Below are 114,360 nucleotides of genomic sequence, written 5' to 3'. Positions count from 1 at the left end.
TGGTGGAATTCCCCTCCTCTCCCGAGCGCAAACAGGGCGTCTATGCGCTGGAGGTGCAGGGCGAGAGCATGATGCCGCTCTACCGCGACGGCGATATCCTCATCGTGGAGCCCGGCGCACAGGTGCGGCGCGGCGACCGCGTGGTGCTGAAAAGCCGCGACGGCGAAGTGATGGCCAAGGTGCTGGCGCGGCAAAGCCCAAAAAACATCGAGCTTCTTTCGCTCAACCCGGAACATCCGAACCGCAGCTTCGACATGGCCGATGTGGAATGGATCGCCCGCATCATCTGGGCCAGCCAATAACCCGCAATTGCGTTTTCCGCGGTATCGACCGGGCACGCGCGCTGCGAATATTCCTTTAAAGACCGAGTGTCCTTGCGGCGGCATCGACCGTCATGATCTTCGCACCGCCCGACACCGCCCTGCGGACGAGACCCTGAAATCTGCCTTCCGAACAACCGTAAAAGCTCGGCGTCTGCGAAACATCATGGGTGAAGATGATGAGCCAGCCGCCTTTTTGCAGAACATCCTCCAGCCAGCCATCGGCGGCGTCGAGGTAGTTTTGGTCCGAACGCAACTCGACCGCGGCAAGATTATGCGGGTCGACACTGCCCCGGTTGATCCCCGGCATGATGCCGCGCGCCGTCCTGAACCGACGTCGCAGCAGCGGCTGCATGACCGGTGAAGCCATGCCGAAGGGAACGGAGAAATTGCGCCCGTGGCGGCTTGTATCGAATGAGCCGAGCACGCGGTCATTGCGATCGAGATCCTCCTCGAGCCCCCGTCGGGAAAAGCTCGAGAGTTTGCGATGAGAAAAGGTGTGGCAGGCGAGCTCATGGCCAGCCGCCGCCAGTTCCGAGCAGCCTTTCGCGGAAATCATCTGCTGCTGTTCATCGTATTGGTCGATAAACACGCCGGCGATGTAAAACGTGCCACAAACGCCCTCGTTTTCCAGAATGCGCGCACCCGCCGTCCAGGCGCTTGCCGGCACATCGTCGAATGTGAAGGACACGATCGGTTCGAATGTTTCGATCCGCACCGCCGGTCCCGGGAAATAGCGCACCAGCCGGTTATTGATCCGGTCGGTAAAAGTCCCGATTTTTTGCGTCATACAAAGCCCCCCGGCCTGTCTGCAAATTACTGTCCCTCTTCGAGTATGTCGTAAGCCTGATGCCTCAAACAATAGATTGCGATTAGAAGAGAAGACCAGATAGGCCCGGTTCCGGTAAAGAAATTACTCTCTAAACACGAAGAAAGTAACGCATACACCCAAATTCTCGCAAAAAGTCGGGTCAGGCCCGGATCCGTGCCCTTATCCACCGCCGTGCGGAAATCGTTCGCGGGTATGATGACCAGCCAGATGACGGTGAGAATGAAGGCCGGCAGGCCGCCGTTCAGCAGGCTTTCAATATAGCCATTATGGGCATGGAAGGCCGTGACCGCCCAGGTGCCGGCAATATCGGCCTGCGACAGGAGCCGGTCGCTCGTCCAGAATGCCTGGAACCCCTGACCGAAGATCGGCGATTGCGCGAAAGTGTCGAAGGATAGTCGCCATATGTCCGTCCGCCCGGTGAAGGTGGAATCGATGCCCAGGCCTTCGACAAAATTCTGTATACTCGGAAAATAGGTGGAGCCGACCGCGGATATGTTGATGAAGGCCAGAAGACCGCCGATCATCAACAAAGTACGGTTGGCATGCCTTTCCATGATCCAGATCAGCGCCACCGTGACGGGCAACAGCATGGCCGCGGTTTTTCCGTTGGTCTTCCAGAGGAAGAACCCTGCCAGCAGTGTGATGGCGATGCCGCCCAGCGTCGACCAGGCGTTGCGCAGGTAAAGCCCGATCATGAAGAGAATGATCATCGCGGGCGCGGCGGCGTTCTTGTGATTGAAGATACCGCGCCAGTCACCCGCCAGCGCTTTTTCATCGAGATCATAGGGCTGATGGATCGAGCGCGAGCTGAGGAAGATCACCCCCAGATAACACAGCGCCAAGAGAATGATGGCGAAGATGGCCATCATCCGGTCGAACTGTCGCCGGTCGCGCGGCATGACGACAAGGACGCTGGTGATGAAGCACAGAAGCGCCGTGAAGATCAGACGTTGCAGCGAGGTGCCGGGCTGGGTTCCAACCACCGAGCATATCGCCAGCCAGAAGAACAGCAGCAGAATGGGCAGCCGCGGCCGCAGCAGAAGCCCCGTCAGCCGGTGGCGCAGCGCAAAAACGCCGAGGATCAATGCGATCACGAGGCCGGTCAGCTGGTTTGCGGCGGCGTGCGGCACCGGCGGTGCTGCGAGATTTTCGAAAGGCGCGACGGAAATCCAGATATAGAGCATGGTGGCGACGAAAAAAAACGCGTCGCGCCTGCTGCCGGCAAGGGATATGGCGCTGCCTTGCGCAGAGACGGGCTGCGTATCAGCCAAACGCGGCATGTTCGCCTGCATCGAAAATGGATAGTCGGATCATTGGCCTGCCTTGTGACGAACAACGAAACCCTTCTGAAACAGGGCCATGTCCAAATAACCATAAACAGTCATTATCATCATTATTATGCAATTGCTTTAACCCTCTCTTACCTCAAGAGGGATAAGACAGGATAAACTGCCATTCATTCGGGTCGCGGACTTTCACTTTATTGGCCGGTTGCGGCTTTTTCAGTTCGCCAGATTTTAAAAGCAGCGCAGTCAATTTTTGAATTCGCCCGGCAATGCCGGAAAACATGGAGAATGAGGTGTCGTTCAATACGCCGCGGCTCGGCCATCTAGTCAGACTGGGATTGACCTACATGGCATCCGGCGGAGCGCTCCTCATGTCCAGCGCCGCTCAGCTTCTGACCTTCGCGCTGCTTGCCCGCCATCTCGGTGTCGAACAATTCGCGCTTTACGCCTCCATCACGGCCGTCACCAATCTCGGCGTCCAGATCTGCGGCATCGGTTCGCAGGAATCGCTGATCCGCCGTGTCGCGCAGGATCGCAGCATGTTTCCCGTCATGCTCGGCCACAGCTATCTCTTGAGCGCCGCGACAGGCGTGGTGCTGACGATCATCGGCATGGTGACGATCCCGGTATTTTTCCCGACCTCGGAAACATTGCTGCACACGCTGATCACCACCTTCCTGATCCTGTTCACGAACCTCGTCCTCCTGAAAGTCATCTCGCTTTCCACGCAGAGCTTCATCGCCCATTCCGACTTCGCCTCCGCCAACAAGCTGGAAGTGATGTTTGCCGTCGCCCGCACCATTGCCGCGGTGGTCGCCTGCCTCATCTTCAAGGTGGAAACCGTAGAGGCATGGGCGTTGTGGAACCTTGCGGCCCACACCATTGCGGCCATGATCTCGGTCAAGGCGATAGCGAGACTCGGCAGCCCGGTGTTCCGCATCGTGCGTGAGGAAATCCGCATCGGCGTCCTGTTTTCCACCCAGTTCCTGTTCAAGGCCGTGCGCGGCAATGCCGATATTCTCGTTCTCGGCGCCATTGCCAGCGCCGAGGTGCTGGGCAGCTATTCCATCGCCCGGCGCATTCTCGACAGTTCCTATCTCTCCGTCGAGGCCCTCAACCGGCTGATCTATCCGGGTTCGGCTTCCGCCGCCCTGCAGGGCATCAGCAAGACCATAGAACGCGCCTATAACGTGCTGAAGGCCGCACTTTTCATCGCGACCGGCAGTGCGCTCGTCATTTTCATCATCGCGCCCTTCCTGCCGCTTTTGTTCGGCGATGAATATGTTTCGCTGCCCATCATCACCCGCGTGCTTTGCTGGGCGGTTCTGCCCATGGCCGTTGCCGCCACCGCGCTCGAGGCGCTCGGCGCATCCGGACGGCAGGATATTCGCGCGAAGATATGGAACAGCGGCAACCTCATCGGCTCCGTCGTCGTCGCTTTCTTCACTTGGTCATTCAGCATTTCGGGAACGATCGGCAGCTATTTCATGGTGGAAACCGCCATCGCCGCCGCCGTATGGATCGCGCTGCTGCGCCTGCGCCGCAATGAAGAGGTTTTCGCGCCAGCAAAATAGGAGCTGGCGCAGGAACCGATCCGGTGGCCGGCTCTCCCTAATAGAGCCCATAAGGGAAATAACGCCGGTAGATTTCTTCCAGCCGGCCGTTGCGGGAAAGGGCCGCCAGCGCCTGATCGAAAGCCGGAACAAGCACGTTATCGGGATCGACGGTCATGATGGACAGGCCTTCACCGAGAAACCTGTCGGACATATAGGGACCGCCGAAGAGCGCGCAGCAGCCTTCGGAAGCGCTTCCTGAAACCCAGAAAGGCAGGCGCAGACCGTCGGCGAAGATGGCATCCACCTTGCCTTTCTTCAGCGCGTCATACATCGGCTCGTAGCCATCGAAGCCCTCGGCCGCGGCCTTTGGAAAAAACGCCTTCAGCATCTGTTCGTGCCGCGAGCCGGCAACCACACCCACCTTCTTTCCCGAAAGCGCATCGGCACCGGAGCCGGTGAATTTCGCCGCCTTGTTCACCGCAAGACGAGCGGGCATCAAGAGATAGGGCCGCGAGAAGGTAAAACTCTTGCGCAGGTCGGCGGTGGTGGCGAGGCCGGAAATCACCGCTTCGCCCTCGCCCATTTCCAAAGCCGCCTCCAGCTCGTCAAAAGGCAGCGCCTGCACCTGGCATTTGCTTTCGACCTTCAACTGAGCGCAGATTTCACGCACCAGATCGACATGGAAACCCGCAAGCCGGCCTTCCTGATCGGTAAAATTGAAGGGCGGGAAATCGACCGACATCAGAAATCTGATGCGGGGAACGGAGGAAAGATCGCCGCCCGGAAACCGCTCCTGCGCATCGAACAGCACCGGCATCCGGTTCCCGTCCGACAGGCCTTCCGCGCGTACATCGCTAAAAAAACCAGTAAATTGTAAAGCGAAAGCTAAAGTAAAACCGATACTTATATTCCGCGTTACATTCGTCATTCTCATCTATACTATCCGTGACAGGAAGTGGGGCGTTACCATGACGGCGGCGGCGATGCATGGATTATTTTAGACAATATACACGAGATTCGTTTCGCACGACGCCGGCGACACGAAAAATTGCATTTTCCCACGCCAGTGAAAATCCACTCTCAACCGTTTCCGAACAGGACCAGGCCGGACAGGCCCGCTTTCTCTCTTCGCTGGGATTGGGCAGGCCCTATATCGAGGCATTCGAACAACGGGCTCTGGAAAATGGCTCGACTTTGGAGGACGAATTGCTGGCAAGCGGTCTCGTCACGACGGATGCCTATTTCGGTGCCTTCGCCAGATTCCTGCGGTTGCCGTTTCTCCCGGAAATCGATCCGGATCGTGTGACGGACTTGAACAGACTGGACACTCAGCTCTCCGAGCCAAGGTTCCTGCGGCTGACACCGCTGAACGGCACACCGACGCTGCTGATCGTACCGGAACTGGCGCGGATGGCGTCGCTGAAAAACATGCTGGATCAGCGTCCGCGTCTTCTCGACGACTTTGCCGTGACAACCCCGCAGGCCATGCGCAGCGCAATCTGGAAAGCGGGCGAGGCCCGCCGCTCGGCTGAGACCCAACAGCGACTTTTCAACACGGCACCGCACCATTCCGCCAGGATCACGCTGCATGGCCAGCAGGGTTTTTGTAGCGGCGTTCTCCTTACCCTGCTCATTCTGTCGCTGCTGTTTTACACGGAAGCGGCATTTACGTATCTGCATGTCACCCTGACGATGCTTTACCTTTTGACCCTGCTTTTCAGGCTGTTCGCGCTCGTCCATCTACCCATGGAAAAGGACGCCATCTTGCCTCTTCGGCAGGAAACGAATTGCCTGTCTATACCGTTCTGGTGGCGCTTTACCGGGAAGAGGCCGTCGTCGGGCAGCTCATCGGCGCATTGGAACGTCTGGACTGGCCCAGATCCCGGCTGGACATCAAGCTCGTCTGCGAGGCGGACGACGGCGCGACGATCGAGGCGATCCAGCGGATGAATCCCGGCCCGCATATGGAGGTCGTCAGGGTGCCGCCTTCCCTGCCGCGCACCAAACCCAAAGCCCTCACTTACGCGCTTTCCGGCGCGCGCGGCGCATTCGTTGCGGTCTATGATGCCGAAGACCGGCCCCATCCGCAGCAATTGCGCGAAGCCTATGCCACCTTCCGCAACGAGCCGGACGAGGTGGCCTGCCTGCAGGCGCCGCTTATCATCAGCAATGCCTCTTCCTCCTGGCTCAGCGCCTGTTTCGCATTGGAATATTCCGGCCTCTTCCGCTGCATGTTACCTGCCCTCGCCGCACACAGCTTGCCGTTGCCGCTTGGCGGCACCTCCAATCATTTCCGGACCGCCGTGCTGCGGGAGGCCGGCGCCTGGGACCCCTATAATGTAACGGAAGATGCCGATCTCGGCCTCCGGCTGCATCGGCTGGGCTATCGTTGCGGCGTTATCCGGCGACAGACGCTGGAGGATGCCCCGACCTCGCTATCCGTGTGGCTGAACCAGCGAACACGCTGGTACAAGGGCTGGCTGCAAAGCTGGCTGGTGATGACCCGTGCGCCCTTTGCGACCGCGCGCGACATGGGATGGTTTGCCTATGTGGTTTTTCAACTGCTGATCGGCGGCATGCTTCTGTCGTCGCTGGCCCACCCCCTGCTCTTCGTTTCGCTGGCATTCATGACCATCGCCATCCGGGAAAATGGCGCTGACCTGTTGCTCACCTGGCAGGGTCTTCTGTTTTTTATCGATGTGCTGAATATCGTTGGAAGCTACACGATCTTCGTGCTGATGGGCCGCAGCAGAATGATTGCCTATGAAAGAAGGCATGTCGGAAGGCGGTGGCTGGCGATGCCCGCATATTGGCTGATGCTGTCCATCGCGGCCTGGCGGGCCGTGGTGGAACTCAAAACTAAACCCTTCGCATGGAACAAGACGCCACACGCGCCAGTCGCCAAAAATACCTCATGATCCGGCATCTTCGGCAGAGCCAAAACAGTCCTGATACTTCTTTCGACCAGCCGCGGCAGCGGCTCATGGCTTCAGTCACATTGCTGCTGCCAGCAAAGCCACTTCACACTTTCCACTACCGCCGTCATCGATAACAGGAGCCAATGCCTTGCCGAACGAAGCTCCTCCTCCGGCAAGGTCCGTCATTTCATCCTGAAGGCGAGCGAACCGCTCTACTTGGTAACGAGCTTGTTCTTGATCAGGCCGACGATGATCTGCACGATCAGACCGCCGACGCCGCCGCCAACGAGCTGGCCGGCGAGAGCGCCGATATCCACGCCGCCGGCTGCCGCATCGCCCGCCGCGCCGAGCAGCGAACCGAGCACGGTTCCGCCGCCGAGACCGCCGATGGCGCCGGCAATCAGATTGCCGAGCGAACCAAGATCGGAGTCCTTCACTATCTTTCCGCCTGCCGTGCCGCCTACCGCACCGCCGACGATCTGGGCCAATATCGAAGCAAGATCCATGTCATCCTCCTCAGTCGTTTCCCCGACCATTCGAGGAAACAAAGCCTCTTATTCATGTCTGCGCAGGTTGAACCGAACCGGCATGGCCGGCCTTCTCTTCCTCGCCGAAGATTTTCCAGATCACGGCCCCGATGGCGCCGCCGAGGATCGGAGCGAGCCAGAACAGCCAGAGCTGCTGCAGCGCCCATCCGCCAACGAACAATGCCTGTCCCGTGGAGCGGGCCGGATTGACGGATGTATTGGTGACCGGAATGGAAATCAGATGAATAAGGGTAAGAGCAAGACCGATGGCGATCGGCGCGAAGCCGGCAGGAACCCTGCCATGCGTTGAGCCCAGAATGACGATCAGGAAAAACGCCGTCAGGATGACTTCGATCAGCAGCGCCGATACGAGAGAATATCCGCCCGGCGAATGTTCACCATAACCATTGGCGGCAAAACCGCCGATTTCAGCCCCCGCCTTGCCGGTGAGGATGACATAAAGCGCCGCAGCCGCGACGATCGCCCCCAGAACCTGCGCCACAATGTAGGGCACGAGGTTCGCCGCCGGAAACTTACCGGCAACGGTGAGGCCGACTGAAACGGCCGGATTGAAATGACCGCCCGAAATACCGCCAACCGCATAGGCCATGGTCAGAACCGTCAGACCAAAAGCGAAAGCGACACCAAGGAAGCCGATGCCGAGTTCAGGAAAGCCGGCGGCAAAAACCGCACTGCCGCACCCTCCGAACACGAGCCAAAAGGTTCCCAGAAATTCCGAAAGAAGTTTGCGACTCATAACACTTCCCCTATGTTACGACTGCATCAACTATTACGTGCAATTTAATCGTAGTCAAGCTAAATTGCATATTAGCGCAACGACCGACACGATGGCGGCTAAACGCGGCACTGGAAGAGTGTCAGATGTCTGGAAATGGAGCGGGTGAAGGGAATCAAAACGCTAGTATAAGCAACTGAAAACTTGTGTATAATTTCTCTATCTAAGTTATTTTACCGCGCAATACACCGTAAATTTATTGGATGTTGCTGGACGAACTGGAGCTCGTTCGATCTTAACAGCTGCCCTTAAAGCGGTGTCGAAAAGCAGGCCACCGCACCCGTACTGCATAAAACTCCATGAATCAGATACGCTTTCCTCGTTCATCAAAGTAGGCGAGATAGCATGGTCGACATCAAAGATGTGATTGAATCAAAGGAAATGCAGGATGTCGTCGCGGCTCTCAACGCGCTGAAACAGCGTTGGGCTCCCGAACACCAAGCAACCGACCACGTCCGCCCAACTGTCCTTGCGCTTGTCGGCAAATACAAAGCCACTGAAATCTTGCAGGTGCTGCTCGACAGCCGTGAGTATTATCCCGGCTACAAAGAGGTTCTGGCCGCGAGTTTCGGCGGCTGGCTGATTACACCTCGAGAGCGTCGGGTGCGAGAAGTTCTCATGGTGCACGCAGCTCTTGATCACATGCGTGATGCCGAATGGAAATTGGGCGACGCTGAGTTGAGCTTAGAGAGAGACATAACGGCCCGTTACATTCTCACAAGCATGGACTTTTTGGTCGAAATCTATGACTGCTTGGGTGGCTATCAAGCTTTCGTACAAAATCCGTCTTTCGAGCTACTCTGGATAACATTTGAGCGGGATGAAAAATCGATAAATACGTGCGTGCTCGCCATGCGTTTTCTTCATCATGCTATAGATCGATCCAGTGCAAGAGGCCGCCCGTTTCTTCCGAGCCTCAGCAAAGCTGTCCTCATGTTGGATGTGCTGAAAGATAAAAACCCCTCCTTCCCTTACAAAGAAAAATACGTCTCGCGGTCGTTGCTTCATCAACGATGGAGCCAGAACAAGCAAACATTGGCGCTGCTGTATGCGGCCTCAACAATCCGCATAAACCGAAAAACGTTGCTGCAACTCATTCTAGATGGCTTCTTCTCTTATCAAAACCACCAGCCTTACCTCGACATTTGGATGCGCCGCACTCGCTATGTTGCCGCTCACATCTTTGGACGGATGACCGACACTGACCTTGAACGGAAGACGATGCGCCTCGTTGGCGACGGGCCAGCCACCGCTTTTGCACCTGCCAAGCTTAACGATATAGAGGCTGCATCCTTCAATGAAATTTTTCAAAAGATAATCAAAGACTAAACACAAAAATATTGTCCATTTTTGGCTGCTATGTCCATGGACATGCACAGAATTTTAAATCGATGAATTTCGCGTCAATCTTTCTCCGTCTTCAAGATCGAAAGGACGAAAGACATGAAGCACATACCTTTTCAAAACGACAAACTGCACGAACGCAGTGTACCGCCGACCTTCCCGCAAACGGGATTTGTACGCCTCAACCAGATTGTTGGCCCCAGCGGCCCGCTGCCAATCAGCAAGTCAGGTTTCTGGGCGGGCGTCAAAAACGGCAAATTTCCAAAACCGCTCAAAATCTCTCCAAGGGTCACCGTATGGAAAGCCGAGGATATCCATGACCTCCTGCGTGAAATCGAGCGGGGAGGCAAATAACATGTCCACTTCTTCCTCAAAAAATCGCGGCGCAGCGCCTGCAGCTAAGTTGAAGGGAAAATCGGATAATCCGAAATCGAAAGAACTGTCGGTATTTGATATGAACAGTGCTGTTTCGAAATTGCAATTCCGGCACTTCAATCGGGAAAAAGGCTATAGGCTAGGGGTATGCGAAAATATTGCCACGGCTTGCGATCTTGGCTTGAAGTTGGAAAAGAACGCCGAGCTCTGGAAAGCCTTCTGCAATCGTTTCCCGAACAGCATCGGGAAGCCAAAAGAAACCGAGCAGGACGACGCTGTCCGGTGGGTTCTGAAGTACATGGTGGGCCCGGGGGAGGATGCGCAAAAAAGGGCAAGCTTCTACTTTCGCGCCGCTGGACCTTTGGTCGAAAAAGGTTTTTCGGGGAACGACCTAGCAGTCAAACTCAATAATAAGGGCCTGAAGGCACTGGCAGACAAACACGCAAACAAAAACAAGACTGCGCGTGAAGAGAAGTCCAATAAGCGCTCCAAAACGCAGGCGTTGCCTGCTAGTTCTTCGAACGCGACCGATCAGGGCGTTGTCTCCGAAAAGGCAAAAAACCTAGAGCGGTCTCCTGTTTCCGATAAAGACAAAGCATTGGCAGCAGAGAACGATTTGACCATCGTACATGCGGACTTACTGATCAAAAAATCAGCGAAGGCCTTCAGGCGTCTGCCGCAGGGCGAGCTGTTCAAGATGAAATGTGAGATCATCACGATTGGCCCCGCCACGAGCATTCTTGTACGCTCGATCAAGCACAAGAAAGCGTAACCGCCTCCAGACGGTCCACCAATCACGTACGCCAACTAGTCAATTCGCGCTTCGACTTCGGAAGAACAATAACCTCTTCCGGGGTCGCTCTCTTTCTATCTACTGACTTCAGAGTATATGCCGCGGCCCGTGCCAGCGTCTTTTCGATGGGCGTGACATGAATGCGGGAAAGTGGCGCAGTCTTGCCGATCAGGAAACTAGTTGGTGCGTTCGCGATAAGGTCCGTTACTCGGCGTCCGGTACGCGCATTCGGCGGCACCATTGCCAGTACGTGAATATGCATCCCGTCGTTGATTGCGCTGTCCGATGTGGACCAGCCAGACAGCTTCCGCACTGGCCAGTCGTAACTGGCGAGCCAGAATGGCATCTGAATACTCGGGGTCTTATAGGGCCGTTTGATGAGGCGGGTCAGTACGCGAACATAAAGCTGCTCCACCGTGTAACGCATCTGGGCCTTCTTGGCTTTTTCATTGCCGCTTAGCGCATTGAACATCAGCGTGAGCATATAACTTTCCCAACCGCCTGCTGTTCTCTCTTCAACCATTTGCGTATAGCCATCGAGTATCTGTCGGGTACTCATAGTGTTTGTTCCTTCGTTTGGTTATTCCGAGGTTGATTGTGTGTGAGTGTGTATCTGTAGGTAATTTGGGTACAGCTTCCCCATATGCCTGTACCCTCGCGAGCGCGGCATTGATGTCTCCAGATGGAGCAAGACCTGCCATGCGTGGAGATTCCCCGCACTAGCGTTTTGGCTTGCAAATTTAATTGGCTTTACGCCGACAGTTATTTACGGCGACATCTCAGAGAGATTTATGGGGCGCAGGGGACAGGGACACGCGTATCGGCGGTGACCTGCGGTTCGTCTCTAAAAGCCCAGACGGCGATTTAGATAAAATTTACGCTAATTCTTATCGGTTTGAACCGATCCCGGCATGCCACGTTTCATGCTAGTCGAGACAGGAGCCCGGCTGCAATGATCTGGAATTTGGGAAGTTCGAACAAGAACGTCTCGACCTCATTGAGGTCATCGACAATCTCAAGAGGTGGGAACGTTTCTCCATTGACGACCGGCACATCATTTCATTGCAGATCACTGCACATATGATGCGGCTCAGCGAAATGGATGAGGACTTGGCAAAGCTGCGGGGTCAGGAACATTCCAATGTGGAAAGTCTGGCGGCTATCTGACCCGTCGTTGGCGTGTTACGCAATTCTGTCGATAGCGGTCTTTCTATCGACGAGTGGCGATTGCACGTTCAATCCCGCGCACTAAATCTTCCTCAAACCAGTTGATCATTTTCTGAATATCATGTTTGGCAGGGCTCACTTCACCCGCGTTTACCAATTCAATCGCAGCTTGGGACATTGCCAACAGAATGCGTGCTGTCTCCGGCACGTATGGCATATCGAGGCCATTGTCGTGGCGTTCGCGTATGATCTGATAGCGAAGCTTCTCCGGGTATGTCCACGCGCTCACCAGAAAATCATGAACGCTGACCTTCTGGTCACCGATATCGGTCGTGGCTTCGCGGTCAGCCTCGGCATACTGCAACGCTTCTATGCGTTCGCAGGCATCGACAGCTGCATTCAGCATGCCTCTGATCGAATTCCAGTCGGTTCTCATCATACCCTCTTCACGCGTTATGAATTTCTCCGCCCACAGCATCGACCCGCTGCAACTTACGGCTCCACCCACTCGTCTTCAGGAATGAAGCCCCCGATCTGACGTTTCCAGAGACGCGCGAACAATCCATCGCGCTCGATCAACTCTCCCGGCCGCCCTTCTTCGACGATGCGACCGTGGTCAAGAACTATAATCCGATCCATGCTGGCGATGGTAGACAGGCGGTGCGCGATGGCGATCACCGTCTTGCCCTCCATCACCAGATTGAGCTTTTCCTGAATGGCGGCTTCGGACTCGCTATCAAGCGCGGAGGTGGCTTCATCGAGGATCAGGATAGGCGCGTCTTTCAACAGCACGCGCGCAAGGGCGACCCGCTGTCGCTGCCCGCCGGAAAGCTTGATGCCACGGTCTCCGACAAAAGCGAGATACCCATTTCGTCCTTCACTATCGGCGAGATCATTAATAAACACATCAGCCTTCGCCACTTTCGCCGCCTGCTCCACCTCCTCCTGCGTCGCTTCTGGTCGCCCGTAACGAATATTGTCGCCAACCGACCGGTGCAGCAACGCCACATCCTGCGCAATCACCCCTATATTGCGGCGCAGGCTCATCTGCGTGATCTCGCGAATATCCTGACCGTCGATGCGAATGGCGCCCTCCTGAATGTCGTAGAAGCGCAGAAGCAGATTGACCAACGTCGTTTTTCCCGCACCCGACAGGCCCACCAGCCCAACCCTCTCTCCCGCGCGGACCTTGAGCGACAGACCATCGATCACCGGTCTGCCAGACTTGTAGGCAAAACGGATATGGTCGAAATCAATGTTCCCATGAGGAACGCTGAGTTCCGCCGCACCGGCCGTGTCGGTAATGGTCGGCGGCGTCGTCATGACAGGCATGGCATCCTTGATGGTGCCAATCGCCTGAAATATTTGCTGGCCCATCTGCAGGAAGGTAAATGTGTGCCCTGATAGCCGCTGCAATATATAGACGGCGCCGACGAATTCTCCGACCGTGATAAAGCCCTTCACCAGACCGGAAAATCCCACCGACAGAATTGCCAGCCACAGCGCCATGTTGAGCGCCACGACGACCAGTTCGGACGCGCGATAGACACGCTGTTCCCGATGCTGCGTCTGCACGGCCTTCATCAGGATACGGCGGATCGCGCCCGCCTCGCTATCTTCCGCAGCGAATTGCTTGATCATCTGCATATTGCTGTAGAGATCGGTGATCGCCCCTGAGACAAGGCTCTTTTGTTTCGCCGACCGGCGTGACCGCTCCGTGAAAACGGGGGCAAGTTTGACGGCGAGAACCACATTCAGCACGATCCAGATGAACACCGGCAGCGCCAGCTGCCACGACAAGGCGGCAAGAAGCGCAAGAGAGCCTGTCATTTGCAACAGGAAACGCGGTCCGGTCTGAAACGCGTTGATGATCTGCTGCTGAACGGCTGACGAGACCTGCGAAAGACGCGAGGCGACCTGCCCCGCATAAAGCTCATGGAAAAACGCCAGATCCTGCCGCTCCACCGCCTTGTGACCCTGCCACTGGATGGCCGCCGGCATCGCGATGCCAAGCGTGTGCGAGGTGAGTGTGTTGAGAAGAAACGACGCTATCGGCATCGCGGGGAAAATCAACAGCCCAAGCACGGTCAGCAGTGGCCACTCATTGCGCAGAAAAGCGTCTGCTCCCTGCGCCGTCACGCCATCAACGATAACGGACAGTCCCCAGATGATCGACAGGTTGATAGCCTCAACCGCCATGGACGACAGGGCAAGAGCAATAAGGACGCCGCGAAACATCCCGATGAAATGCAGCAGCACCGCGACAGGGCCTTTCGACGGCAACGGCCGAAAGGGAATATCGAGCGGCCGTATCAGCGTCTCGAAGGGGCGGAAAATCGTATCTGAAATCGACATGGGCCTCTCGGATCGCAGTTTGGCATCGACGGGGAGGAATCAGCTACGCGTCCGGCATGGAACCATGCATGGCGTTCAATCTCAATTACCGGCTGTGATTTTTGCAGCTAGAGAACGTTAATCAGGTTCGGCGTGGGTCGCGCTTGAAATGTTCTCAGCACGCCGAAACCGCCTCCGTGGTGACGGTTGCAACCATACAGTTTGACAATCTATGATTGTAATGCTATACCATAACACGCCGGTGCTGCTGCCGGCGCGAGGGGCCGTTTGGCCCCTCTTCTTGTTTTGGAGAGCTACGATCATGAACGTTTCAACCGCTACACCCACGGCGACCGCCCTCACCACCGCACCCGCCGTCACCCTGCCCTGCCCCGTCATCATCCTCGGCCGTGACGACAACGGCAGGCCCCACGCGTCATTCTTCCCTGCCACCGATACCCGCGCAGCTGAGAAGGCTGCCGAACTGATGGGCATGGTGGCGCTCAAAGTGGAAGGCGACGAACTCAGGGCGTTTCTCGGCAGGTTGCCGCAGGGCAAGCTGTTCGATAGCGGCAAGGCGCTCGTGCCGTTCGTGAAGCAAGAGCTTTATCAGGCGATTGCCGCCCACCTAGCCGATGAGGAGCGCGAACGGCTGGAGCAACCGCGTGCGGTACCGGATAAGCCCGCGCCCGAAATCGAGTACCCTGTTCCGCCCAAAAATATGCCCGAAAGCTGGGATCAGTTGACCGTGGGTAGCCTCGTGCTGGCGACTGAGGGCCCCTTGGAGGGCTGGTATGAAGCCACCGTCATCAAGATCGATGGCGACACAGGACTTCGGCTCAAGTGGCGCGATTATCTCGATATGCTGCCTTTCACCCGCCGCGTCGATCAGGTGGCCCTTATTCACCCTGCCTATGTCGAGAAGTGATCGCCATGGGCTGCGCTTTGAAACAGAACATCAGCGAGGATGCGGCCGTTCGGGCCGCAGCCATCCGCGATAAGAACGACGCTTTTCGAAAAAGCTTCTCCGACGGACGAGTGCTGCTGACACCGGGCGTCACAAACCTTAGCGACGAACAACGGCGAGCGGTCATAGTGGCGGTGCAGACGTTCGATGATTTCTCGCCAGACAACGACCCTTACGGCGAGCACGATTTTGGCGCGGTCACACTCGAAGACGCCGTGTTCTTTTGGAAGATCGACTACTACGATCTCGACCTGCAATTCGGATCATCCGATCCGGCAGATGACGATGTAACCTGCCGAGTGCTCACAGTCATGCGGGCAGATGAGTACTGACCAGTGCGCTCCATCTTTTCATCGTCAAGCACCTTTTCAGCTTGACCGGCGATCAGCGCCCCCGCTTGCGACCCGCCTTCAGCGGTTCAGGCGGGGTAGCCTCAGCAGGTACTTCAAAGAACAAGGAGATATCGATGGCGAGCGCGTCGGCAAGCCGCGCGAGCAAATCGACCGAGGCATTAAAATCGCCTCTCTCGATGCCGCTGATGGTGGTTCGGTCTACCCCTGCGTCAACAGCAAGATTCTCTTGCGTAACGCGCTTAGCGGTCCTGACCTTCCTGAGATTCCATCCAATGCGTTCGCGATGTTCCATCCCGGCATGGCGAGCATCTTGCCGGGCATTAATCCATCGAATATATACGACATATTTCTTGTTAACGACTTACGGTTGCCTACTCGGCGTCAAATTGGGGGTACTATGAAAATCGCAGTTGGAATTATTGGACTCTTCCTCGGCATATTGGTGCTGCTGCAATCCTGCGCGGTGACGGCGGGAAGCGGGTTGCTGAACGATCAAGCCACAGGCAGCGCTGGCGCGGTGGGAATGCTGACGGGCGTGCTACTCGTGATCGGTGGCGCGTTCTCTTTCGGCCTGCCGCTGGTGGGTGCCATCATCTTTTTCGTGTCGGCCTTGATGGCCTTCATCGCGTCATCGCAAGGTACCTTCGGCGATATGTCGGTATGGGGCGTGATTGCTCTCGTGCTTGCTGTCATGGGATTTTTCACGTGGCGCTCAGCAAAGCGAAAGAAGGTTGCGCCATGAGCCACATTAAAACACTTACGACGCTGACCGCTGTCGGACTGCTCGGCGCTGGGTTGCTAAACCCGGCCGCGGCTGCGGAGGAAACCTATTACTTTCAGGGCACTCCTTGGGAGTTGCTGCTCACTCAGCCTGAGGGGGCTGATACAAAACCGGCGTGCGTACTGCGCACGACAGCGTGGCCTAGCCGGTCTTTGTCGATTGAAACGCGCCTGATTGGCGTTGATAAGATCGCTCGCGGCCTTCGCATTCGAAAAACCGGCTGGAACCTGCCGGTCGGTAAAACCACACAGGTAAAGGTTGGCGTAAACTTTCTTAGCCCGGCGCCACATGAACTGGATGTGATTTCCCCAGAGGAGTTATATGTTAGCTATCCTGAGAATGAAGACGGCGCCATTGGCATTGCTCTGGCAACAAGCTTCGCGTTCTCTCCTAAACTGCCCTCAGCAATGGCACTTAAGTTCGAAGGCAACGAGCAGCCTTGGATTATTCCAGCCATCAATAAGCGGGACTATTACGCGCTGAACGAGGGACTGAATGACTGCGACGTCGCATTGAAGCAGCTGGGGCCTAAACTGTTCTCATCGGAAGACGAAGCGACGTCACCGTTCGCGGCCCCACCCAAAACCGACGCTTCAGCGTCTTCGACACCCACAGCGTGGGAGTTCAGCAGGCGCGAGGAGGATTGGGGCGAAACCTGCTACGCGGAGAAAAAGAACGGCGGCGATGTCACGATTGGGTTTATGAAGGCACGTGGACATGATCTCGAAGGCTTTATCGAGAACGGTAGCTTTAGCGGTATTGTTAAAAGCTCGTGGAAGGTTGACAATGAACCGCCCGTCAGTTCCGAAGGTGAGCCTAACGACTATTTCGGTTGGCACAGTTTTTCCGGTTTCAAAACGGCTTTTGTGGACCAGATGATATCGGGTCAAAAAACGCTTACTATCACCGATGACAAGGGCACAGTCATTACCACCGATCTAGACGGAGCGTTAGGCGCGTTTTGGCAGCTGAATGCCTGCTTGGAAGATACGGATAGATAAGGTCATCAGGTATTTCCACGCCACCGTGCATGTCTACCTGAGAAAGATGCGACGAATGCAGACGCTCCGAAGCCGTGCTGTCGTCCGCCACTTGAGCAGGTGCGCTAAAATCTCAACATGTATTGAATAAGGCCGAGAGCGGACTGTCCGGTGGTGGACGCATTTATCGGATAGCTGTCTTTCAGTTACCAGACCTCCAAACAGACGTTTGATGCCGCTCGTTTGCGCATGCAGAGGTGCCGCCATTGTAACATGGCGGCAATTTAGCCATGCTCAGAGGTTTTCCGTGTAGAAAGGGATCAGTTTCGCCAACGCTTTTTCGACCGGCTCCGGTTTGTCATAGAGGTCATAGTGCGATCCACAGCATCGTTCTTCTCGCGCTTTACGAATGGACACACATACTGTGGTGTTATCAGCCGTACTTCATGGCCGAGTTTCGTCAGTTCGTGTGACCAGTAACGAGCCATCCCGCAAGCCTCCATTACGACTATCGAAACGCCCTGCCCGGCTACAAACTAGGAAATGCTGCCGGGATAGCTTCCGCCGAAACTTGACCTCTTCGGAAAGCGAAGCTCCATGAATCTTGGAAAACGTTCTTCGCGAAATCGATCCCACTCATAGTATTTGATGTCATGCCGCCGTCCTTTCACCCGTTGTGTTTAATCCGGCCATCCTCTGACAAGAACGTGCGGGGTGGGTGGACCATCAACCACACCATCTATGCAACGGGACCACGTTAATGGAGGGTTGACGCCGGTCCAGGCGAGCCAAAAAGAACGTCGGCTATCTTGCGGAGATGCTTCCTATCACCACCAAAAGAGTAGCCTTCCGAGTTCACATCGATGAAAGATGCGAAAACGAACGGCGTCGCCATTGATTCCAGTAGCATGGCTAAGCGTAACATCATTTCTACGTCAACTTTGACGTCAATAATTGCCCCGTCGACATCGCCGGCTTCCAACAGGTTCAAGACTTGCTCGACAGAAGAAACAGGGCCTGCAACGGTGGCTCCGGCGGCAATAAGTTGCGCATGGCACGCCGCCGTCAACGACGGACGCCGCTCTACCACTATCAGCTTCTTGCCTCTGAAGGCGCATAACACAGGAATATCCTTACTCGTTCTGCGCTCGCCCGTGCTACGCCAGAGATAGATTTCTGCTGGAGAAAACTAAGCAGCGCAAGTGGCGTTGTATTACCGCTTGCCCATAACTGACCAGCGCAATCGCCGGCCAACTTGTGAAACGTTGATCACTGGTCTGACTCACCGCATTGCGATTCGGTATCCTTTTGCAACGCCACTTCTATTTCCTCCGCGGACACCTGCAAAAACTGGCGCTTCACTAATTGTGCGGAGATAGCAGGTATCTCAAGGTGTGTTGCGACGGGTTGATACGAAGGAAAACTGAGACCTTCAATGAGCTGTTCATCAACGACCAGACGATATGTTCCAGCTTCCAAAGGTACTACTAATCCATCCAATACGAACGGATTCGCGAAGGTGATTTCTTTGTATGTCGTTCTTTCTTTCATACCCTTAAACTCTTTCCTGACACGTCATTCACACCGCGCCGCAACGTTTATCCTTGACCGTCATCGCTCTCCACTAAGTGGATTTCGACCCCCTGAGAAGGATTAACAAAGAGATTGCCTATAGCGCGCCGGCTTCGCTCTTCCAGGGCTATTCATTAGCCCCAATTGATCGACCACTGGCCTTCCTGAAAAAGCTGAGGACGTATATCGTGTTGCGCGGGACACTTCTGATGGTCTCAAGGACAGGCCGTGATTGGTAGGATTGATTGAGTGAGTCCGCATTCCCAAGACGGCGTTTCAATTGTGCTGCGAGAGCATCGGCAGATGTTTCTCCCGCAAGAAACAGTCTCATTACAAGAAACGCGGCCGTGTTGAATTGTCGCTGGTCATTGCCCAGCAATGTGGCGTTATAGCCCGCACTCTTCAAAACTGACTGGATCATCTCCATCTCTTTGGGGGAGATGGCTGCAAAACTGGGGTGGGAAGACATAATGTCCTCCTCTCGTTGGGGCTAGGGTAACCGACCCTCAACCAGTAGTGCCCGTGACATCGCTACCGACGCCTTACAGTGCGCCTGAATAGCTTAAGACGCAAGCGAATACGGTTTTGGAAAGCTCCAGCGAAGTTCACCAGCCATTCGCTGGTCATTATTGAGCGGCGGCTGCGTTCTAGCACATTGGAATTCCCTTGCTAATGAACCTCAAAACGCGCAGGCTCGTTCCTTCGGTAGCTTTTTTAAAGGGCGTTACCGCTTCAAGGTGAAATCCCTTGGCCCCAACGAAAGGAGGACACGATGTCTTCCACACAAGAATACGGCCCGATTTCGTCTCACGATCTGAATATGTTGCTGTCCCTGTTGTCAGATGCCGGCTTTGAAATCGACACGCGCTCGGATGACGACCGGTCATTTAACAAGGCCACCCGCAAGATAATCGATCTTTTTCAGGATGGAATGACCGACCCTTCAAAACTCAAAGGAGAAATGCTGTTCCTGTTCGGGGTACAGAAACGGGAACGTGTGCCCTCCCGCAGACCACTCCCGAGGTATGCAATCCAAGGTCTTCCGGGGTTCGGCAGATAGCGGGGAAACACCTGTGCGCGCATATGTTCTTGGAAGCATGATGCTTTGGTCCGCTTTCTTTCTGATCTGGTATTTGTTGACGCTTTATACCGCCAGCAAAGACCTTGAAGAAATACGATCCGGTCCGGCCGGAGGAGTAGTTATGTCTGCGTCCCGATGCGGTGTAGAACTGGCGACTCTTCTCGCGATGGGCGACAAGCTCTTGAAAGCCGGCGGACCAGAAGTGCCGGCGGATTTACGCGCACATATTGAATATTGCATCTCCTCTGATACAGCGAGTCGAGATAGGCTTAGGAAGACACAGCTCATAAGATTTTTCCCCGACGAAAGATAGCCTGCGGACTCCGCCCCTGATTTCATCAACCCCATCACAAAACTTGATGCTCTCTGTTTTCACTCTGTGCTATGGATCATGGGTGCGGACAGGTGTCCTTTGAGGCGACGGTGGCCAGAGATTTTTTGATATGGCGCGGCATCCGGCTACGCAGCCTTGGGAATTATCGGAGATTGATGATGATCGATATCGCAGGAGCCCCCCCGAAGTAGGCCCCCTGATGGCTCACTGCCGGAAGTCCCGATGAAGCGGGATAATCGATATAACCCGCAGCGCCGCCGCCATACAGCGTGACCCGATCTCAGCCGGGGTCGCTTTGCAGTCGTTCGACGAGATTCGGATTGGCGACGAACGGGCGTCCGAAGGCGATCAGATCTGCCTTGCCATCGGCCAGATGTGGCGTTGCAAGGTCGAGGTCACAGCCATTATTGGCGATATATGTCCTGCTGAAGCGACGGCGAGCGATCCGTATTCGAAGGGTGCGACCTCGCGCGGGCGACCCGTCGCGCCTTCAACAACGTGAATGCAGGTGATGCCGAGAACATCAAGTCGATTGATGATATACTCGTATTGCGTCTGGGGACCGCTACAGGAAATACTATTTGTAGGCGAAACTGGCGAAATCCGGCACACCCGTGCGCTCGCCGCCGATTTCCTGCACCACCGTGGCCGTGACTTCGAGTATCAGACGCGCGCGGTTTTCCATCTTGCCGCCATAGCGTCCGTCCGGACATTAGGGCTGTGAGCCTCCCATATAGTTCCTGAAAGCAGACGCTCGCCAGCGACTTGCCGCGCGCAAAGCCGAACTTATCAACATGCTCATACGAAACAGCAGCGATGCGGCTCACGGCCCGATCTTCCACTAGATTCGATCATATGTGAACGATGTCAGCAGCGTGGTTACAAAGTTACTCGCATTATCCTTGACAAGCGCTTCCGTCCATTCATTCGTCCCGCGTAGCCGCAGGTCTGCATAAATGCTGTCGACGGCGGCCTCTTCGATCCGCTTGATGTTCGCCAGAAAGGCTTCCTCTCCGGCCGCATGATACATGTCTCGGATCACCATCCGCAGGATTTCCTGGATTGCGATCTGCCATGCAGTGTTGAGTGCCTGAAGTTCGCCGATACTGTCTGCCATAGGTATCCCTTTCGGTTGCGGAGTGCAACGGTTTGAAAGAAACTGCGGACAGAGCCTGATTGATGATCTCACGTGACCAAGCCATTTGCTATAGCCGCCTTGATTGGCGTACCGCCAATCGCGCTCGGCCTTGCGGGCGGCCTCGTCGTGTATCCGTCCGCGCCCCGCTCTTCCTGGGCAGATCAGACCGTCTTGGCCCGTCGTTTCGTGAGAAGAGAGGCAGTCGTCGCCTCACGATCCTTCGATTCTTTCGCAAGTCGTGCTTCACGAAGCCGCCTCGTCTTTTCCTCGCGGGCCAGAACGAGGGAATCGAGTTCCTCGACGGCGCTATTCCGCGCGAAGAATTGCGATTGGGTATTGGCGAAGGCATTCTCCGCCTTCTGCCGGGATTTGCTGTGTGTCTGTGACATGGCTTTTCCAGATTGAACGCCGCCGTAGCAACAAAAAAGGTCAGGCAATCTGCCTGACCTTGCTGGTATCATGCTCTCGCCAGTGCCAGTACATCCGTGGTCAACGGAGAGAGGATACGGGGATGATTAGGCGGCCTGGAGGTTGCAAGCCGACATCTTGCCCGACTTGTTATCGCGCTCAAGGTCGTAGCCGATCTTCTGGCCTTCAACGAGTTCGCGCATTCCGGCGCGCTCGACAGCCGAGATATGCACGAACGCGTCGGTGCCGCCATTGTCAGGCTGGATGAAGCCGAAGCCCTTGGTGGAATTGAACCATTTAACTGTGCCAGTGGTCATGATGAACCCTTTCATAGCAATAAGAGGACCACAACGCCTGCGGCGCTGCAGATGCGATAGCGATTTTTGAGAGAAAAGGCTCGTTCAGGGCACGGTGCCAGACGCGCGATAACCAAAGCTAAGCAAGCAAATATCGACAATCAACATATAGGTCGCTCATATGCGGTTGTCAACTTTTAGTTTTTTCTCACCACTATTCTCGGCATTTAGTTGTAATTTCGGGAGGCCGTTTCACAGCCTAGACTGCGGAAAAGGGCTGGGAGCGTAACCCGGGGAATCACGGTCGTCCGAAAGCGGAAATGGACTCCGGTCCCGACGGAAAACCATTGTCTCGCTGGCGAATGACTCCGGACATGAACCGGAGCAACACAGTGCGCGATTGACTTGAAAGCGCTCCTGACAGTGGTTTCATCCTCGCCGTTACATATCCGGCCTTATGAAGCATCTGGTTGAGAATACGATTGCTGCGGGGATCGAAATCGACGGCGTGGACGCTGGAAGACATGGTATCCTCCTTTCAAATTGCGGGCGCGGGCATTAAAGCCCCCGGCGGCAGCGCCCAGTGTAATTGCTGCCGAGGTCACGATGATGAGGCCCGCTCGTCTGTTTAGCAATCCTTCAATTAAGGTCATTTGGGGGCGGGGTAGCCTCGAAGCCTACCCGTACAGATATTTGCGTTCTGTAAAACCGTTAACATCAAAGAACGAGGGCTAATTTGACCCTCCATCGATACACGCGATGTTCACTCCTGAGGAGCGGCAGGAATGAAGGAGTGGCGATGTAAAGTGCACTGCCGCCCAACGCTAGCTTGCCCGGTGGGATGCAGCTTTCCCGCCGCCGTCGCCCGAAACCTGCCAGTCAATTTCCCATCCCTTAACGATCGTTGAAGGCCCGATAAGCGAAAAGACTGCTTTAGGGAGCGTGTAATTGCTATGCTAACGTCCGGAATGGGGCGCAATCCGTCGCTTGATAAGAGAACCTGACTGTCCACAAAATACGACGATGACGGGTCGCATCAGGGTATACCCTTATGTGACAAACCAGCGGTTACAGCCATTAACGTAACATCTAAGTTGACAGCAGCTATTTGTGACAGGGTAGCGTCAAGCCTAAAGCTTGAGGTGACACACATGGCTCGCATAGGGTACGCCCGCGTTAGTACGCTCGATCAAGATCTAGAAATTCAGCAAAAGCGACTTACCGCAGAAGGTTGCCAAATCGTCAGGTGCGAAAAAGTTTCCGGCGCAAGCCGCCACGGTCGGACCGAGTTGGCAACGATCATCGAATTTCTGCGCGAAGGTGACGAGCTGATTGTCACACGCCTTGATCGCCTCGGTCGTGACACCCGTGATGTTTTAAATATTGTCCACGAATGCGAACAACGCGGCGCGCACGTGACTGTGCTTGAGCCACATGTCACGACAAAAGGCGAAATGGGCAACGTCATTCTGACCGTTTTAGGCATGGTAGCCCAGATGGAGCGGCGGTTCATAAAGGAACGACAGCGCGAGGGTATCGAGCGCGCTAAACATCTTGGCGCATATAAAGGAGGACGCCCTCGCTTTGACCATCAGGAAATCCGCAATTTGTTCAAATCTGGTCTCGGACCGGGAGCTATTGCAAAGGCAATTGGATGCTCGCGCATGCAGGTTTATCGTGTCCTGAAGGCTGCATGTTGATTGCCAATTAGAATTGACCCGGCGCTGAATTTATTGGGTCAAGTAAGTATCGGGTAATTATGCCACTTGAGTCCTCAAAGGACCTAATTTTCCCAGAAAAAACATGCACGCTGAAATACAGTAAGAATCCCGTGGACAAACCCATCCTTGCGTTGCCAAGGTTGCATAAGCATGTAGCCTACACAACCGTAGAAGCGAGGCGCTTTCATGGGCTACGAGATCGATTTCCTTTCTGTCGGAGACAGTAATGGCGACGCAATATGTGTCCGCTATGGAACGCCAGAACTCGGATACAGCATTCATGTCACTGATGGTGGATATGTCGATACCGGCCAGCGTATTATCAACCACGTCAATCAGTACTACGGCAAAGACTCCCGCATCGCGAATATTGTTCTTTCTCATCAGGACAGTGATCACATTGCTGGCCTAATTCCAGTCGTCCGCCATTTCAATGTAGGCGCGCTATGGATGAACCGACCATGGCTCTATGCATCTGAAATTTTGCCTGCCTTCCACGGGAACTACACCGTGGATGGATTAAGGAAGGCTATAAGAGATGCCTACCCCCTCCTGGCTGAGCTGGAAGAGGTTGCCATAGATAAGGGTGTTCCAATCTATGAGAGCTTTGCTGGCGCGTGGATTGGTCAGTTCCTCGTGCTTGCACCGACGAAAGCCCGGTACCTTATGCTCATTCCCGAATTTGATCGTACGCCAGCGAGCTACGCGAAACCTATTAAAGGTTTGCTGGGCAGGCTCTTCGAAGCCGCTAAGAAGATAACAAGCTTCTTTGAAACTTGGACATCTGAGGCGTTACAGGAAAACCCTTCGCCGACATCGGCATCGAACGAGTCGTGCGTAGTTCAACTTGGTGTGTTCGGCCAGAAGACCGCACTTCTCACCGCCGATGCAGGACCAATCTCATTGACGGAAGCCGCTAATACGGCGCAGACTCACGGGCTGCTGTTTCCCCCGTCATTCGTTCAAGTACCACATCACGGTAGCCGCAGAAACGTTACGCCGTCCGTGTTAGACCGCTGGCTCGGAGCACCTCTTCCGCAAGGGTCTCCGACGAGAGGTCTTGCGTTCTGTTCGGTTGGCGTGAACAAGCCGGAGTACCCGAGGATGCGGGTAGCCAACGCTTTCCTTCGGCGCGGGTACCCTGTTTATAAGACCGACGGTGGCGGATGGATTCGTCATTCCCACGATATGCCGAACCGTGATGGCGCGCAGCCAATCAATTCAATACCATTCACAAGCTCGTACGAGGAGTAGAATGGATTTCCTCGACGGTTACATAATACGCGCACGTCTCTTTCCCGCGATGCTCGCGATTGCCCCGGCGCTGGTTTTGCTCTTTGTATTGGTAGGGGGCAACTACGAGAATTTGGGGCCTCCTGAGTTCCTTATCACAGTTACAGTAGGCGTCCTTTTTTTTGCGTTTGCTGACATTGCAAGGCGCTTCGGACGGCATGCAGAGCGAAAGATTTTCGCGTCGTCCGATGGGCGGCCATTCCCAACAGTCTTACGACACAGGGACAATACAATAGTCTCAACGTCAAAGACTAGATACCTTTCCTACCTTGCTCGCGAACTCGGAGAACCCCCACCAACCCCGGAAGATGAAAAGGCAGACCCTGCAGCTGCTGATTGTTTCTATGTCTCGTGCGGCGACCTTCTTCGTGCGAAAACCCGGAACCAGTCCCAATTCCATTTACTTTTCGCAGAGAATATCTCCTACGGCTTTCGTCGAAACCTTTATGGCCTGAAGTATCCTGGACTTCTTCTAAACGCGGCTACCGCGGCAATCAGTTTTAGATTTGTTTATACGGACCCAGATAACAATCTTGCACAATACGGCACCGTGCTCGTCGTCTCCGCCATTCATGCTTTTTATTTCATCGTCGGGGTAACCCAAAAATCTGTTATCGAGGCAGGAGAGCAATACGGTCGCCAGCTCGTGCTCTCATGCGACGAACTCACTAGTAATCGAAAAGACGCATGATGAAACAGGACTACCAACAGAGCTAGACCGTTGGAGGTAGCGACTTGGATCATTTGAATATTAGCAGCATCGGTACTGTGCCACTATTCCGCTGGATTCCCCGGCAGAAGGACGGCGAAAGTCTTTATATCCACTACAACGGAGGAATTCGGGCAGCACGTATCCCGAACGACCGATGGGTGCTGGAGCCGGTTCGCGTACAGGATCGACCCGCATCATTCGGCAATTTCTCCCGCTCAGATCTGGGGGAAATTGGACAACAGTTCGGCCTAACACCACTAGCGTTCCAGCATTCTGGATGGAACAAAGGATCCTATTATACGAGGTGGATTCCTATTGTTCCGGGGAAGACTAACCATATGATTGGCGCAGCCGATCTATGGCGAAATATTTCGAACAGGATTAGCGAACGGCGGGTCAACCCGCGTTTAAGTCAACTTATAAACGCGAGCGACGAACAAATCGCTACAATCATTGATGATCAACAGGATGACGAGAAGCTTCCGCAGTTTATAGCGCTGAGCCTACGTGGGATGGATATCAGCGTGGAAGAAATTTCTGCGTTCTACTACGAGCAGCTTGTCGATTTGATGGCGACCAACAACCTAAACGGAGAGCGCGTTTCATCAACGCAAGATCAGCTGTTGTATACGCACGTGCATTCCTTCTTCTTGCATGCCGGGGCGGCGCGCGACTATCTAGCGGCCTTCATCGCCATGAGGGTCGGCGAAGATCCTGCCAAGGCAGACTCGCTTGCCTCGCTGTGCAGGAAACTCAGGGCGCGTCACTTCAATGGCGATTCCATGCTCAACACGTTAGTGGTCAGGGGTGTCGTCAAGGAATCTCAACAACGGGGACAGTGGGAAACGGGCGGCTGGATGAAGGAGCTTTCCGAGCTTAGGAATGTTTTCACGCATAGGCGACCATACGGCAGCCTATTTGCCGAAAAGTCTGGAACGATACTTTCTCTTTCCGAAAAGAGGCAACTCTACCGATACAGAAGACCGATCCAAACCGAAACTGGTGAAGACGTGTTTGACTTAATTGTGAAGCAGTATCGACGTATGATTGAGCTATTCTATGACCTCGCCAAAGTGTCGGGGCTGAATAGCGATATAACCGTTATCACTGATGATGACGTGATCGAGTTTAGGAGCCCGAAGGACCGTAGTTGACTTTATCGGACGTCAGATTCGCACCCGCCCGGTCACTCTCGGCAATCCGAGCGCCACAACTGCTCGAGCCTCAATCTGAAACGCAAGTGATGTGGTTAGATAGGAACTGCATCCTAAAATAGCTCTTTGGTAGATAGGACCTCGCCCAAATGCCTCAAGTGACAAAGCGATGCCACTGGGTTCCCCAAGGATATCTCAAGTCTTTCTTAAACAAGGACACAGGCAAAATCTGGCGTCTCGGGAAGGATGGAGGAGAGCCGGAGCTGAAGCGTCTCGACAAGGTCGCGGTAAAATTCCACCTTTATGCCCCATTGGGCCGAGATGGTCAGCGAGACGACTCGCTGGAAAAAAAGTTCGCGGACCTCGAAGGCTTTTTGGGCGACGCGTTGTGGAAAGAACTGTGTAGCGGCTACCCGAACCTTTCATGGGAGCCGCTTCGGAAGGTCGTAGCTCTTCTCACCGCCACAACTTGGCTTCGAACCCCGCCACAATTCGAACTCTGGCGACAGATGCATCTGGACATTCGAGAATTCTACATCGGCTTTTCTGAGCTCCCAGACAAAGTTCTACTGAATGGGCGCGAGATCAAGATAGACACGTCTAATTGGCCTGAGTACCGGGACGCAACAGAAGAGGACATGAAAGCAGCGTGGAACGTCTGGCTGGCGCAAGCCGGTGAGATTGCAAAGCTCTTTATCGAGTTGCGATGGGCGATGCTGGTCGATGAGGAAGGCAGGTTTGTTACCTCCGACAATCCCGTGATGGTTGGCGACCCTACTAAGCCTTTCAAAGGATTGAAAGATCCAGATATTCTCGTAACCTTTCCAATCAGTCCTACCCGAATTCTGGTGATGGATCGCAGATATAGCGAGTCAAATGCGGAGTATTACGAATCCAAAGATCCTGCTGGCGCCAATTTGCTCATCTGGAGAAACGCAATCAACCACATGTTCTCCCCAAGACACCCCGATGAAGTTTGTGCTGAAGTTGTAGAGAACGCGGAGGCAAGAGGGTTCGCCTAAGGTTCGCAGCACAATGGCAACATCCGATTTCGGAAAACTTTGCTATTGTTTGGCAAAATCCGTTTCGAAACTCCCCGCGGCAGCTACGGTTCAGAGTTTTCTGCAGGTACCCTGTGCAGGCTAAGCACTGTCAGTGCCAAACTTCGACGCCAACAGACCGGATTCTTCTTGCGCCTCTGGGGCACCCACACACGTGCCTGTCGGCCTATGATACTATCCGGTCGAATTCATGTGCAGTTGAACTGGCTCTATTGATCCGTGCCAAGTCTGCTTCCGTCTAAAATGTCCGCCCACCACTGCATCATTCGCACGCGCTCGTCCCAATAGGTTGCCCGATTATAGATGCGTCTGACCGCCCGTGTGTCAAGATGGGCAAGCTGCGCCTCAATAACGTCGGCACTGAACTCAGCAGACTCATTCAAAATGCTGCTGGCAGAAGACCGAAAGCCGTGCGCGGTATGCTGGGCCTCAGTCACCCCCATGCGCCGCAGAGCTGAATTCATCGAATTCTCGGACAGAATTTTCTTGCCCGACATCATTGAAGGAAAGACATATGGCCTATCGCCAAACAGTTCCTTCATCTCCGTGAGAACTTCCACTGCTTGTTTGGAAAGCGGCACATGATGCTCCCGGCGCATTTTCGTCTTCTCGCCCGGTATAGTCCAAACGGCGTTATCAAAATCGAGTTCGGTCCACTCCATCGAGCGGGTTTCCCCGGGACGGGCAAAACACAAGGCTTGGATTTTCAAGGCGGCTACCAACGAGGGCCAGCCCTCGTAGCCGTATATCGCCCGCATCAGGCCACCCATCTCGGCCTTTGTCGTCAAGGCGGCATGGTTGACCGGCACATGGCGCTGGAGAGCCCCGCGTAGTGCCGACGTCGGGTCGTTCTCGGCCCTCGCTGTCGCGATGGCGTAGCGAAACACGCGACCGATGGCAGCGCGAGTAGCCAGTGCGCTCTCCACACGGCCGCTCTTTTCGATGGCAGTCAACACCGCAAGGACATCACGTGCCGTGATCTGGGTGACCGGGTAAGGCCCCAGCTTTTCGGCAAGGTCCTTCAACATCCATTTGTTTTTCGTGATGGTGGGCTCTGCGCGTTTATCGCGCTTCAACTTTTCAATGAATTCATCCGCAATGACACCGAAGGTATTTCCAGCAGCTGCCTTGGCGGCAAGCTGATCGCGTTTCTTAGCCAACGACGGGTCCAAACCCTCAGCCAGTTTTTTCTTGGCCTCGTCACGCAGCCGTCGGGCACCCGCCAGCCCCACCGTCGGGTACGCCCCAATCGTCAGCGTTTTTCGTTTCCCGAAAAAATCATAATCGAAGCGCCAAGACTTTCCGCCAGCAACCGATATATAGAGGTAAAGCCCCTTCTCATCAGACAGCTTGCGCGGTTTGCTGTCGGCTTTAGCATTCTTAACCTGAATGTCTGTCAGTGCCATTTTACGGTATCAGCTTCCCACCACGATCACGAATACCGTGATTTTTACCGACAAAATTGCTGGATGTCACTGCATACCGTTGCACGACCTTACGCGCGCGCGAGGCAAAAACGCTGAAAAACCAACGCTTATTGTACGTCATCAATCTTGTTGGAGAGGTAGCTGGAGCGGGTGAAGGGAATCGAACCCTCGTATTCAGCTTGGGAAGCTGCTGCTCTACCATTGAGCTACACCCGCGCCGCGCATAAGACATCGGATAGTTCGCAGCGGGTGTCAAGCACCCGCCGGGGTCGTTATTCGGCGCGAAAATGCTTGGAGAGCTTCAGCCCCTGCGCCTGATAATTGGAGCCGAGGCCGGTGCCATAGAGGCCTTCCGGTTTCTGCAACATGTGCTCATAAACCAGCCGGCCGACGATCTGGCCGTGTTCGAGGATGAAGGGAACCTCGTGGCTGCGGACTTCGAGCACGGCGCGGCTGCCAGTGCCGCCCGCCTGCGCATGGCCGAAGCCGGGATCGAAGAAGCCGGCATAGTGCACGCGGAATTCGCCGACCAGCGGGTCGAAGGGTGTCATTTCAGCCGCATAGAGCGGCGGAACGTGGACTGCTTCGCGCGAGACGAGAATATAGAATTCATCCGGGTCGAGGATCAGTTCGGCGCGGCCGCGGGCATAGAGCGGCTCCCAGAAATCGAGAACGTCGTGCTGGGCTTTCTTGTCGACATCCACCACCGCCGTGTGATGTTTGCCGCGATAACCGATCAGTCCGTTTTCGCCGAAACCCTTGAGATCGATCGAGAGCGCGATGCCGCCGCCGGTCACGTTGGGCGTGTCGCTGGCAACCAGCGTTTCCGTCTCGTGCAGCTTCAGCAGTTCACTTTCGCTGAGCAGGGAATGGCCGATGCGGAAGCGGATCTGCGACAGGCGCGAGCCGCGTCGCACCACGATGGGGAAGGTGCGCGGGCTGATTTCCAGATAGAGCGGGCCGGCGTAACCGGCCGGTATCTTGTCGAATTCCTGCGCGCTGTCAGTCATGACGCGGGTAAAGATATCGAGACGGCCGGTCGAGCTTTTCGGATTGGCCGAGGCCGACATATCCGCCGGCAAGGCAAGGCTCTCCATCAAGGGAACGATATAGACACAACCGGTTTCCAGCACCGCGCCCTGGGTAAGGTCGATTTCGTGCAGGCTGAGACGATTGAGCTTGTCGATGACGCGGTTTCCGGGGCCGGGCATGAAGCTGGCGCGCACGCGATAGGCCTTCGAGCCGAGCCTGAGATCGAGGCTGGCGGGCTGCACCTGATCAGCATCGAGATCGGCCTCGCTCTTCAGCTTGCCGCCCGCAAACAGCGCCTTGATTGCGCCATCCGCCAAAATGCCCGTGGTTCTGGTCATGGTCATCATTCCTTTTTACGGCGACAAAACCAAAAGGAAAGCATTGACGCAAGCCGGTAACGGCAGTATGGCAAGCTTATCCCGTGGTGATTTGGCCGGTCGGCTTGCAGCCACGTTAAACAAGTGGCTAAAAAGACCGGGTGCTAGGAACCGGTCTGCTTTTGCGGCCGGTTTTTTTGTTTTGAAGGTGATCACATGAGCAATAAATGGCGCCCGGCAACCCAGCTCGTTCACGGCGGTACGCTACGCTCCCCTTACGGTGAAACGTCGGAAGCGATCTATCTGACCCAGGGTTTCGTCTATGAAAACTCCGAAGCCGCCGAAGCGCGCTTCAAGGGTGAAACGGATGGGTTCATCTACGCCCGCTATGCGAGCCCCACCAACGACATGTTCGAAAAACGCATGTGCCTGCTGGAAGGCGCTGAAGACGCCCGCGCACTTGCGTCGGGCATGGCCGCCGTCACCGCCGCCATCATGTGCCAGCTGCGCGCCGGCGACCATATCGTTGCGGCCCGCGCCCTCTTCGGCTCCTGCCGCTGGGTGGTCGAAACGCTTGCGCCGAAATACGGCATCGAATGCACGCTGATCGACGGTCGCGATCTCGGAAACTGGGAAAAGGCCATCCAGCCGAACACCAAGCTGTTCTTCCTCGAAAGCCCGACCAATCCGACGCTTGAAATCATCGATATTGCCGGCGTGGCGAAGCTCGCCAACCAGATCGGTGCGAAGGTGGTGGTCGACAACGTCTTCGCCACACCGCTTTTCCAGAAGCCGCTCGAACTCGGCGCCCATATCGTCGTCTATTCGGCCACCAAACATATTGACGGCCAGGGCCGCTGCCTTGGCGGCGTGATCCTTTCCGACAAGAAGTGGATCGAGGAAGAGCTGCAGGATTATTTCCGCCATACCGGCCCGGCCATGTCGCCTTTCAATGCCTGGACGCTTCTGAAAGGCATCGAGACCCTGCCGCTGCGCGTCAAACAGCAGACGGCCAATGCCGGCAAAATCGCCGATTTTCTCGCCGATAGCGGCAAGGTCGCCAAGGTCATCTATCCCGGCCGCGCCGATCACCCGCAGGCGGACATCATCGCCCGACAGATGTCCGGCGGCTCGACGCTTGTGGCTTTCGAGCTGAAGGGCGGCAAGGAAGCAGCCTTCAAGCTGCAGAACGCGCTTGAGATCGTCAAGATTTCAAACAATCTCGGCGACGCCAAGAGCCTCATCACCCATCCCGGCACGACGACGCACAAGAACCTCACCGACGAGGCGCGTGCCGAACTCGGCATTTCCGGCGGCACCCTGCGCCTTTCCTGCGGCATCGAGGATACCGACGATCTGCTGGAGGATCTGGCGAAAGGTCTGGCGGCCGTTTCGGCCTGAAAATTCAATCTGCAAATCGCCATGGCCTGACCGCGTGTCGGGCCATGGTTCGCCTGCCCGGTCCGAAAAGACCGCTTCAGGCAACCAATATTTACCTTTACCGTTATCCCTAACGGTGGAAAACAGCGCAACAGGAGACGCCTCCTGCCCGTCAAGTCATTCATTTTCTTGACGATAGCCAGAGCCTATAGTGTAGGATGCGGCGGCAGGCATAATATCGAGGTGTGGCGCGTATGTATCGTGCTCTGACAAGGGATATCGAGGTAACGGTCGATCCGTATTATCTCGAGGAACAATCCGACCCGGATGACGATCGTTACGTCTGGGGCTACAAAGTCGTGATCGCGAACAATTCCGATATCCCGGTTACCCTCGTCAATCGCTATTGGCATATCACCGATCAGAACGGACAGGTGGATGAGGTCTATGGACCGGGCGTCGTGGGTGAGAAGCCGCATCTCAAACCGGGCGACAGCTACGAATATTCCTCCGGCTGCCCGCTGGATACACCTTCCGGCCTGATGTTCGGCCATTATGAAATGGAAACGGAAAATGGCGAGGTGTTCAACGTCACCATACCCGCCTTTTCGCTGGATTCACCCGGCCTGATGCGGGTCCTGAACTGACACTCCCCCGGCAATAAAAAGCCGCGCCCTTCAGGACGCGGCTTTCATTCAGGCATTCTCAAATTCGCTGACATCGTAGCGATAGGTGGTGGAGCAGAACTCGCAGGTGACGGCGATGGCACCGTCTTCCTCGCTTGCCTCGATCTCCTCGGCGGTGAAACCGGACAGCACGCCCTTGATCTTGTCGCGCGAGCAGCTGCAACGGTCGAAAACCGCCTGCGGATCATAGATACGCACACCGCTCTCGTGGAAAAGCCGGAAGAGAAGGCGTTCCACCGGCACCTGCGGATCGGTCAGCTCGTCGGTATCCACCGTGTTCAGCAGCGTTACCGCTTCGGTCCAGGCATCGTCTTCCTGCACCTCGTGACCGCCTTCATCGCCATCGCCGCCATGCAGGTCGCGCATACGCAGCCGCTCGGGGGCCTGCGGCAGGAACTGCGCGATAACGCCGCCCGCGCGCCAGCCATGACGCGGCTTGCCTTCTCCATCACGGTCGAAGAACTCGGCAACGCCCAGCCGCACGCGGGTGGGAAGCTGTTCCGACTGGCGGAAATAAACCCCGGCAATGTCTTCCAGCGAGGAGCCATCGAGCGGCACGATACCCTGATAAGGCTGCATGCCCGCACCCTGATCGATCGTGAAGGCCAGAATGCCGTTGCCGAGCAATTGCTCCGGCGACGTCGCCCCGGCCGCAATCGCCTCCACCAGCCGCTCCTCATCGAAACGGGCATAAGCGCGCATGCTTTCCGGCGCGGTGAAATCCGCAACCAGCAGGTCGACCGGGCCGTCACCCTTGGTCTGGACAGTCAGCTTGCCGGAAAACTTGAGCGACGTGCCTATCAGCGCCGTCAGAACGGTCGCTTCCGCCAGCAGGCGGGCGACCGCCGGGGGATAGTCGTGCCGTTCGAGAATGGCATTCAGCAGCGGACCCACCTGCACGGCGCGGCCGCGCACATCCAGACCTTCGACCTGAAAGGGCACAACCTTGTCGTCGCCAGCAAAATCGAGATCGTCCAGTTCAACCGTTACATCTGCCATGTCATACTCCCTGGCGCAGCCGTGGCGCCGCTACCGTCCAAAAGTCCGGCTTTTAAAATGTGCTTTTTTCGCTTGTCGCACAGAGACCCGGGAAGAGAAACCGCTTCCGGGGAAAAACGTGCAAATCGTGATGATGGCCCGCCAGCAAAACCGACGAGCCTCTTCGAAGTCCCACAGATGGTAATCTATGCGCGCAAGTTCAAGCACCCGGCGTGACGCGTGTCAGGCCGGGCGATTGCTCATCAGATGACGCCCATGCACCATGCGATGATGGACTTCTGCGCGTGGAGGCGGTTTTCCGCCTCGTCGAAGACGACGGATTGCGGACCGTCGATCACGGCATCCGTCACTTCCTCGCCGCGATGGGCCGGCAGGCAATGCATGAACAGCGCGTCTTTTTCCGCCTTGGCCATCAGGGCTTCATTTACCTGATAGGGCTGGAAGATGTTGTGGCCGCGCGCCTTGTGCTCCTGGTTCATGGACACCCAGGTATCGGTGACGACGCAGTCCGCACCCGCAACGGCCTTGTCGGCGTCGTGGCACAGCATGATCTCGCCGCCATTGTTGCGCGCCCAGTTCAGGAACTTGTCATGCGGTTCGGAGCCCATCGGCACGGCCATCGTCATGCGGTAACCGAAGCGCGCCGAGCCCTCCACGAAGGAATGCAGAACGTTATTGCCGTCACCCGTCCAGGCAATGGTCTTGCCTTTGACCGGGCCGCGATGTTCCTCGAAGGTCATGATATCCGCCATGATCTGGCAGGGATGTGTGTCATCCGTCAGGGCGTTGATGACCGGCACGGTCGCGTGTTCGGCAAGCTCCAGCAGGCGCGAATGATCCGTCGTGCGGATCATGATGGCGTCGACGTAACGCGACAGCACCTTGGCCGTATCGCCGATCGTTTCGGCACGACCGAGCTGCATTTCCGTACCGGAGAGGAAAAGCGTCTCGCCGCCGAGCTGGCGCATGCCGACATCGAAGGAGACGCGGGTGCGGGTGGAAGGCTTTTCGAAGATCATTGCCAGCATCTTGCCGGCAAGCGGCTTTTCCGCCGTTCCGGCCTTTGTGGCGGCCTTGCGTGCGCGGGCATCGTCGAGAATTGCCCGCAGGTCCTGCGAGCTGACGGCCGACAGGTCGAGAAAATGTTTAGGTGAAGCCATTTCAAACTGTCCCATGCTCGCGAGCCTCGGGGAAGAGGCCCGCCCTTTATTGTTTCCTCAGGCGATTTTTGCCTGTTTCGCTGTCAGGGAAGCGGCAGCCGCCTCCACGCGTGACAGACCCTCGCGGGCCTCTTCCGCCGTGGTAACGAGCGGCGGCAGAAGACGGATGACGTTGTCGCCCGCCGGCACACCAAGCAGATGCTCGGCGCGCATGGCCTGCAACAGCTCGCCCGATGGAACCTTGGCCTTGATGCCGAGAAGCAGGCCTTCGCCACGGATTTCCTCGATAACGTCAGGATAACGATCCTTCAGCGAAGCAAGGCCCTGGCGGAAGACCAGCGCGACATCACGCACCTTTTCCAGGAAGCCCTCGGAGAGGACGACATCGAGTACGGCATTGCCGACAGCCATGGCCAGCGGGTTGCCGCCATAGGTGGTGCCATGCACGCCCGCCGTCATGCCGGAAGCGGCATCCGCCGTCGCAAGGCAGGCACCGAGCGGGAAACCGCCGCCGATACCCTTGGCAACCGCCATGATATCCGGTGCAACGCCCGTCTGCTCATAGGCAAAGAGTTTGCCCGTACGGCCAACGCCGGTCTGGACCTCGTCGAAAATCAGCAGCATGCCATGCTCATCGCAGAGCGACCGCAGCAGCTGCAGGAATTCCTTGGCTGGTGCGCGAATGCCGCCCTCACCCTGAATGGGCTCGATAAGAAGCGCGGCCGTCTCGGCCGTGATGGCGGCTTTCAGCGCACCGACGTCACCGAAGGGCACCTGGTCGAAACCCTCGACCTTGGGACCGAAACCTTCAAGATATTTCTGCTGGCCGCCGGCGGCAATCGTCGCCAGCGTGCGGCCATGGAAGGCGCCCTCGAAAGTGATAATCCGAAATTTCTCCGGATGCCCCTTGGAATAATGATAACGGCGCGCGGTCTTGATCGCGCATTCCAGCGCTTCCGCGCCGGAATTGGTGAAGAAGACCTTGTCTGCGAATGTCGCTTCCGTCAGGCGCTTTGCGAGTTTTTCCTGGCCCGGCACTTCATAAAGGTTCGAGACGTGCCAGACCTTCTCGGCCTGGGTCTTGATCGCCTCCACGAGGTGCGGATGGGCATGGCCCAGCGAGTTGACCGCGACGCCGGCCGCAAAATCCAGATATCGTTCGCCGCTTTCCGTGAACAGCCAGACGCCCTCGCCTCGCTCGAAGCGCAGGGGGGCTCTTGCAAACGTATCGAACAATGGCGCGGCGGCTTCGGCCATGGCTGTATCACTCCTTGCGCGGTTGCGCTGTCAGACGGTTGTCAATAGGCTTCCGGGGTTATCCCTTGCCTGAAAATCAAAAATGCCGCCTCGCGGCGGCAGGGGCACTATTGTCACTTCGCCTGCCGATGTCAACAAAAGTCCGCGTTTCCCGGGCTTCTCAAGCCCTAGTAGGTGGCGGCGGACGAGGCCCAAGGTGTTGCCTTTCAGACTCAACTCGCCAGCAAGTTGGGGAAAACCGGAAAATCGATTCGAGATGATTCCCACGACTCTTGCCACGGAGTCTGCGTGGCACTAGGTTAATCGCTAATTACTAGACTGCATTGCGGCGGAACTAGTCACCAAAAATCAGGCAGAAACCACGCTCGCGGCACGCCCGCGAGGCGGAGAGGGATTCTGCCGACATTATACGCGACGAGCGGAGAAGCGGCATGAACTGGACAGACGAACGGGTCGAAAAACTCAAGAAATTGTGGTCCGAGGGGCTTAGCGCCAGCCAGATAGCAGCACAGCTGGGCGGTGTAAGCCGCAATGCCGTCATCGGCAAGGTCCATCGCCTCAACCTGCCGGGACGCGTGAAGGCCGGCGGCCCGGTCACGTCGGCGCGTTCCGCGCCCAAGCGCACCGCCGCCCCTGCCCCGCGCGCGACGAATTTCGCGACCCGCGTCAGCGCAGCGCCTGCACGCGCCCTGAACCGTTCGAGCGCGGCAACGGCGCTGCACGAGGAGATCGATATCGAGACCGCCGAAGTTCTCGATTACGTTCCCTCCAAAAATGTCGTGACACCGATTTCCCGCCGCCTGACGCTGACGGAACTGACGGAGCGCACCTGCAAGTGGCCGGTCGGCGATCCGCTGAAGGATGATTTTCATTTCTGCGGTTGTGAAGCACTGGAATCTTCGCCCTATTGCAAGTTCCATGCAAAGCTCGCCTACCAGCCGGTAAGCGAGCGTCGCAAGGCTTGAGTGTTGCGGCACGCATTCGACACTCAAAAACTACGGGCCTTCGGGCCCGTTTTTTTTATGGCAAAACTCAAGGTGGTTCCGGAATAGAGCGCACGCTGTCTAAGAGGCGCTCCCCATCCCTGTTCTCGCGCATTCTCCGGATGTAAAACCGCGATGCGCCCTTGCGGCAAGTGCTCTGAATTTGTCGGCGACGCGCCGCGCCCTTCCTCCTTTCAGGTTTCACCGCGCAATCCGGCTTTCAGCAGACCGTCTGTCACCTTCAAAAGAACAAGGATACGCGTTTGCGGAAGGTTCAAAATCGAAAGGCCCGACACCGCTCCGGTATCGGGCCTTCTGATTTTGGGGAATTTATCCCAGGTGAAACCATCGGTTTCGGTTTTCTCAGGCTTCCATTGAATATCCGGCACCGCGCACGGTGCGGATGACATCCTGCATATGCGAAAAATTGAGCGCCTTGCGCAGGCGTCCGACATGCACGTCGACGGTGCGCTCATCCACATAGATATCGTGACCCCACACACCATCCAGCAATTGCGAGCGGGAAAACACCCGGCCGGGAGAGGTCATCAGGAATTCCAGCAGGCGGAATTCCGTCGGGCCGAGGCGCACTTCGCGGCTCTTGCGGTGAACGCGATGGGTCTCGCGATCCAGTTCGATATCCCCGCATTTCAGCACCGAAGACAGAACCTCGGGGCGGGCCCGGCGCAGCATCGCCTTGACGCGGGCCATGAGTTCCGGTGTCGAAAACGGCTTGACGACATAATCGTCGGCACCTGTGGCAAGACCGCGAACCCTTTCGCTTTCCTCGCCGCGCGCCGTCAGCATGATGATGGGCAGGCGCTCGGTTTCCGGCCGCATCCTGAGCCGACGGCACAGTTCGATACCGGAAACGCCGGGAAGCATCCAATCCAGGATAAGAAGGTCCGGAATACGTTCCTGCAGCCTGATTTCTGCCTCGTCTCCACGGGGTATCGTGTCGACGTCATATCCCTCAGCCTCGAGATTGTAACGAAGCAGGACGCTCAGCGCTTCCTCGTCTTCCACAACTGCAATCTTGGGCACCATATACTAACTCCGCAAGCCGCTGCCTGTCTGTTACTCGGTCACCGAACCGAGGGTGTTGGAACTATCGTCCTTCGGACGCTCGCCTTCCGGCTGGCTGCCGGTGGTCATGTAATAGATCGTTTCGGCGATATTGGTGGCGTGGTCGCGATACGCTCGATGTTCTTGGCGCAGAACAGAAGATGCGTGCAGGTGGTGATGTTGCGCGGATCTTCCATCATGTAGGTCAAAAGCTCACGGAAGAGCGACGTGTACATGGCGTCGATTTCCTCGTCGCGCTCGCGAATGGCATTGGCCTTCTCGGCGGAACGCGTGGAATAGACGTCCAGCACTTCCTTGAGCTGCACCAGCGCCAGTTCCGACAGATGCTCGATGCCACGGGCAAGCTTGCGCGGCACGCCGGTGCCGGCAACCGCGATGACGCGCTTGGCGGTGTTCTTGCCAAGGTCGCCGACGCGCTCAAGGTCGGCGGCAATACGCAGGGTGCCGATAATCTCGCGAAGGTCTGCCGCCATAGGCTGGCGTTTGGCGATGGTGACGATGGCCTTGTCGCCGATCTCGCGCTCGGCGTGGTCGAGGATCGCATCGTCGGAAATGACCTTCTGGGCGAGCGCGGCATCGGAATTGACGAGCGCACGCACGGCATCGGCGCACATCTGCTCCGCAAGACCGCCCATTTCGGCGATGCGGCGCGTCAGAAACTTCAATTCATCGTCATAAACGGAAACGATGTGCGAATGGGTCGTTGTCTGTGTCATGGTCTAGTCCTCCGGCTTGGCCTGCATGCGCGTACCCGGAAGCGGGCACGGCAGAAGCACCAGTCTTGTTCGGTTTCGATAAAGCGCCGGCCGGGATCAGCCGAAGCGGCCCATGATGTAATCCTGCGTGCGCTGGTCGTCCGGATTGGTGAACATCTTGTCGGTTTCGTTTTCCTCGACAAGATGACCAAGATGGAACATGGCCGTGCGCTGGGAAACACGCGCCGCCTGCTGCATGGAGTGCGTGACGATGACGATGGTGTAATTGGTGCGCAGCTCGTGGATCAATTCTTCGACCTTTGCGGTCGCGATAGGGTCGAGAGCCGAGCAGGGCTCGTCCATCAGGATCACTTCCGGGCTGACGGCAACTGCGCGTGCGATGCACAGACGCTGCTGCTGACCGCCGGAAAGACCGGTGCCGGATTCGTGCAGACGATCCTTAACCTCGTTCCAGAGACCCGCCTTCTGCAGGCTCTGCTCGACGATCTGGTCCATATCCGCCTTGTTGCGGGCGAGACCATGGATGCGCGGACCGTAGGAAATGTTTTCGTAGATCGACTTCGGGAAGGGGTTCGGCTTCTGGAACACCATGCCGACACGGGCGCGCAATTCCACGACGTCAATCGCCTGATCGTAGATATCGTCGGTGTCGAGCGTGATCTTGCCGGTGACCCGGCAACCGTCGATCGTGTCGTTCATACGGTTCAGGGTACGCAGGAAGGTGGATTTGCCGCAGCCGGACGGGCCGATAAGCGCGGTCACCGTATTTTCCCGAACGTTGAGGTTCACGTCGTAAAGCGCGCGCTTTTCGCCGTAATAAACCGAAACGTCCTTGCCGATCATCTTGTATGAGACTTCATTCATTTTCTTGTCCAGCGCCTTTTCAACTGCTGCTTCCGACAACATGTTCATTGCTCAAGCTCCCTCTACCAGCGCCGTTCGAAGCGGCGACGCAACAGGATTGCGCCAACATTCATGACGATGAGGAACAGAAGCAGGATGATGATAGCGCCGGATGTCCTTTCGACAAAGGCGCGCTCGGCTTCGTTCGCCCACATGTAAATCTGCACCGGCAGGGCCGTGGACGGATCCATCGGCGTTGTCGGGTAATTCGCAACGAATGCCACCATGCCGATCAAGAGCAGCGGCGCCGTTTCGCCCAGCGCGTGGGCGAGACCGATGATGGTGCCGGTCAGAATGCCGGGCATGGCGAGCGGCAGCACATGGTGGAAGATCGTCTGCATCTTGGAAGCGCCGAGACCGAGGGCGGCGGCGCGGATAGACGGCGGCACGGCCTTCAGGGCAGCGCGCGTCGCGATGATGATCGTCGGCAGGGTCATCAGCGTCAGGACAAGACCGCCGACCAGCGAGGCCGAGCGCGGAAAGCCCATGAAGTTGATGAAGACCGAGAGGCCGAGCAGACCGTAGACAATCGAAGGAACGGCCGCGAGATTGTTGATATTCACCTCGATAAGATCCGTCAGACGGTTCTTCGGGGCGAATTCCTCGAGATAGATGGAGGCCGCGACGCCAATCGGCAATGACAGCACCAGCACGATCAGCATCATGTAGAAGGAGCCGATCAGCGCCACACCCACACCTGCCGCTTCCGGACGGCTCGACGCGCCGTTGACGAAGATGCCGGTATTGAAATGTTTGCCGAGCTGGCCGCTTTCGGCAAGCTGGTTCATCCAGCCGAGCTGCTGGTTCGAGATACGGCGATTGGCCTCATCCGCCGTCAGGTCGACCTGGCCCTTGAAAGCACTGTCGACATCGCCCGACGCCAGCAGCGTGACGGTGCGTGTGGTGCCGATAACGGCGGGATCGGCAACGACGATGTCGCGAAGCTGCGTGCGCACGCTGTCGGAGATCAGCAGGTTGACGGCGCGAAGACCGGCGCGGTCAGTCGGCGCAACGCCAAGGACCTTGGCGACCGCATCGCGGGCGATGACGGGATAATTGGCCGTCATCAGCTTTGTGGGATTGGTGGCGCGCTCATTCTTCGGATCGATGATCTGTTCGGAAAATTCGACCGGAACGGTGATCATCGTCTGCTGGAAAGCGGTGTAACCCTTGGAAACCACCGAGAAAAGCAGCAGGAAGAGGAAGATGAGGCCGAAGGAAATCGCTGCCATGCCGTAGGCACGGAAGCGGCGTTCGGCGGCATAGCGGCGCTTGATGCCGATATCACGGCGCGTGGCCTTGTTGACGGCGCTCGCGCCGGCTGCGGGAGAGACGATGTCGGTCATTCATATTGCTCCCGGTATTTGCGCACGATGTAAAGCGCGTAGATATTCAGGCAAAGCGTGATGGCGAAAAGCGTGATGCCGAGTGCAAAGGCAACCAGCGTCTGCGGCGAGGTGAATTCAAGGTCGCCGGTGAGCTGGCTGACGATCTTGACCGTCACCGTGGTCATGGGTTCGAAGGGATTGAGCTGCAGGCGGGCAGCAACACCGGCCGCAAGAACCACGATCATGGTTTCGCCGATGGCGCGCGACGCCGTCATCAGCACCGCACCGACGATGCCCGGAAGAGCGGCCGGAATAATGACCCTCTTGATCGTCTCGGAGCGCGTGGCGCCAAGGCCGAGCGAACCGTCACGCAGCGAGCGCGGCACGGCGGTGATGATATCGTCCGACAGCGACGACACATAGGGGATCAGCATGATGCCCATGACGAAGCCGGCGGTGATGACGCTCTGCGCCTGGATGAAGTTGGCGTAGTTGCCCGTCGCCAGACCGTTGATCTGCGTGGAAATGTCTCTGAGGAAAGGACCGACCGTCGTGAGCGCGAAGAAGCCGTAAACGATGGTGGGAATGCCGGCGAGCACTTCAAGCAGCGGCTTTGCCATGGAGCGGAAGCGCGGCGAGGCATATTCCGCCATATAAATCGCCGAGAAGAGACCGACCGGAACCGCAACCAGCATGGCGACCAGGCCGATATAAAGCGTGCCGGCGAGCAGCGGGATCAGGCCGAACTGGCCGGAGGAGTCGGTGGCGCCTGCCGCCGCAAAACGCGGATCCCATACCGTTCCGAAGAAGAACTGGTGCGCCGGAACCATGGTGAAAAACTGGATCGCCTCGGTCAGCATCGAAAGGACGATGCCGATGGTCGTGAGGATGGCGATGGACGAGGCGACGAGCAGGGCCGCGAGAATGACTTTCTCGACCTGGTTGCGCGCCCGGAAACGCGGCGCGATTGCACGCAGCGCATAGGCGCCGCCGCCGAGCGCGGCCAGCAGCACGACGGCGATCATCGCGATACGGCTGGTGGAGGTCATGCTGTTGAGCGTGTGGGCGGCATCGACCATGAACCGCTCGGGATCGCCGGCGATTGCAACACCCTTCGATGCCAGAAGCGGCCGGACCGCAGCCGTGTCCGCCTCGACCTGCGCGGTTTCCTCCGGCGTCAGCCGCTGGAGGCCACGGGCGATGGAGGTCACCATACCGTAGGTCAGGCTCTGCTGCGCTTCGGATTGCGCCCGGACATCCTCGGGGAAACTACCGCGCACCGCCGAGGTGACGAGCAATGGGCTGACAATGAGCCAGGCACAGAGAATGAACGCCGCGGGCAGCACCGCCCAGACGACCGCGTAGGAACCGTGATAACCGGCACGGGAATGCATGCTGGAGGGGCGACCGCCAGACAGGGCAACGGCACGGCGGCTGCCGAGCAGATAGCTGCCGATGCCGATGAGCGCCAGTATCAGCAAAAGGATCGATGTGTTCATTAGAGTTCCCTCGGCGTGCCTCAAGAGCACGGTGCGATATCGGGCAAATCAAAAAGTCATCAAAACGAGACCGCTGGACCATCCCATGATGCCTGCCGCCTGACTGTATCATAGTCCGGCAAGCGTCAAGGTTGATACATCCTATCCATCTGTAATCCATCGACAATCATGTGGATGGCGATGGTTAGGAACTGTCAACCGCGGATGACGGCCCAAGCGAAGCCGAATGAGGGGCACGGCAAAGCCGCACCCCTCTTTCTTCATTACATCGTGGAGCCGGCCGAGAACTTCGAGCGGATTTCTTCGCGCTCTGCGTCCGGAGCAGCAACCAGGCCGTAGTTGGCGAGCGGGGAATCCGGGCCGATCATCTCGTCGGAAACGAAGAACTCGACATATTCCTTAAGGCCCGGGATAACGCCCAGGTGAGCCTTCTTCACGTAGAAGAACAGCGGGCGGGAAACCGGGTACTTGCCGCTGGCAACGGTTTCGGTGGACGGAACGACGCCCGAAACGGTCGCGACCTTCAGACGGTCAGCGTTGTTTTCATAGAAAGCGAGGCCGAAAACGCCGAGGCCGGTCTTGTTGGCGTCGATACGGGCGAGCGTTTCGGTGTAGTCGCCGTCGATGTCGACTGCAGCGCCGTCCTTGCGGACTGCAACGCACTTGGCAGCAGCCTGCTTGGCGTCGGTGACAATCTTCTTGATGGCGTCGGTGGCGCCGGCTTCCTTGCAGCCGTCAGCCATGATCTTCTCTTCGAAGACTTCGCGCGTGCCGTGCTTGGAGCCCGGGATGTAAGCGGCGATAGCGACGTCAGGCAGTTCCTTGTTGATTTCCGACCACTTCTTGTAGGGGTTGGCAACGAGCTTGCCGTCCTTGACGATCTCAGCGGCGAGAGCGAGGTAAAGGTCCTTCGGCTCGAGCTTGATGTCCTTGTTGGAAGAATCCATCGCAAAGACGATACCGTCGTAGCCGATCTTCACTTCCTGAACGTCGGCAACGCCAGCAGCCTTACAGGCGGCCAGTTCGTCGCTCTTGATCTTGCGCGAAGCGTTTGCGATGTCGATGGTGCCTTCGCCGACGCCCGAGCAGAACGCCTTCAGACCGCCGCCCGTGCCGCCGGACTCAACAACCGGAGCCTTGAAGTTCGGGAAGGTTTCGGCAAAGGTCTCGGCAACGATCTTGGCGTAAGGCAGAACCGTGGAGGAACCGGCAACCTGGATCTGGTCGCGAGCAGCGGCGGCGCCAGCGAAGGCGACAGAAGCCACCAGAGCTGCTGCGGAAAATTTAACGATGTTCATTTGTCTCTCCCGTCGTGGGCTTTGTTGTGGACGCAGCCGATAGCGACACTCGCTCTTAGCTTGCGCTCGGCGACCTTTTCTTAACCACCGTAGCCCCATCCTTTTATGTCACTTTGACGAAAGATTTGTGACAATCTAAATTATTGATTTTATTTACAAATATCCACGACATTAAAAGCAGATGCATATTTTATGTCAGAATCTCACGGTGAAGTCCGTGCCGCTGCCCAATTCCGATTTAATGATGAGGCGGGCGCGGTGGCGGGTGAGGATGTGCTTGACGATGGCAAGCCCGAGACCCGTGCCCTTTTTCGAGCGGCTGTCGGCGACGCTGACACGATAAAAACGCTCCGTCAGGCGCGGTACGTGCTCGGCGGGAATACCCGGCCCCTTGTCGATGACGCTCACCTCCACCGGCTTGCCGGGTTCGGCCCGCAGCCAGACATCCACGACCTTGCCTTCCTGGCCGTATTTGCAAGCATTTTCAACGAGGTTCTGGAATACCTGCACCAACTCGTCGCGGTCCCCCTGCACCTCTGCCGGCCGGTCGGGCAGGTGCAGCGTGATGGTCACATCCAGCTCGTCGGCAAGCGGCAGCAGGGTATCGCGCACATGGCCGATGACGGGAACGAGATCGACCTTCTGGTCGGGCGCGATGTTGGCCCGCAATTCCAGCCGTGACAGGGACATGAGATCGTCCACCAGCCTGCTCATGCGGGTTGCCTGATCCAGCATGATGGCGAGGAAACGTTCCTGCGCCTTCGGGTCGTTGCGCGCCGGCCCCTGCATGGTTTCGATGAAACCGCGCAGCGAGGCGAGTGGTGTGCGCAATTCATGGCTGGCATTGGCGACGAAGTCGCTGCGCATGCGGTCGATGCGGCGAAGCTCCGAAACGTCGCGGAACGACAGGATGTAGAATGGCGGACCTGCCCCCTCTCCCATATCCGCACGGGCGATGCGGACGATGAAGACCCGTTCGGAAGGGAAGCGCTCCGAATGTTCGACCTGGTTGGGCTGGCCGGTGGTGATGGTTTCGCGAATGACATCCAAAAGGCCGGGAGAGCGCAACCGGGCGGAAATATGCGCCCCGGCGGGCAACTGGCCGAAGGCGCGCTCGGCCGCGCCGTTCTGAAACAGCACGCTGGCGTTCCTGTCGAGAATGAAAACGGGGGTATCCAGAACCGCGAGGCCCGCCCTTACGCCGGAAATGACGCTTTCGCCGGGCACTTCTTGCTCATCTGCGTCCGCAGCCGGGCTGCCGTCCTTTGCGGGAGCCGCCGCCGGCCCCTCCCGAGCAGCGAGGATGGCAATGACGGCGCAAAGCCACAGGGCGGCGGGCATATAGGGCGTGTTGAGCTCCGCAACGGCCACGATGGCGAGCATGCTGACGATGAGAACGGGCAACCAGTTTCGGCCGAGCTTCCTTCCCAAACGCCTTAATCCACCATCGCCTTCCATGACTGCCATTTCAGCCTGCTCTTTCCACTTTCATCTGACAGCGCATCGAAATCTCATAGGCCAGCTTCATGACAGAGATTCATCATCGCGCATTTTCCACAACGTATATGCGCAAAATCGACGCCGCAATCGCTGCGGCCGCCGCACCCCGGTCAAGCCGTCCTGTTTCACTTGAATTCTGGCAATGGATGTGAACTCATTGGCGTCGAGTTGCCTTTACACAACAACAGCCGGAGGAAACCATGGGCGAAGAAACGAAGAAGCGGACAGTCGATATCACCATTGGCGGCAAACTGCGCAGCTTCGACATCGACGATCCGGTTCTTCCTGACTGGGTTGAGGAAAAGAAACTTTCCGCAGGCAATTTTCCCTACGACAAGAAGATGAAGCGGGAAGACTATGACACTGCCCTTGAGGCGCTGCAGGTGGAGCTGGTCAAGGTGCAGTTCTGGCTGCAGACCACCGGCAAAAGGGTCATGGCGGTTTTCGAGGGCCGCGATGCGGCGGGCAAGGGCGGGGCGATCTTCGCGACCCGGGCCTATCTCAACCCACGCTATGCCCGCGTGGTGGCGCTGACCAAACCGACGGAAACCGAACGCGGCCAATGGTATTTCCAGCGCTATATCTCTCATTTTCCGACCGCCGGCGAATTCGTTCTCTTCGACCGCTCGTGGTATAACCGCGCAGGCGTAGAGCCGGTCATGGGTTTCTGCACACCGGAAGAACACAAGCGTTTCCTCAAGGAAACGCCGCGTCTGGAAAAGATGCTGGTCCATGAGGACGTTCATCTGTTCAAATTCTGGCTCGACATCGGCCGCGAAACGCAGATCGAACGCTTCCATGACCGCCGCCACAGCCCGCTGAAATGCTGGAAGCTTTCGGATATGGACATAGCGGCGCTGACGAAATGGGACGACTACACACAGAAGCGCGACGAAATGCTGGAAAAGACCCACACCGACGCCGCCCCGTGGACGGTGGTGCGCGCCAACGACAAGCGCCGCGCGCGAGTGAACCTCATCCGTCACATTCTTCTTGCGCTCGACTATGAGGGCAAGGACAAAAAGGCAATCGGCGAAATCGACGACAAGATTTTGGGATCGGGGCCGGATTTTCTCAAATAGGACCGGAAGACGCTGACAGGCGCCTCCATTCGAGACGCCTGTTTTCCCTTACTGGCCCGGCAGAATGCGCACGGAATAAAGATTGACCGGGCGGCCGCTGCCATCGATGTCGCTGTTGATGAAGATCCTGCCCGGCGCATTGGGGGCGAGAGATCGTTCGAATGTCGTGTTCAGCAGCATGTCCGCGCGCTCGGCCGTGGCGGTGAAGCGGTGGCGGGAGCAATCGCCCAATGTCGCGAAATCGCAGGCGACGGACACCTGGGTCTGCCGGTCGCTGGAGGATTGCAGCGTGATCGAAATGGTCGAGGACTTACCCGCCATATCCCGCATCACCTCCACCGGAACCTCGACGCTGACGGCGCCATCCTGCGAGACACTTCTCGAGGTCACCTTTATCGCCTTGCCGGCGGGTGTGGCGATGTTTTCGACATTGGCGCGCGGGCCGGCCGAAACACCGGAACTGCCACGCTCCGCATTGAAGACTTCCACCCAGTCGTCGGAAAAACCACGGCCGGCGGAAAGGCTCGGCGCGGGCTCCGTCCCGTTGAAATCCTCCGCCTGCACCTGCGCCGGCGGATTGGGCACGCTGGTATCGCGCTGCTCCGGCGAGAGCAGGAGGCCTGAGGAATAGACCCACCAGGCGCCGAAACCGATAAAGGCCAGAAGCGTCACGTAGATGAAAAGCCGGGCGAAAAGCCCCCGGTGCTTGCGGCGGCCAACCGCGCCTTCCGGACGGAAGGCAAGCGAGGAGTCGCCCGTGCGGGAGCTTCTCTTCGGTGGCTTGCCATTGCGCTGCCCCGCACTCAGCGGCGCCGGAGCAGCGGCGCCGCCCGGCCGCACATCGCGCGTTTCACCACGGAGCTCCGGTTCAACACCCATATCGCCGTGATGGGACGGCTGCGAAACGGGGTCGACGGAGTGATCGTCCTGCGCCGGACTTTCCGGTGCGGGCGGGCGCAATTGCTGCTCCACCCTGTCCAGAAGCCGGTTGCGCTCTTCATTCTCGATCTGGTGGATCAGGCCTTCAAGCCGCTGGCGCTGCTGGGACACCACCTGCGGATCGTCTATGCCCTGCTTGCGCAGGCCCGCTTCCAGTGCCTGGCGGGAGGATTGGTAAATCCGTGCACGAACTTCGGCGTTCGATCTGTCCGATTTTTCCAGAGCATTTCTGATTGCCGTTTCCAGTCCGCTCACGACCGATCCTTGTTCTATTGCGCTTTGCAAAAAATATGCGGCGCTGCGCCATGGGTTCACGATTCGGTAACGGCTATACCGCCCCTCCGCAAGCATCGTTTGTGATAAAGACCGGATTGCCTTGGGGAAAATCAATTCATTGTGGCGCTACGAACGCAGATTCGAGAGGCGAATGCCACGCTGTTTTCGCTTTCAATCTGCTCCTGAACGCGATATTGACTTACGTGCGCGTAAACGTAATTCGTGGGAGGAGACATGCTACCGTCCGTGCTGAAAGACAATCTGCGTCTTCCGGTCATAGCATCACCGCTATTCATCATTTCACATCCGCAGCTGACGCTAGCGCAATGCAAGGCCGGCGTCATCGGCGCTTTCCCGGCACTCAATGCGCGGCCCGAAAGCCAGCTCGACGAGTGGTTGGCAATGATCACCGAGGAGCTTGACGCTCACAACCGGGCCAATCCCGAGCGCCCGGCGGCGCCCTTCGCGGTCAACCAGATCGTGCACATGTCCAACCGGCGGCTGGAGCATGACCTCGGCCTTTGCGTGAAATACAAGGTGCCGGTGGTGATTTCCTCGCTTGGCGCGGTGCCGGAAGTCAATGCGGCCGTGCATTCCTATGGCGGCATCGTGCTGCATGACATCATCAACGACCGCCATGCCCGCTCCGCCATTCGCAAGGGCGCGGATGGGCTCATCGCGGTGGCGACGGGTGCCGGCGGACATGCGGGCACGCTTTCGCCCTTCGCCCTCGTTCAGGAAATTCGCGAATGGTTCGACGGCCCGCTGCTGCTGGCCGGCGCCATCGCCAATGGCGGCTCCATTCTCGCGGCGCAGGCCATGGGCGCGGATATGGCCTATATCGGCTCCCCCTTCATCGCCACCGAGGAAGCGCGCGCTTCCGAAGGCTACAAGCAGGCGATTGTGGACGCGCAGGCCAAGGATATAGTCTATTCCAACTATTTCACGGGCGTACACGGAAACTACCTGAAAAGCTCGATCGTCGCCTCCGGCATGGACCCCGACAATCTGCCCGAAGCCGATCCCTCGAAAATGGACTTCGAAACGGTCTCCGGCGGCGCCAAGGCCTGGAAAGACATATGGGGCGCGGGGCAAGGCATCGGCGCCGTCAAGGCGGTGGAACCGGTGGCGGCGCTCGTCGATCGCCTGGCAAATGAATATGAAACGGCCAAAAAGCGCATCTGCGGGAAAGGCTGAAGGCTCCGGTAAACAATGGACAGGCAAAGCTTTTTGCGGAAATTTCAAAACCAGCACATTCAAGGCTTGAAATCCGTCAGCATTGCCTGTATCAGCCCGCCATGAAGCTGATCCGCAACAAACGGGTCACAATCGGGCCGCTTTAGCTCAGTTGGTAGAGCACGTCATTCGTAATGACGGGGTCACGTGTTCGAGTCACGTAAGCGGCACCATTTTCCCAAATCCCAATCAACTTCAAAATTGCCAATCATTGCCTTGGGCGGCCTTATGGAGCGTCGTCGCAACGTGATGGCCCTCGATATGACATCTCTATCTTGCCGCTGAATTGAACCGCCGCTTGCCTGTTCAGGTCCGGTTAAGAGCGCTTGCCTCAGGGTATTCGCCAATGGAACCGCGGACTTCATCACGCGATTGAGTCCGTTATTGGGAGCAGAAATCATGAAGCTATTGAGCGCAGCAATTTGTCTGGTGTCGCTAGGCGTTCTAACCGGATGCGTCGATGATCCCGGCTATCGCACCGGGGGCTACTATACGACCGGTGTGTACTATCGATCTTATGATCGCGACCGCTACTACCGGGATTACGACCGCCGTTACTGGGGAGAACGAAGAGAGTGGCGGGATCGACGCGACAGGGACCGGGGCCAGGACCGGAGCGTAAGCGAATGGCGCAATCGGCCACAGCCGCCACAGCCCCGGACGGAGCCTAGCAGCGGAGGTCGCCGCGATGTACGCAACGCACCGGTCATATTGCCGAATGGTCGGGCAATTTATCCGGACTGACCGAAGCGATTGGCTTTCTCAGCCCCATCATAGATTTTGATAGTCTGTGTTTTCCCTTGTATTATCAAGGCGGCGGTGTTTTTGCGGCCTCCGAAAATTAAACCCGACGCCTGTTAGTCACCGTAAAAGACGGTCACTTGAAACCAAACCGCCCACCACACGTTCTCCGGCAGGTCATAAACAACTGGAAAGCCTGTCATCGTGGACGTCATTCGTATCCTGATCGCCATCATCCTTCCGCCCGTCGGCGTGTTTCTTCAGGTCGGGCTCGGCCTGCATTTCTGGCTGAATATTCTCCTGACGCTGTGCGGTTATGTTCCCGGCATTATCCACGCGATCTGGGTGATCCTGCGGAGGTGACATCCGCTCTCACCGGCGATGGGACGTCCGCAACATTTTAGTACGTGATTAAATTCTCATTGGCTTCTGGAACCTCGTCTTCTCCCTCACGTTATGGTGATGACACCAGCCAAGGAGAAAATCATGAATCAGATCATCTACATCGTCGGCCTCGTCGTCATCGTTCTGGCGATCCTGTCGTTTTTCGGCTTCCGTTGATCCCCGTTGTCAATTCGATCGCTTGCGCATATCCTAAGCAGCAGTGACACACGACTGCGTTCATGGGTTGCTTCGCTGTCGGGTGTATTTCGGGATCGCGTTGCTCTGGGAGGTGCACGATGAAGAACGAGAGATGGACAGAGCCTGTCGAGGTCAATCTCGAGGCGAATGGCAAGAGTGTCATCGCCGGCCCCTTCGAAGCGTTGACATTATTGACCGAAGGCTGGCCCAAAATTGGCGGATTGAGCTTCGTGAGAGCGAGAAGCGCCTGCCGTGCCGCCCTTGACGGACGTAAATCGCCCGAAGAAGCGCGTAAGTGCTTCACAGACGCGGTTTCCGAGATGCAGAAAAACCCGCATTGACGCACCCAAAAGAAAACGGCTCCTGAAAAGGAGCCGTTTTTTTATTTGCAACGCTTTCGGTGATCAAACAGCCGGAAGCGCTTTTCCTTGGCCTTACATCCAATAGGGTGCGACGCCGTAATAATCGTAGACCTTGCGGTCCTTGGCGTTCAGCAGGTCGTTATCATCGAGATTGGCGAAGTGCGGCGCGTTTTCGATCTCTTCCTTGGTGAGATCGATGCGGTAGCCGTCGAGTTCTTCGTCGTAATGCAGCTTTTCCCAGGGCAGCGGATAATAGTCGTCACCGATGCCGAGGAAGCCGCCAAAGCTCAAGACCGCATAGGCCACGCGCCCGCCGCGCTTTTCCAGAATGATGCGCTGGATCGAGCCGATATGCTTGCTGTCGGCGCCGTAGACGCGCGTGCCTTCCACCTTGTCGCTGGCGATCAGGCTCGGCGTATCCTTGACATAGGGGTCCTGTCCGGCGCGGGGTTCCTGATGCATCATGTGCCTTTCCTCCTTGATTTTCCTCGTTTGTGTCACGTCTGGTAAACCCCTCGACGGACAATTCGTTCCGCGGCGTTTCAGGTGCTTCGGCGGGAATTTTTTTGAAGGAGAATGGAACGAAAACGCGTCTTTATTGGCGGATTTTCTGCCAGACGGAGGGAGAAACACCGACCATCTTGCGAAAGACGCGAGAGAAATGCGCCTGATCCGAAAAACCGGCGGCAATGGCGATGTCGGTCAGCGCCATGTCGGTCCGCATCATCAGTTCCTTGACGCGATCGATGCGCGCCTGCATCTGCCATTGGTGGGGCGGCACGCCGGTGGAGGCCTTGAAGGCATGGCTGAAATGCGATTGCGACAGGTTGGTGAGTTCCGCAAGTTCCTCCAGCCGGATCGACCGCAGGCAATGTTCGCGGATGTAATCCGTCGCCGCCCTCAACTGCCAGGCGGCGAGCTTGCTGCGTTTTTTGACCGGCTCCCGCTTCACTTTCAGGAAATCCGTTAATAGCGCCAGCACGAGGCTTTCGCCATAAAGGTCATGCAGCGGATCGGGATTATCACATTCGGCGGCAATCAATCGCGCCAGCGCCAGCAGGCGCTCATCCTCGAACATCAGATGCGGATCGAGCAGGCTGTGCGGATCGAAGCCCTGCACCAGCCGCGCGCCCAGCAATCCCGCATCGAAATGCAGATCGAGGTGGCGCACGAAGGAGACGTTGCTCAGTTCGGCATGCACATCCAGATCGGCAGGCACGAAGGAAATACGGTTCGCCTTGGACGAACCGTAATTGTCGCGGCGGCAGCGGTTCATCATGAACCGGCCGTCATCCGTCCCGTCCATGTCCAGCAGGAAAACGAAACGCGGATCCTTGCCGACATAACGGCCGCCCGCCTTCGGGGCGCAACGCACATCCCAGAGATCGGCGACGATGCCGTTCCACACCCGCGAGCGCGGGCCGCCGATGACGGCAAAGCCCTCGATCTCATTTTCCATCCGCACGCGGAAAGCCATGGCCTCTCGATCCCGCAGGGCGCCATGGCGCCACTATAAACATGATAAATCTATTCATGTTTATAGTGGCAAACTGCTTTCCCCGCAACTGCCGGCCTTCGGCCAAGCCTTACCACTTCTTGGAAAGCTTGAAGGTGACGGTGCGGCTATCGCCCCAGCCGCAGACGGAGACGCCGGCGCAGCTCTTCACATATTCCTTGTCGAAGACATTGGCGACGTTGATCGATGCGGTCCAGTCGTTCTTCTCGTAGCGGATTGCAGCGTCGAAGACGGCGGCATCCGGAACACGCAGCGTATTTGCCTCATCCGCCCAGGATTTGCCCTGATACCTAACGCCGCCGCCGAGGCTGAGACCTTCCAGCGCGTCTGTGGTAAAGGCATAGTCCAGCCACAGCGAGGCGGTGTGGGCAGGCACGATCCATGGCGATTTGCCGATAAGGTTAGGATTGGCGTCGCGGGTAATCTCCAGATCCGTATAGGAATAAGAGGCGAGCGCCTTCCAGTTGTCGGTGAGATTGGCCTTGGCCTCCAGCTCGAAGCCGGTGGATTCCACCTGCCCGAACTGACCGCTCGTGGTCACGCCGCCGGCCGTATAGGAAACGATGGCATTGTCCTTGACCAGCTTGAAGACGGAGGCGGTGATGCTGCCGTCGAAGAAGGTCGGCTCATATTTGATACCGGCCTCGAACTGGTGTCCCTCTTCCGGCGAAGCGGGAGTGCCATCCGCAAGCGTATCGATGAGCGGATTGAAGAAAGTGGCCGCCGAGACATAGGGTGTCAGGCCATTGTCGAATTCATAGGCGAGACCGGCGCGGCCGCTCAGCGCATCGTCATTGGAGCGGCGGGAGAGACCCGCAGGGAGCCTATTGTTCAGCTCGGTGTCGACATAGTCGTAACGGCCGTTCAGCGTGACCAGCCAGCCATCGCCGAAGCGCAGCTGGTCCTGCGCGTAGATGCCGATCTGCTGCTGGGTCACGATATTGTCGGCATAGACGAAATTCGTTCCCTGCGTCGAGCCATAGACCGGGTTGAGCGCACCGATTGCATTCGATCCGCAGCAGGCCTGCACCTGGTCCAGCCGGTAATATTTATAGTCGAGACCGAAGAGCAGAGAGTGATTGACCGCGCCGGTATCGAACTGGCCTTCGACCCGGTTATCCACGCCGAAACTGTCGACTTTCGACACGCCATCGTAACCGAAGCGAGTCAACATATAGTCGTTGGTGGTGGCATCGAGGATCGGCTGGCCGTTTGCATCTGTATTGGCCCAGCCGCCGGCATAGGGTCCGGTCTCATGCTTGTAGAGGTGGCCATAGCGGGCGTTCTGGCTGATCTTCCAGCCATTGTCGAATTCATGGCTGACCTCGTAACCCACCATGGACTGGTAGACGCGGCCATTGTCGATATCCGGCTCGCCATAAAAGGCCTTGCGGTCGAGCTTGCCGAAGGGCGCGTCGACCACGGTGCCGACATAAGGCAGGAAGCCGTTGCCGATATGAACCTGATCGAGCGCCGAGAAATAACCGTAAAGCGTGGCACTTGTCTGCGCGTCCGGCTCGAAGGTGATCTGCGGCATGATGAAGCCGCGCAAATCCTCGGAATAATCGGTGTAATTGTCGCCGCCGGAGACCTTGCCGGTGACGCGGTATTTCCACACGCCTTCACCATCGACCTTGTCGCCGAGATCGAAACCGAAGAAGGCATTGCCGAAATTATTGATGCCGATTTCCGTTTCGCGCACCGGCTCATCCTGCGTGCGCTTGCGGACCATCTGCACAATACCGCCGGGATTGGCGCCGCCATAAAGCACCGAGGCAGGGCCTTTCAGAACTTCCACGCGCTCCAGACCGTAGGCATCCATCTGGAAACCGCCGAAACCGTAGCTGAACAGGTTCAGACCATCCAGAAACACGCCGGTCTGGGTGGCCTGAAAACCGCGAATATAAATCCAGTCCGTATCCGGGTCGGTGCCGAAGGGCTCCGCCGTCACACCGGGGGTATAACGCAGTACCTCGTCGATTTTCGTCACTGCGCCGCGGTCATCCATTTCCTGGCGGCCGACGACCGATACGGATTGCGGAATATCCCTGGTTTCCGTCTCGGTTTTCGAACCGGTCGCACTTTTCTTCGCGACATAACCCCGGACCGGACCTGTCGCGTTTTCCGCGCCCTGCCCTTCAACGGTAATCTGCTGCAGAACGGTCGTGTCCTGCGCGTGGCCCATCGCTGGCGCCAGCAAAACAACGGCGGCCGTGCCCAAAGCCAGACGGCTCAAAAACATCCCATGCAAATTTTTCAAGATATGCCCCGAAACAGATCGCAGCCGATGTCCAAATTCGACAGGCCGCGGCACCTCAATTAAGCTGAGTATTTACATCAGGATTAAGGCAGGATGCTTGTCGTTTTCTGGCGGGATTTGAAGCTTATTGGCCTCTCGCACAGTTTTGCGCCCGTCATTTATCGGACAGGGCTTCGATATCAGCCCTTGCGCCGGCCGATCCTTGCAAGCTGCATGACCGGAAGCATGCCGATGACGACGATTGCCAGCGCTGCGATTGCCGCCTCCTCATAGGTGCCGCGCGCCGCTTCGCCATAAAGATGGGTAGCGAAGGTTTCGAAATTCAGCGGCCTCAACAGAAGCGTGGCGGGAAGCTCCTTGACGCAATCGACAAAGATCAGCAGCGCCGCTGCCGCAAGCGACGCCTTGGATAGCGGCAGATGAATCTGGCGGAATGTCTGCGTCGCGGATCGTCCGAGCGTTCGCGAGGCGTGATCGAAGGATTGCGGTATGCGGCTGAGGCCGGCATCCACACCGCCCGCCGCAATGGTGAGGAAACGCGCCGAATAGGCATAGATCAGCGCCGCACCGCTGCCGATGAAGATGAGGCCGGTAGAGATGCCGAACCAGTCACGCATGGTCTGGTCGACAAACCGGTCGAAGCCGCCAAGCGCGATCAGCACGCCGATGGCGATGACCGTGCCGGGGGCCGCATATCCGACCGTCGAAAGCCGGTAGGACCAGAGCGAGAGACGCCCCGGTGCAAGACGCATGGCGTAGGCAACCGCAAGGCCGAGGATCAGGGTGATAACCGTCGCCAGGCCGGCAAAGACGATGGTGTTCAGAGCTTCATCGGCAAAGCGGGCGGAGAGGCCGCTGAAACGGAACCGTTTCCATGCCTCGATGACGAGATAGCTGGCCGGCGCCACAAAGCCGATCAGGACCGGCAGGCCGCCGAGTACGAAAGCGGCCCAGCCCTTCAGGCCGTTGAGTCGCAGCGGCTCCAGTTCCCTGCTTTTCTGCGCCGAAACCGCATAACGCTGCTTGCGCCGCGCCCAGCGCTCAAGCGCCACGAGGGCGACAACGATGAACAGCATGGAAAGCGCGATCTGCGCCGCACCCGGCAGGTCGGATTTCGTGACCCAGGTGGTGTAGACGGAAACGGTGAGCGTGCGGACGCCCAGAAACTCCGATGCGCCTATATCATTCAGCGCTTCCATCAGGGCAAGGCTGATGCCGACCGCAATCGCCGGGCGCGCCAGCGGCACCGCCACCTTGAAGAAGGCCGCGCGTCTGGAAACGCCGAGCGTTCGTGCCGCTTCCAGCAGGTTGCCCGCCTGCGTCAGGAACATGGCGCGCACGGGAATATAGACATAGGGAAACAGCACGAAGCCGAGAAGGACGATGCAGCCCGTCATGGACCTTATGTCCGGCAGACGAAATTCGCGCGGGCTGGAATAACCGAGCAGCCAGCGGATCGCGCCCTGCACCGGTCCGATGGGATGCAGAATATCCAGATAGGCGTAAGCGACGATATAGGTGGGCATGGCCAGCGGCAGCAGCAGCGCCCATTCCAATATTTTGCGGCCGGGAAAATCATAGGCGGTGACCAACCAGGCGGCATAGGTTCCGACGACACCGGCCAGCAGCCCGACCCCGGCGAGAAGGATCGCCGTATCCGGAAGCGCCGTCCAGAGCACGGTCGAGCCGAGATGCGCCCACAGGCCTTCAGAACCCTGCAACGCCTGCGATACAAGCGCCAGAACCGGCACCATAGCGCCGCAGACCGCCAGCACGGAGAGGCACAGCCACCAGAAGGAGGATGAAAACCTGGCTCGGGCACGAGGTGTCAGTGGCTGGATGGCGTCTGGATTCATGTGCTTTCAGAAAATACGCGGAAAGGCGCCCGCAGATGCGAACGCCTTCCACCAAGTTATCGCTGATTGGCCTTTACTTGTCGAAACCGACCTTGTCGACCAGCTCGCTCGCCTGCTTGCGGTGCGAGACGATTTCCGTCAGCGGCTTGTTATCGATCTTCAGCGTGCCGAAGGAAGCGATGATCTCGTTGAGAGCCGCACCCTGCTTGACCGGATATTCGTAGTTGGCTTCAGCATAGATCTTCTGGGCTTCGTCGGAGACGAGATATTCCAGCAGCTTGACGGCTTCCGCCTTGTTCGGTGCATTCTTGGCCACGGCAGCGCCGCTGATATTGACCTGCGTGCCGCCATTCTTGAAGGTCGGCAGAACGACCTTGATGGCGTCGCCCCACTTCACCTGCTCCTCGCCGCCCTTGCCCGAGCGCATCAGGCCGACATAATAGGAGTTGGCGATGCCGATATCGCAAATGCCGCCGAGGATGTCCTTGGCGACATCGCGGTCGCCGCCGCCTGCCTTGCGGGCCAGGTTTTCCTTGACGCCGGCAAGCCACTTCTCGGTGTCCGCAGCGCCGTAATGGGCGATGTAGTCGGCAAAGAGCGCCGTGTTATAGGGGTGCTGGCCGGCGCGAATGCAGACCTTGCCCTTCCACTTCGCATCCGCCAGATCTTCATAGTTGAAGGAGGCGAGATCGACATCCTTCGCCGCATAAAGAACGCGGGCGCGCATGGAGAGCGCGAACCAATGGCCCTTGGCATCACGAAGTTCAGCCGGGATAGCCTTGGTCAAGGTTTCGGATTCGACCGCCTGGGTGACACCCTTTTCAGCGAGATCGACGAGGTTGCCGGCATCCACCGTCATCAGAACGTCGGCAGGCGAGCTTGCGCCCTCGCTCAGAACGCGCTCGGCAAGACCGTCCTTCAGGAACACGGTGTTGACCTTGACGCCGCTCGAGGCGGTGAAGGATTCCAGAAGCGGCTGGATCAGGCCCGGTTCGCGGGTGGTGTAGATGTTGAGTTCCGCAGCGCTGGCCGTTCCGGCTGCAAAGGCAACCGTGCTGGCAAGCAGGGCAAATCTGGTAAATTTCGTCATGTTTTGTCTCCCTCTCCGATAGCGGCAATATAGAGGGAGCAGACATCATACCTGATGACCCAAATCAAGTTTTATTTCTCTGTTTTTCGCGCGGATTCGATCACCAAGAGTTGAAAATGGAGCGGAAATAAACATACAAATCCGCTCACTCAACTTGCAGTAAATATCAGCACTCCCTTGGGATCGATACCGAAACGCACCGCTGTCGTCCTGGCGGGTGTGCGCTGCATTGTCCTGACACGCAGATCGGCCGACAGTCCGGGCACGGCTATGCCAAGCTGCTCGATCTCCCCCAGGAAGACACGGCTCGATATTTCGCCGGCAATTCCTTCTTTCGCCGCACCGTCCTCGATGATCGAAATCGCATTTGGGCGAACATAGGCAATGGCGGCGAGACCGTCAGGCAGATCGGACGCGTCGCCCAGAAGCCCGAGCGGCGTTTCGACGCGACCCTGTCTTACCCGGCCTTCGATCTTGTTGAAGGCGCAGAAAAAATCGGCGGCATAACGGGTTTTGGGATGATCGTGGATTTCGTAACCCGTGCCGCTCTGCACGATGCGCCCGCGCTGCATCAGAACCACACGGTCGCCTGCGGAAAGCGCCTCTTCCGGATCATGCGTCACCATGATCGCCGTCGTGCCCAGTTGCCGCAACAGGCCGAGCGTTTCCTCGCGCACGCTGTCGCGCAATCCCCTGTCCAGATTGGAAAAGGGTTCGTCCATCAGAAGCAGGCCGGGCTGCGGGGCAAGCGCGCGGGCGAGCGCCACACGCTGTTGCTCGCCGCCCGAAAGCGTATGCGGATAACGTTTCGCCAGTTCCTGCAGGTGAACATGTTCGATCATCTCTGCGGCGCGGCGGCGGGCTTCCACCTTCGGCAAAGACCGAAGACCGAACATCACATTCTGCTCGACGGTCAGATGCGGAAACAGCGCATAATCCTGAAAGACAAAACCGATATTGCGCTTTTCCGGCTCGACGAAAACAGCGGGGCCGGCAACGGCAGCGCCGTTCAGGGAAACGCTGCCATGGTCCGGCGTCTCCACGCCCGCCACGATGCGCAGCAAGGTCGATTTTCCACAGCCGGAGCGTCCCACCAGACAAATGATTTCGCCGCGTTCGACGGAAAGATCGATATCGGACAGCACTTCCGTATCGCCGAATCTCTTCCCGACCGATTTCAGTTCAAGCGCTGCCCTGCCTGCCATTTCCAATCCTGCCCTGCTTTGCGAATTATGTTGATCGCTCAAATCAGGATTAAAGTCAAAAAAGCCGGGCAAAATGCTTTTCCCTTCACGAGTTGGCGAGATGTGCGGCAGCAATATTGACGTTTACGTTAGAGTTAAATAGGCTTTGCCGACGAGATGGACGTCAAGGGATTACGCGTCTATCATTCGTCACCGGGGAGCGAGAGGAGCGGTCGATCCGGTGACGCCACAGGGAGTTCCCTCAACCCGGCCGATTGAGCCGGCTGAATGCGGGAGCTTCGTGAACATCAGGCAGCCGAAAGCGCCCTTCACGCGTTTCAAGGAATGCGCGGCGCGACAAAGACTCTGGGAGGAGAAGCATGAGTGAACTGTCCTTGGGACACCCGGAAAATGTCAGCGCAGAGAAGCGCTGGCTGGCATCCTATCCGCCGGGCGTACCTTCCGAAATCCCCGCATCCGCCCATGCCTCCCTTGTCGAACTTCTCGAAAAGAGCTGTGCGCAATTTGCCGACCGCAAGGCCTTTTCCAGCATGGGAAAGTCCCTGACCTATCGGGAACTGGACGCTGAAACCCGCGCGGTCGCTGCCTGGCTGCAATCCAGAGGGCTGGAAAAAGGCGACCGGGTTGCCGTGATGATGCCGAATATCCTGCAAAATCCCGTCGCGGTATACGGGATCCTGCGGGCGGGGATGATCGTGGTCAATGTCAATCCGCTCTACACACCGCGCGAGCTGGAACATCAGCTCAAGGATTCCGGCGCAAAGGCGATCTTTGTTCTGGAAAACTTCGCCCATGTGGCCCAGCAGGCGGTGCCGAAAACCGCGGTTCGGCATGTGGTCGTCGCGGCGATGGGCGATCTCCTCGGCCTGAAGGGACATATCGTCAATCTGGTGGTTCGCAAGGTCAAGAAACTGGTGCCCGCCTACACCATTCCCGGTTCCATTAGCTTCAAGGCGATGCTGAAGGAAGGTCAGGGATTTTCGCTGAAGCCGGTCAGCCTTACGGCGCAGGACATCGCCTTCCTGCAATATACCGGCGGCACAACGGGTGTATCCAAGGGTGCGGTTCTCACCCATGCCAATCTTCTGGCCAACAAGCTTCAGATCAGCCTGTGGCTGGACGCCGCCTTCAACGGCCGAAAGGACCGTCCGGAAGTTCTCAACTTCATCTGCGCGCTGCCGCTCTGCCACATCTTCGCATTGACGGTGAATTCGCTGATGGGCATTGCGCTCGGCGGTCATAATCTGCTGATCGCCAATCCACGCGATATTCCCGGCTTCGTGAAGGAGCTGACGCATTATCAGCCGCATATTTTCCCCGGCATCAACACGCTTTTCAACGCGCTGATGAACAATGAGGATTTTCGCAAGCTCGATCTGTCGTCGCTTATTCTGGTTCTCGGCGGCGGCATGGCCGTGCAAAGGCCCGTTGCGGAGCGCTGGCTTTCCATTGTCGGTTGCCCGATTGCCGAAGGTTACGGTCTTTCCGAGACATCGCCCGTTGCAACGGTCAATCGTCTCGATTCGACGGAATTCAGCGGCACCATCGGTCTGCCGATTTCCTCGACGGAAATCGATATTCGCGACGAGGACGGCAACAGCCTGCCGACAGGCGAAGTCGGCGAGATCTGCATTCGCGGGCCGCAGGTCATGGCCGGCTATTGGCAGCGGCCGGATGAAACCGCAAAAGCCATGACCGCCGACGGCTTCTTCCGTTCCGGCGACATGGGTTTCATGGACGAGCGCGGTTACACCAAGATCGTCGACCGCAAGAAGGACATGATCCTCGTTTCCGGTTTCAACGTCTATCCGAACGAAGTAGAGGAAGTGGCCGCCAGCCATCCGGGCGTGCTGGAATGCGCCGCCATCGGTGTTCCGGACGAACATTCCGGCGAAACCGTCAAACTTTTCGTGGTCAAAAAGGACCAGTCGCTCACGGAAGCGGAGCTCAAGGCCTTCTGCGCCAAGAACCTGACGAACTACAAAAGGCCGAAAATCATCGAGTTCCGCACCGAGTTGCCGAAATCGAATGTCGGTAAAATCTTGCGGCGCGAATTGCGCAATCTGAACTGATTGTCTCGCGCAATGGGGAGAGCCGGGCGACCGGCTCTTTCTTTCATCCCGGCCCTTTTCTTTTATCAAAGTCGCCTTGATTTGGCCGCCTGAAAAAGAATAGTTTCCTCATCCTTCCACGGAAGCCGAGGAGCACAAGATGCAGGCCACCATCGAAAAACTGAAAGCAACGGCGAGCAGCACAGCCGCAACCGATCTTCGCGCCGCCTTTGCGGCCGACGACAAGAGATTCAGCCGTTTCAGCGCCAAATTCGATGACCTGCTGATGGACTATTCCAAATGCGCCGTGAACGAAGAGATCGTCACGCTTCTCGAACAGCTCGCACGCGAAGGCGGTGTCGAGGCCAAGCGCGAGGAGATGTTCTCGGGCAAGGCGATCAACTTCACCGAAGACCGCGCCGTGCTGCATACCGCGCTGCGCAATCGCTCCAATACGCCGGTTCTCGTGGACGGCAAGAACGTGATGCCCGATGTGAACGCCGTTCTGGCGGCCATGGGCAAGTTTGCCGATGCCATCCGCTCCGGCGCTCTCAAGGGCGCGACTGGCAAGAAGATCACCGACGTCATCAATATCGGCATTGGCGGTTCCGATCTCGGCCCTGTCATGGCGACACTGGCGCTCGCGCCTTTCCATGACGGCCCGCGCGCGCATTTCGTCTCGAACATCGATGCCGCCCATATCGCCGACACGCTGAAGCTCGTCGACCCGGAAACCTCGCTGTTCATCGTCGCGTCGAAGACCTTCACCACCATCGAAACCATGACGAATGCCGCCACCGCGCGCCGCTTCATCGCCGAGAAACTGGGTGAGGCAGCTGTCAAGCATCACTTCGCCGCCGTTTCCACCGCACTGGAAAAGGTTGCCGCCTTCGGTATCGAAAGCGACCGCATCTTCGGTTTCTGGGACTGGGTGGGCGGACGTTATTCGATCTGGTCGGCCATCGGCCTGCCGCTGATGATCGCCATCGGGCCAGATAATTTCGGCAAGTTCCTGGATGGCGCGCATGCCATGGACAGGCATTTCCGCGAAGCGCCGATCCGCGAAAATCTGCCGATGCTGCTCGGCCTCATCGGTTTTTATAACCGCAACGTGCTGAATTATCCGACCCGGGCGATCCTGCCCTATGACCAGCGGCTCTCGCGTTTCCCGGCCTATTTGCAGCAGCTCGACATGGAATCGAACGGCAAGGGTGTGACCATCGACGGCACGCCCGTCGAAGGCCAGTCCGGCCCGGTCGTCTGGGGCGAGCCCGGCACCAACGGCCAGCACGCCTTCTACCAGCTCATCCACCAGGGCACGAGCGTCATTCCGGCGGAATTCATGATCGCCGCCAACGGTTTCGAGCCCGAACTGCGCCACCAACACCAGCTTCTCATCGCCAATTGCCTGGCGCAATCGGAAGCGCTGATGAAGGGCCGCACGCTCGCCGAAGCGAAAGCCCAGCTCACCTCCAAGGGCATGGAAGACAAACTCGCCGATTTCATCGCGCCGCATCGCGTCTTCACCGGCAACCGCCCCTCCATCACCTTCGTCTACGACAAGCTGACGCCGTTCGCGCTCGGTCGCCTGATCGCGCTCTACGAGCACCGCGTTTTCGTCGAAGGCGTGCTGTTCCGCATCAACTCCTTCGACCAGTGGGGCGTGGAGCTTGGCAAGGAACTGGCGACCGGCCTGCTTCCCGTCGTTGAAGGCAAGGAAAGTGCAGCCGGCCATGACAGCTCGACGCAGGGGCTGGTGAAAGCGCTGGCGGGACTGGCGGGCTGAGGGACGTTACGACCGCGATCTAAAAAGCCGGAGACACCTCCGGCTTTTTTAATGTGGCGGCTCAAATATAAAGCGCCGCCATCTTGCGCCACGCGCCCGCCCGGTGGGCGCGGCCATCCCAGACATGCATTCGATGCCCCACCTGTTTTTCCGACAGAACACGGCTGAGGTGATGGTTGTTGTCCAGAAACGGGTCGGCATCGCCGATGGTGAAAACCATGTCGATGCGGCGCAGGCTATCGAGTCGCCATGGGCAGGCGAGGCCCGGCAGGAAATGGCTCGGCATGTGGAAATAGACATCGTCATCGTAATAGCCGTCGAACAGATCGCCGAAGGATTCCACCTTCATCGTCAGGTCATAACGGCCGGAAAAGGCGACGAGCTTGCGAAAAAGATGCGGGTGGCGAAAGACGAGGCTGGCGGCCTGAAACGCACCCAGGCTGCAACCCTGCACGATCGTATCGCTATTCGGGTTTTTCTCGGCCATCAACGGCAGCACTTCGTTCAGAATATAGTCTTCGAAGGCGGCGTGCCGGCGAATGCGATCGGCGGGATGATGCCCGGCCGCGTAGAAGGTCTCTCTGGCCAGCCCCTCTATGCAATAGAGCTGAAGGTGGCCCGCCTCCAGCTTATCGGCCAGACTGCCGACAAGACCCAGTTCCTCATATTCGAAGAAACGCCCGTCGCGGGTGGGAAACATCAGCACCTTGGCGCCGGAATGTCCGAATATTAGCAGCTCCATGTCGCGATGGAGCCTTTGACTATACCAACGGAGATATTCGCGTTTCATGGCACCTTGAAAAACCGTCTGACCTTGTCCTTATGGACCGCATCTTGCGATGCGCTGTCAGGGTAATCGAAATGCCCGGCGTCGAGGATGAATATTTCATTAAATTTTGATTTTGGCAGCGCATTGGCCACCGCGAACTGGCAGGGCGGCGCGACCGCCGGGTCGAAAAGCGCGGGTGCGACCAGCATCGGCACTTTTATGCGGGTGGCGGCACAGGCGGCATCGAACAGGCGCAGCGTCTCAAGCAGGTTTGCGTGGGTCTTCTGATAGGTTTGAACCGCATCCGCGCTGCCGACGGTCGGCAGCGTCAGCCAGAACGGCCGGTGTCCGAATGTCGGCACGACAAGATGACCACGGTCTATGCGCTCGTCGAAAGGGATGGCCAGGGCACCGATGCCGCCGCCGAAACTGATGCCGCTATAACCCACCTGCCCTTCCAGCCACGGATAAAGGCTGATGAGCGTGGAAACGGCAACCCACAGATCGTCGACGCAACCGCCGATGATGTAATCGTCTTTCCTGTCGATGTTATAGAGAACATGGAGCGCCGGGTCGGACGAGATCGGCGGACAGGCGCTCAGCGAAAGCCCGCGAAAACAGGGAAACAACACGGCCGTTTCTTCCACCGGCACGTCCAAATCGGGTTCCCCTCGCCCGCCATAACCATGGCCGACTACGAGGCCGCGACGCACCTGCCCTTCGCGCGGCAAAAGCAGCCACCCGCCAATGCGAAAACCGCCGGTGGAGGTGTAGGTTATTTCGAGGACATGCCAGCGGGGGTCACTGAGCCTGCTTTTGCGCAGCACCGGCCGGGGATCCGTGGCGAGCGCGCGGCGATAGCGCTTTTTCCAGAAATCATCGAAGCCCGGCGGCGCTTCGGGTGGTGTAATGGCCAGCAGCTGCTCGCGCTGCATGCCATAGGTCGGGTCGAAATCGAAAGGATGGGACTTGGGAACGCTCATGCGATGCTTGTTTCGCGAAAAAACAGCAGACACAAGCTTCATAATATCGAAATAACGGTTTTTTACGGTTCTAAAGCCGGGAAGAGTGTTGAACCACCTTTTCAAAATGGTTCAACCGCGCTCATCACAGACCGATTTCGTGCGCAAAGGGCGGGTTCGCGCCCGCCCGCGAAACGGTGACAGCGGCCGCTTTCGCGCCCAGCGCCAAAGCCTTCCTGATCTGGTCTTCCGTCAGCGAGGCAACCTGCGCCTTGGTCAGAAGGCCCTGCATTTTCAGCGAGGCGAGAATACCGGCATCGAAGGTATCACCCGCGCCGACAGTGTCGACCACTTCCACCCGCTCGGAGGCCACTTCAACCTTGAGATTGGCGCTATACCCCACCGCGCCCTTGGCGCCACGGGTAACGACGACGAGTTTCGCACCATGGTGCAGCCAGTGGCGGGCAAGCGTGTCCTCATCGCCTTCCAGCCCGAACCAGGCAAGGTCTTCATCCGAGAATTTCACGATATCCGACATGGCCGCCATGCGACGGATGCGGGCCATGTGGGACTGCTTGTCCTTGATGAAGCCAGGGCGAATATTCGGATCAAGCGAGATGACACGGCTTTTGTGCTCGCGCGTCATCAGGGCCTCATAGGTGCTGCCGCAGGGCTCCGGGATGAGGCTGATCGCGCCGAAATGCAGCGCCTCGCAATCGGCGCCCAGTGCCGGCAGCTCCGCCTCGGTAATCATCCGGCCGGCGGTGTTTTCGTCGTAGAAGGCATAGGTCGCATGGCCATCCACCAGCTTCACGAAGGCGATGGTGGTCGGCCGCGAAAGGGTGGCGCAATAGCTGAAGTCGACATTGCTGGCGCGCAGGGTTTCCCGCAGGATATCGCCCATCATGTCATCGGAAAGACCCGTGAAGAAGGCGGAGGGAACGCCGAGACGCCCCAACGCAATCGCCGTGTTGAAGACCGCTCCGCCTGCATAGGGGGCAAAACCCGCTTCACCCAGCGTCGTCTGCCGGGGCAGCATGTCGATCAGGGCTTCACCACAACACAGGATCATTACGGTCCTCCTCAAAACAGCAAATCAAATGGACTTAAATCGATTTAGACGAAGATCGATCGGAAGGCCAGCCGCAAAACCGGGCTGGCCGCATCCGAAATTAAGATTGCGGCAATTCGCTGACACCGCCGCGTTTTGCCGACCATGGCAGCGGGTTATCGAGGAAGGCTTCGACCTCCGAGAGAGTCTTTTCGTCGAACAGTTTTTCAGCCCGGGCAACCGCCAGAACATCGCGCCAGGTGGTCAGGTAATGCAGCTTGACATTGCCATTGGCGAAGCGCGCTTCGGCCTCTTCGAAGATGCCGTAGTAGAACAGCGCGATGCCGTGATCGACAATGCCGCCCGCCGCACGGATGGCGTCGATGAAGGTGAACATCGAGCCGCCGGCCGTCGTCAGATCCTCGATGACGAGAACACGTGCACCTTCCGGCATATGGCCTTCGATCTGGGCGTTGCGGCCATGGCCTTTCGGCTTCTTGCGGCAATAGATCATCGGCAGGCCGAGACGTTCGGCAAGGAAAGCAGCAAAGGGAATGCCCGCCGTTTCACCGCCCGCCACACAGTCGAACTTCTCGAAACCGGCCTCGCGCATCACCGCCGCCGCCGCAAAATCCATCGCCGCCGAGCGGATGCGCGGGAAGGAGATGAGCTTGCGCATGTCGATGTAAACCGGGCTCTTCATGCCCGAAGCGAAGGTGTAGGGGCTTTCGGAATTGAAGTGGACCGCCTTGATTTCCCACAACATCTTCGCAACCAGTTCCGCAACGACGGCGCGGTCAGTGAATGTGAAATGGTTCATAGGCGTTCTCCTTTTTCGGCCTTGGTTTATCGCTCCGAAAACCCGGATCGGTTTTCGGAAAGCACAACGTCTCGGTTCAGCATTGCAGGCATCCGCAGGCGGCATCGAAAGGCAAATGCCTGGGGACCATAACAAAACCGCCGGCAGTGCCGGCGGTTACTAAAAAATCAACTCACATCCCAATGGAGCGGGAACATCGGATCGAACACGGTCACCGGCCCGGCACCCGTCTCGATTTTTTCAGGAAAGGCCACCGCTTCCTCGCGCTTGACCAGCGTGATGGTTTCCTCGTTCGGCGCAAGACCATACCAGGCCGGGCCGTTGAGCGAAGCGAAGGCTTCCAGCCTGTCGAGGGCGTTCTCATCCTCAAAGACATGGGCAAGACAGCTCATGGTGTTGATGGAGGTATAGATGCCGGCGCAGCCGCAGGCGCATTCCTTCAGCGGATCCACATGCGGGGCGGAATCCGTGCCGAGGAAGAAGCGGGCATCGCCCGAAGTCGCGGCAGCCCGCAGCGCCAGCCGGTGCTCCTCGCGCTTGGCGACGGGCAGGCAATAATAATGCGGCTTGATACCGCCAACGAGAATGGCGTTACGGTTGATGATGAGATGGTGGGTGGTGATGGAACCGGCGATGTTGGCCTTGGACGACTTGATATAGTCCACGCCGTCGCGGGTGGTGATGTGCTCCATCGTCACCTTGAGCTCCGGCAGGCGCTGGCGCAGAGGCTCCAGAACCGTATCGATGAACACCTTCTCGCGGTCGAAAATATCGACTTCCGGCGTCGTTACCTCACCATGCACGCAAAGCGGCAGGCCGATCTTCGCCATGCGTTCCAGAACCGGCATGGCCTTGTTGAAATCGCGCACACCGCCATGGGAATTGGTGGTCGCACCCGCCGGGTAGAGCTTTACGGCGGTGATGAGGCCGCTTTTTTTGCCCTCTTCCACATCGTCGGCCTGCGTGTCCTCGGTCAGATAGAGGGTCATCAGCGGCTCGAAACGGTCACCCGCCGGAATTGCCTTGACGATGCGTTCGCGGTAGGCGCGGGCATCGGCCGTGGTGACGACCGGCGGCACCAGGTTCGGCATGATGATGGCGCGGGCGAAATGGCGGCTCGTATCCCCGATCACCCCTTCCAGCATTGCCCCATCACGCAGGTGCAGGTGCCAGTCATCAGGGCGGCGCAGGGTGAGCGACTTCATCGGGATACCTCGGAGCATGACGGAATTGGCGCCCGCTTAGCATCTTTTGCCGCGGGAAAACAGCCGCCAAAGTTCATCGGGCGGCTGTAAATGTCATTTTTTTAAAGCATGCCTCAGATGTTGCCCGCTTCCGGCCCCCAGACATCGGTCATGGCGAAACCATCGGCCAGCGGATCAAACGGGTCGAGACCTACCTGATGCAGCCCGAAGGTGAAGCCGCGCCCGGCAATGGTGGGAATAACAGCCGGGCGGCCGGCCACCTCGGTGACGGCGGAAAGGCCGACATCGAATTCCGAACCGATGATCGAGCGGGATTTATACTCGTCTCCCACCTTCACCTTGCCGCGCGCATAGAGCGTGGCGAGATTGGCGGAGTTGCCGGTGCCGCAGGGCGAGCGGTCCGCCCGGCCCGGCCACATGGTGGTGCAGGTGCGGATGGAGCCATCCGCATCCACATCGCGGAACATGACATAGGCGACACCGGAAATGGCCGGGATTTCCGGATGAACAACGGTCATTTCACGGTTGACCAGATCCTTCAGGATCATGCCCGCCGAAACCAGTTTTGCCGCATTGGCCTTTTCGATCGTCAGGCCGATCTGGCGGACATCGACCAGCGCATAAAAGATGCCGCCGTACGAAATATCCATCGTCACCCTGCCCCATTCGGGCGTGTCGATGCTGACATCCAGCTCATGCACGAAGGACGGCACCATGGTCAGCTTGACTTTTTCGCAACGGCCATCGCGGCAGGTGGCCGTGGCCTTGACCAGACCGGCGGCTGTTTCGAGGATGATAACGGTTTCCGGCTCCTGCATTTCCACCATGCCGCTTTCCAGAAGCGCGGTCGTCGCGCAGATGGAATTGGAACCGGAGCTGGCATGCGCCTGATCCGGCTGGAGAATGACGAAAGCGGCATGCGCATCCGGGTGCTTCGGCGGCAGGAGAAGATTGACCGATCCCATCGGCGTGCCGCGCGGCTCCAGCGTCAGGAAGCGGCGAAGCGCCTCACCCCGCGGATCGGTATTCATCCAGTGAAGCTGTTCGGCCACCGTATTGCCGGGAATTTTCGGCGCGCCGCCGGTGACGACACGGCCGATTTCGCCTTCGCAATGAACATCGAGAAGCTGGAGGGTGCGTTTCCAACGCATGGGGGTCTACTCCGGAAGTTAAGCTGCTGACCGGACCATATAGATAAAAATACAAGCTGTATACAAATCTGCGAAGGCGAGATGGTGAAAATCGCTTACGGTTTCACCATCTCGCTTTTGATCTTTGATCTATCGGTTACGGCACTCTGCCCGGTTTCGATTGGCGGCCGCCTCGCAATTCACTCTCGACGACTGAACAGCCTGATCGTCCACCACGGAACCGGCGGTATCGCCCACCGATCCGACGGTATTTTCCACGGAGCGGCCGAGCCGCTCCACCTGCCTGCCGTAATTTTCACGCGTGCGTGGATCGAACACCGCAATCGGCGCGCTGACCACGACGCTCGCCGCTGTTCCGACGGTTTGCGCAGCCCCGATGCTGACGGCACCCAGCGCCTCCCCCAGACCGACATCGGAATCCGTTACCGTCTGCCCGGCGATAAGGCGGTCGCCGATAAGCCGAACAACCTCGGGGCTTTCGGCAAACTTGCCATGATTCAGGCGGTCGCCGGATTGCAGCTTGGTCAAATCCAGAACAGTGATGCCGGCTTTTTCAAGCTCGCTGCGATAGGGCTCGACGGATGGGTCGATCTGGCCGAGACGATCGACATTGCCGGAAATGCGGCGCGACAGGCTAAGAGCGCGATCATCCTGCGAAACGAACAGAGTGAATTTCGGCGGGGTTTTGCCGAGGCTTGCGAATTGCCGGCTGAACACATCCACATCAAGATCCGGCGCGGCGAGAATGACATTGCCGATCTTCGGATCGACGCGGCCATTGCGAATGGCCATCTGGCGCAGCGCCTCCACCGCAAGCCAGGTGCCCATGGAATGGGCCATGACCGTGACCTCACCGATGGACTTGTCCTTGGCGAGTCGCGTCAGCATCTCCTCCAGCGCATCGCGCGAGTAGTTGGTGCTTTCCTTGTCGTAATTATAGTCGAAAATGCTCGCCCGCGACGGCCAGGTGAAGACCACCGGCACGACATCCGTGCCGGAATCATGAACGATCTGGGCGAAACGATAGACGGATTCTTCGTAACGGTTATTGAAACCATGCACGAAGACCAGCACGCGGCGGTCCTTCTGGATATGTTTGCCGATCCAGCTTCGTGTCTCGGCTTCGGAGCGAATGGGCTCCACCGCCACCGTGGTGAAATCCTTCAGCGGGTTCGGCGGCAGTTTCTTCGGCCATTGCACCTGCCCGACCTTGCGGTTGGCATTGGGCGGAATGGAAACCGTCACCGCATCCACCTTCAGACCCGTTCCACGCTCGCCGCCAAAAAGCACGGCGGCGTTTTCCGATGGCGCGCGGGTGGTGGCGACCAGAAGATTGACCGGTGTGGTTCCCGCCACGGTCTGCCCCGTGGGCGTCATGACCCCAATCGGACGCCCCCCGCAGCCGGCGAGCAGGGCGACAATGGCGATCATGGCCACGAAGCGAATGGGCATCACGTTACTCTCCTACAACCCAGAGGCAGCCGGACAGCAGCCGGGGGAGAGGATTTTCTACCGGAGGCGGAACAGACGCGCCAGCAACCACAGCACAGAAGCGGACAATTTCCGCCCCGGTGTGTCCAAACGGACCCAATTGCACGGCTGTCACACCGGCAACGGGGCGCCTTCTAAAATGCAGGCCTATTTCTGCGGCAGCATCGTGCCCCTTTCGCGCAGAGCCGCATGCCAGGAGAGCGCTTCTTCGATGAGATGCGGCGTATGCCCACCCCGCGCTGCCGCCCGCTGGTAATAATCCATCAGCGCATCGCGATAATCAGGATGCACGCAGTTCGCGATGATGACCGCCGCGCGCTCGCGAGGCGCCAGCCCACGCAGATCGGCAAGCCCGATTTCGGTGACGAGAATATCGACATCATGTTCGGTATGATCGACATGGCTGACCATCGGCACGACGCTTGAAATGGCCCCGCCCTTGGCGATCGATTTGGTGACGAAGATGGACATATAGGCGTTGCGGGCGAAATCCCCCGAGCCGCCGATGCCGTTCATCATGTGCGTTCCACCGACATGGGTGGAATTGACGTTTCCATAAATATCGAATTCCAGCGCCGTGTTGATGCCGATAATGCCAAGGCGGCGGATGACTTCCGGGTGGTTGCTGACCTCCTGCGGCCGCAGGATAAGCCTGCTCTTATATTCCGCCAGTCGCGGCATCACCCGCTCGTTCATGGCGGAAGACAGCGTGATCGACGAGCCGGAGGCGAAAGTCAGCTTGCCCGCATCAAACAGTTCGAAAGTCGAATCCTGTAGGACCTCCGAATACATTTTGAGATCGTGAAACGGCGTATCGATGAAACCGTGCATCACGGCATTGGCAATGGTGCCGATGCCAGCCTGGAGCGGCTGGAGTTCATGGGTCATGCGGCCATGACGCACCTCGTTCAACAGAAATTCGGTGAGATGGCCGGCAATGGCCTTCGTCTCGTCATCCGGCGGCAGCACGGTTGAAAAACTGTCGCTCTTGTCACTCAGCACGATGGCGGCGATCTTTTCCGGCGGCACCGGAATGAACGGCAGGCCGACACGGCTATCCGTCGCCACAACCGGAATGGGCATGCGGGTCGGGCGCCTGGCGGGAATGAAGATGTCGTGCAACCCCTCCAGCACCTCGGGCTGCGACAGGTTGATTTCGACGATCACCTTATCGGCCAGAATAGCGAAGCTGCGGAATTGCCGACGGAGGTGGTGGGCACGATGCCGCCTTCCGCCGTGATCGCCACAGCCTCGACAATGGCGATATCGACCCCATGGATCTGGCCGCCGCGCAATTGCTCGACCGTTTCGGAAAGATGCTGATCGATGAACATCACCTTGCCGTCATTGATCGCCCTGCGCAAAGCCGGATCGGACTGGAACGGCATGCGACGCGCCAGCATGCCCGCCTCCACCATGGTCTTGTCAAGATCGTTGCCCAGCGACGCACCGGTCATCAGGGTGATTTTCATGGGGTTCGTTTTGGCGCGCTCGGCCAGCGCCAACGGCACCGCCTTCGCTTCGCCGGCGCGCGTAAAACCGCTCATGCCCACCGTCATGCCGTCCTGAATGAGACTGGCGGCCTCTTCGGCGCTGACGATCCTGTTCAAGAGGGACGCGTTGCGGATACGCTTTTCAAGCATGCAATTCTCCATGATCTGTCATCACGATGGCACGGCATTCGGCTGGCCACCTTTCGGCGACTATGGCGTGCAGTTTCATCGATGAAACTGACATAGATCAAGGGTGCGCACGGAACCATGGTTCCGATGCATCACATCCCGTTCAACAAACCAGAAGTGGCGCATCGGCGCGACAGGCCACGGGGGTCTTCTCGCCACCGCAGCCTTGCAATCGTCAAAAATCTCTCCCTCACCACCGGCAACAGGCGACGAGGCGAAGGTCATCTCCGTGCAATACGGAAACGTCCGGTGTCAGGGGCCTTCGCAGACAGGCGCCTGACCGAGTACGACCTGCCCCGCTTCCGCATCATAGGCACGCAGACCGAATGCGCCGAGGCTTATGACCCGGTAACAGGGATTGCCGCCCGTCCATAGCGGATCGACAACATCGATATCGGTGATGAAACGGTGCGCGCAGGCCTGACCGGAACTGTAGGCGATGCCTTCGGCGGTCGTTCCTGCCATCGGCACATGGATATGGCCAAAAATGATATGACGTATACCGGCCGGATGAGCGACAAGACGGCGCATGACAGCACCGTCATCATGCATGCCGATATGTTCGAAATGGCGGATGCCGCAATCCATCGGCGGGTGATGAATGAACACCGTCACCGGCAGGTCGCCCGCGCTTTCCAGCGCACTCTCCAGCCATGCCAGACGATCCGCACCATACATGCCGCCGATCACATCGGCCTCGTGGCTATCGAGAAACAGCAGTCGGCCGAATTCGGTATCGATGAAGGACTGGATATAGCCGTTATCGTCGCGCGGCTGCTCCGGAAAAGCCGCTACGAATTCCGGGCGGCGGTCGTGATTGCCGAGCATCAACTGCACGGGGATCGAGACGGGCGCGAGGATATCGCGAAGCAGCTCATAGGCTTCCGGCTCGCCGTAATTGCAGAGATCACCCGTCATCACAAGAAGATCGGCGTCGGCATGTTTTTCGACAATATCGGCCACCGCCGCGCGCAGCTGCTTTTCAGGGTCGACGCCGTTTACAGCAATGCCGGGGGGTACGAGATGGGTGTCGGTGATCTGGATGATCTTCATCGTCGGTCTCTCTGCGCAAAATGGCTGCGGGAACGAATTTCCCCGCAGCCTTTTCGATGGTTTTGCTTATTTCAGCAGGGCGTTGGTCTGCTCGACGATCTGCTTGAGACCGGCTTCCGGCGTCACCTCACCGCGCATGACGGTGCCGATGATGTCGCGCTGGGTGCGCCAGATGCGGACGGAATCGCCACCCGGATAACCGGCCCAGGGCAGAGAACGGTCAGCCTGAAGCGAAGCGGTCTTCACATTCGGGTTCTCGACATAATAAGGAGCGAGGAAGTCCGGGCCGGTGGCCAGCTTGTTGGTCGGCAGGTAACCGGTGATGCGAACGATGGTGTTCTGTGCTTCCGGACCGGTGATCCACTTCAGGTACTTCCAGGCGGCGTCCTGCTTGGCCTTTTCCTGGGTCAGAATAACAGCCGAGTTGCCGCCGGTCGGAACGCCGCCCTTTTCCTTGTTGTCGAGCGGGAAGGTCGCGGTCTTCAGCTTGAAGCGGTCGCCGACCAGACCCTGGATCGTCTGAACATGGGCAGGCGTCGAGAAAATGAAACCGGTGAGGCCTGCACCGAACTGCTGGCGCGACTGATCCCAGTCGAGCAGGTTCTGGCCGCCTTCGGTGACGAACTGACGGGTCATCTTCAGGGCGTTGAGGCCGATCTCGTTATCGAAGCCAACGGTCTTGGCCTTCTCGTCAACGAGCTTGCCGCCCTGTTCGACGATGAGCGCCTGCCACAACCAGTCATCCGGCCAGCCGTTAATGTCGTAGCTCATGCCGGCAAACTTAGGGTCGAGAGCCTTGATCTTCTTTGCGAGAGCAATGAGTTCCGCAAAGGTCGTCGGCATCTTGTCCGGGTCGCCGCCAGCCTTGGTGACGAGGTCGGAGTTGATGTAGATGATCGGCGAGGAGGCGTTGACCGGCAGGCCATACTGCTTGCCGTCGATCTGGCCGAGGGCGGCCATCTTCGGGCTGTAGTTCTTGTCGAGGAAGGCCTGACCGCCTTCAGCCTGAATGAACGGGCCGAGATCGGTGATCTGGTTGCGCGGTGCAAGCGTGTGAACGAGTTCCGCCGTCAGGTTGTAACCCGAGAAATAAACATCCGGCAGATTGCCCGTTACGGCGGAGCGCAGAACCTGCTGCTGGCCTTCATTATAACCGGCGGCCGGAGCGAGGAAGTTGATCTTCACGTCCGGGTTCTTCTTCATGAATTCATCGGCCAGCGGCTGATGGAACTTGGTGAAGCCCGGCAGGTTGTAGAGAACGTTGAGCGTGATTTCATTGGCCAGAACCGGCTGAGCGAGGCCTGCAAAAGCCATGCCGAGAGCCAGACCGCCCATCACAGCGCGTCGGTTGAGTTTCATGTCAGTCTCCAGAGAGGTTGGGAGGAAGAAATCTGAACGGCGTCACTTGACGCCGGTCATGGTAATACCGGCGATGAAGTGCCGCCGTGCGAGGAGGAAGCACAGCACCATCGGCGCGGTAATCAGTGTGGCGCCCGCCATAAGGGCACCGTAATTCGCGCCGGATTCGACATCGGCGAAAAGCATCATGCCAAGCGGTGGCGGGGCGAGATTGGTGTCGGAGACCACGATCATCGGCCAATAAAGGTCGTTCCAGTGGGCAACGAGCGAAAAGATCGAGAAAGCGGCGAGCGAAGGCAGAGATCCGCGAAGGACCAGTCCCCAGCAAATCTCCATTTCCGAGAACCCGTCCATGCGGGCAGCCTCGATGATTTCATTCGGATAGCTGCGGAAGGACTGGTTGAACAGGAAGATGGCGAAGACCGAAAGGAAGAACGGCATCATCATCGCGAAATAGGTGTTCAGAAGCTCCGTCTTGGCGAGACCGACAAAGAGCGGAAGGGCGAGCGCCTGAATGGGAACGCAGAGCGCCGCAATGACGAGGCCCAGCAGCAGCTTGCGGCCGGGGAACCGGAGCTTCGCCAGCGCATAGGCAGCCGGAACCGACGTCAGGATCTGCACGACGAGAATGCCGACGCAGACGATGACGCCGTTGAGCATGAAACGCGCCATCGGCACCTGACCCGCCGCCCGGGCATAATTATCCACAGCGTCGAATTTCTGCGGGATCGGCCAAAGCGAGACATCGAAAATCTCTGCCGGTGAGCGGATCGAGGTCAACACCATCCAGTAGAACGGCAGGAGCATCACGAAAGCGCCAAGGGCGAGCACGAGATGTGGGAGATATTTGCGGAGTGCGGCCATCAGTAGTGCACCTTCCGGTCCATGTGCAGCGTCTGGCCGATAGACAGGACCAGCACGATCGCGAGGAAGATAATCGTCAGCGCGGCGGCATAACCGGTGTTCGAATATTCGAAACCTTCGAGATAGAGATCGAACAGCAGGGTTTCCGATCCGAAGCGGCCCTTGGTGAGCACAGCCACCGTCTCGAACACCTTGAAGGCCGAGATGGAGGTGGTGACCACCACGAACATGGTCGTCGGCCCAAGCATCGGCCAAGTCACGGTCAGGAAGCGGTCGATCGGGTTCTTGGCGCCATCCAGCCGCGCCGCCTCGTGCAGATCCTTCGAAATGGCGGTGAGGCCCGCGAGGAACAGCACCATGTTGAAACCCAGGATCTGCCAGACGCCCATCAGCGCCATGGTGGGAATGAGGAGGACGGGATTGGAGAGGAAGGCGACCGGCTCGAAGCCCAGCCATTTGATCGCCGCATTCACCGGACCGAGCGAGGGATGCAGCAGGAACTGCCACACGGTCGCCATGGCAACGAGGGTTGCGGTGACGGGGAGGAAATAAGCCACCTCCCAGAAAGCACGGCTGCGCTTACGGTTATAAACGAGCAAAGCCACGCCGAGCGCCAGAAACACACCGAAGGGAATGACGATGAGCGCATAGATGGCGGTATTGGCCAGAGAGCGCAGGAAGACCGGATCCTGAAACGCCTTGACGAAGTTTCCAAGGCCGACAAAGCGGGTGGAGAGCGAACCGAGCTGGTAATCGGTGACGGAAAAACCGGCCAGAACGAGCATCGGAACGATATAGATTGCCAGAAGCAGCAGGCTTGCGGGGGCCGCGAACATCAGGCCGCGCCAGATCATCCGCCGGTCCGCCCTTGACAGCCGCGGGCGAGCCTTCGCGCGCGCGGCCGTGGAAAAATCGACCGCCGTCATGCCGGCACCCGTTCGCGCACCGTCACCTTGCGACGCAGGCCATCGGCCGCGAAAAGATGCGCGCGTTCCGGCGCAAAGCCGAGATTCATTACGCCATTCATATCCGCGCCCACGGCATCGCCGGCGCCCTGACGCAAGGTGATGGCGACCGTCTCGTCGCTCAGCAGGCGGCAACTCACAAAGCGGTCGGCCCCGTGGGTTTCGCTGCGCACCACGCGCACGGCAAAACCTTCTTCGCCCGGGCGCAAATCTTCGGCGCGAAGGCCAAGCGTGGCCGGGCCGGCATCGCGGCCCACACCCTCGATTCCGAGATCGCGCCCAAAGGCCGTGACTTTACCCTGCGCGTCGATTTCGACCGGCAGCAGGTTGATCGATGGCGTGCCGATGAAACGCGCGACCGTCAGCGTCGCGGGCTTGCGGTAAAGCTCGTCCGGCGTACCAAGCTGCTCGATGCGGCCTTCCGACATCAACGCGATGCGGTCGGACATGGTCATGGCTTCGATCTGGTCGTGGGTGACATAGATGAAGGTCGCCCCCAGCCGACGGTGCAGGCCGGCCAGTTCCTCACGCATATGGGCGCGAAGCTTCGCATCGAGGTTGGAGAGCGGCTCGTCCATCAGGAAGGCGGCGGGCGAACGCACCAGCGCCCGGGCAAGCGCCACGCGCTGGCGCTGGCCGCCGGAAAGCTGCGCCGGCTTGCGATCCAGCAGATGCGCGATCTGTAGCGTCTCGGCTGCCTGTTCGACGGCGGCGTCGATCTGGCTCAGCGTTTCCGCCGGGGCCGCAAACCGTCCGACCAGCGGCAGGCGCGCGGCAAAGGGCAGACGCCGCATCCTGAGCGGTGTGGCAATGTTCTGGCGCACGCTCATATGCGGATAAAGGGCATAGGACTGGAAAACCATCGCCAGATTGCGATCGCTCGGATCAACCTCTGTCACATCCTGATCGCCGATGGAGACCGAACCACGATCCGGTGTTTCCAGCCCCGCAATGATACGCAGAAGCGTGGACTTGCCGCAGCCCGACATGCCGACGAGAGACAAAAACTCTCCTGGACGTATGGAGAGATCGATCTCTTTCAGAACATCGTCAGCCCCGAAGCCTTTGCCGATGCCCGAAAGTTCAAGTGATTGTGGCGTCATTCTGCGCTCCTTTTCTGGAGCGCATATGCTTATATTGTATGACAATATGACGAAGGTTTGCGGAAAGTTCGATGACACTCGAAAGCCCGGTAATCTCGGACTATCGGAAAACCCTTTGGTACAGGCCTCCACCCAAAACCACTAATATTTAGGGGGTATTGCTCAAATATTCCCCGCGCGCATTTATAGACTGAGAACCGGGTCGGCAGTGCCGGTTTAAACGGCGGCGAGAATCACATGCGCCTGAATTTTCGCGGCAACCGCACCACCGCCATGCCGCGCTTCAATGGCTGCGGCGGCGCAATCTGTCGCGGTGTCGAGCCCTCCCGGTGCTCTCGCCTCAATTTCCGTCCGAAGCACGGTTCCCTGACAATAAGCCATGGCCGGAATGCGTGGCGAAGAGGCGCGGCTCTGCGCGGTCACCGTCTCAATCGTCACGCGGGAAAAACCGGCCTCCTCCAGCTCGCGGCGAATGAGTACCGTATCATGATAACCGTGCGGGGTACGGGCCATGAAGCGCGGCGGATCGTCGGGGAACAGGCGCGCCAGGGCGTTCGTCACATCATCCGCGAAGTGATTTTCCTCGATGCGGTCCCATACATTGAATAAATAATGTCCGCCGGGCTTCAATACCCGCTTTGCCTCGCGATAGGCCGACAAGCGGTCATTAAAGAACATCGCGCCGAACTGGCAGAAAACGAGATCGAACACAGCGTTTTCAAAAGGCAGCGTCTGGGCATCCACCTGCTGCCATTTTATGCGGCGATCCGGCGCCTGTTGCGACGCCGCAAAATCGAGCATCGGCTGGTTGAGGTCGGTTACCACATAGTTTGCCGCGGGCAATAATCGGGAAGCCAATTCGCGCGTGACGGCACCGGTGCCTGCGGCGATTTCCAGAATATCAATCGGCATCAAGGCCGCCGCCCGACGCGCCAGATCGGCGGCGAATGGCGCAAAAATCAGCGGCACCATATAGCGGTCGTAATTTTCCGGAATCGAACCCGCAAACACCTTGTCCGCTTCCAACATGGCTTTCACCCCGGGAACAGCTGATGATCGGGTGATTTTAACATATCTTCGGGACGTTCGGAATTCACTCGGTCCTGCGGAGCGTCGAAGCATCCGCCTGAACGGACTTGCCGATATCAGCCATATCGCGCGTAACGGCGATTGTCTCGGGACTTAATTTTATGGGAAGAGAAATGGCGCACCCGAAGAGATTCGAACTCCTGACCCCCAGATTCGTAGTCTGGTGCTCTATCCAGCTGAGCTACGGGTGCGTGCCGTTCCGGTCGTTTCCGGTGGCGTGGCGATCCTCTAAAACGTCCTCATTCCGAATGCAAGCGATTTCGCTTCGAAATTGTCATTTTTCCGCAGCAATTCATTTATCTAATTGATTATATTGGAAATTCCATGCGGATCATTTTCCACGGGCCAGATACCGTGTCCGTTTGGGCGGGGAGAATGATTGCGCGAACCGGCTGCAAAGCAGGTTTTTCAGGCGGTTCTGGCCGCCTGCACGGAAGCGGCGCGGTCGGCGATCTCGATGCGGAACTGCGTGCCGGGACCGGGCTTTTCGACGAGCGCGATCGTGCCTCCATGGGCAAGCACGAGTTCGCGGGCAATGACCAGCCCGAGGCCCGTGCCGCCGGAGCGGGCCGAACCTCTGAAAGCGGAAAACAGGTTCTCCTTGGCCTTGCGCGGCATTCCCGGCCCATTGTCGTCGATGACGATGCTGACGACGCTGCCGGCCCTCTGGGCCGAGATGGAGAGATGCCGAAGCCCGGCATTCGCGGTATCCGATTGCAGGGCCTGAACGGCATTGCGACAGAGATTGTGGATGACCCGGAAAAGCTGCTCGGAATCCGCATCGACCGTGAGGTCGGATGGCACGCTGTCCTGAAACTCGATGCCGCTATCCGGATCGAGCGCCAGAATATCGCGCACATCCCGCACCAGGAGGCTCAACTGCACCATCTTGCGTTTCGGCGCGCCTTCAGTCGCCTGGCCATAGGCCAGAACCTCGCCGGTATAGGCCACGGCGCGGTCGATGGTGCGCAGCAGTTTCGGCGCAAAGCTCCTGACCATCGGATCCTTGGCATCCACCAGACGGTCCGACATGAGCTGCGCGGAAGACAGGATGTTGCGCATGTCGTGATTGATCTTCGAGACCGCGAGACCGAGATCCACGAGGTTCTTCTGCTGGCGCAGGGTTTTCTGCAGTTCGGTCTGCATGTCGGCGAGGTGGCGGCCCGCAACCGCGAGTTCGTCTGCCCCCTGCTCGGGGACGAAAATCCGCTCGGGATTGCCCGGATCCTCCGAGAAGTTCTGCATGCCGAGCGTCAGCCGGCGTATCGGCCGGATCATGATGCGGTTGATGGAAATGAAGATCAGGCCTGCGGTGATCAGCGACAGGACGATGGAAATCAGGAAAACGTTGCGGGCATAGGCAAGCATTGCCGCCCGCAGCTTGTTTTCGCCGAGCACCAGTTCGATGATCGTGTCGCTGTCGCCGACGACATCGAAAACGCGGATGACGCGGTTGCCGCCGAACAGCAGGGTCGAAAAGGCGTCCCGCACCGCCGCCACCTGCGAAACGTCGGAAAGATCATATTGCTCATCGACACCCGGCGGCGTTTCCGCCACGGCGAGCAGGCGTGAGGTGCCGTCCTTGCGCAGCGCGATAAGCTTCGCCCCGGTTGCCATCAGCGTGTCGTTCTGCACGCTTCGCGGCAGTTCGGCCTGCAGGCCGTCGATAACAGCGCCGGCGGCCGCAGCCGTGTTCAGACGGTCGCGCAACCATGAAAGACGCATATTGGCGACGGAAGGCACGAAGATCAGCACTTCGGCGATCATCACGAAGATGACCGTGAGCAGCAGCAGCCGTCCCGAAAGACCGGCGGTCAATCCCGGCATGCAATGCACCGGATCGTCTTGCGTGCGGTCCAAGCTGTCTACGCCTTTAGAAAACACCGGGCCATGATCCTGTATGCGCGCCGCTGCTTGCGTGGAACGGCTCGGTTTATATGCAGCGATGATAATAGGACCTAATGGATATTTTTCCAATGCGCTGCAAAATAAAGGTTTTCATCGCCGGAAAAACAAACGCCGCCCAGCAGGGGCGACGTTCGAAGATGATTCGGTTTGAAGCGGACCGCTGGTCGCCTAGAATTCCTGCCAGTCGCCATGCGCGGGTGCTGCCGCAGGCTGGGCGTTAAGCGCGCGGCTAACACTGTTCATCAATTTGCGGGCCGGAGACGCCACCGCCGGCGTCCTGCCGGAGACTGCCACCGGTCCGGCGGAGACCGTCATCGGCCTTGCGGGCTGCTCGATGCGGGGGCTGCGCTGCACATTCTCCGCGCCGACGTTGAAGCGCGCCACGAGCGTCACGAGATGGTCGGCCTCGCTGCTCAGCTTGTGGGTTGCGGCCGAGGTCTCCTCCACCATGGCGGCGTTGCGCTGCGTTACCTGGTCCATCTGGTTGATGGCGGTATTCACCTCGTGCAGTCCGGTGGACTGTTCCCTGGCGGCCGTGGCGATCGAATGGATGTGCTCGTTGATTGCCAGAACGCGTGTCTCGATCTCGCTCAGTGCGCCGCCGGTTCTCTGCACCAGCGATACGCCACGCCCGACCTCCTCGCCGGATTTGGTGATCAGCGCCTTGATGTCCTTCGCGGCCGTTGCGGATCGTTGCGCAAGTTCTCGCACTTCCTGAGCGACGACGGCAAAGCCCTTGCCCGCTTCACCCGCACGGGCGGCTTCCACACCGGCATTCAGCGCCAGCAGGTTGGTCTGGAAGGCGATTTCGTCGATGACATTGATGATCTGGCTGATTTCGCGCGAGGCGTGCTCGATGCGATCCATGGCGGACACGGCATCGCGCACGACATTGGCGGACTCTTCCGTCTTCTGCTTCGTTTCGGCAACCATGGCGCTGGCTTCCTGCGCACGATCGGTCGAATTGCGGACGACGGCGGTAATCTCATCCAGAGCGGCGGAGGTTTCCTCCAGCGCCGCCGCCTGCTGTTCGGTCCGCTTCGACAGGTCGTCGGCCGCCGAGCGCAATTCGTTCGCGTTGCCGCTGATGCCTTCCGTGCTGCCGCGCACTTCGCGCATCGTCTCGCGCAGCTTGGTCAGCGTCTGGTTGACGTTCCCCTGGAGTTCGGCAAAGACGCCGCGGAACTCGCCATCCATTCTCTCCGTCAGATCGCCCCGCGCAAGGCCTTCGATGACGCGGCTGGTCTCGGATACGCCATTATGGACGCCGGTGAGGAGCGAATTGATCGTCGCGGCGAAACGATTGAGGTTGTCGTCGCCGTAGTCCTTGTTGATGCGGCGGCTGAAATCGCCCTGGGCCGCAGCGTCGACGACGATGGCCATGCCGGCCTGCAGATCGTCGCTCTTGGCGCGCATGGCGGCTTCCTGCGCATTCATGCGGCGCACTTCGCTGCCGTTTTTCTTGAAGACCTCGACGGCCGCAGCCATTTCGCCGATTTCGTCGTTGCGGCCAAGATAGGGGACGTCCGCGTCGAGATTTCCATCGGCCACGGCATTCATCACCTGCGAAACCCTGCGGATGGGTGCGCTAAGCTGCCGTGTTCCGATGTAGAGACCGAAAGCGGCTCCCGCGCCGACACCGGCAACCGTCACCGCGACGATCACCCAGAATATGGCGGTGCTGAAAGAATCGACTCCCGCCTTCACGACTTCAAGTTCGGCAAGGTCGTTTTTCACGACACCATCGATCTCCGCCTGATAGGCCTTGCGGTTGGCGCGGTTCGCCTCGTTATTGCCCTGCTGGCTGGCCGCCTGCGGCCCGTTTTCCTTCGCCAGTCGCACGGTCTCCAGACGGAAAGTGCGGAATTCCTTGGACCGGCCGACAAGCTTGTCGAAACTCGCCTGCTGTTCCGCCGGCACGAGCGGCGCCCAGCTGGCAATGAGCTTTTCCATGGCGTCGAGGTTTTTGACCATGCCGTCGGCAAAGGGGGTGGCTGCCGCCACATCGGCTGCCGCGTAGACACCGCGTGCCTCCATGACGACTGCCGTTACCAGACGGTTGAGCGCCTCGCCCTTGTAAGCCCTCTCGGCGGTTTCCTCGAAATGATGCGACCGAACCCGGAATTCGTTGATCGCATAGATGGACAGCCCGCCAATGGTACAGGCCACAAGGCTCATCAGCCCGACAAGAAGATTGATACGACCGCGAATTCTCAACTTCGTTCCCCCAACAAAAACCAGCCGCGCGATGAAAATGGGAAGCTGGCATAACTTTTCGCGTCACAAGATTTATCAATGCTGCGTTAAGAAAGAATTTCAGATTTTATCGATTGCGCGCCGGAATCGGCCTCTATCGGCAGTCGGCGAAGGAGATGGCGGTGCGTTTTCCGCAAAAGGTGAAGCGCGAAAACCCCTTCGGCAATTGACTTTGCTCGGCCTATGCCCTTATAAGCCGCGCACGCTCGGCCATTGAAAGCTCGCCCAGGCGGGGTTAGCCGTGCAAAAAACGAAACGCTCTTGCAAATTATTGCAAATTCAAGAAGGGCCGCACACCGCGGTATTAAATAAATGTCGAAGCGTACTTACCAACCGTCCAAGCTTGTCCGCAAGCGTCGCCATGGCTTCCGCGCCCGTATGGCTACCGCCGGCGGCCGCAAGGTTCTCGCAGCCCGCCGTGCGCGCGGCCGCGCTCGTCTTTCGGCTTAATTGCCGCCTCTGTGACCCGGTGAAAGTCGCGGGCACATGAGTAAGACAGGAAAACTGCCCGGCCGGCTTAAAAACCGGTCGGATTTCCTTGCCGTTCAGGCAGGAGAAAAACGGCGGGGAGGCACCTTTCTTCTGGAAGTGCTTGACCGGAAAGCCCCGGAAACCGAGCCTCGCGTCGGTTTTACCGTAACGAAAAGACAAGGCAACGCGGTCGAGCGAAATCGCATGCGCCGCCGTCTCAAGGAAGCCGTCAGGCTTTCTGCCGGATTCGCAATGAAGCCCGGTCATGACTATGTGATTGTCGCCCGCAGGGACGTGCTCGATACGGCCTTCCCGAAACTTCAGTCTCTCCTTAACGAGCGAATTGAAGGAACGGCGAAACCGAAACGGTCCCAGGAGACCCGCTCCAGGAAAGAATGATGGAAAAGAACCGTAATTACTTCATCGCGATAGCCCTTTCGGTTGTCATCGTCCTCGCCTGGCAATTCCTTTACATGAATCCGCGTATCGAGCAGCAGCGCCGCGCCGAAGAGGCCCGCCAGGCGCAGCAGCAGCAGACGACGCAGCAACAGCAGCCGGCGCCGGGCGCCGCACCAGGCGCTGCCGTTGAAGGCGCACCGCCCGCCTCCTCACCGCAGACTGCCGCCACGGCGACCCGCGAAGAGTCGATTGCAAGAACCCAGCGCGTGGCCATCGACACCAACGCCATCGCCGGCTCGATCAACCTGACCGGCGCGCGTTTCGATGACATCCGGCTCAAGGGCTACCATGAGACCGTCGATGACTCGAGCCCGATCATCACGCTGTTTTCGCCCTCCGACACCAAGGACGGCTACTTTACCGAACTCGGTTACGTTGCGGCACAGGAAGTCGGCGGCGTTCCCGGCCCGACCACCGTGTGGACGCTGGCAAGCGGCGACAAGCTGACGGAAGCCAGCCCGGTCACCCTCACCTATACCAATTCCAAGGGCGTGATTTTCTCCCGCACGGTTTCGATCGATGAGCATTACATGATCTCGGTCGCCGACAAGGTGGAAAACCCCGGACAGGCGGCGATCTCCTTTGCCACCTATGGCCGTGTGACGCGCAACAACAAGCCCGCAATTCCCCCGGTCTTCGTCATCCATGAAGGTTTCCTCGGCGTTTCGGGCAAAGACGGCAGCCTGACGGAAGAAAAGTACAAGGACGTCGAAGAAGCACCGGTAACGGTTGCCAAGGCGACCGGCGGCTGGCTCGGCATCACCGACAAATATTGGGCCGCGGCCATCGTTCCGCCGCAGACGACGCCGTTCGAAACCCGTTATTCGCATATTACCGGCAATCAGCCGAGCTATCAGGCCGATTTCAAGAGCGACCCGCTGACGGTCGAGCCTGGCCAGTCGATCGAGCTGAAGAGCCTCGTTTTCGCTGGCGCCAAGGAAGTGCCGCTGGTCGACCGTTACGAGACGACCTACGCCATTCCGAAGTTCGACCTTCTGATCGACTGGGGCTGGTTCTACTTCATCACCAAGCCGATGTTCAAACTGATGGATTTCTTCTTCCGTTATTTTGGCAATTTCGGCGTGGCGATCCTGCTCACCACCATCGTCGTCAAAGCTCTCTTCTTCCCGCTCGCCAGCAAGCAATATGCTTCCATGGCGAACATGAAGCGCGTGCAGCCGAAGATGGAAGAGTTGAAGGCCAAGCATGGCGATGACCGCATGGCCATGCAGCAGGCGATGATGCAGCTCTACAAGGAAGAGAAGATCAATCCTGTTGCCGGCTGCTGGCCGATGCTTTTGCAGATTCCGGTCTTCTTCGCGCTCTACAAGGTCATCTACGTCACCATCGAAATGCGGCATGCGCCGTTCTTCGGCTGGATTCACGACCTTTCCGCGCCGGATCCGACGTCGCTGTTCAACCTCTTCGGCCTTCTGCCCTATGATGTTCCGCACTTCCTGATGATCGGTGTCTGGCCGCTTGTCATGGGCATCACCATGTTCCTGCAGATGCGCATGAACCCGACGCCACCCGATCCGACGCAGGCGATGATCTTCAACTGGATGCCGCTGATCTTCACCTTCATGCTGGCCTCCTTCCCGGCCGGTCTGGTCATCTACTGGGCATGGAACAATACGCTCTCCATCACCCAGCAGGCCGTCATCATGAAGCGCCAGGGCGCCAAGATCGAGCTGTTCGATAACATCAAGGGGCTGTTCAAGCGAAAGCCGGTGCAATCGAAATGAGTGAGACCGGCACGGCAACCGAAAAGCCCCTGTTCGGGCGACCCTGGATTTTCATTCGCGGCGTTCCCGCGATGAAATTCCTGCCGCCCGAAGGCCCGCCGGAGATTGCCTTCGCCGGTCGTTCGAATGTCGGCAAGTCCTCGCTCATCAATGCGCTGGTGGGCCACAAGGGGCTTGCCCGCACGTCCAATACGCCCGGACGCACGCAGGAACTGAACTATTTCGTTCCGGATGGCTATTCCGGCGAAGCGGGCGATCTGCCGCCGATGGCGCTGGTCGACATGCCCGGTTACGGTTATGCGCAGGCCCCCAAGGATCAGGTCGATGCCTGGACCAAGCTCGTCTTCGATTATCTGCGCGGCCGTGCGACGCTTAAGCGCGTTTACGTGCTGATCGATTCCCGCCACGGCGTGAAAAAGAACGACGAGGAGGTTCTGACCCTGCTCGACAAGGCGGCCGTTTCCTACCAGATCGTGCTGACGAAGACGGACAAGATCAAGGATGCCGGCGTTCCGCGGCTGATTGGCGAAACGCTGGAGAAAATCCGCAAGCGTCCCGCCGCCTATCCGGAAGTTCTCGCCACATCCTCGGAAAAATCATTCGGGCTGGATAGCCTGCGGGCCGAGATCGTCAGAACGATCTCTCTTTGAGAGACACGCCTCTCAGGCGATGGTGAAAAGCAGAACGGCGGTCCAGAGCGTCGCCGTCAACGCCAGAAGGCGCCAGAAGCGCACGGAATGCCAGACCTCCGAAAGCATGGCTGCGAACATGCTGCCACCCCGTAGCGGCTGGCCCCTGAATGGCAGGCCGGAGCGGCTTGGGTCCCGTTCCAGCAGCGCGGCAACGGTCGCGTTTTCGCGATATTCGGTTTCCGCCAGATTGTCCCGCCAGCGCCTGACCATGGCGGCGAACTGGCGGTCGCGTTTGACGCGCTTGGCAAGCTCCGCCATGCTTTCCGGCGGCAGGGCACCCAGCACATATTCGCCCGCAAGGACTTCATCCCGCAAACCGCTTTGCTTGTCTCGATCGGGTGCCGTCATGTGGTCTCTCGCTCCTCGGTCGTTCAGGTCAGCATCGCTCCCGCGGCGCGCGACATCCCATGTCGCCCTGAATTAACCCCTCCCCTTTCCCCTGCAAGGCTGGTCCCATTGGGCCTTTATGTCAATCTCATTACGGGGCCGGGACAGCCAAAAAAAAGAAATTTGACCGCTGCCGACACAATAAGGCCAGGAGGTTATTTCATCCGTCAAAGACTTGCTTTAGAGCGGTGACAGGCTTTCAACGGCCGCAACCACAGACCGAGGTTTTTAGATGACGTCTTCCGAAAGCGAAACTCAGGCGCGGCTGCTCGCACAGGCTCTGCCTTTCATGCAGAAATACGAGAACAAGACCATCGTGGTGAAATATGGCGGTCACGCCATGGGGGATTCCACGCTCGGCAAGGCTTTCGCGGAAGACATCGCCCTTTTGAAGCAATCCGGCATTAACCCCATCGTCGTACATGGCGGCGGCCCGCAGATCGGCGCGATGCTGACCAAGATGGGCATCGAATCGAAATTCGAGGGCGGCTTGCGCGTCACCGACGCCAAGACGGTCGAGATCGTCGAAATGGTTCTGGCCGGCTCGATCAACAAGGAAATCGTCGCCCTTATCAACCAGACGGGTGAATGGGCGATCGGCCTGTGCGGCAAGGACGGCAACATGGTCTTCGCCGAAAAGGCGAAAAAGACCGTCATCGATCCTGACAGCAATATCGAACGTGTGCTCGATCTCGGCTTTGTCGGGGAAGTCACCGAAGTCGACCGCACCCTGCTCGACCTGCTCGCCAAGTCGGAAATGATCCCGGTCATCGCCCCGGTCGCGCCAGGCCGCGATGGCGCCACCTACAATATCAACGCCGATACCTTCGCCGGCGCGATTGCGGGTGCGCTTCACGCCTCGCGTCTGCTGTTTCTCACCGACGTTCCCGGCGTTCTCGACAAGAACAAGGAACTCATCAAGGAACTCACCGTCTCGCAGGCGCGTGCGCTCATCAAGGACGGCACGATTTCCGGCGGTATGATCCCGAAGGTCGAGACCTGCATCGACGCCATCAAGGCCGGTGTTCAGGGCGTGGTGATCCTCAACGGCAAGACGCCGCATTCCGTGCTTCTGGAAATCTTCACGGAAGGCGCCGGCACGCTCATCGTGCCCTGATGTGCTTCAGGTGGCGGACGGCAAGCCTGTCCGCCACAACAACTGGCATTCAGCCGAATGCCAGCAGCGACAGCACACCCACGACAATCAGCAGGCAGCCGGACAGTTCGAGCCGGTTGATCTTCTCCTTGAAGAAAAGCACGGTCGAGGCGAAGGCGAAGAGCATCTCCACCTGCGCCAATGCCTTCACCACGGCGGCCTGCTGCAGGGTCATCGCCGTAAACCAGCCGAACGAGGCCGTAGCGCCCACGAAACCGACCGCAAGCGACGGTTTCCACACCCTGGCGATGCGCCGCAACTCTTCCCGCTCGCGCCAGACGATCCACAGGAACATCGAAACCGTCTGCATGACGATGACGACAACGAGGGTAAAGCCCGCCTGCATCATCGCGTCCGGAGCGGGAAGGCTCGGCGCAAGCGCAAGCGACGCCGATCGGTAGGCGACCGATGACAGGCCGAAGAAAGCCCCCGAGGCAAGGCCGATACCCGCCGTCCGGCTGAAGATCGACGTGAAGAAGGAAGCGGGCGTGACTTCCGTGCGTGCCACCGAAATCAGCATGACGCCGGCGACCGAGATGGCGATGGCCGCCAATGTGCCGCCATTGACGCTTTCCCCGATGAAAATAAGCGCGAACAGCGCTGCCTGCGCCGGTTCTGTGCGGGAATAGGCCGTTCCAACCGCGAAGTTGCGGAACGAGAACAGGTGCACCAGCAGGAAGGTGGCGGCGATCTGCGCCATGGCGCCGACCGTCGCCCACACGGCAAAGGACGTGTTGGGCACCGGCAGAGGGCGACCGAGCCCGAAATGCAGGAAAGCAAGATAGGCGAGAGCGAAAGGCATGCCGAACACGAAGCGCACGAAGGTCGCGCCCGTGGTGCCCATCATGCCCTTGAGGTGCTTCTGCAGGGTCGAGCGCAGGTTCTGCAAGAACGCGCTTGCGAAAGTGATGCCTATCCAGAGTTCCATGGCCTTGGCGGTATCATGGGCCGGAGGCCGCAGCCAAGCCCGATTTTCTGATCAATCGTCGTCTTTTCGATTTTCTTCGGCTTTCGAAACGGGCATAAAGCAGGCCATGGACACAAAGCCGAAAAACCTGCCCGAAGCCGCCGATTTCGACCATGTGAGCGAATGGGTCTTCGATCTCGACAACACGCTCTATCCGCATCACATCAATCTGTTTTCGCAGATCGACCGTAACATGACGGCCTATGTGGCGGAGCTTCTGAAGCTCGATCCCGACGAGGCCCGGGCGCTGCAGAAACGCTATTATCATGACCACGGCACGACGCTTCAGGGCCTGATGATCCACTACGGCATCAGCCCGGACGAGTTTCTGGAACGCGCCCATGCCATCGATTATTCGGCGCTGAAGCCGCATCCGGAACTCGGCGAGGCAATCAAGGCTTTGCCGGGCCGCAAATTCATTCTTACCAATGGCAGCGTCAAACATGCGCAGGCCGCCGCCGGTGCGCTCGGCATTCTCGATCATTTCGAGGATATTTTCGATATCGTCGCTGCGGGCTATCTGCCGAAACCGGCCAGCGCGACCTATGAGAAGTTCGCGGCGCTTGCGAAACTCGACACGCAAAAAGCCGCCATGTTCGAGGATTTACCCCGCAATCTCGCGGCGCCCAAAGCGCTCGGCATGAAGACCGTTCTGCTCGTCCCCGCCAATCTCGAGGGCATCATCATGGAACGCTGGGAAATCCCCGCCGTCACGGATGCGCATATCGACTACATCACCGACGACCTGACCGGTTTCCTGACGAAAACCATCGCAGGCTGAGCAGCGAACATTACCGAAGCTTCATCCACCTTACGGATGTTTAAGTGGTGAGGCGCATTGGACGTCACTATCTTCTCTTCAGGGACACCAAAGAAAGGTAATGACGATGACCACACGAAAAATCGCCCTGTCTGCTCTTGGCGCAGCCCTTTTGATCGGCACGGCCGCGACGGCAAGCTTTGCCGCCCCACCCGCTCCGGGCAAAGGCCATGGCGAGCGCATGCCGATCCGCCAGGAAGCGGCCTTCGTTCACCTGCTGAAGGTGGCTGACAGCAACAAGGACGGCAAGATTTCCAAGGAGGAATTCGCCGCCCGTCAGGACGCGCTCTTCACAGAGATCGACAAGGACAAGGACGGCTCGATCACGCCGAAGGAAATGCGTGAGTATCGCCAGGCGAAAATGGAAGCTTTCCGCGCCGCCAATCCGCGCCCCGAGCGTGAGGACGCCAAAGCCGAAGACGGCAAGGGCCCCGAGGGCAAGCGCGCCGAAAGACATGCCGAGCGCGAACATGGCGGCCGTTTCGGCCATCAGGGCTGGGGTAAGCATGGCGGCAAGGGCGCAGGTTTCGCGCTGATCCGCTGGGCCGATACCGACGAGAACGGTCAGGTCAGCAAGGCCGAATTCACCGCCGCCGGCGAAAAGATGTTCGAACGGCTGGACAAGAACAAGGACGGCGTCATCTCCATCGACGACATGCCGGACCGCCCGTTCCTTTAACCCGCTAAAGAAAAAGCCCGCTCAAAAGCGGGCTTTTTTCTTCAATGCAGGCTGACGGTCTGGAGATCGTCTTCGGCAGCCTTGAAAAACGTACTGGACCGGTTGTCCGTCAGGAGGATCGGCGTACCATCTGCACCGAACAGCGCCCAAAGGTCCAATTGCGGATCGAGATCGGGCGCTTCCGGGAAACAGCGGCTGACGTCTTCCGCGCGGATCTTGCGGATATATCCCACTTCTCCTTCGCCGATATGGGCGAGCTGGGATTGGGTGAGACGCGCATGCGCTTCTTTCAACAGCATATTTCAGCCTCCTTCTTCACGCCGAGCGATTCGTGTCGGATTCCGGCGTTCACGTTCTACTCTGAGACGGAAATATTAATTTTCTTCACCACGTTTGAAATTTCCGGCCGGACCAGATCGATGGAAAGAAGGCCGTTGCGCAGGCGCGCTTCCCTGACCTGCATACCATCGGCAAGCACGAAAACCCGCTGGAACTGGCGCGCCGCGATGCCGCGATAGAGAAAATCGCGTTTCTCCTGTTCCTGCTGGCGTCCGCGAATGACGAGCTGATTATCGGCCGTCGTCACATCCAGATCGTCCTGCGAAAAACCGGCAACCGCGATGGTGATGCGCAGGCGTTCCGGCACGTCGCCGCTGCCCGGCAGGCGCTCGATATTATAGGGAGGATAGCCGTCATTGGCCTTCGCCATGCGCTCCAGCGTTTTTTCCATGGCATCAAAACCCAGCAAAAGCGGGTGGGTGAATGGCGTCATGCGGCTCATGTCTCTTTTGTCCTTGCAACCAAGCGACGTTTCGCGGTCCCGCTTCCGGCAACCTCGCCGGTCAATCGCACCGGCCCCTGCAATATGGGAAGCACAACCGCAATACGCAAGACGCGGTGACGAGCAAAGGGGACACCGGGGAATGAGGCTTGACAAGTGAGCACCCGCCGCTCGAAAAAAGCGCTCATCTCAACGGCGGGCAAGACATGGCAGAACGCAGAAAAATCATTATCGACACCGATCCGGGCCAGGACGACGCAGCGGCAATCATGCTCGCCTTCGCAAGCCCGGAGGAAATCGACATTCTCGGATTGTGCGCCGTCGCCGGCAACGTTCCGCTGAAGCTCACCAGCCGCAACATCCGCATCATCAGCGAATTGTGCGGCCGCACCGATATTCCCGTCTATGAGGGCGCCGAGAAGCCGCTGGTGCGCAAGCCCATCACCGCCGAGCACGTTCACGGCAGCACCGGCCTCGACGGCCCGGTTCTCGATGAGCCGACCATGGAAGCGCAAAAGCAGCACGCGGTCGATTTCATCATCGAAACGCTGATGCGGGAACCCGCCGGCACCGTAAGGCTCTGCACGCTCGGCGCGCTGACCAATGTGGCGCTGGCGCTCCTGAAGGCGCCTGAGATCGCCGACCGCGTCAAGGAACTGGTGATGATGGGCGGCGGCTTCTTCGAGGGCGGCAACATCACCCCGGCGGCGGAATTCAACATCTATGTCGACCCGCAGGCCGCCGATATCGTCTTCCGCTCCGGTATGCCGATCGTCATGATGCCGCTCGACGTCACCCATCAGTTGCTGACGACCAAGGCTCGGGTCAGCCGCATTCGCGACATTGGCACGCGGCCGGCCATAGCCATGGCGGAAATGCTGGAATTCTTCGAGCGTTTCGACATCGAAAAATACGGCTCGGACGGCGGCCCGCTGCATGATCCGACCGTCATTGCCTATCTCGTCAAACCTGAACTGTTTCAGGGTCGCGAGTGCAACGTCGAAATCGAGGTCCATTCGGAACTCACCATGGGCATGACCGTGGTGGACTGGTGGAATGTTACCGAACGACCCGCCAATGCCCGCGTGATGCGTAATGTGGATGCCGACGGCTTCTTCGAGTTGCTGACGGAACGTTTCGCCCGTCTCTGACGGAAGCGGACATGAAAAAGGGCCGCTGGCGATACCAGCGGCCCTTTTTATTTGAGACGGAAATGGCGCGTCAGAACTCCGTCCAGTCATCCTGCGCCAAAGCGTTTGCACCGTTGGTTCTCGGGCGGGCGCGGGGCGCGGCCGGGCGGCCCGACGCCTGCGCCGGAGCGGCGGGTGCGCGCATTGCCGCCGCCGTGGCGCGCAGTTGCTGGCTGGAATGGCCGCCGGAAACGGAGAAACCGGCAACGAGCGACTTCAGCGTTTCGGCCTCGCTGTTCAGCGTCACACTCGCAGCGGTAGTTTCTTCCACCATTGCCGCATTCTGCTGGGTCACCTGATCCATTTGGGTGACGGCGGAATTGATCTCCTTCAGGCCGACTGCCTGCTCGCTGGCGGAAGCGGAAATCTGCCGTATCAGCTGGTTGATCTGCAGAACCTGATCGGCGATCTTTTTCATCGTCTCGCCGGCCTTGCCGACCAGCTGGACGCCCTCGCCCACCTGCATGGCCGAGGTGTTGATGAGACCCTTGATCTCCTTGGCGGCGGTGGCGGACCGCTGCGCCAGTTCGCGGACTTCCTGTGCGACGACGGCAAAGCCCTTGCCGGCATCACCGGCGCGGGCGGCTTCCACGCCCGCATTCAGCGCCAGAAGGTTGGTCTGGAAGGCGATCTCGTCGATAACCCCGATGATGCGGGAGATTTCGGCCGATGATTGCGCGATGCCTTCCATGGAATTCACGGCCTGCTGCACGACCTCACCCGACTTGCCCGCATCGTCGCAGGCATGGCTGACGGCTCCGGCCGCCTCTGCGGCGTTTTCCGCGCTGGAATTGACCTGCGCGGTCAGCTCATTGAGGGCGGCGGCGGTTTCTTCAAGGCTTGCGGCCTGCTGTTCCGTGCGGTGCGAAAGATCGCTGGCGGCGCGAGTGATCTCGCCCGTACCGTTACCGATGCTGACGACGGTTGCATTGACGGTGGAAACCGTTTCCTCAAGGCTCGCAAGCGCCGAGTTGAAGTCCTCGCGCAGCTTCGCATATTCGCCGGGAAACTCGTCCTCGATACGGTAGGTGAGATTGCCCTGCGAAAGCGCATTGAGGCCAGCACCCAGCACGCCGACAATGTGCTGCTGCATCCGGCTGTTTTCAGTACGCTCGGATTCCGAGCGCTGGCGCGCCGTTTCCGCGTGACCACGCTGGGCCTCGGCTTCGGCCTCCATCTCGCGGATGCCGGCAAGCTTTGCGCGGAAACCTTCAAGCGCAGTAGCCACCGCACCCGTCTCATCCCGGCGTTCCTGTCCGGAAACCGGCACATCGTAGCGCCCGTCGCTCAGCGTCCTGACGTCGGAAACCAGCGAGGCAAGCGGATTGCGGACGAAATGGCGCACGGCGAAATAAAGCGCGGTGATGACGGCGGCGAGAATGACGATCGCGCCGATGATCATCATGTAGGTCTGTTCCTGAACCGGTGCGTTCAGGGCCTGATGGGGAATATCCACCAGCACCACCCAGGTCGCGTTGAGACCCGGAACGGCGAAGGGATAGACGAGACGATTATAGGGCGCGTCCGTGTCGAGGCCGAGATTTTCGATAAGGCCCTGCTTGCCGGAGGTGATCGCCGCCTGAACGGTGCTCGCACCGTCTCCGTCATAGGCTTTCATATTCTGCGCGGGCGTCGGCGGCACCAGCCACTGGCCGCCCTGCGAAACGAGCGTTACGCGGCCGGTCTCGAAAGGGTGCAGCGCCTGCAGCTTCTGCGACAGCGAAGCCAGCGAGATATCGACACCCGCCACGCCGATCATCTTGCCGTCCGACATGACCGGATAGGCAAGCGAGGTCATGGTTGTGGGTACTTCCGTGCCTTCCGCGAGATAGGGCTGGGTAATGGCGCCCTTGCCGGATTTGGAGGCAAGCGCATACCATTCCGCCGCGTAATCATTCTTGAAGGTCGAGAACTGGATGTCGCCCTTCTGGGTCTTCGACCAATAGGGCGCAAACGCACCGTTTTCATTGGTGCCGAGATCGAGCCTGCCCGCAATCTCCTTGCTCTGCCCGTCAAAGAGGCCGAGCTGCTCGCAGAACCAGCTTCCGAAAGCAAAGGCATTCTGCTCGACATTGGCCTTGAGGATGTTGACGATGCCGGGACGATCCATCGATTTCGCCTGATGCGCACGGCCGATGACGCCGGCCATGGAGCGCGCGGCGCTGCCGAGTTCACCGACATCGGCGGCGATGACGTTGGCGATGGCGCGCGCTTCGGTATTGGCCTGATCCATGGTCAGCGCGTGCACGCGCTCACTCGTCTGGGAAATGAGGAAGGAATTCGATGCAACGAGAACCGTGGTGATGGCGCAGCCGGTTACGAGGATCAGCTTGGTCGCAAGCGACTTCACTTGGAAATTGAACATTTTGGCCTCGATCAAATCGCCCGCCCGAAAAGGCTGACGTCAACGGATGATAAATCTCCGTCATGGAGGCCCGTCCACAGGGGACAGTGCGCTGCAGCGCGGCGGGGCAAAATTAGAAGAAGATTGCTAATTAAGCCCTAAAATTACTTCGTCGCGCCAAGCATAATCAGTGTTCGTAGTGGGCCGAGATGATTTTCCATGCATCGTCGGCCGTTTCGGCAAAATGCAGAAGATTCATATCTTCAGGCGCGATGGTGCCGAAATCCGCCAGGAATTCGAAATTGATCACCGATCGCCAGAATTTTTCTCCGAACAGGATGAGCGGAATGGGCTCCATACGCTTCGTCTGGATGAGCGTCAGGGCCTCGAACAATTCGTCCAGCGTGCCGAAACCGCCGGGGAAGATCACCACCGCTTTCGCCCGCATCAGGAAATGCATCTTGCGAATGGCGAAATAGTGGAAGTTGAAGCTCAGCTCCGGCGTCACATAGGGGTTCGGCGCCTGCTCGTGCGGCAGGACGATGTTGAGGCCGATGGACGGGCCGCCGGCATCGGCAGCGCCGCGATTGCCCGCTTCCATGACACCGGGACCGCCGCCGGTGACCACGACATATTCGAGGTGATCGGACTTCGCGGCATAGTCGGTGCAAAGCCGCGCGAACTTGCGCGCCTCGTCATAATAAACCGAGGATTGCTCCAGATTGCGCTTCTGCATCTCGTTGCGCGCCGCCCAGGCTTCGCCGCCGGGTTCGGGAATGCGGGCGCCGCCGAACATGACGACGGTGGATTTGATGCCGCGCTCGGTCAGCGCCATTTCCGTCTTCAGCAGTTCCAATTGAAGCCTGACGGGGCGCAATTCCTCGCGGCAGAGAAAATCCATGTCCACATAGGCGAGGCGATAGGACGGGGAATCCGACTGCGGTGTTTTTTGAACGACCTCGGCCTGCTGCTTGTCCACGGCACTGCGCTTCAACGGGTCCCATACCCCGTCCTTGCGCCGCAACTTGCCGTTTTTCAGTCGTGTCATTTCCATGCCTTTCGTCTGACGCGCCAAATCACCCAAATCACATTGACGCCTTTCCAACACTCCCTTAGATCAAATGACCAAAGCCTTCCAGCGGCGCGGGACCATCCGTGACCACGAACACCACGCGACTTTAAGGAATTTTCCATGAGCCTTACGGATCTCACCTCCCTCGAAACCATCATCGAAACCGCCTTCGACAACCGCGATGGTGTGAACGTATCGACGAAGGGCGAGGTTCGCGACGCCGTGGACACATCTCTTCAACTTCTCGATAGCGGCAAGGCACGCGTGGCCGAAAAGCAGGCTGACGGAAACTGGAAGGTGAACCAGTGGCTGAAAAAGGCCGTGCTCCTCTCCTTCCGCCTGAACGACATGGAAATCGTGACCGGCGGACCGGGCGAATCCACCTGGTGGGACAAGGTGCCGTCGAAGTTCGAAAACTGGGGTGAAAACCAGTTCCGCGCCGCCGGTTTCCGCGCCGTGCCGAACGCCGTCGTGCGCCGCTCCGCCTATGTCGCCAAGAACGTGGTGCTGATGCCTTCCTTCGTCAATCTCGGCGCCTATGTCGATGAAGGCACGATGGTAGACACCTGGGCAACTGTCGGCTCCTGCGCGCAGATCGGCAAGAATGTGCACCTCTCCGGCGGTGTCGGCATTGGCGGCGTTCTGGAGCCCTTGCAGGCGGGCCCGACGATCATCGAGGACAATTGCTTCATCGGCGCCCGTTCGGAAGTCGTGGAAGGCTGCATCGTGCGCGAAGGCGCCGTTCTCGGCATGGGCGTCTTCATCGGCAAGTCCACCAAGATCGTCGACCGCGCCACCGGCGAGATCACCTATGGCGAAGTGCCGCCCTATTCCGTCGTCGTTGCCGGCACCATGCCGGGCAAGCCTTTCCCGAACGGCGAGCCGGGCCCGAGCCTCTATTGCGCCGTCATCGTCAAGCGCGTCGATGAAAAGACCCGCTCCAAGACCGGCATCAACGAGCTTCTGCGCGACTGATATAAAGCGACTGCCATGACCACGACCGATCCCGTTGCCAATCTCGCCGCCCTCATCCGTTGCCCTTCGGTGACGCCTGCGGAAGGCGGCGCGCTTTCCCTGCTCGACACCCTGCTTTCGCCGCTTGGTTTCCAGGTGGACAGGATGGTGGCGAGCGAGGCGGGAACGCCTGACGTGGAGAACCTTTACGCCCGGCTTGGCACCGAAGGTCCGCATCTGATGTTTGCGGGCCATACGGATGTCGTTCCGGTGGGCGATGAGGCCGCATGGAGCCATCCGCCCTTTGCGGCCGAAATCGCCGGCGGCGAAATGTTCGGTCGCGGTGCGGTGGACATGAAGGGCGGCATCGCCTGTTTCGTTGCCGCCATTGCCCGCCATATCGAAAAACACGGCAAGCCGCGGGGGTCCGTTTCTTTCCTGATTACAGGCGATGAGGAAGGCCCGTCGATCAACGGCACCTCCAAGCTGCTGGAATGGGCGGCCGCCAAGGGCGAGACATGGGACGCCTGCGTGGTGGGCGAGCCGACCAATCCCGACCAGCTTGGCGACATGATCAAGATCGGCCGCCGGGGATCGCTTTCCGGCCGCATCACGGTTCATGGCGTGCAGGGACATGCCGCCTATCCGCATCTCGCCGACAATCCCATTCGCGGTCTGCTGCAACTGACCCATGCGCTGATGCATCCGCCCTTCGATCATGGCACCGACAATTTCCAGCCCTCCAACCTGGAAGTAACGACCGTCGATACCGGCAATGCCGCGACCAATGTAATCCCGGCGCGGGCGACGGCCTCCTTCAACATCCGTTTCAACGATACGTGGACTGCAGAGAGCCTGCGCGCGGAAATCGTCCACCGCCTCGATGCCGCCGCAGCAGAAGGCGAGCTGCGCCCCGACCGTGCGCCGGTGAAATACGATATCGTCTGGGCCGACCGCCCGGCTCATGTCTTTCTTACCCGGAACAATGCTCTCATCTCGTCGCTTTCCGGCGCGGTGGAAGCCGTGACGGGCAAGGAACCCAAGCTTTCGACCACCGGCGGCACCTCGGATGCGCGTTTCATCAAGGATTATTGCCCGGTGGTGGAATTCGGCCTCGTCGGGCAGACCATGCATATGGTCGACGAGCGTGTGGCGGTTGCGGATCTCGAGACGCTGACGCGCATTTACGAGACCTTTATCGAACGCTGGTTCGCCCATGCCGACGGCAAGTGAAATAAGGCTCTATCTGACGGGCCTGTGGCTTCTGCTGCTCGGCGACCATAATGGCGCACGTTATCTGGACCTCTCCGAGCGCGGCATGTGGCGGTCCTTCTATTCCGCCCTCTGGTGCCTGCCGGCCATGCTGGTTTCCTGGCTGTGGCTGCGCGCCGCCTTCCTCGCCAGCTATCCGCCCGGCACTGGAACGGGCTTCATCTTCTTCTTCCGTCTGGCGATGGTCGAGGCCATCTGCTGGATCGTGCCGCTGCTGTTGATCGGCATGCTGCTGTTTGCCTTCGGCGCACGGGAAAAATTCGCGCCGCTCGTCACCACCATGAACTGGCTGTCGCTGCCATTTTCCTATGCCTATGCGGTTCTGATCCTGATCGCATTCTTCCTGCCGCCCTTGCAGGGGCTGATCGCCATTCTCTGGCTGGCGCTGCTTCTGTCGCTGGTCTTCGCCTTCTCGCGAATTGTGCGGTTCTTCATCCGCGACCAGTCACTGCTCGTCTCGGCCATCGTCATGACGCTGCTGGTGCCCGGCATGCTTCTGTCGGAAGCGCTGCAGCGTTTTCTCGGCGTTTATCCGGCCTGAGAACCGGCGTGGGTTTTAGCGGTCAGTCCGCGTCCTCAGCCATATCGGCTTCAGGGTACCTGCGACGCAGCGGAATGACGTCGGGATAATCGACCTGCATGAAATAGAGACCGTCCGGCGGCGCGACAGGGCCGCAGGCCTTGCGATCCCGCGCCTCCAGTGCGGCGCGCACATCCTCGGGCGTCATCGTGCCTTCGCCCGCGAGTTTCAGCGTGCCCGCGAAAGAGCGGATCTGGTTATGCAGGAAGCTCTGCGCGGTCGCACGTATCTCGATGAGATCGCCGGTGCGCGTCACATCCAGCCGGTCGAGCGTGCGCACGGGGCTGTTCGCCTGACAATGCACGGAGCGGAAGGTCGTGAAATCATGCCGGCCGACGAGCATCTGGGCGGCTGCATGCATACGCTCATGATCCATGTCCTTCGACACCCACCATGCCCGCTTGTGCTCCAGCGCCAGCCGGGCCTTGCGGCAGATGATGCGGTAAAGGTAGTGCCGACGAAGGGCGGAAAACCGGGCGTCGAAATCATCGGTCACGGAAGCAGCATCGAGGACGGCCACGGCTTCGCCCGCCATGGCGAGATGCGCATTGAGGGCGTTGCGAAGCTTGTAGGGCTCCCAGTCTCGGGAAAGATCGACGTGGACGACCTGCCCGACGGCATGCACGCCGGAATCGGTGCGGCCGGCGCCGCGAATGGAGACGCTCTCTCCCGTCAACGAGCGAACCGCAGCCTCCAGCGCACCCTGAACCGACGGGCCGTTATCCTGTCTCTGCCAGCCATAATAAGGCGTGCCGTCATATTCGACGGTCATGCGAAAACGTGGCATCAGCCGAGCCTCGTTGTGGTCGGAACCGGTGTGCCGCGTACGAAATCGGCCGCCGACATCGGCTTGCCGCCCGCCTTCTGCAAGCGGGTGAGCCGCACGGCGCCGCTGCCGCAGGCAATGGTAAGGGTGTCATCGAGCGCCGCGCCCGCTTCTCCCATGCCGCTGGCCAGTTCGGAGGCCAGAACCTTCACGCGCTCCGCCTTGCCACCGATGTCCATTTCCAGCCATGCGCCGGGAAACGGCGAAAGGCCGCGAATGTGATTGTGTACATCCTGCGCCGGCCTGGAAAAATCGATGCGGGTCTCGCCCTTGTCGATCTTCGCGGCGTAAAGAACGCCTTCTTCCGCCTGCGTGACGAGCGGCAGGTCGCCGGCTTCCAGCTTGTCCATAGCCTGCCGCATCAGCCGCGCGCCGGCCAGCATCAGGCTGTCGTGCAATTCTCCGGCGGTCATGTTCTCATCGATCGCGACCTTGGCGGTCAGCGCGACGGGGCCGGTATCGAGCCCCTTTTCCATTTTCATGACCATCATGCCGGTCTCGGCATCGCCGGCCATGATGGCCCGCTGGATGGGGGCAGCGCCGCGCCAGCGCGGCAGCAGCGAGGCGTGGCCGTTATAACAGCCAAGGCGCGTGCCGCTGAGGATCGCTTCCGGCAGCAGCAGCCCGTAAGCCACGACAACCGCCACATCGGCATTGAAATCTCGGAACTGCTGGCGGTCTTCCTCTGCCTTGAAGTTCACCGGCGTCAGCACAGGCAGGCCCAACAATTCGGCGGCCTGATGCACCGGGGACTTCTGCAGATCGAGGCCACGACGGCCGCCGGGACGCCGCGGCTGGGTGTAGACCGCAACGATCTCGTGGCCGGCCTCCACCAGTGCACGCAGGGTGGGAACGGAAAATTCCGGCGTACCCATAAAAATGATGCGAAGAGCCATCGTCGCCCCCTGCCCTGTCGTCCATTCCGGTCCAGAGAGGACGGATCAGATCTTTGCGCGGGCCGCTTTCGTGAATTTCTTGATGACCATGTCGCGTTTCAGCCGCGAAATATGGTCGATGAAGAGAACGCCGTTCAGGTGATCGATCTCGTGCTGCAGGCAGGTGGCGAGCAGGCCATCCGCCTCGACTGTCTGCTGCTTGCCGTCACGGCCGACATATTGCACCGTGAGCGACGCGGGACGCTCGACCTCGGCGTAATAATCGGGGATGGAGAGGCAGCCTTCCTCATAGGTCGAGACATCGTCCGACACCTTGAGGATTTCCGGATTGATGAAGACGATCGGAGTTTTTTCCTCGCCTTCACGCGCAACGTCGATCACCAGCATGCGGCGCGCCACGCCGATCTGAATGGCGGCGAGGCCGATACCCGGCGCATCATACATGGTTTCCAGCATGTCGTCGGCAAGACGCAGCACCTCGGCATCCACCTTTTCGATGGGCTTCGATTGCTGGCGCAGCACGGGATCGGGCAAAATGATAAGCGGTTTGATGGTCATGGCTTCCCATAACGTATCTCTTGCGCGGAGGAAATAAAAAACACGAGGTTCAATCCGCCTCCGGCATCCGCCCCGCCCGACTCATTTCCGCCGCAGGAATGTTCTTGTTTTGATCTTCCGAATCACAAGAAACCTGCTAGATTTAATCATGAGCATAGATTTCTCCGTTCTCCTCGATCCCGCGTTACGGGCCGGCTCCGTCGACATCAGCTTCGGCGCGCTGCTCGTGGCTCTGGTTTTCGGTCTGGTCACCACCTGGCTGGTGACGGCGAGCCGTGGGAAAAAAGCGGGAGCCGATGGCGAAATCTCCGACCTCCTCAAAACACAGTCCGAACTGCATGGCCGCATCGCCGCCATGGCGGAAACGCTCGGCACCCGCCAGACCGAGATGAGCCAGACGCTGAACCAGCGCCTCGACGGCATGTCGCAGCGCCTTGGCGAAACACTGACGGAGCAGACCCGATCGACGCATGAGAATCTGAGCCGCCTGCAGGAGCGCCTCGCGGTTATCGACGCCGCGCAGGGCAATATTCAGGATCTGGCCAAGGACGTCGTCGGACTTCAGGCCATCCTTTCCAACAAGCAGACGCGCGGCGCCTTCGGACAGGCCCGCATGGAGACGCTGATTGCCGATGCGCTTCCGGCCGGGGCCTTCCAGTTGCAGCCGACGCTTTCGAACGGCTACCGGCCGGACTGCACCATCAAGATGCCCAACAATGCTCCGCCGCTCGTCATTGACGCCAAGTTTCCGCTGGAGGCATGGAACGCCATCAAGGCGGACGAAACACCCGAAACCAAACGCGCCGCCGTGCAGCAGTTCCGCCGCGATATGGAAGTACATATTCGCGACGTGGCCGAGAAATACCTCATCCGCGGCGAGACGCAGGATACGGCCTTCATCTTCGTGCCGTCCGAATCGATCTTCGCCGATATCCACCAGCATTTCGAATATCTGGTGCAACGCGCTCACCGCGCCCGTGTCGTCATCGTTTCGCCATCGCTTCTGATGCTGTCGGTACAGGTCATCCAGTCCGTGCTCAAGGATCAGCGCATGCGCGAGCAGGCGCATCTCATCCAGGGTGAAGTGGCATTGCTCATGGACGATGTGCGGCGGCTGGACGACCGGACGCGCAAGCTGCAGGCCCATTTTGGACTGGCCCAAAAAGATATCGACATGATGCTGATCTCCTCCGACAAGGTGCTGGCGCGCGGCCAGAAAATCGAAGGCCTCGATTTTTCACCGACGGAAAAAGAGACTTCGCATGGGGAAATCGAGCAGGCTCGACGCTTTGCCGAGAACAGGGCGGGAACGGCAAAGTTGCGGGTGGTTGACGACGAGTGATCCGCTCGGGCAAAGTCGCCGCCTTGCTTGAATTCTATACGGATACGCCCTCCATGATTACTGTTTTCGGCTCCATCAACATGGACCTCGTCGCCACCGCCAAACGCCTGCCAAAGCCCGGTGAAACCGTGACGGGCGAGACCTTCTCCACGGCCGCCGGCGGCAAGGGAGCCAACCAGGCGTTGGCCGCACGGCGTGCGGGCGCCACGGTCAAGATGGCAGGAGCTGCGGGCGATGACACCTTTGCCGCGCCGGCGCTGACATTGCTGCGCGACGCCGGCACCGATCTCTCACTGGTGAAGACCACGCCCGGCCCTACGGGGACGGCAGTGATCCTTATCGGCGAAGGCGGGGAAAACATGATCTCGGTCATTCCCGCCGCCAATGGTGAAGTCTCCGCATCCGACGCCGCGAAAGCCCTGGCGGAAATGTCGGCAGGCGATATTTTGATGCTGCAGTTCGAGATACCCGCTTCCGCTATCGAAGCGGCGCTGACGGCTGCGAAGGCAAAGCGCGTCACCACCGTCATCAATACTGCGCCACTGACCGCCGATGGGCCGCGCCTCGCAGGCCTTGCCGATATCGTCATCGCCAACGAAACCGAGTTCGAATTGCTGATCGGAAAGAACCGCCTTTCCGGTTCTGAGCGGGAAAACGAACTGAAAGCCCTGCATGACAGGACCGGCCAAACATTGATCGTGACGCTTGGTGCCGATGGCGTGATCGCCATGCGCAACGGCAAGGTTTTCCGGGCTTCCGGCCTCAAGATCGAACCGGTCGATACGGTCGGTGCCGGCGACACATTCTGCGGTTATCTCGCCGCGAGCCTCGATCAGGGTATGGATTTCGAAAGGGCGCTGAAGCGCGCCGCTGTCGCAGGTTCGCTCGCCTGCACCCGCGCTGGCGCGCAGCCTTCCATTCCGCTTGCCGCGGAAGTGGATGCGGCACTCTGAGGGATCAGTCGCTCAACGACGAATGAAGGTGAGATAGGCCGAGCTGCGGCCTTCTCTTTTCGCCTTGTTCTCATAGCGCGTGCCCGGCCAGTTGGCATAGGGCGTGCGCCAGTCATCAGCGCTCGCCGCCGTCCATTCGAAACCGCCATGGCGGGCGCAATGCTGCAGCGTCCAGTTGACGTAGGTATCGATATCGGAAGCGAAGCAGAACTTTCCGCCGGGTTTCAGCACACGATGGAAGCGGGCAAGGTTAACGTCTGAAACGAAACGACGCTTCCAGTGCTTCTTCTTCGGCCACGGGTCAGGATAGAGAAGGTCGATATGATCGATCGATCCCTCGGGCAGCCAGTCCAGCAATTGCGTCGCATCATCGTCGTAAAGGCGGATATTCATCAACTCGCGTTCGCGCACGGCGGCCAGCAGCTTGGCCATGGAATTGACGAAGGGTTCCACGCCGATGAAACCCGTCTCCGGGTTTTCAACCGCGCGGTGGGCGAGATGCTCGCCGCCGCCAAAACCGATCTCCAGACGGATCGACCGCACATCCGCGGGAAAAAGAGCGGCGAGATTTTGCGGCGGGGCGCTTTCCAGATCGATTTTCAGCAAAGGCAACAGGTTCTCGATTGTATCGACCTGCTGATTGCGCAGGGGCTTGCCCTTGCGTCTGCCAAAAAAAGCTTCCGTCGCGCGCGAACGCCGTTCTTCCGTCATCTCATACTCTCAAGAACAAATAGACTTAGCCCGCACAGCGCCAGATGAGGCACTGTGCGGGTTACAAAAGTTGGTGACGGTATCTCTCAATCGCCATCAAATAACAAGCGCGATATCTGGTTGACGCATTTTCCGGACGTAAAACCGCTACGCAATTTTACTGGAAATGCTTCAAGCGCTCAAAGCTTCCTTGAGCGGCTTCACCAGGTCGAGCTTCTCCCAGGAGAAGGAGCCGTCACGGCCTGCCTTGCGGCCGAAATGGCCGTAGGAAGACGTCTTGGCGTAGATCGGCTTGTTGAGATCGAGATGACGGCGAATGCCCGACGGCGAAAGGTCCATGACCTTGCGGATCGCGGCCTCGACCTGATCTTCGCTGACCTTGCCGGTGCCATGCAGATCGACATAGATCGACAGCGGCTGGGCGATGCCGATTGCGTAGGAAATCTGGATCGTGCAGCGCTCGGCAAGGCCGGCAGCCACGACGTTCTTGGCGAGATAACGGGCGGCATAGGCGGCGGAACGGTCGACCTTGGTCGTGTCCTTGCCGGAGAATGCACCGCCGCCATGGGGCGCAGCGCCGCCATAGGTGTCGACGATGATCTTGCGACCCGTCAGGCCGGCGTCACCATCGGGACCGCCGATGACGAACTTGCCGGTCGGGTTGATGTACCACTGGCAATCGTCAGCGATCTTCAGGTCGCCCAGAGCCTCGCGGATATAGGGTTCGACAACGGCGCGAACCTTCTTCGAATCCCAGCTTGCATCGAGATGCTGCGTGGACAGAACGATGGATACGGCTTCCGCCGCCTTGCCGTCACGTAACGAACCGTGACCTGGCTCTTGGCGTCGGGGCCGAGCTTTGCCGCTTCGCCTTCGCCGCTTTTACGGGCGGTAGCGAGCAGCTGCAGGATACGGTGGGAATAATAGATCGGCGCCGGCATGAGGTCCGGCGTTTCCTTGCAGGCGTAACCGAACATGATGCCCTGGTCGCCAGCGCCCTCGTCGCCCTGCTTGTCGGAGGCGTTGTCCACGCCCTGCGCGATGTCTGCAGACTGCGGATGCAGGAGAACGTCGATCTTGGCGGTCTTCCAGTGGAAACCATCCTGCTCGTAGCCGATGTCGCGGATCGCCCTGCGGGCAGCGGACTTGAACTTCGAGGGGTTGATGACCGGATGGCCAGCGGCATCCTTGAGAACCTTGCCGTCCTTGCCCTTCTTCAGAAGCGTATCGGGAACCCGAACCTCACCGGCGATAATGACGCGGTTGGTCGTCGCAAGCGTTTCGCAGGCAATGCGCACGGTCCAGGGATCAACGCCCGTCTTGGCCGCTTCACGATAGATGAGGTCCACGATTTCATCGGAAATACGATCACAAACCTTGTCCGGATGACCCTCGGCCACGGACTCGCTGGTGAACAGATAATTGGCACGCATGCGGGATTCCCCTCAAAGAACGGTCTTGGAGTTTGTTAGTCATTTCGGCCATGAAAAACAAGGACACAACCACATAAATATATCTTTATGTGAGAATTCCTTTCTAATCGGGCACAAAAAAACGGTCCTTGCGGACCGTTGAGTGCCCGGCATCCCGTGCCGGAAATTTTCTGCGCGCGCGGGCTGCGCTTACTCGGCGTCACCTTCGGCGGCGAGCGCCTTGACGAGATCGACGAGACGGCGGCGAACCTTCGGGTCAGCGATCTTTACGAAGGCGCGGTTCAGCTGCAGACCTTCAGCCGAGGACAGAAAGTCGACCACGTAATTGGAGCTCGACGCCTCCGCCATGCCAGGTGTGCCGCCAGCCTGATCGCCGGGTGCATCTTCGAAAAAAAAGGAAACGGGCACATTGAGGATCGCGGAAATATTCTGGAGGCGACTGGCGCCAACGCGGTTCGTGCCTTTTTCATATTTCTGGATTTGCTGAAAGGTAATTCCGAGACTTTCACCCAGCTTCTCCTGGCTCATTCCGAGCATGGTTCTGCGAAGGCGAATTCGGCTTCCGACATGAATGTCGATGGGGTTAGGCTTTTTCTTATTCTCGGTCATCATGCGGTCCTGACACTCGGAAAGGGTTGATATCTCGCTTCATTACTATTCGAAGAAATGAGTCGGCAATTCGACAGCGTCTAAACTTGTTTTACGACTGACGTATTCACTATGCAATTACAGGGGTTCCCGGTCAATTCTGGCGCCGAGCGAAACTCAAGGCGGGAAATACCGCAACGATTATAAAGATAGAAAAAATCAACCAGAAATACGTCCGATGTGTGTCGTAAGTAAATGCGTCGTTTGACCCACCACTCAAAGTGGCGTCAACAATTCCCACCCGACCGTAATCGAGCCCCGCAATAATGCGGCCATAGGGGTCTATGACGGCGGAAATTCCGGTATTGGCACCGCGAATCACCGGCACGCCCGTCTCAACGGCCCGGACTCTCGCCTGCAGAAAATGCTGATAGGGGCCGGGCGTATCGCCGAACCAGCCATCATTGGTCACATTCAGGATAGCGGCCGAGCCGGCCAGCCCCGGCGTCATCTCACCCGGGAAAATGATCTCGTAACAGATGAGAGGATAGAAGGTCTTGCCTGAAGGAAGCGTGAGCGGCGTGCGCGAGGAAGCGGCGGAAAAGCCCCCCGGCAGGGCGATGACATTGTCGATGCCGAATTCCCGCAGGATATCTTCAAAGGGAACATATTCGCCAAAGGGGGTCAGATGCACCTTGTCGGTCGCGCCGATGATCTCGCCCTGGCTGTCGATTGCATAGACCGAATTGTAATAACGCGGCGGGCGGCCTGCCCCCTGATCTTCCATTCTGACGGCGCCGGTGAACAGCACCTGCCCATCCTCGAGCGTTTTGGCGATTTCCGCCAGAGCATCCGGGTTTTGCGTCAGAATGAACGGCACGGAGGTTTCCGGCCAGACGATGATATCAGGGCGTTTTTTCCCTTCGCCCGGCGGCAGAGCAGAGAGCCGCAGATGCTCACCAAAAATCTCCGCCCTATCTGCGTTCAACATCTTGCGTGACTGATCGATGGAAGGCTGCACGATCCGAACGGTCAGTGCGTCTGCGGGCAATTCCGCTGGCATCTGGAGACGGTAGAAGCCATAACCGAAATGGCCGGCCAGCAGCAGCCCCGCCAAGGCGAGACCCGGCCACATGCCTTTTTTCGTGCCTATCAGCGCCGGCGAGGCGAAGATGAAAACCGCAAGCGTCGTTATACTGAAAAGGCCAAGCAGATGTGCCGACTGCATCATGATCGGGATGGGCATGATGCCATAGCCGATGGCGTTCCAGGGAAAGCCGGTGGCCAGGAAGCTGCGCAGCCATTCCGAAAAGCCGAATGCGGCAGCAAGGGCAGCGATACGGCCGAGGCCCTCCGACCAGAGGAGATTGGCTGCGGCAACCGCAAAACCGTAAAACAACGCCAAAAAAGCGGGAAGGCCAAGAATGGCGAGCGGCAGCGCCCACGCGAATTCATCGGCCTCCAGCAGGAGAGCATTGCCGAGCCACCACAGGCCCGCGACGAAGTAACCGAGCCCGAAACACCAGCCGATGCCGAAGGCCGGCAGGATGCGGCTGAAGAGGCCGCCGCCCGGTTTTCCGGTGCAGCCATCCACGAGCCAGACAAGCAGAGTGAAAGAGAAAAACAGCGCCGCGAAAAAGCCGAATGGAGGCAAAGCGAGCGCCCCGACCGCACCTGCGGCAATCGCCATAACTGCGCGGCTCATGCCGCCGGCCAGCATTACCCTGCCTGCAAGACGCTCCATGCCATCTCCGTTTATGCGCGTCCGGAAAAGCCCGCCGCCGGCAAGGCCGCGCCACGGAATTTCCCCTCAGACCCGACGTAAAGGAAAAAAGATTCGCAGTCCACAGGAGGCATGGCGACCGAAGCGCCATGTGTTCTTTTCGACGCCGAACACGGGCATTCATACCTGTCGGATTGATATGTCGAAAGGTGGAAGCGACGGGGAAAAACCCCGTCGACCTTTCTTAATCGGCGTTCTGCTGGTGCGTGATAAGGCGAACATCCGGCGCAGGCAGCGCAATCACCTCATTGGCGCCCGCTTCGCCCGGAGCGCGATCATCCTCACCTTCGGAGCCGTGATCCCGGACGATACGAACGCCTTTGATACGCCTGCTATCGGCATCGAGGATCTGGAACTCGAAACCGGGCACGGCCCTGACCACCTCGCCCTTGGCCGGAATGCGGCCTAGCGCGAAGAAGATGAGACCGCCAAGCGTATCGATTTCCTCCAGATGTTCACGAACATCGAATTCCGGCCCGATCGCCTCGGCAAGTTCGGTGAGTTCCGCGCGTGCATCCGCGACAAGCACATCGGCGGAAAGACGGGAGAACATCGCCTCGTCCTTGTCGTGCTCGTCATCGATGTCACCCACGACCATCTCGACGATATCCTCATGGCTGACGAGACCGTCGGTGCCGCCATATTCATCGATCACCAGCGCAAGCTGGGTTCTCTGGGCCTGCATCGTCTTCAAAAGGTCAGAGGCCAGCATGGAGGGCGGTGCGAAAAGAATTTTGCGCACCAGCCCGGCAGCGGCGACCGTCTGCTCCAGATCGACACGTGCCAGGTCGAAATTCGGCCGCGGTGAACGTGGCGCCTTCACCTCACCGTAAGCGACGCTTCGCGAACCGGCCCGGCGTTTGTTGCGGGCCTGCTTGGCGACATAGGCCAGCAGATCGCGAATGTGGATCATGCCCTTCGGATTATCCAGCGTCTCGTCATAGACCGGCATGCGGGAACGCCCGGTTTCCTCGAAGAGGATCAGCGCATCGCCAATCGTCATATTCTCATCGAGACCGTCGATGTCCACACGCGGGATCATGATATCTTCGACCCGAACCTCGCGGAAACGCAGGATATTGTTGAGCATCGCCCGTTCTTCGGGCGAAAAGGCCGCACCGATTTCGGTGTCGTCCATCAGCGCGTCGGTCAAATCCTCGCGCAGGCGCTCGCCCTGTGACGGTTTCAGCAACCGCGCGATGCGCGACCAGATCGTCGATCTCGGCTTTGCAGTGAAGTCTTGACGTAAGTGACTACTGCCCTCCTCCGAAGAGGACTGCTCGCCGTTTTCTCTGCCCTCACTGGCAGGTCGTGCAGAATGTTCGTTCATGGCTCCAGACAATATTTAAAGCGGTTCCTGACCCGCGTAAGGATCAGATAGGCCAAGCACCGCCAAAATGCGAGTCTCAAGCGACTCCATTTCTTCCGCTTCTTCCTCGTCCATGTGGTCGTAACCGAACAAATGCAGGAACCCATGAACGAGCAGATGGGTCAGATGATCCCCGAAACTCTTCTCAAGTTCAAGGGCCTCGCGTTCAACCGTCTCGCGCGCGATGACGATATCGCCCAGCATGGGGCCCGGCATTCCGCCCGGCTCCAGCGGAAAAGCCGGGAAAGACAGGACATTGGTTGCCTTGTCCTTGTCGCGCCACTCAGCGTTGATTTCGCGAATATTTTCGTCGTCGGTAAAGACCAGCGACAGTTCCACCGGCATTTTCGGGAAGGGTTGGTCCTCTTCCCGATTCAGGAAATCGACCGCTGCATCCAGTACCCTGGTGGCAAAAGCAGCCAAGTCCTCTTCCGAGGACCAGCCTTCGGCCTCGACGCTGATTTGAATATCCAAAGCTGTCATTGCTTTACGTCAGCTGCCCTTCACGAGGCTTTCATCCGGCACGGCCGTGTGGGATTCGTAAGCCCGGACGATACGCGCCACCATCGGATGACGAACGACATCGACATCCTTGAAGCGTACGACGGACACGCCTTCCACATCGCCAAGGATTTGCAGGGCCTCGACAAGACCGGATTTCACGCCGCGCGGCAAATCCACCTGGCTCGGGTCGCCGGTCACGATCATGCGGCCGTTCTCGCCAAGGCGGGTCAGGAACATCTTCATCTGCATGGTCGTGGTATTCTGGGCTTCGTCCAGAATGACGGCGGCATTGGCCAGCGTGCGGCCGCGCATGAAGGCCAGCGGCGCGATTTCGATGACGCCCGCCTGAATGGCGCGCTCCACCTTGTCGCCCGGCATCATGTCATAAAGCGCGTCATAAAGCGGACGCAGATAAGGATCGACCTTTTCCTTCATGTCGCCCGGCAGGAAGCCCAGGCGCTCACCCGCTTCGACGGCGGGGCGCGACAGGATGATGCGGTCAACCGCGCCGCGCTCCAGAAGCTGCGCCGCATGAGCGACGGCAAGATAGGTCTTGCCGGTACCGGCGGGGCCGACGCCAAAAACCAGTTCAGATTGCTCCAGTGCCCGCATGTAGACGTCCTGCGTCGGCGTGCGGGCAGCGATGGTCTTCTTGCGGGTGGAAATCTGCGCCATGGAAATCTTCGCCTTGCGTTCCATCGTCGGCAAGGTCAGCTGGTCGTCTGCGGCCATGGCCATGCGGATCGCGCCCTCCACGTCGGAAACCTCGGCGGTTCCGCCCTTGAGCAGCCGTTCATAAAGGAAATCCAGCGCCCGACGGGCCTGATTGGTGGCAACGACATCGCCAGTGATGGCAACGGAATTGCCGCGCGGGCGAGCGTCGATATTGAGGCGCTGTTCCAGAAGCTTCAGGTTCTGATCGAACTGACCGAATAGCTCTCCCGCTATCCTGTTATTCTCGAACGTGAGGACGAAGTGATTGGCGTCGGTCGCGGCTTGGCGTGGCTGGCGCGATGAATTTGATACCAATTCGTGTGCGTTCAAGCGGTCAGGCTCCTGTCCCAATCAGTGTCGGCTCCTCACTCTAACTCCCTGCCACCTCGGCAAACAAGCTGTTTGGACCCGTTGCGGTGATTCGTACATTAACAATGTCACCGATTTTCAAAGTCTTTGCATCAAGATTCACGGATTGCAGCCATGGAGAGCGACCTATCAACTGCTCAGGCATGCGGCCGGGCTTTTCCAGCAGCACATCCATGGTTTTTCCGACCAGCGATTCCGCAAATTCCTTCTGCTGCCGCAGCAACAGGGCCTGCAATCTTTCCAGTCGCTCGGCCTTCACCTCTTCCGCAACCTGATCGGTGAGATCGGCTCCCGGCGTGCCGGGGCGGGTGGAATATTTGAACGAGAAGGCCTGCGCATATTTCACCGTCTCGACCATCGCCATCGTATCTTCGAAATCGCGATCCGTCTCACCGGGGAAACCGACAATAAAGTCTCCCGACATGGCAATATCAGGGCGGGCGGCGCGGATTTTTTCGATAAGCTGGATATATTCCTCACCCGTATGGCGACGGTTCATCGCTTTCAGAATGCGGTCCGAACCGGACTGCACCGGCAGATGCAGATAGGGCATCAGGAGGCGCAGATCGCGATGCGCGCCGATCAGGCGCTCGTCCATGTCGCGCGGATGGCTAGTGGTGTAACGAAGCCGTGCGAGGCCGGGAATTTCCGCCAGCCGGTAAAGCAGTTCGGCCAGACCCCATTTCTCGCCCTTCGGGCCTTCGCCCTGCCAGGCATTCACATTCTGGCCCAGCAGCGTGATCTCGCGCACGCCGGCATCGACGAGCTTCATCGCCTCATCGACGATCTGGCGCACGGGGCGGGAGACTTCCGAACCGCGCGTATAGGGCACGACACAGAAGGTACAGAACTTGTCGCAACCTTCCTGCACCGTCAGAAACGCTGTTACGCCGCGCGTGCGCAGCGTCGCCTTTTCGGCAACAGGCAGGTGCTCGAACTTGTCCTCGACCGCATATTCGGTCTCGATGACACGCTCGCCGCCGCGCACCCGCTTCAGGGCGTCCGGCAGGCGATGATAGGTCTGCGGGCCGATGACGACATCAACGGCGGGCGCACGGCGAAGGATTTCCTCGCCTTCCGCCTGCGCCACGCAGCCGGCAACGCCGATCATGAATTCGCGGCCCTGCTCTTCGCGCGATTTTTTCATGTCGCGCAGGCGGCCAAGCGCCGAATAGACCTTTTCAGCCGCCTTTTCGCGGATATGACAGGTGTTCAACAGCACCAGATCCGCCTCGCCCATATCCTCCGTCTGAACGTAACCGTCCTTCGCCAGCGCATCGCTCATACGGACGGAATCGTAGACGTTCATCTGACAGCCATAGGTCTTGATGAAGACCTTCCGGCTGTTCGAACCCTCGCGGGCGATCATGGGTGGGGCGTCAAGGCCAAGCGTTTCCTGGGTCATGGCGGCTATCTAGTGTTTTTCACGGCCAGATTAAACAGAAAAATGCCGGAAAAGCTACGATCTCGCTAATTCCGCCAGCCGCCGCGCAGGCTGAAGGCCAGCATGGAGCGGATGGAGGCGGCGATATCGGTCGCCAGGCGCTTGCGGTTATCCGTGCTGTGAAACGGAACGCTGTCACCGAATGTCACGTCGACATCGATGGCGCCGGCCCTGATGATGCCGAGCAGATGCGGCACGAGCGTGATGCTGCCCGGCCAGGCGGCGATGACGCGATGGTAACGCCCCATGGCCATGCCCTGCACCCTAGTATAGGCGATGGCGACCGGCTGCACATAAACCAGCTTGCCCGGAACCTGTTCAGCGGCGGTGGAGGCCGCACCGAACAGCGAGGATTTGACGGCAAGCATGCGGTTGCCGTCCGAGGTGGTGCCTTCAGGAAACAAAACGACAATCTCGCCATCGGCCATGCGGCTGGCGATCTCGCTCACCTGCGCGCCGGTGCTGCGTTTTTGCTCACGCTGAACGAAGATGCTTTTCTGCAAGCGGGCGAGCCAGCCGAAAACCGGCCAGTCCCGCACCTCCGTCTTGGCGATGAACACCACGTCGGCAATGCTGCCAAGAACGAGAATGTCCTTCCACGAGGCGTGATTGACCGCAAGCATCAGCGGTTTCGCCCGCTCCACATCGCCGTGCACATGCACCCGGATGCCGAGAACATGGCAGGCGATGCGGTGCCAGAGGCGGGGAATGCGACGGCGAAGCCGCCAGTCGAAGGCAAGGCCCAGCAGTTGAAGCGGCAGCAAGACAAGCGTGACGATCAGGAGAACGACCGCGATATAGGCTGTCCGGAGCCACATCATGATTGGAACGCCCGTCTGCTCACCGGTGTCTCAGTGTTCGCCAGGCTTCAACGGCACGCCGTAAAGTTCCAGCCGGTGATCCACGAGCTTGAAGCCGTGTTCCCTAGCGATCTTTTCCTGAAGGGCCTCGATCTCGGCCGAATGAAATTCGATGACCACGCCGTTCTTCAGGTCGATCAGGTGATCGTGATGTTCCTCGGGCACGGTCTCATAGCGCGAACGGCCGTCGCGAAAATCGTGACGCTCGATGATGCCGGCATCCTCGAACAGCTTCACCGTCCTGTAGACGGTGGAAATCGAGATGCGCGGATCCACGGCGGAGGAACGGCGGTAAAGCTCCTCGACATCGGGATGGTCGGCTGACTCCTGAAGGACGCGGGCGATGACACGGCGTTGATCCGTCATCCGCATGCCGCGTTCGGCACAAAGCTCCTCCAGCGTTTTCGAAAGGTCTGTCACGTCTTCTGGCCTTTTGAGAATTCCGGTTTGCGGCTTTCGCCGAAAAAATGCCTGTCGCAGGGAACTAGCGAAGATCGCGGCGCATGACAAGCGCCGTCGACTTCGTTCCATCCTTTGCGGTGTAATAGGCCTTGCGTTCCGCGACGGTTTTGAAGCCTAGCTTCCTGTAAAGCCCCAGCGCGGAGGCATTATTATTATCCACCTCAAGAAACATGGTTTCGGCGCCGCGCATCATCGCCTCGCGGATGGCCGACTGCATCAGACGCCAGCCGAGACCGGCGCGTGCAAACTTGTCGGCCACGGCAACGGTCAGGATTTCCGCTTCGCCCGCCACTTCCCGCGCCAGCACGAAACCACCGAGCGGCTTGCTGAAAAAGGCGTTGGTCTGGCGTGCGACAGCACCGAAAACAGCCCCTTGCGTCAGCAGCCCGGAAAACTCCCCGTCGTTCCAAGGGCGCGGAAAGCGCAGCGCATGCAGCTCCGCCACCGCGGCGCAATCCTCATGCTGCATCGGCACGATCTCGAAATAGGGCTTCCAGCTCAGGTATTCGTCAAACATAGCAAGAATCGGGCATAGCAAGAATCGGGCATCACAGGAATCATTCGCACAGGCTGACGAATGCCCTATCAGGCAACGCCCTGACGTGCCAGCGCAAAACCGGTTTGCGGCCGGGCATCCGGCCCGCGCAGATAAAGCGGCGCGGGTTTCGGCTGGCCAGCCGGCTTGCGCGCAGCAGCACGCGCGACCGAGGCAATCGGGAAGTGATCCGGTCCCGAACCCGCCTCCAGCCCCGCCAAAAGCGGCGCGGCTGAACCGATGACGGCGCCATCGAAACCGGTAGTGACCGTTTTGGCGTCGTCCAGAGACAGAAGCGCGGCATCGCGCAGCGGCGATCCATCCGCACCGAATGTCTGGAGATAGGCTTCGCCGCGTTTGGCATCCAGCCCGACGGCCACGGGCCGGCCGGGATTTGCTAGCAGATGATGAAGCGCCAGCGTTTCAAGCGTGGTGACGCCCACGGCCTCGACGCCGAGCGACAGGGCAAAGCCGCGCGCGGCGGCGACCCCGACGCGGATACCGGTGAAAGACCCCGGCCCGATGGTCACGGCGATGCGCCAGACATTCCGGAGCGACAGTTGCGCCTGCTCCAGAGCACCGTCGATCACCGCCATCAACCTTTCGGCATGGCCCTTGCCGATCGTTTCGCATACCTCGCCGAGCACCCTGTCGGAGGCGCTGTCATAAACGCAGGCGGAACAATCCACACCTGAGGTGTCGAGTGCGAGAACAATCATGATGGCCTGGCTTGCGCTTTTATACCGCTTCGACTTCGCGCACTTCCGGCACGAAATGGCGAAGAAGATTCTGAACGCCATGCTTCAGCGTGGCGGTGGAGGACGGGCAACCTGAGCAGGCGCCCTTCATGTTCAGGAACACCGTGCCGTCGCGGAAACCGCGGAAGGTGATGTCGCCGCCATCCTGCGCCACGGCGGGGCGGACGCGGGTTTCCAGCAGTTCCTTGATGGTGGCGACGATGGTTTCGTCACCTTCTTCGAAGAACTCGCCTTCCTCATCCGACACTTCGGCCGCAATCGCGGTGCCCATGATCGGGCGGCCGGACATGAAATGTTCCATGATGG

The 114,360-nt window shown here is 58.7% G+C and carries 107 protein-coding genes, 3 tRNA genes, 7 pseudogenes and 1 riboswitch (2 of these 118 running past the window's edge); of the genes and pseudogenes, 40 read left to right on the top strand and 77 right to left on the bottom strand.

Going from position 1 to position 114,360, the window contains the following annotated elements; genetic code table 11:
* Positions 1–302: the 3' portion of a helix-turn-helix transcriptional regulator gene (locus L901_RS18800; protein ID WP_059759480.1), read on the top strand. 349 nt of this gene lie to the left of the window's left edge; only the last 302 of its 651 coding nucleotides appear in the window; the start codon falls outside the window, past its left edge; its stop codon occupies positions 300–302.
* Between the two features lie 55 nt (positions 303–357).
* Here L901_RS18800 and L901_RS18795 read toward each other — a convergent pair whose 3' ends face one another.
* The 3 genes from L901_RS18795 to L901_RS27140 all read right to left on the bottom strand — a co-directional run bounded on the left by L901_RS18795 (position 358) and on the right by L901_RS27140 (position 2,742).
* Positions 358–1,110 carry a polysaccharide deacetylase family protein gene (locus L901_RS18795; protein WP_059759478.1) on the bottom strand — a complete coding sequence of 251 codons (753 nt, stop codon included), beginning with the start codon at positions 1,108–1,110 and terminating at the stop codon, positions 358–360.
* A 26-nt stretch (positions 1,111–1,136) separates the two neighbouring features.
* Positions 1,137–2,432 carry a Wzy-type polysaccharide biosynthesis protein UppY gene (gene uppY, locus L901_RS18790; RefSeq protein ID WP_059759518.1) on the bottom strand — a complete coding sequence of 432 codons (1,296 nt, stop codon included), beginning with the start codon at positions 2,430–2,432 and terminating at the stop codon, positions 1,137–1,139.
* Positions 2,433–2,577: 145 nt separating this feature from the next.
* Positions 2,578–2,742, bottom strand: a complete 165-nt coding sequence (locus tag L901_RS27140) for a hypothetical protein (RefSeq protein ID WP_156430059.1) — start codon at positions 2,740–2,742, stop codon at positions 2,578–2,580.
* Between L901_RS27140 and uppX the strand changes: the two genes are divergently transcribed.
* Positions 2,720–4,012, top strand: coding sequence for a Wzx-type polysaccharide biosynthesis protein UppX (uppX, locus tag L901_RS18785; protein WP_035265123.1), 1,293 nt, complete (start codon positions 2,720–2,722; stop codon positions 4,010–4,012). The genes L901_RS27140 and uppX overlap by 23 nt on opposite strands.
* A 37-nt stretch (positions 4,013–4,049) precedes the next feature.
* Here uppX and L901_RS18780 read toward each other — a convergent pair whose 3' ends face one another.
* On the bottom strand, positions 4,050–4,811 hold the full coding sequence (locus L901_RS18780; RefSeq protein ID WP_035265120.1) for a transporter substrate-binding domain-containing protein: 762 nt from the start codon (positions 4,809–4,811) through the stop codon (positions 4,050–4,052).
* A 170-nt stretch (positions 4,812–4,981) separates the two neighbouring features.
* On the opposite strand from L901_RS18780, the pseudogene L901_RS27950 reads away from it, so the two are divergent.
* A pseudogene (locus L901_RS27950) lies at positions 4,982–6,912 on the top strand (glycosyltransferase family 2 protein).
* A gap of 212 nt (positions 6,913–7,124) precedes the next feature.
* Here L901_RS27950 and L901_RS18770 read toward each other — a convergent pair.
* Both L901_RS18770 and aqpZ read right to left on the bottom strand, forming a co-directional pair.
* Positions 7,125–7,418: a hypothetical protein gene (locus tag L901_RS18770; protein ID WP_003519942.1), complete on the bottom strand. Its 294-nt coding sequence runs from the start codon at positions 7,416–7,418 to the stop codon at positions 7,125–7,127.
* 52 nt (positions 7,419–7,470) lie between these two features.
* Entirely contained in the window at positions 7,471–8,196 is a 726-nt protein-coding gene (aqpZ, locus tag L901_RS18765) for an aquaporin Z (protein WP_059759477.1), read from the bottom strand.
* Between the two features lie 384 nt (positions 8,197–8,580).
* On the opposite strand from aqpZ, the gene L901_RS18760 reads away from it, so the two are divergent.
* The 3 genes from L901_RS18760 (at position 8,581) to L901_RS18755 (ending at position 10,726) form a co-directional block, all read left to right on the top strand.
* Positions 8,581–9,564 carry a hypothetical protein gene (locus tag L901_RS18760; RefSeq protein WP_003519944.1) on the top strand — a complete coding sequence of 328 codons (984 nt, stop codon included), beginning with the start codon at positions 8,581–8,583 and terminating at the stop codon, positions 9,562–9,564.
* 114 nt (positions 9,565–9,678) lie between these two features.
* On the top strand, positions 9,679–9,933 hold the full coding sequence (locus L901_RS26485; protein ID WP_003519945.1) for an AlpA family transcriptional regulator: 255 nt from the start codon (positions 9,679–9,681) through the stop codon (positions 9,931–9,933).
* Position 9,934: 1 nt separating this feature from the next.
* Positions 9,935–10,726, top strand: coding sequence for a hypothetical protein (locus tag L901_RS18755; protein ID WP_059759475.1), 792 nt, complete (start codon positions 9,935–9,937; stop codon positions 10,724–10,726).
* Between the two features lie 22 nt (positions 10,727–10,748).
* Here L901_RS18755 and L901_RS18750 read toward each other — a convergent pair whose 3' ends face one another.
* The gene (locus tag L901_RS18750; protein WP_059759473.1) at positions 10,749–11,306 is read right to left on the bottom strand and encodes a hypothetical protein; all 558 of its coding nucleotides are present in this window, start codon (positions 11,304–11,306) and stop codon (positions 10,749–10,751) included.
* Between the two features lie 393 nt (positions 11,307–11,699).
* On the opposite strand from L901_RS18750, the pseudogene L901_RS27740 reads away from it, so the two are divergent.
* Positions 11,700–11,914 (top strand): annotated as a pseudogene (locus L901_RS27740) (hypothetical protein).
* A 43-nt stretch (positions 11,915–11,957) separates the two neighbouring features.
* Here the strand turns inward: L901_RS27740 and L901_RS18745 are convergent.
* Both L901_RS18745 and L901_RS18740 read right to left on the bottom strand, forming a co-directional pair.
* Positions 11,958–12,350 carry a hypothetical protein gene (locus tag L901_RS18745; protein ID WP_059759516.1) on the bottom strand — a complete coding sequence of 131 codons (393 nt, stop codon included), beginning with the start codon at positions 12,348–12,350 and terminating at the stop codon, positions 11,958–11,960.
* A gap of 56 nt (positions 12,351–12,406) precedes the next feature.
* Positions 12,407–14,269 carry an ABC transporter ATP-binding protein gene (locus L901_RS18740; protein WP_059759471.1) on the bottom strand — a complete coding sequence of 621 codons (1,863 nt, stop codon included), beginning with the start codon at positions 14,267–14,269 and terminating at the stop codon, positions 12,407–12,409.
* A gap of 301 nt (positions 14,270–14,570) precedes the next feature.
* Here L901_RS18740 and L901_RS18735 point away from each other — a divergent pair, with 301 nt between their 5' ends.
* Together L901_RS18735 and L901_RS18730 are read left to right on the top strand one after the other, a co-directional pair.
* The gene (locus L901_RS18735) at positions 14,571–15,176 is read left to right on the top strand and encodes a hypothetical protein (protein ID WP_059759468.1); all 606 of its coding nucleotides are present in this window, start codon (positions 14,571–14,573) and stop codon (positions 15,174–15,176) included.
* 5 nt (positions 15,177–15,181) lie between these two features.
* The gene (locus tag L901_RS18730) at positions 15,182–15,547 is read left to right on the top strand and encodes a DUF3768 domain-containing protein (protein WP_003519953.1); all 366 of its coding nucleotides are present in this window, start codon (positions 15,182–15,184) and stop codon (positions 15,545–15,547) included.
* Between the two features lie 52 nt (positions 15,548–15,599).
* Here the strand turns inward: L901_RS18730 and L901_RS18725 are convergent, their stop codons facing one another.
* Positions 15,600–15,860, bottom strand: a complete 261-nt coding sequence (locus L901_RS18725) for a helix-turn-helix transcriptional regulator (protein ID WP_003519954.1) — start codon at positions 15,858–15,860, stop codon at positions 15,600–15,602.
* A 105-nt stretch (positions 15,861–15,965) separates the two neighbouring features.
* On the opposite strand from L901_RS18725, the gene L901_RS18720 reads away from it, so the two are divergent.
* Positions 15,966–16,310 (top strand): hypothetical protein, encoded by a 345-nt coding sequence (locus L901_RS18720; protein WP_003519955.1) that lies wholly within the window; start codon positions 15,966–15,968, stop codon positions 16,308–16,310.
* A complete protein-coding gene (locus L901_RS18715) occupies positions 16,274–17,350 on the top strand; it encodes a hypothetical protein (protein ID WP_147401550.1) in 1,077 nt (358 codons plus the stop codon). Before L901_RS18720 ends, L901_RS18715 begins: the two co-directional genes overlap by 37 nt.
* Before the next feature lie 356 nt (positions 17,351–17,706).
* Here L901_RS18715 and L901_RS27135 read toward each other — a convergent pair.
* The 4 genes and pseudogenes from L901_RS27135 to L901_RS18700 form a co-directional block, all read right to left on the bottom strand.
* Positions 17,707–17,838, bottom strand: a pseudogene (locus L901_RS27135) (IS110 family transposase); the annotation flags it as partial.
* Positions 17,839–18,086: 248 nt separating this feature from the next.
* Positions 18,087–18,452, bottom strand: a complete 366-nt coding sequence (locus L901_RS18710) for a hypothetical protein (protein WP_059759464.1) — start codon at positions 18,450–18,452, stop codon at positions 18,087–18,089.
* A gap of 146 nt (positions 18,453–18,598) precedes the next feature.
* Positions 18,599–18,880 (bottom strand): hypothetical protein, encoded by a 282-nt coding sequence (locus L901_RS18705; protein ID WP_059759462.1) that lies wholly within the window; start codon positions 18,878–18,880, stop codon positions 18,599–18,601.
* A 148-nt stretch (positions 18,881–19,028) separates the two neighbouring features.
* Entirely contained in the window at positions 19,029–19,370 is a 342-nt protein-coding gene (locus L901_RS18700; protein WP_003519959.1) for a hypothetical protein, read from the bottom strand.
* A 303-nt stretch (positions 19,371–19,673) separates the two neighbouring features.
* Between L901_RS18700 and L901_RS18695 the strand changes: the two genes are divergently transcribed.
* Complete coding sequence (locus tag L901_RS18695) at positions 19,674–19,961, top strand: hypothetical protein (protein WP_059759459.1); 288 nt, start codon at positions 19,674–19,676, stop codon at positions 19,959–19,961.
* Between the two features lie 638 nt (positions 19,962–20,599).
* Here L901_RS18695 and L901_RS26470 read toward each other — a convergent pair.
* The 4 genes and pseudogenes from L901_RS26470 to L901_RS18675 all read right to left on the bottom strand — a co-directional run.
* Positions 20,600–21,030: pseudogene (locus L901_RS26470) on the bottom strand (oxidoreductase); the annotation flags it as partial.
* Between the two features lie 127 nt (positions 21,031–21,157).
* Positions 21,158–21,433: a hypothetical protein gene (locus tag L901_RS18685; protein ID WP_003519968.1), complete on the bottom strand. Its 276-nt coding sequence runs from the start codon at positions 21,431–21,433 to the stop codon at positions 21,158–21,160.
* Between the two features lie 182 nt (positions 21,434–21,615).
* Entirely contained in the window at positions 21,616–21,843 is a 228-nt protein-coding gene (locus L901_RS18680) for a hypothetical protein (RefSeq protein ID WP_059759456.1), read from the bottom strand.
* 126 nt (positions 21,844–21,969) lie between these two features.
* Complete coding sequence (locus L901_RS18675; protein ID WP_059759453.1) at positions 21,970–22,179, bottom strand: cold-shock protein; 210 nt, start codon at positions 22,177–22,179, stop codon at positions 21,970–21,972.
* A gap of 1,130 nt (positions 22,180–23,309) precedes the next feature.
* Here L901_RS18675 and L901_RS18670 point away from each other — a divergent pair.
* The 5 genes from L901_RS18670 to L901_RS18650 all read left to right on the top strand — a co-directional run bounded on the left by L901_RS18670 (position 23,310) and on the right by L901_RS18650 (position 28,060).
* Positions 23,310–23,858 (top strand): recombinase family protein, encoded by a 549-nt coding sequence (locus tag L901_RS18670; protein ID WP_059759450.1) that lies wholly within the window; start codon positions 23,310–23,312, stop codon positions 23,856–23,858.
* A gap of 207 nt (positions 23,859–24,065) precedes the next feature.
* A complete protein-coding gene (locus L901_RS18665) occupies positions 24,066–25,133 on the top strand; it encodes a ComEC/Rec2 family competence protein (RefSeq protein WP_059759447.1) in 1,068 nt (355 codons plus the stop codon).
* Position 25,134: 1 nt separating this feature from the next.
* Positions 25,135–25,863 carry a hypothetical protein gene (locus L901_RS18660; protein ID WP_059759445.1) on the top strand — a complete coding sequence of 243 codons (729 nt, stop codon included), beginning with the start codon at positions 25,135–25,137 and terminating at the stop codon, positions 25,861–25,863.
* Positions 25,864–25,907: 44 nt separating this feature from the next.
* Positions 25,908–27,038, top strand: a complete 1,131-nt coding sequence (locus tag L901_RS18655; RefSeq protein ID WP_147401552.1) for a hypothetical protein — start codon at positions 25,908–25,910, stop codon at positions 27,036–27,038.
* A 149-nt stretch (positions 27,039–27,187) separates the two neighbouring features.
* Positions 27,188–28,060 (top strand): DUF4238 domain-containing protein, encoded by an 873-nt coding sequence (locus L901_RS18650; protein WP_059759439.1) that lies wholly within the window; start codon positions 27,188–27,190, stop codon positions 28,058–28,060.
* 248 nt (positions 28,061–28,308) lie between these two features.
* Here the strand turns inward: L901_RS18650 and L901_RS18645 are convergent, their stop codons facing one another.
* From L901_RS18645 to L901_RS18635, 3 genes are all read right to left on the bottom strand, one after another.
* On the bottom strand, positions 28,309–29,505 hold the full coding sequence (locus tag L901_RS18645; RefSeq protein ID WP_059759436.1) for an integrase arm-type DNA-binding domain-containing protein: 1,197 nt from the start codon (positions 29,503–29,505) through the stop codon (positions 28,309–28,311).
* Between the two features lie 163 nt (positions 29,506–29,668).
* Positions 29,669–29,742: transfer RNA gene (locus tag L901_RS18640), tRNA-Gly, on the bottom strand.
* Positions 29,743–29,798: 56 nt separating this feature from the next.
* Entirely contained in the window at positions 29,799–30,896 is a 1,098-nt protein-coding gene (locus L901_RS18635) for a 2'-deoxycytidine 5'-triphosphate deaminase (RefSeq protein ID WP_059759514.1), read from the bottom strand.
* Between the two features lie 73 nt (positions 30,897–30,969).
* A riboswitch (SAM riboswitch) is annotated at positions 30,970–31,048 on the top strand.
* Between the two features lie 43 nt (positions 31,049–31,091).
* Here L901_RS18635 and L901_RS18630 point away from each other — a divergent pair.
* Together L901_RS18630 and apaG are read left to right on the top strand one after the other, a co-directional pair.
* On the top strand, positions 31,092–32,276 hold the full coding sequence (locus L901_RS18630; protein WP_035265079.1) for an O-succinylhomoserine sulfhydrylase: 1,185 nt from the start codon (positions 31,092–31,094) through the stop codon (positions 32,274–32,276).
* A gap of 233 nt (positions 32,277–32,509) precedes the next feature.
* Positions 32,510–32,902 (top strand): Co2+/Mg2+ efflux protein ApaG, encoded by a 393-nt coding sequence (gene apaG / locus L901_RS18625; protein WP_003503545.1) that lies wholly within the window; start codon positions 32,510–32,512, stop codon positions 32,900–32,902.
* Between the two features lie 48 nt (positions 32,903–32,950).
* On the opposite strand, the gene L901_RS18620 is transcribed toward apaG, so the two are convergent.
* The 3 genes from L901_RS18620 to L901_RS18610 all read right to left on the bottom strand — a co-directional run bounded on the left by L901_RS18620 (position 32,951) and on the right by L901_RS18610 (position 36,357).
* The gene (locus L901_RS18620) at positions 32,951–33,940 is read right to left on the bottom strand and encodes an Hsp33 family molecular chaperone (RefSeq protein WP_059759434.1); all 990 of its coding nucleotides are present in this window, start codon (positions 33,938–33,940) and stop codon (positions 32,951–32,953) included.
* 242 nt (positions 33,941–34,182) lie between these two features.
* On the bottom strand, positions 34,183–35,100 hold the full coding sequence (gene argF / locus L901_RS18615; RefSeq protein WP_003519982.1) for an ornithine carbamoyltransferase: 918 nt from the start codon (positions 35,098–35,100) through the stop codon (positions 34,183–34,185).
* A 57-nt stretch (positions 35,101–35,157) separates the two neighbouring features.
* Positions 35,158–36,357, bottom strand: a complete 1,200-nt coding sequence (locus L901_RS18610) for an aspartate aminotransferase family protein (RefSeq protein WP_059759431.1) — start codon at positions 36,355–36,357, stop codon at positions 35,158–35,160.
* A 431-nt stretch (positions 36,358–36,788) separates the two neighbouring features.
* Between L901_RS18610 and L901_RS18605 the strand changes: the two genes are divergently transcribed.
* Positions 36,789–37,322 carry a GcrA family cell cycle regulator gene (locus L901_RS18605; RefSeq protein WP_003519984.1) on the top strand — a complete coding sequence of 178 codons (534 nt, stop codon included), beginning with the start codon at positions 36,789–36,791 and terminating at the stop codon, positions 37,320–37,322.
* A gap of 381 nt (positions 37,323–37,703) precedes the next feature.
* Here L901_RS18605 and phoB read toward each other — a convergent pair whose 3' ends face one another.
* The 7 genes and pseudogenes from phoB to phoR all read right to left on the bottom strand — a co-directional run bounded on the left by phoB (position 37,704) and on the right by phoR (position 45,637).
* On the bottom strand, positions 37,704–38,387 hold the full coding sequence (gene phoB / locus L901_RS18595) for a phosphate regulon transcriptional regulator PhoB (RefSeq protein WP_003493692.1): 684 nt from the start codon (positions 38,385–38,387) through the stop codon (positions 37,704–37,706).
* Positions 38,388–38,417: 30 nt separating this feature from the next.
* Positions 38,418–39,142: pseudogene (gene phoU / locus L901_RS18590) on the bottom strand (phosphate signaling complex protein PhoU).
* Positions 39,143–39,238: 96 nt separating this feature from the next.
* The gene (gene pstB / locus L901_RS18585) at positions 39,239–40,054 is read right to left on the bottom strand and encodes a phosphate ABC transporter ATP-binding protein PstB (protein ID WP_003519986.1); all 816 of its coding nucleotides are present in this window, start codon (positions 40,052–40,054) and stop codon (positions 39,239–39,241) included.
* A 14-nt stretch (positions 40,055–40,068) separates the two neighbouring features.
* Positions 40,069–41,391 carry a phosphate ABC transporter permease PstA gene (gene pstA, locus L901_RS18580; protein ID WP_003519987.1) on the bottom strand — a complete coding sequence of 441 codons (1,323 nt, stop codon included), beginning with the start codon at positions 41,389–41,391 and terminating at the stop codon, positions 40,069–40,071.
* Positions 41,388–42,872, bottom strand: coding sequence for a phosphate ABC transporter permease subunit PstC (pstC, locus tag L901_RS18575; protein WP_003519988.1), 1,485 nt, complete (start codon positions 42,870–42,872; stop codon positions 41,388–41,390). Before pstC ends, pstA begins: the two co-directional genes overlap by 4 nt.
* A gap of 263 nt (positions 42,873–43,135) precedes the next feature.
* The gene (locus L901_RS18570; RefSeq protein WP_035265067.1) at positions 43,136–44,170 is read right to left on the bottom strand and encodes a substrate-binding domain-containing protein; all 1,035 of its coding nucleotides are present in this window, start codon (positions 44,168–44,170) and stop codon (positions 43,136–43,138) included.
* Positions 44,171–44,365: 195 nt separating this feature from the next.
* The gene (gene phoR / locus L901_RS18565) at positions 44,366–45,637 is read right to left on the bottom strand and encodes a phosphate regulon sensor histidine kinase PhoR (protein ID WP_035265064.1); all 1,272 of its coding nucleotides are present in this window, start codon (positions 45,635–45,637) and stop codon (positions 44,366–44,368) included.
* Between the two features lie 233 nt (positions 45,638–45,870).
* Here phoR and ppk2 point away from each other — a divergent pair, with 233 nt between their 5' ends.
* A complete protein-coding gene (gene ppk2, locus L901_RS18560) occupies positions 45,871–46,752 on the top strand; it encodes a polyphosphate kinase 2 (RefSeq protein WP_059759426.1) in 882 nt (293 codons plus the stop codon).
* Positions 46,753–46,800: 48 nt separating this feature from the next.
* Here ppk2 and L901_RS18555 read toward each other — a convergent pair whose 3' ends face one another.
* Complete coding sequence (locus tag L901_RS18555) at positions 46,801–47,946, bottom strand: hypothetical protein (RefSeq protein ID WP_059759423.1); 1,146 nt, start codon at positions 47,944–47,946, stop codon at positions 46,801–46,803.
* A gap of 255 nt (positions 47,947–48,201) precedes the next feature.
* Between L901_RS18555 and L901_RS18550 the strand changes: the two genes are divergently transcribed.
* From L901_RS18550 to L901_RS18540, 4 genes are all read left to right on the top strand, one after another.
* Positions 48,202–49,164, top strand: a complete 963-nt coding sequence (locus tag L901_RS18550; RefSeq protein ID WP_059759420.1) for a nitronate monooxygenase family protein — start codon at positions 48,202–48,204, stop codon at positions 49,162–49,164.
* Positions 49,165–49,300: 136 nt separating this feature from the next.
* Positions 49,301–49,376, top strand: a tRNA-Thr gene (locus tag L901_RS18545).
* Positions 49,377–50,148: 772 nt separating this feature from the next.
* Positions 50,149–50,307, top strand: a complete 159-nt coding sequence (locus L901_RS26450; protein WP_020811433.1) for a YqaE/Pmp3 family membrane protein — start codon at positions 50,149–50,151, stop codon at positions 50,305–50,307.
* A 317-nt stretch (positions 50,308–50,624) separates the two neighbouring features.
* Complete coding sequence (locus L901_RS18540; RefSeq protein ID WP_003519998.1) at positions 50,625–50,867, top strand: DUF982 domain-containing protein; 243 nt, start codon at positions 50,625–50,627, stop codon at positions 50,865–50,867.
* Between the two features lie 93 nt (positions 50,868–50,960).
* Here L901_RS18540 and L901_RS18535 read toward each other — a convergent pair whose 3' ends face one another.
* The 6 genes from L901_RS18535 to L901_RS18510 form a co-directional block, all read right to left on the bottom strand.
* On the bottom strand, positions 50,961–51,353 hold the full coding sequence (locus L901_RS18535; protein ID WP_020810556.1) for a PRC-barrel domain-containing protein: 393 nt from the start codon (positions 51,351–51,353) through the stop codon (positions 50,961–50,963).
* A gap of 130 nt (positions 51,354–51,483) precedes the next feature.
* On the bottom strand, positions 51,484–52,365 hold the full coding sequence (locus L901_RS18530; RefSeq protein ID WP_020810555.1) for an AraC family transcriptional regulator: 882 nt from the start codon (positions 52,363–52,365) through the stop codon (positions 51,484–51,486).
* A gap of 109 nt (positions 52,366–52,474) precedes the next feature.
* Positions 52,475–54,664 carry a TonB-dependent siderophore receptor gene (locus tag L901_RS18525; RefSeq protein ID WP_082710705.1) on the bottom strand — a complete coding sequence of 730 codons (2,190 nt, stop codon included), beginning with the start codon at positions 54,662–54,664 and terminating at the stop codon, positions 52,475–52,477.
* A 179-nt stretch (positions 54,665–54,843) separates the two neighbouring features.
* Positions 54,844–56,520, bottom strand: coding sequence for an iron ABC transporter permease (locus tag L901_RS18520; protein WP_020810553.1), 1,677 nt, complete (start codon positions 56,518–56,520; stop codon positions 54,844–54,846).
* A 73-nt stretch (positions 56,521–56,593) separates the two neighbouring features.
* On the bottom strand, positions 56,594–57,610 hold the full coding sequence (locus L901_RS18515) for an extracellular solute-binding protein (protein ID WP_003503602.1): 1,017 nt from the start codon (positions 57,608–57,610) through the stop codon (positions 56,594–56,596).
* A gap of 149 nt (positions 57,611–57,759) precedes the next feature.
* Complete coding sequence (locus L901_RS18510) at positions 57,760–58,815, bottom strand: ABC transporter ATP-binding protein (protein WP_020810552.1); 1,056 nt, start codon at positions 58,813–58,815, stop codon at positions 57,760–57,762.
* Positions 58,816–59,174: 359 nt separating this feature from the next.
* Between L901_RS18510 and L901_RS18505 the strand changes: the two genes are divergently transcribed.
* Complete coding sequence (locus tag L901_RS18505) at positions 59,175–60,887, top strand: long-chain fatty acid--CoA ligase (protein WP_059759415.1); 1,713 nt, start codon at positions 59,175–59,177, stop codon at positions 60,885–60,887.
* A gap of 139 nt (positions 60,888–61,026) precedes the next feature.
* Positions 61,027–62,652, top strand: a complete 1,626-nt coding sequence (gene pgi, locus L901_RS18500; protein ID WP_059759412.1) for a glucose-6-phosphate isomerase — start codon at positions 61,027–61,029, stop codon at positions 62,650–62,652.
* A 61-nt stretch (positions 62,653–62,713) separates the two neighbouring features.
* Here pgi and L901_RS18495 read toward each other — a convergent pair whose 3' ends face one another.
* The 17 genes and pseudogenes from L901_RS18495 to L901_RS18415 all read right to left on the bottom strand — a co-directional run bounded on the left by L901_RS18495 (position 62,714) and on the right by L901_RS18415 (position 82,341).
* A complete protein-coding gene (locus L901_RS18495) occupies positions 62,714–63,442 on the bottom strand; it encodes an esterase family protein (protein ID WP_059759409.1) in 729 nt (242 codons plus the stop codon).
* Entirely contained in the window at positions 63,439–64,404 is a 966-nt protein-coding gene (locus tag L901_RS18490) for an acetylxylan esterase (RefSeq protein ID WP_059759513.1), read from the bottom strand. Before L901_RS18490 ends, L901_RS18495 begins: the two co-directional genes overlap by 4 nt.
* A 124-nt stretch (positions 64,405–64,528) precedes the next feature.
* A complete protein-coding gene (locus tag L901_RS18485; RefSeq protein ID WP_035219136.1) occupies positions 64,529–65,455 on the bottom strand; it encodes a carbohydrate kinase in 927 nt (308 codons plus the stop codon).
* A 100-nt stretch (positions 65,456–65,555) separates the two neighbouring features.
* A complete protein-coding gene (locus L901_RS18480) occupies positions 65,556–66,254 on the bottom strand; it encodes an orotate phosphoribosyltransferase (protein WP_003520012.1) in 699 nt (232 codons plus the stop codon).
* Between the two features lie 167 nt (positions 66,255–66,421).
* The gene (gene pyrC / locus L901_RS18475; RefSeq protein WP_059759511.1) at positions 66,422–67,459 is read right to left on the bottom strand and encodes a dihydroorotase; all 1,038 of its coding nucleotides are present in this window, start codon (positions 67,457–67,459) and stop codon (positions 66,422–66,424) included.
* 113 nt (positions 67,460–67,572) lie between these two features.
* Entirely contained in the window at positions 67,573–68,610 is a 1,038-nt protein-coding gene (locus L901_RS18470; protein ID WP_059759406.1) for a 4-hydroxyproline epimerase, read from the bottom strand.
* 129 nt (positions 68,611–68,739) lie between these two features.
* Positions 68,740–70,062, bottom strand: a complete 1,323-nt coding sequence (locus L901_RS18465; RefSeq protein WP_059759403.1) for an alpha/beta hydrolase — start codon at positions 70,060–70,062, stop codon at positions 68,740–68,742.
* Between the two features lie 186 nt (positions 70,063–70,248).
* Positions 70,249–71,744, bottom strand: a pseudogene (locus L901_RS18460) (acetyl-CoA hydrolase/transferase family protein).
* 291 nt (positions 71,745–72,035) lie between these two features.
* Complete coding sequence (locus tag L901_RS18455) at positions 72,036–72,836, bottom strand: phosphodiesterase (protein WP_059759400.1); 801 nt, start codon at positions 72,834–72,836, stop codon at positions 72,036–72,038.
* Positions 72,837–72,902: 66 nt separating this feature from the next.
* On the bottom strand, positions 72,903–74,195 hold the full coding sequence (locus L901_RS18450) for an ABC transporter substrate-binding protein (RefSeq protein ID WP_003503651.1): 1,293 nt from the start codon (positions 74,193–74,195) through the stop codon (positions 72,903–72,905).
* A 42-nt stretch (positions 74,196–74,237) separates the two neighbouring features.
* Complete coding sequence (locus tag L901_RS18445; protein WP_003520023.1) at positions 74,238–75,059, bottom strand: carbohydrate ABC transporter permease; 822 nt, start codon at positions 75,057–75,059, stop codon at positions 74,238–74,240.
* Positions 75,059–75,985 (bottom strand): carbohydrate ABC transporter permease, encoded by a 927-nt coding sequence (locus L901_RS18440; RefSeq protein ID WP_059759397.1) that lies wholly within the window; start codon positions 75,983–75,985, stop codon positions 75,059–75,061. The genes L901_RS18445 and L901_RS18440 overlap by 1 nt, the downstream gene beginning before the upstream one ends.
* Positions 75,982–77,127, bottom strand: a complete 1,146-nt coding sequence (locus L901_RS18435; RefSeq protein WP_020811732.1) for an ABC transporter ATP-binding protein — start codon at positions 77,125–77,127, stop codon at positions 75,982–75,984. The genes L901_RS18440 and L901_RS18435 overlap by 4 nt, the downstream gene beginning before the upstream one ends.
* 216 nt (positions 77,128–77,343) lie before the next feature.
* Entirely contained in the window at positions 77,344–78,156 is an 813-nt protein-coding gene (locus tag L901_RS18430) for a class I SAM-dependent methyltransferase (RefSeq protein ID WP_059759395.1), read from the bottom strand.
* A gap of 174 nt (positions 78,157–78,330) precedes the next feature.
* Positions 78,331–78,407: transfer RNA gene (locus tag L901_RS18425), tRNA-Arg, on the bottom strand.
* 217 nt (positions 78,408–78,624) lie between these two features.
* A complete protein-coding gene (locus L901_RS18420) occupies positions 78,625–80,043 on the bottom strand; it encodes an ATP-binding protein (protein WP_035263949.1) in 1,419 nt (472 codons plus the stop codon).
* A gap of 249 nt (positions 80,044–80,292) precedes the next feature.
* Complete coding sequence (locus L901_RS18415) at positions 80,293–82,341, bottom strand: methyl-accepting chemotaxis protein (protein ID WP_059759392.1); 2,049 nt, start codon at positions 82,339–82,341, stop codon at positions 80,293–80,295.
* Between the two features lie 351 nt (positions 82,342–82,692).
* On the opposite strand from L901_RS18415, the gene rpmH reads away from it, so the two are divergent.
* From rpmH to yihA, 4 genes are read left to right on the top strand one after another with little or no spacing between them, the layout of a single operon-like run.
* Complete coding sequence (gene rpmH / locus L901_RS18410; RefSeq protein ID WP_003493611.1) at positions 82,693–82,830, top strand: 50S ribosomal protein L34; 138 nt, start codon at positions 82,693–82,695, stop codon at positions 82,828–82,830.
* Between the two features lie 36 nt (positions 82,831–82,866).
* On the top strand, positions 82,867–83,250 hold the full coding sequence (gene rnpA, locus L901_RS18405; RefSeq protein ID WP_003520031.1) for a ribonuclease P protein component: 384 nt from the start codon (positions 82,867–82,869) through the stop codon (positions 83,248–83,250).
* Positions 83,250–85,055 (top strand): membrane protein insertase YidC, encoded by a 1,806-nt coding sequence (gene yidC, locus L901_RS18400; protein ID WP_059759389.1) that lies wholly within the window; start codon positions 83,250–83,252, stop codon positions 85,053–85,055. The genes rnpA and yidC overlap by 1 nt, the downstream gene beginning before the upstream one ends.
* Positions 85,052–85,705 carry a ribosome biogenesis GTP-binding protein YihA/YsxC gene (gene yihA / locus L901_RS18395; RefSeq protein WP_035263945.1) on the top strand — a complete coding sequence of 218 codons (654 nt, stop codon included), beginning with the start codon at positions 85,052–85,054 and terminating at the stop codon, positions 85,703–85,705. The genes yidC and yihA overlap by 4 nt, the downstream gene beginning before the upstream one ends.
* Positions 85,706–85,717: 12 nt before the next feature.
* Here yihA and L901_RS18390 read toward each other — a convergent pair whose 3' ends face one another.
* Positions 85,718–86,095 (bottom strand): hypothetical protein, encoded by a 378-nt coding sequence (locus L901_RS18390; protein WP_020812283.1) that lies wholly within the window; start codon positions 86,093–86,095, stop codon positions 85,718–85,720.
* A 271-nt stretch (positions 86,096–86,366) separates the two neighbouring features.
* On the opposite strand from L901_RS18390, the gene argB reads away from it, so the two are divergent.
* Complete coding sequence (gene argB, locus L901_RS18385) at positions 86,367–87,251, top strand: acetylglutamate kinase (RefSeq protein ID WP_003503698.1); 885 nt, start codon at positions 86,367–86,369, stop codon at positions 87,249–87,251.
* A gap of 49 nt (positions 87,252–87,300) precedes the next feature.
* Here the strand turns inward: argB and L901_RS18380 are convergent, their stop codons facing one another.
* Positions 87,301–88,218: a DMT family transporter gene (locus L901_RS18380; RefSeq protein WP_031234346.1), complete on the bottom strand. Its 918-nt coding sequence runs from the start codon at positions 88,216–88,218 to the stop codon at positions 87,301–87,303.
* A gap of 106 nt (positions 88,219–88,324) precedes the next feature.
* Between L901_RS18380 and L901_RS18375 the strand changes: the two genes are divergently transcribed.
* A complete protein-coding gene (locus L901_RS18375; RefSeq protein WP_035263943.1) occupies positions 88,325–89,038 on the top strand; it encodes a pyrimidine 5'-nucleotidase in 714 nt (237 codons plus the stop codon).
* A gap of 100 nt (positions 89,039–89,138) precedes the next feature.
* Complete coding sequence (locus L901_RS18370) at positions 89,139–89,756, top strand: EF-hand domain-containing protein (RefSeq protein ID WP_035263941.1); 618 nt, start codon at positions 89,139–89,141, stop codon at positions 89,754–89,756.
* Positions 89,757–89,797: 41 nt separating this feature from the next.
* Here the strand turns inward: L901_RS18370 and L901_RS18365 are convergent, their stop codons facing one another.
* Positions 89,798–90,055, bottom strand: a complete 258-nt coding sequence (locus tag L901_RS18365; protein ID WP_003520040.1) for a DUF1150 family protein — start codon at positions 90,053–90,055, stop codon at positions 89,798–89,800.
* A 56-nt stretch (positions 90,056–90,111) separates the two neighbouring features.
* Positions 90,112–90,537, bottom strand: a complete 426-nt coding sequence (locus L901_RS18360) for an Hsp20 family protein (RefSeq protein WP_003520041.1) — start codon at positions 90,535–90,537, stop codon at positions 90,112–90,114.
* A gap of 206 nt (positions 90,538–90,743) precedes the next feature.
* Between L901_RS18360 and L901_RS18355 the strand changes: the two genes are divergently transcribed.
* Positions 90,744–91,688: a nucleoside hydrolase gene (locus L901_RS18355; protein WP_059759388.1), complete on the top strand. Its 945-nt coding sequence runs from the start codon at positions 90,744–90,746 to the stop codon at positions 91,686–91,688.
* A 70-nt stretch (positions 91,689–91,758) separates the two neighbouring features.
* Here the strand turns inward: L901_RS18355 and L901_RS18350 are convergent, their stop codons facing one another.
* A complete protein-coding gene (locus tag L901_RS18350) occupies positions 91,759–94,092 on the bottom strand; it encodes a methyl-accepting chemotaxis protein (RefSeq protein WP_059759509.1) in 2,334 nt (777 codons plus the stop codon).
* A gap of 166 nt (positions 94,093–94,258) precedes the next feature.
* Entirely contained in the window at positions 94,259–95,125 is an 867-nt protein-coding gene (locus tag L901_RS18345; protein ID WP_371259721.1) for an LOG family protein, read from the bottom strand.
* Between the two features lie 138 nt (positions 95,126–95,263).
* On the opposite strand from L901_RS18345, the gene dapD reads away from it, so the two are divergent.
* From dapD to L901_RS18330, 3 genes are read left to right on the top strand one after another with little or no spacing between them, the layout of a single operon-like run.
* Positions 95,264–96,118, top strand: a complete 855-nt coding sequence (gene dapD, locus L901_RS18340; RefSeq protein ID WP_059759385.1) for a 2,3,4,5-tetrahydropyridine-2,6-dicarboxylate N-succinyltransferase — start codon at positions 95,264–95,266, stop codon at positions 96,116–96,118.
* Positions 96,119–96,133: 15 nt separating this feature from the next.
* Positions 96,134–97,330 carry a succinyl-diaminopimelate desuccinylase gene (dapE, locus tag L901_RS18335; protein WP_059759383.1) on the top strand — a complete coding sequence of 399 codons (1,197 nt, stop codon included), beginning with the start codon at positions 96,134–96,136 and terminating at the stop codon, positions 97,328–97,330.
* Positions 97,314–97,910, top strand: coding sequence for a hypothetical protein (locus tag L901_RS18330; RefSeq protein WP_003520047.1), 597 nt, complete (start codon positions 97,314–97,316; stop codon positions 97,908–97,910). Before dapE ends, L901_RS18330 begins: the two co-directional genes overlap by 17 nt.
* 22 nt (positions 97,911–97,932) lie before the next feature.
* On the opposite strand, the gene truA is transcribed toward L901_RS18330, so the two are convergent.
* From truA to def, 3 genes are read right to left on the bottom strand one after another with little or no spacing between them, the layout of a single operon-like run.
* Positions 97,933–98,736, bottom strand: coding sequence for a tRNA pseudouridine(38-40) synthase TruA (gene truA / locus L901_RS18325; RefSeq protein ID WP_059759380.1), 804 nt, complete (start codon positions 98,734–98,736; stop codon positions 97,933–97,935).
* Complete coding sequence (fmt, locus tag L901_RS18320; protein WP_059759377.1) at positions 98,736–99,671, bottom strand: methionyl-tRNA formyltransferase; 936 nt, start codon at positions 99,669–99,671, stop codon at positions 98,736–98,738. Before fmt ends, truA begins: the two co-directional genes overlap by 1 nt.
* 45 nt (positions 99,672–99,716) lie before the next feature.
* Positions 99,717–100,229, bottom strand: coding sequence for a peptide deformylase (def, locus tag L901_RS18315; protein WP_003503724.1), 513 nt, complete (start codon positions 100,227–100,229; stop codon positions 99,717–99,719).
* A 148-nt stretch (positions 100,230–100,377) separates the two neighbouring features.
* On the opposite strand from def, the gene L901_RS18310 reads away from it, so the two are divergent.
* Together L901_RS18310 and L901_RS18305 are read left to right on the top strand one after the other, a co-directional pair.
* Complete coding sequence (locus tag L901_RS18310) at positions 100,378–101,571, top strand: DNA recombination protein RmuC (RefSeq protein WP_059759374.1); 1,194 nt, start codon at positions 100,378–100,380, stop codon at positions 101,569–101,571.
* A gap of 53 nt (positions 101,572–101,624) precedes the next feature.
* On the top strand, positions 101,625–102,524 hold the full coding sequence (locus L901_RS18305; RefSeq protein WP_059759506.1) for a ribokinase: 900 nt from the start codon (positions 101,625–101,627) through the stop codon (positions 102,522–102,524).
* 12 nt (positions 102,525–102,536) lie between these two features.
* Here L901_RS18305 and trmB read toward each other — a convergent pair whose 3' ends face one another.
* From trmB to L901_RS18240, 13 genes and pseudogenes are all read right to left on the bottom strand, one after another.
* Complete coding sequence (trmB, locus tag L901_RS18300; RefSeq protein WP_059759371.1) at positions 102,537–103,235, bottom strand: tRNA (guanosine(46)-N7)-methyltransferase TrmB; 699 nt, start codon at positions 103,233–103,235, stop codon at positions 102,537–102,539.
* A 171-nt stretch (positions 103,236–103,406) separates the two neighbouring features.
* Positions 103,407–104,668, bottom strand: a pseudogene (metK, locus tag L901_RS18295) (methionine adenosyltransferase).
* 189 nt (positions 104,669–104,857) lie between these two features.
* Positions 104,858–105,277 (bottom strand): helix-turn-helix domain-containing protein, encoded by a 420-nt coding sequence (locus tag L901_RS18290; protein ID WP_003520055.1) that lies wholly within the window; start codon positions 105,275–105,277, stop codon positions 104,858–104,860.
* Positions 105,278–105,410: 133 nt separating this feature from the next.
* Positions 105,411–107,000 carry an apolipoprotein N-acyltransferase gene (gene lnt, locus L901_RS18285; RefSeq protein WP_059759369.1) on the bottom strand — a complete coding sequence of 530 codons (1,590 nt, stop codon included), beginning with the start codon at positions 106,998–107,000 and terminating at the stop codon, positions 105,411–105,413.
* Positions 107,001–107,223: 223 nt separating this feature from the next.
* Positions 107,224–108,369, bottom strand: a complete 1,146-nt coding sequence (locus L901_RS18280) for a hemolysin family protein (protein WP_020812443.1) — start codon at positions 108,367–108,369, stop codon at positions 107,224–107,226.
* A gap of 15 nt (positions 108,370–108,384) precedes the next feature.
* Entirely contained in the window at positions 108,385–108,891 is a 507-nt protein-coding gene (gene ybeY, locus L901_RS18275; RefSeq protein WP_059759366.1) for an rRNA maturation RNase YbeY, read from the bottom strand.
* 9 nt (positions 108,892–108,900) lie between these two features.
* Positions 108,901–109,956, bottom strand: a complete 1,056-nt coding sequence (locus L901_RS18270) for a PhoH family protein (protein WP_020812441.1) — start codon at positions 109,954–109,956, stop codon at positions 108,901–108,903.
* 40 nt (positions 109,957–109,996) lie between these two features.
* Complete coding sequence (gene miaB / locus L901_RS18265; RefSeq protein ID WP_059759364.1) at positions 109,997–111,400, bottom strand: tRNA (N6-isopentenyl adenosine(37)-C2)-methylthiotransferase MiaB; 1,404 nt, start codon at positions 111,398–111,400, stop codon at positions 109,997–109,999.
* A gap of 65 nt (positions 111,401–111,465) precedes the next feature.
* Positions 111,466–112,260: a 1-acyl-sn-glycerol-3-phosphate acyltransferase gene (locus tag L901_RS18260; protein ID WP_059759361.1), complete on the bottom strand. Its 795-nt coding sequence runs from the start codon at positions 112,258–112,260 to the stop codon at positions 111,466–111,468.
* A 30-nt stretch (positions 112,261–112,290) separates the two neighbouring features.
* The gene (locus L901_RS18255) at positions 112,291–112,719 is read right to left on the bottom strand and encodes a Fur family transcriptional regulator (protein ID WP_003503749.1); all 429 of its coding nucleotides are present in this window, start codon (positions 112,717–112,719) and stop codon (positions 112,291–112,293) included.
* A gap of 64 nt (positions 112,720–112,783) precedes the next feature.
* Complete coding sequence (locus tag L901_RS18250) at positions 112,784–113,278, bottom strand: GNAT family N-acetyltransferase (RefSeq protein WP_059759360.1); 495 nt, start codon at positions 113,276–113,278, stop codon at positions 112,784–112,786.
* Between the two features lie 68 nt (positions 113,279–113,346).
* Positions 113,347–114,015 (bottom strand): tRNA (adenosine(37)-N6)-threonylcarbamoyltransferase complex dimerization subunit type 1 TsaB, encoded by a 669-nt coding sequence (gene tsaB / locus L901_RS18245; RefSeq protein ID WP_059759357.1) that lies wholly within the window; start codon positions 114,013–114,015, stop codon positions 113,347–113,349.
* Positions 114,016–114,034: 19 nt separating this feature from the next.
* Positions 114,035–114,360, bottom strand: the 3' portion of a protein-coding gene (locus L901_RS18240) for a NifU family protein (protein WP_059759355.1). 238 nt of this gene lie beyond the right edge of the window; only the last 326 of its 564 coding nucleotides appear in the window; the start codon falls outside the window, past its right edge; it ends in the stop codon at positions 114,035–114,037.

The sequence above is a fragment of the Agrobacterium sp. D14 genome, from assembly GCF_001526505.1.
In the GTDB taxonomy this organism is placed as follows: domain Bacteria; phylum Pseudomonadota; class Alphaproteobacteria; order Rhizobiales; family Rhizobiaceae; genus Agrobacterium; species Agrobacterium leguminum.
This window is presented reverse-complemented; position numbering and strand designations above follow the sequence as displayed.

Excerpts from the sequence above, each read along its gene's own strand:
- L901_RS18795 (WP_059759478.1), bottom strand. The coding sequence starts at position 1,110 with ATGACGCAAAAAATCGGGACTTTTACCGACCGGATCAATAACCGGCTG.
- uppY (WP_059759518.1), bottom strand. The coding sequence starts at position 2,432 with ATGCCGCGTTTGGCTGATACGCAGCCCGTCTCTGCGCAAGGCAGCGCC.
- uppX (WP_035265123.1), top strand. The coding sequence starts at position 2,720 with ATGGAGAATGAGGTGTCGTTCAATACGCCGCGGCTCGGCCATCTAGTC.
- L901_RS18780 (WP_035265120.1), bottom strand. The coding sequence starts at position 4,811 with ATGCCGGTGCTGTTCGATGCGCAGGAGCGGTTTCCGGGCGGCGATCTT.
- L901_RS18770 (WP_003519942.1), bottom strand. The coding sequence starts at position 7,418 with ATGGATCTTGCTTCGATATTGGCCCAGATCGTCGGCGGTGCGGTAGGC.
- aqpZ (WP_059759477.1), bottom strand. The coding sequence starts at position 8,196 with ATGAGTCGCAAACTTCTTTCGGAATTTCTGGGAACCTTTTGGCTCGTG.
- L901_RS18760 (WP_003519944.1), top strand. The coding sequence starts at position 8,581 with ATGGTCGACATCAAAGATGTGATTGAATCAAAGGAAATGCAGGATGTC.
- L901_RS26485 (WP_003519945.1), top strand. The coding sequence starts at position 9,679 with ATGAAGCACATACCTTTTCAAAACGACAAACTGCACGAACGCAGTGTA.
- L901_RS18755 (WP_059759475.1), top strand. The coding sequence starts at position 9,935 with ATGTCCACTTCTTCCTCAAAAAATCGCGGCGCAGCGCCTGCAGCTAAG.
- L901_RS18750 (WP_059759473.1), bottom strand. The coding sequence starts at position 11,306 with ATGAGTACCCGACAGATACTCGATGGCTATACGCAAATGGTTGAAGAG.
- L901_RS18745 (WP_059759516.1), bottom strand. The coding sequence starts at position 12,350 with ATGAGAACCGACTGGAATTCGATCAGAGGCATGCTGAATGCAGCTGTC.
- L901_RS18740 (WP_059759471.1), bottom strand. The coding sequence starts at position 14,269 with ATGTCGATTTCAGATACGATTTTCCGCCCCTTCGAGACGCTGATACGG.
- L901_RS18735 (WP_059759468.1), top strand. The coding sequence starts at position 14,571 with ATGAACGTTTCAACCGCTACACCCACGGCGACCGCCCTCACCACCGCA.
- L901_RS18730 (WP_003519953.1), top strand. The coding sequence starts at position 15,182 with ATGGGCTGCGCTTTGAAACAGAACATCAGCGAGGATGCGGCCGTTCGG.
- L901_RS18725 (WP_003519954.1), bottom strand. The coding sequence starts at position 15,860 with ATGGAACATCGCGAACGCATTGGATGGAATCTCAGGAAGGTCAGGACC.
- L901_RS18720 (WP_003519955.1), top strand. The coding sequence starts at position 15,966 with ATGAAAATCGCAGTTGGAATTATTGGACTCTTCCTCGGCATATTGGTG.
- L901_RS18705 (WP_059759462.1), bottom strand. The coding sequence starts at position 18,880 with ATGAAAGAAAGAACGACATACAAAGAAATCACCTTCGCGAATCCGTTC.
- L901_RS18700 (WP_003519959.1), bottom strand. The coding sequence starts at position 19,370 with ATGTCTTCCCACCCCAGTTTTGCAGCCATCTCCCCCAAAGAGATGGAG.
- L901_RS18695 (WP_059759459.1), top strand. The coding sequence starts at position 19,674 with ATGTCTTCCACACAAGAATACGGCCCGATTTCGTCTCACGATCTGAAT.
- L901_RS18685 (WP_003519968.1), bottom strand. The coding sequence starts at position 21,433 with ATGGCAGACAGTATCGGCGAACTTCAGGCACTCAACACTGCATGGCAG.
- L901_RS18680 (WP_059759456.1), bottom strand. The coding sequence starts at position 21,843 with ATGTCACAGACACACAGCAAATCCCGGCAGAAGGCGGAGAATGCCTTC.
- L901_RS18675 (WP_059759453.1), bottom strand. The coding sequence starts at position 22,179 with ATGACCACTGGCACAGTTAAATGGTTCAATTCCACCAAGGGCTTCGGC.
- L901_RS18670 (WP_059759450.1), top strand. The coding sequence starts at position 23,310 with ATGGCTCGCATAGGGTACGCCCGCGTTAGTACGCTCGATCAAGATCTA.
- L901_RS18665 (WP_059759447.1), top strand. The coding sequence starts at position 24,066 with ATGGGCTACGAGATCGATTTCCTTTCTGTCGGAGACAGTAATGGCGAC.
- L901_RS18660 (WP_059759445.1), top strand. The coding sequence starts at position 25,135 with ATGGATTTCCTCGACGGTTACATAATACGCGCACGTCTCTTTCCCGCG.
- L901_RS18650 (WP_059759439.1), top strand. The coding sequence starts at position 27,188 with ATGCCTCAAGTGACAAAGCGATGCCACTGGGTTCCCCAAGGATATCTC.
- L901_RS18645 (WP_059759436.1), bottom strand. The coding sequence starts at position 29,505 with ATGGCACTGACAGACATTCAGGTTAAGAATGCTAAAGCCGACAGCAAA.
- L901_RS18635 (WP_059759514.1), bottom strand. The coding sequence starts at position 30,896 with ATGACCAGAACCACGGGCATTTTGGCGGATGGCGCAATCAAGGCGCTG.
- L901_RS18630 (WP_035265079.1), top strand. The coding sequence starts at position 31,092 with ATGAGCAATAAATGGCGCCCGGCAACCCAGCTCGTTCACGGCGGTACG.
- apaG (WP_003503545.1), top strand. The coding sequence starts at position 32,510 with ATGTATCGTGCTCTGACAAGGGATATCGAGGTAACGGTCGATCCGTAT.
- L901_RS18620 (WP_059759434.1), bottom strand. The coding sequence starts at position 33,940 with ATGGCAGATGTAACGGTTGAACTGGACGATCTCGATTTTGCTGGCGAC.
- argF (WP_003519982.1), bottom strand. The coding sequence starts at position 35,100 with ATGGCTTCACCTAAACATTTTCTCGACCTGTCGGCCGTCAGCTCGCAG.
- L901_RS18610 (WP_059759431.1), bottom strand. The coding sequence starts at position 36,357 with ATGGCCGAAGCCGCCGCGCCATTGTTCGATACGTTTGCAAGAGCCCCC.
- L901_RS18605 (WP_003519984.1), top strand. The coding sequence starts at position 36,789 with ATGAACTGGACAGACGAACGGGTCGAAAAACTCAAGAAATTGTGGTCC.
- phoB (WP_003493692.1), bottom strand. The coding sequence starts at position 38,387 with ATGGTGCCCAAGATTGCAGTTGTGGAAGACGAGGAAGCGCTGAGCGTC.
- pstB (WP_003519986.1), bottom strand. The coding sequence starts at position 40,054 with ATGAACATGTTGTCGGAAGCAGCAGTTGAAAAGGCGCTGGACAAGAAA.
- pstA (WP_003519987.1), bottom strand. The coding sequence starts at position 41,391 with ATGACCGACATCGTCTCTCCCGCAGCCGGCGCGAGCGCCGTCAACAAG.
- pstC (WP_003519988.1), bottom strand. The coding sequence starts at position 42,872 with ATGAACACATCGATCCTTTTGCTGATACTGGCGCTCATCGGCATCGGC.
- L901_RS18570 (WP_035265067.1), bottom strand. The coding sequence starts at position 44,170 with ATGAACATCGTTAAATTTTCCGCAGCAGCTCTGGTGGCTTCTGTCGCC.
- phoR (WP_035265064.1), bottom strand. The coding sequence starts at position 45,637 with ATGGCAGTCATGGAAGGCGATGGTGGATTAAGGCGTTTGGGAAGGAAG.
- ppk2 (WP_059759426.1), top strand. The coding sequence starts at position 45,871 with ATGGGCGAAGAAACGAAGAAGCGGACAGTCGATATCACCATTGGCGGC.
- L901_RS18550 (WP_059759420.1), top strand. The coding sequence starts at position 48,202 with ATGCTACCGTCCGTGCTGAAAGACAATCTGCGTCTTCCGGTCATAGCA.
- L901_RS18540 (WP_003519998.1), top strand. The coding sequence starts at position 50,625 with ATGAAGAACGAGAGATGGACAGAGCCTGTCGAGGTCAATCTCGAGGCG.
- L901_RS18535 (WP_020810556.1), bottom strand. The coding sequence starts at position 51,353 with ATGATGCATCAGGAACCCCGCGCCGGACAGGACCCCTATGTCAAGGAT.
- L901_RS18530 (WP_020810555.1), bottom strand. The coding sequence starts at position 52,365 with ATGGCTTTCCGCGTGCGGATGGAAAATGAGATCGAGGGCTTTGCCGTC.
- L901_RS18520 (WP_020810553.1), bottom strand. The coding sequence starts at position 56,520 with ATGAATCCAGACGCCATCCAGCCACTGACACCTCGTGCCCGAGCCAGG.
- L901_RS18515 (WP_003503602.1), bottom strand. The coding sequence starts at position 57,610 with ATGACGAAATTTACCAGATTTGCCCTGCTTGCCAGCACGGTTGCCTTT.
- L901_RS18510 (WP_020810552.1), bottom strand. The coding sequence starts at position 58,815 with ATGGCAGGCAGGGCAGCGCTTGAACTGAAATCGGTCGGGAAGAGATTC.
- L901_RS18505 (WP_059759415.1), top strand. The coding sequence starts at position 59,175 with ATGAGTGAACTGTCCTTGGGACACCCGGAAAATGTCAGCGCAGAGAAG.
- pgi (WP_059759412.1), top strand. The coding sequence starts at position 61,027 with ATGCAGGCCACCATCGAAAAACTGAAAGCAACGGCGAGCAGCACAGCC.
- L901_RS18495 (WP_059759409.1), bottom strand. The coding sequence starts at position 63,442 with ATGAAACGCGAATATCTCCGTTGGTATAGTCAAAGGCTCCATCGCGAC.
- L901_RS18490 (WP_059759513.1), bottom strand. The coding sequence starts at position 64,404 with ATGAGCGTTCCCAAGTCCCATCCTTTCGATTTCGACCCGACCTATGGC.
- L901_RS18485 (WP_035219136.1), bottom strand. The coding sequence starts at position 65,455 with ATGATCCTGTGTTGTGGTGAAGCCCTGATCGACATGCTGCCCCGGCAG.
- L901_RS18480 (WP_003520012.1), bottom strand. The coding sequence starts at position 66,254 with ATGAACCATTTCACATTCACTGACCGCGCCGTCGTTGCGGAACTGGTT.
- pyrC (WP_059759511.1), bottom strand. The coding sequence starts at position 67,459 with ATGAAGTCGCTCACCCTGCGCCGCCCTGATGACTGGCACCTGCACCTG.
- L901_RS18470 (WP_059759406.1), bottom strand. The coding sequence starts at position 68,610 with ATGCGTTGGAAACGCACCCTCCAGCTTCTCGATGTTCATTGCGAAGGC.
- L901_RS18465 (WP_059759403.1), bottom strand. The coding sequence starts at position 70,062 with ATGCCCATTCGCTTCGTGGCCATGATCGCCATTGTCGCCCTGCTCGCC.
- L901_RS18455 (WP_059759400.1), bottom strand. The coding sequence starts at position 72,836 with ATGAAGATCATCCAGATCACCGACACCCATCTCGTACCCCCCGGCATT.
- L901_RS18450 (WP_003503651.1), bottom strand. The coding sequence starts at position 74,195 with ATGAAACTCAACCGACGCGCTGTGATGGGCGGTCTGGCTCTCGGCATG.
- L901_RS18445 (WP_003520023.1), bottom strand. The coding sequence starts at position 75,059 with ATGGCCGCACTCCGCAAATATCTCCCACATCTCGTGCTCGCCCTTGGC.
- L901_RS18440 (WP_059759397.1), bottom strand. The coding sequence starts at position 75,985 with ATGACGGCGGTCGATTTTTCCACGGCCGCGCGCGCGAAGGCTCGCCCG.
- L901_RS18435 (WP_020811732.1), bottom strand. The coding sequence starts at position 77,127 with ATGACGCCACAATCACTTGAACTTTCGGGCATCGGCAAAGGCTTCGGG.
- L901_RS18430 (WP_059759395.1), bottom strand. The coding sequence starts at position 78,156 with ATGTTGGAAGCGGACAAGGTGTTTGCGGGTTCGATTCCGGAAAATTAC.
- L901_RS18420 (WP_035263949.1), bottom strand. The coding sequence starts at position 80,043 with ATGCCGGGATTGACCGCCGGTCTTTCGGGACGGCTGCTGCTGCTCACG.
- rpmH (WP_003493611.1), top strand. The coding sequence starts at position 82,693 with ATGTCGAAGCGTACTTACCAACCGTCCAAGCTTGTCCGCAAGCGTCGC.
- rnpA (WP_003520031.1), top strand. The coding sequence starts at position 82,867 with ATGAGTAAGACAGGAAAACTGCCCGGCCGGCTTAAAAACCGGTCGGAT.
- yidC (WP_059759389.1), top strand. The coding sequence starts at position 83,250 with ATGGAAAAGAACCGTAATTACTTCATCGCGATAGCCCTTTCGGTTGTC.
- yihA (WP_035263945.1), top strand. The coding sequence starts at position 85,052 with ATGAGTGAGACCGGCACGGCAACCGAAAAGCCCCTGTTCGGGCGACCC.
- L901_RS18390 (WP_020812283.1), bottom strand. The coding sequence starts at position 86,095 with ATGACGGCACCCGATCGAGACAAGCAAAGCGGTTTGCGGGATGAAGTC.
- argB (WP_003503698.1), top strand. The coding sequence starts at position 86,367 with ATGACGTCTTCCGAAAGCGAAACTCAGGCGCGGCTGCTCGCACAGGCT.
- L901_RS18380 (WP_031234346.1), bottom strand. The coding sequence starts at position 88,218 with ATGGAACTCTGGATAGGCATCACTTTCGCAAGCGCGTTCTTGCAGAAC.
- L901_RS18375 (WP_035263943.1), top strand. The coding sequence starts at position 88,325 with ATGGACACAAAGCCGAAAAACCTGCCCGAAGCCGCCGATTTCGACCAT.
- L901_RS18370 (WP_035263941.1), top strand. The coding sequence starts at position 89,139 with ATGACGATGACCACACGAAAAATCGCCCTGTCTGCTCTTGGCGCAGCC.
- L901_RS18365 (WP_003520040.1), bottom strand. The coding sequence starts at position 90,055 with ATGCTGTTGAAAGAAGCGCATGCGCGTCTCACCCAATCCCAGCTCGCC.
- L901_RS18360 (WP_003520041.1), bottom strand. The coding sequence starts at position 90,537 with ATGAGCCGCATGACGCCATTCACCCACCCGCTTTTGCTGGGTTTTGAT.
- L901_RS18355 (WP_059759388.1), top strand. The coding sequence starts at position 90,744 with ATGGCAGAACGCAGAAAAATCATTATCGACACCGATCCGGGCCAGGAC.
- L901_RS18350 (WP_059759509.1), bottom strand. The coding sequence starts at position 94,092 with ATGTTCAATTTCCAAGTGAAGTCGCTTGCGACCAAGCTGATCCTCGTA.
- L901_RS18345 (WP_371259721.1), bottom strand. The coding sequence starts at position 95,125 with ATGGAAATGACACGACTGAAAAACGGCAAGTTGCGGCGCAAGGACGGG.
- dapD (WP_059759385.1), top strand. The coding sequence starts at position 95,264 with ATGAGCCTTACGGATCTCACCTCCCTCGAAACCATCATCGAAACCGCC.
- dapE (WP_059759383.1), top strand. The coding sequence starts at position 96,134 with ATGACCACGACCGATCCCGTTGCCAATCTCGCCGCCCTCATCCGTTGC.
- L901_RS18330 (WP_003520047.1), top strand. The coding sequence starts at position 97,314 with ATGCCGACGGCAAGTGAAATAAGGCTCTATCTGACGGGCCTGTGGCTT.
- truA (WP_059759380.1), bottom strand. The coding sequence starts at position 98,736 with ATGCCACGTTTTCGCATGACCGTCGAATATGACGGCACGCCTTATTAT.
- fmt (WP_059759377.1), bottom strand. The coding sequence starts at position 99,671 with ATGGCTCTTCGCATCATTTTTATGGGTACGCCGGAATTTTCCGTTCCC.
- def (WP_003503724.1), bottom strand. The coding sequence starts at position 100,229 with ATGACCATCAAACCGCTTATCATTTTGCCCGATCCCGTGCTGCGCCAG.
- L901_RS18310 (WP_059759374.1), top strand. The coding sequence starts at position 100,378 with ATGAGCATAGATTTCTCCGTTCTCCTCGATCCCGCGTTACGGGCCGGC.
- L901_RS18305 (WP_059759506.1), top strand. The coding sequence starts at position 101,625 with ATGATTACTGTTTTCGGCTCCATCAACATGGACCTCGTCGCCACCGCC.
- trmB (WP_059759371.1), bottom strand. The coding sequence starts at position 103,235 with ATGACGGAAGAACGGCGTTCGCGCGCGACGGAAGCTTTTTTTGGCAGA.
- L901_RS18290 (WP_003520055.1), bottom strand. The coding sequence starts at position 105,277 with ATGACCGAGAATAAGAAAAAGCCTAACCCCATCGACATTCATGTCGGA.
- lnt (WP_059759369.1), bottom strand. The coding sequence starts at position 107,000 with ATGGAGCGTCTTGCAGGCAGGGTAATGCTGGCCGGCGGCATGAGCCGC.
- L901_RS18280 (WP_020812443.1), bottom strand. The coding sequence starts at position 108,369 with ATGAACGAACATTCTGCACGACCTGCCAGTGAGGGCAGAGAAAACGGC.
- ybeY (WP_059759366.1), bottom strand. The coding sequence starts at position 108,891 with ATGACAGCTTTGGATATTCAAATCAGCGTCGAGGCCGAAGGCTGGTCC.
- miaB (WP_059759364.1), bottom strand. The coding sequence starts at position 111,400 with ATGACCCAGGAAACGCTTGGCCTTGACGCCCCACCCATGATCGCCCGC.
- L901_RS18260 (WP_059759361.1), bottom strand. The coding sequence starts at position 112,260 with ATGATGTGGCTCCGGACAGCCTATATCGCGGTCGTTCTCCTGATCGTC.
- L901_RS18250 (WP_059759360.1), bottom strand. The coding sequence starts at position 113,278 with ATGTTTGACGAATACCTGAGCTGGAAGCCCTATTTCGAGATCGTGCCG.
- tsaB (WP_059759357.1), bottom strand. The coding sequence starts at position 114,015 with ATGATTGTTCTCGCACTCGACACCTCAGGTGTGGATTGTTCCGCCTGC.